Genomic DNA, 115,343 nt, shown 5'->3' on the forward strand with positions numbered 1-115,343 from the left:
AGAACAGATCACAGACCAATTTTGTCTGACCTTCGTGAATCTGGTGCCATTGAACAAGATGCAGACATAGTAATGTTTTTGTATAGAGATGAATACTACACAAAGGAAGAATCTGAAAAGCCAAATATTGGCGAAGTAATCATTGCAAAACACAGAAACGGCCCTACGGGAACTGTTGAGTTGATGTTTAAAAAGGAATTTACAAAATTTTTAAATTTACAAAGAAATTAATAATAAGGCTCTTGTCATTGACGAGGGCCTTATTTATCTTTTCTCAATCAAATGTTATAATAGCTTTGTCAAAAAATGGAGGTAAATATGATTTCAGACATAATAAAAGTAATAGTCCTTGGACTCATCGAAGGGCTGACAGAATTTTTACCTGTTTCATCAACAGGTCATCTTATAATCGCAGATAGCTTTATAAAACTTGAGCCAAAGTCCTTTTCCAATGCCTTTAGCGTAATTATACAACTGGGTGCAATATTAGCAGTAGTATATCTCTACTTCTACGATATAAATCCAATTGCAAGGGGAAAACTTGTGCCAGTAATTGGTGAAGAAAAATATGAAAGTTTATCCTTTAAGGAAAAATTTAAGTATAGAGATCTTGAAACAATGCGACTAATTGCAAAAATAATCATTGGATTTTTGCCCGCAGCTTTTTTTGGGTTTTTATTAGACGACTTTATCGACTCACATCTTTTTAATCCAATTACAGTTGCAATTGCACTTATTGTCTATGGATTTATAATTATTTTTATGGAAAAAAATAATAAAAACAAAGAATTTAAATACAAAAGTTTAAATGACATTGGGCTTAAAACCGCATTACTAATTGGCTTTTTCCAATGCCTTGCCATGGTTCCCGGAACATCTCGTTCTGCCGCAACAATTATTGGCGCAATGCTACTGGGCTGTTCAAGGACAAGCTCCGCAAAATTTTCCTTCTACCTTGCAGTGCCAACTATGCTTGGCGCAACTGCCCTTAAAATTTTAAAAATCGGATTTTCCTTCACCCCTTGGCAATGGTTTTTGATAATCCTTGGCGGACTTATTTCTTATATAGTTGCCCTTGTAGTAATTAAAAAATTCCTTGGCTATGTTCGTGAACACGACTTTATTCCCTTTGGCTATTATAGAATAGTCCTTGGAATAGTAGTTTTATGCCTTGGCTTTTTTAACATTATATAATTTGAGGTTATTATGAAAGATTTTAATGTTGGAATAATTCAGTTGCCTGCCACTGGCGACAAAGAAAAAAACTTAAAGACAATGGAAGAATATACATCTTGCGCAAAAAATAAAGGTGCCGATGTAATATGCCTTCCAGAAATGTGGAACTGCCCCTACCAAAATTCTTACTTCACAAAATTTGCCGAAGAAGATTTTGGAAAGACTTACAAAAAAATGAGTGAAGTGGCAAGGAAAAATAAAGTCTATTTAATTGGAGGCTCAATCCCAATTAAATCTGGCGAAAAAATTTACAATAGATCCTATGTCTTCGACAAAGAGGGCAAGGAAATTTACAGATATTCAAAGATAAATCTCTTTGACATCGAAGGCTATAGGGAGTCTGACACAATTTCTGGCGGCAAATCTCTAGGCGTCTTTGAAACAGAATATGGCATCTTTGGCCTTGCAATTTGTTTTGATTTAAGATTTCCCGAGCTCTTCCAAAGTTTTCGCAACTACGGTGCTGAAGTAATTTTTGTGCCATCGACTTTTATGAAAAAGACGGGCGAAGTTCACTTTCACCTTTTAAATAGAGCTCGTGCAGTAGACACTCAATGCTATATAGTTTCTCCTGCCATAGCAAGAGATGCCAAACTTTCCAAAAATGCCTACGCACATTCCCTATGCGTATCACCAAGTGGCGAAATAATCGCAGACCTTGGCGAAGAAAAAAATCTTGCCATAGTAAAATTAGAAAATGAAAAAGTAAAAAGAGAAAGAGAAAAACTTCCCCTAGAAGTCTCAAGAAAAAATAGAAAACTATAAGGACTACCACATTGTGATAGTCCCCTTTTTATTTTTTTATTTTAACTTTTTAAATTCCCCTAGTGTAGAGATAAAAGGAATAAATTGTAGGTATGGCTATGGCAAAAATCACAACGCCAAAAATTAAAGCCTCACTTTTAATAAAGGGATAGGCAAAAAAAGTTAATCCCATCATAATAAATGAAATTCCGCCAATTCTATGAGTTCTCCTCCAATTTTCGTCGCTATTTAAAGTCCAAGGAAGCTTAATTCCCATGGTGTAATTTCTCTTTACCTTTGGCATGTAATTTCCAATGACTACAAACAAAATTCCAATTGCTAGAGAAATTATAATGCCAGTGTTTACTTCCCTACCTAGTCCATATAAAACTGTTATTACATAGATTACAATCATCATAAGGGGAAAGGTCATCTTAGTAATAGTCATAAGTAAATTATTTTGCAACCTATTTTTTGGATCATTGTCCAGCATAAAGCAAAGGAAAATATTCATGGCAATTAAAAACAAAGGAACTCCTATCATAGCCTCAAATTTTGAGCCATAGGCATCTACTTCATTGTTAAAATTCCAGTGAGTAGGAAGTTCTCTTGGCATTTTGTTATAAAAAACTGCACTAAAAAATATTAAAATAATAATTGATGCAATTATTGAATAAATGCTGCTTTCTCTAAATCTAAACTTATTTTTCATCTTGACCTCCTTTAAATTTCACAATCCATGTCAAAATTTCTTCAAAAACCGAAGTGTTTAGCTCATAATAAATAAAATTTTTTTCTTTAGTTTCGTAAATCAAATCCTGCTCTCTTAAGATCTTTAGGTGATGAGAAATTGTTGCCTTTGTTAAATCAAAATTATCGGCGATTTCCCCTGCATTCATCCTGCCATTTTTCCTGAGCATATTTAAAATCTCAAGTCTAACAGGGTCGGATAGGGCTTTAAAAGTATTAGAAAACATAATTCACCTTCTTAAATATTTTGATATCTATCTAAATACTTAATTTTATTATATAGAAATTTTCATAAAAGTCAATTTTGTTTTTTTCAAAATGCTTTTATAGAAAGACCTTGAAAGGGATTAAAAAATTGAATTAGATTAATTTTTCCTTATTATTTTAGTTCTTATTACATCTTGCAACTTTAATTTACAAATCTAATAAAATTTGGCTTAGATACAAAAATTTTTTTGCATAATCTTAATTAAACTAGTAAACTTTTTGAATCTTAGATGATATAATAAATGTATTTAGATCATTATATAATATAATAAAAGATATTTTAAAAAGGATGTCTCTATATTATAATAATGCTCAGACATTAAAATTTAAAGGGAGGTATTTATGAAATTAAATAGGAGATGTTTGGCATTTTTTATGGCGCTACTTATCTTGCTGACAAGTTTTCCTGCGAATATCTTTGCATATTCAGGCGAACCTAATTTTAAAATAGATGATTACGACAATATAAAAAATGACAAAGTACATTATATTAACAACGAAGATGTAGAGGTCAAGGAATTTGACAAAGACCCTACAAATAAAGATGAGGCAAATAATCAAATAGCAGATCCGCCTGTGGATGAAAAATACACATTACAAGTGGACTATTACATTGATGCAAATGGTTTTAAAATTCCTAAATTTCAACCTTATATAGCATCTGTATTTAAAAATGGAAAAATGGACATAGATAAAACTGTGGACCTTCCAATCATAGATGGATATACTGCGCCAACTCCGAGATATACTTTTTCAAGGGCAGAGGTGGCTAATTTTAAAGATTATACAAATGGATATGTATATACACCAAAGGAAACAGAAGTAAAGGTAGTTCATCTTTTTCAATCTTTAACAGATCCAGAAGCCTTTGAAAAGAAAAAGGAAACAATAAATAATGCTAAAGTTGGGACTAAATTCCCTTTTTATGCATTGAAAAAAAGTGAAACTCCCGGATTTTCTCCAGAGTTTTCAAGCTTACAAGTTCAAGTACCTGAAAGCACTAAAGACTTTCAAGTTGTATTTAGATATTTAAGAGATGCCAATACTGTTACCTACAACACATCTGAAGGCGCTACTAAAATAAGAGCAAAGAAATTATATTATGAGCAAAATATTCCAAATGTAATTGAACCAAAAAAAGAGGGTGCTACTTTTTTACATTGGATTGCAAATCGCGATCTTTTAAAAAATGACGGAAGTACAGTTAAAAAGGGAGAGCGCATAAGGAATGAAGATATAGAAAATCTTAAAATGCCTTCAGAAGATTTAGAATTTAAAGCTATTTGGAAGGAAAATACAGAAGCAGATTATACAATTCTTTTCTACACTGAAAAATCGGACTATGACCCTTCTGCACCTTTTAAGGAAAGATACGACTATGTTGGCAGCAAGAAGATTTCAAAGGGAGAAGTCGGCACATCTCCTGACCTTTCAAAAGTAACTCCAGATGGAATAAAGTTCCCAGATATTGATAAAGAGGTTACTAGTAATCCAAATGAACTGGCAAAATACTATCATAGAAATGAAAATTTAATAAAAGAAAAAAATGCAGGTGAAGATGGAAATCAAAAGCTAATTTCATCTACAGGAAAGACTGCATTTAGTATCTACTATGATAGAGAAGTCTATGAGCTTGTATTTGAAAAAGCAAAAGTAATACAAGCAAAAGACACTTTTGACCCCATCATCACTAAAGACGGAGTAAGATATGATGCGAAAACCAATCCATATACAATAAAGGCTCGCTTCAATCAATCTTTGGCAGCTGCATGGCCAAGGGACAGTGAAATAGAGGGCTGGACGAGAAACTATTCCGGTCAAGGCTGGCTTATAAATTATGGTCGTTTTATATATAGAGATACGCCGCCTTATAGGCTTTCAGCTTCTGATTTTATAAATGCTGTAAATCAAGAGGGAAAGAGCTTTTTAAGTAGAACCGACGTTAATATTGGACCAAGGCAGATAAGTTTAGGGATTGCCCAAGGACGAGTTTCAAATAATCATCCTGTACATGTGGATTTTTTCAAAGAGGATTTTGATGGAGTTTCTAAACTCGATTCTTCAATGTATTATTGGAAGTCCGACACCAAAAATTCCAGCTATAAGTTTCCACTTCCTGAACTTAAAGGTTTTGAAGGAGCTTATGATGAAAAAGCACAAAGAGTTTACAGAAAAACTGATTCTTTTTGGGAAACTATAAATAATGGAAGACCTGATGGGCAAGTTCAATATGTAGACAGGCTTGGCGGCCAAAGAGCATCTAATAATGGATATTTAAAATTAGAATATACAAGAAATAAATATGATTTGACACTACATCCAACAAAGGGCAATGCGACTACAATGCAAGTTCCTTATGACAAACCGCTAAAGGATTTAGACCTAGACACAAAATATGTGCCGGAAAGACCTCAAGGCATTCCAGATACCTATGAATTTAAGGGCTGGGCATTAGACCCCGTAGGTCAAAATTTGGTAAAGGACTCCGCACAGACTATGCCAAACTACAAGTACGATCTATACGACCACTGGGCTGAAAAAGATATTAAGTGGAAGGTTACTTTGGATCCAAATGGCGGAAAATTAAAGGGTTCTAGCGAAAAGGTAATTGAAACGGTAAACAATGGAGCAAAGATAAGTCTTCAAAGTAAACCAACTAAAGAAGGTTCTACTTTTGCCGGCTGGGAATTAGTGCTTTTTAAAAGGGATGAAAAGGGTCAGTTAATACTTGACGGCAGCGGAAGTCCTACAATAGATACAAGCTATTTTGACAAATATCATGTGCCTATAAGGTATGCAGAAGATAATCCGGTGGCTGAAGATATTTATCTAAAGGCAATGTGGGTCGCTACAAATAGAACCTATGCTACTGCTTATCATCATTTCTACGACCTTCAGGACAATGAAATTTTAGATAAAAAGAAAGAAATTAAACTTGAAAACTTGATAATAGGCGAATATGCAGCAGCTATGGCTCAATTTACAGGAGAAGATTGGCTTTTAAGAGATGATATACCAAATAATGAATATTATCAAACTAAAATAATAGATGAAAATCCTGAAAATAATAAATTTGATTTTCATTATAGACCTTTTAGAACAAGACAGTACAATATCAACTACATCGACCAAAATGATAAAAATATAGTCCCACCGGAAAAAATTGAAAATGGCAAAAAGGATTATGATGCAGTGTCTTATAGAAATATACCGGGCTATAAATTGACATCAGCTCCTAATGTCGAACTTTCATTTGAATTGAATGAAAAGGGCGAGCTAACTAATATTAAGGGCTATGGAGATGGCGATGTTATTACAAATAAAGATAGCGTAAGCTTTAAATACGAAGACATTCGTGTGTTAAAGAGAAAATCAAAGGAAGCCGTAACTCCTGATGGATATCACAGAATAATCTTTAGGGCGGATGAAGGCGGAAATATTTCATTAGGCGATAAAGACCAAGGTGTGAAGGAGATTATATACGATGTAATTGACGGACTTGAATTTAAAAAGCTTCCAAAGGTCAATGCCTTTGCCGATGATTCCGGAAATTATGAATTTGATGAATGGAATGACGAAAGATTTTTAAATGACAATACGCCTATAAGAGAAGACCATATATTTACTGCTAAATTTGTTTTAAAATCAAGTGGAAATGAAAAAATTGTGCCAAAGGGTTCTACTCCTACTGCAAAAGATTTATTGACTAATTATGAAGAATTGGAAAAGGCGGGAGCAAAATTCTCCTTTGAACCGATAGACACTTCAACAACTGGAGAAAAGACTGTTAACGTAACAATCCACTATCCAAGTGGCAAGACTGGCACTGTAACTGCAAAAATAAAGGTAGTTCCAATTGTGGAAGAAGTTACAGATCCTAATGAGGAAGTCCCTGATTACTACACAAGGGTGGTTTTTGATGCCACAGAAGATGGTAAGTTAAATGGAACAGATAAGACTACAAGAGTTTACAATGTTTATAAGGGCACAAATTGGAAAAGGACAAAATATGAAGGGCTTTCTATTCCTAGTGCAGCTTACAAAGACGGCACAAAATCCTTTGACAAATGGAATACCCTTCCTGAAGATAACTTTGAAGTAAAAGAGCCTTTCACAATTAAGGCAAGTTATGCTGATGTTAAAACTATAATCCCCTACGACCCTAGCGATCCAATGGGAAGACCTGATGAAAGATATGTGAGATTGACTTTTGAAGGAACAAAGGGGATAAATCTTTCCGATGTCAAGTCTTACTATATTAAAAAGGATGCCGGAATAACTCTTGGAGATGCAAGTATTATTAAGCCTATTGGAAATCCAGAAATCGGATACGCCTTTAATGGTTGGGATAAGGATGATACTACACCAATAAACACTGACATCGTGGTAAAAGCTAAGGCAGTGGAATTAGAAGATGTGATTGAAGTAAAAGACGGCGTAAGTAGCCCAGAGGGTTATGTAACTGTAAAATTTATTTCAGGTGAAAATGGCGTAGTTGTTGAAAAATCCTACTATGTAAATCCAAATAAATATGTAACACTTACTCCGCCAACAGATGGTGAAATAAATCCGGATACGGGCTATGAATTTTCTGCATGGGACAGAGATGTTACTCATAATCAACAATATAAAGTAGACACTGATATAAAAGCTGTGTTCTCTCCTACGGGTGCAATTTCAACTACTCCTGTTGATGGTTATAGCAAGATAACTTTTGAAATAGAAGGCGAAGGCGGAAGTATTGTAGGGCAAAATACAGTATATGTCGACCCTAATAGAAGGATAACTCTAAAAGGACCTAAGTTAGATGTGGAAGTCGGATATTACTTTGACTCTTGGGATCCTCCTATAAATCAAACTACTTTTAGTGAAGATACTACTATAAAGGGAAGATTCAAGGCTTATGATGATATAATTCCAGAAAAAACAGATGACGAAAGTACAAATTCAAAACCAGAGGGTTATGTTGAAGTTATATTAAATAATGGAGACGACGGATATATTAAAGATGATTTAAACACCATCTTCTATGTAAATCCTAAGAAGAATAAAACTTTGGGAGATATTTTAAGCAAATTTGCCGACACAGATGTAATTGCTTTCACCGGATATAAGTTTGATGGCTGGGACAAAGAAGCTAGTGAAAAAATCGACGGAAGCGAGATGACAATTTATGTAACTGCCGAGTACACTCCTCTTAAAAATGTAATCCCTGAAAAAGATGAAAGTGGCAATCTAAACAAAATTCCTAAGGGATATGTGAAAGTTGTCTTTGACACTACGGATAAGGGAAGCATTAAGGATTCCGCAGATACAATTAAAAATGTATATGTAAATCCGACTGTTCCCGTAAAACTTTACGATTTTAAACCAAATATAGATGCTAAAACTGGTTATGAATTTGTGGGTTGGACAGAAATCATAAATTACTCAGTCTTATACAGTGGTGGAGAGGTAATCACCGCAAGATACAATGAACTAGAAAATGTCTTAACAGAAGAAAAACCGGGCTATATAAAGGTAACTTTAGATTCCGGTGAAGGAGGAAACTTCAAAGAGGGAGCTACTACAACTTATTGGGTAAAACCAAAGGTTGACGTTACTATTCCTCAAACAGAAGTAATAGAAAAAACTGGAAAGAAATTCAAGTCTTGGGATAAACCTCTAACTATGAATATAAGTGACGGAAAAGAAGTTACAATCACTGCAACATATGACGACATCGACCCAATTCTTCCTGCTGAAGGAGAAAAACCTAAGGGCTATGTTACAGTTGAATTTATTACTGACGGCAATGGAAAACTTTCCGGAACTACTAAGTACTATGTAAATCCTAAGGCGGATGTCGATTTAACTAATAAGGCGGAAGGACTTGGATTTGAACCCGCTATTGGCTATGAAAAGGGAACATGGGAAGGCTCTATGACAGGTCCCTTTGTTGAAGGAATGAAGATAAAACATATCTTTAATAAACTAAAGGATGTTTATACAGCTGATGAATCGACGGATAAGCCTAAGGGCTATGTTACAGTTCTATTTATTACTGACGGCAACGGAACTCTTTCTGGAACAACTAAGTACTATGTAAATCCTAATGCAGGGGTAAAATTAGGGACGAGAGTAACAGTTCCTAAGTATACACCAAATCAAAATTATGTTTTCGACACTTGGCGTGAAACTTTAGATATGGATAGTGAAATAACCGGCGACAAAACCTATGTGGCAACCTTTAAGACCGACAAAGTGACACTAACTTATGTTGCAGATAAAGACAATCCTCAAGGTGTAAGCGGAGATGTTCCTGTTAAAACCGATGCCGATATTAATCAAACTATAAGAATTGCCAATGAAGGAAATTTAAATAAGCCAAAGGCAAGATTTGTCGGTTGGAAAATTGGAGATGTGGTTTATCAACCGGGCGATGAATTTACAATCACAAAGAATGAAATTGCCTATGCACAATGGGATGAAACAATGAGCGAAGTAAGCTTTGAATTTATCTCTCAAGATGATAGACCTTTACCTCAAGAAGTAATAGAACAAAAACCTATAAATATTGAAAAGAATATTGGAGAAGAATTTACGCCTCAATACAAGTTTAACGAAGTAAAAATTACCGATGCAAACGACCAAGGAGTTTGGAAATTTGTAAGCTGGAGTCCGGAAAGCTTATCTATTGATAAAGATAAGGCTAAGAATGTCTTTACAGGAACTTGGGAATTTGTCCCAAGAGGAAAAGTAAATTATGTTTTCGACTATGTATTTAAAAATGGCGAGGAAGAAGTTTTAAAACCTGAAGCAATAAGTGCCGACTTAGTAGATAGCATAGAAAAATATGAAGATGAAACTCTTGATATGCCAAATTATATCGGCGAGTATCCTGATACAGTAGATGACGTACCGGGAGTATGGAAGTTTGCGGGCTTTACAAAATCTTCCGAACAAGCGGGCGAAGTGCATTTTATCGGTACTTGGAAATTTATTTCAAATGAAAAGGTGCTTGTAAGATATGAATACAAATTCGTAGATGAAGATGGCGAAGAAATTGAAAGACCTGCTGATTTCACACAGACTCCACCAGAGGGCAAGGAAATTTACAAGTCACAAAATGCAGAAGTTCCTACAACTCCAGTAGCAAATACTGAAGAAAAAACTGACTTTGCGACATATACTTTCTTAGGTTGGGAACCTGCTTATGAACAAGAAGACGTACAATCTGATGTTACTTTTGCAGGAACATGGAAAGTTGTAAAATTCGACAATATAAAATACGATGCAAAAGCTAGCATGATTACAAAAAATTATGGAGAAAATACTACTCCAGAAGAAATAGCAAATAGCATTGAATTAGTAGGATATAAGGGCGACAGAAGTGCGGTAAAATTTGAAATTTCTGATGAAACGACAATTCCTAATGGAAATCAAGCTGGAAGCTTTGTTGTAGGAGTGGATGTAACTTATCCAGATGGAACTAGTGATAAAGTTTATGTTAGAATTTTAGTTAAAGACCCAATCAAGCCTCATGAGCCTGAGCCTAGTTATCCAGATGAACCTTACTATCCATCTGAACCTTATATTCCATGGCGTCCAACTTGGCACGAACCTACTCAAAGGACTGTTGCTCCTTTGACACCAATTGCTCCAAAGGTTGAAGTTTCTAAAGCTGAACCAAGGGTAGAAAGACATGAGGCATATATCTCTGGCTATCCAGATGGCACAGTTAGACCTGATGGAGAAATCACGAGGGCAGAAGTGGCTGCTATATTTGCAAGGTTGGCAGAAAAGAATACTCAAGGAGCCTTTGTGGACAAGTTTAGCGATGTAAAACAAGGTGATTGGTTTACAGAAAGTATAATGAAATTGACTTCTAAGGACATCATAAAGGGATATCCAGATGGAACATTTAAACCTAATAATAGCATTACAAGAGCTGAGTTTGCTGCTATTGCATCAAAATATATAAATGACAAAAAACTTGCAACAGAAAGCTTTGTAGACGTACCTTCAAATCACTGGGCAAGAGATGTAATATCACAAGTTAAGGCACAAGGTTGGATCACTGGATATTCAGATGGAACATTTAAACCTGATGCACCTATCACGAGAGCAGAAGCAGTATCAATAGTAAATAGAATGTTTGATAGACAGGCTGATAGAGCCTTTGTAGATGAAAAGTCCTTTGAATTAAGAAAGTTCAAAGATTTAAGTACTTCTCATTGGGCATACTATGATATTTATGAAGCTACAAATACTCACTACTATGAAAAAGACGATCATGGCGTAGAAAGATGGAACAAAATAGCAAACTAATTCAATAGTTAAGACAAAAAGGAAATCGGAAAAGTCCGATTTCTTTTTTTATGTTAATTTTCACAAGGATAGACCCTACTATTGTCATAGGAAGTTTATCCACTTGTTTTAATGAAAAAATATAATTAGACTTTATAAAATATATTTTTGTATAAAAAAAGGAGGCTAAACCTCCAATTTTACAATCAAATACAATTACAAGACAGTTTTTAATTCAATACTAAACTTGAACTATTTTATCTCCTTCATCTAAAGAGTCCACAAAGGTAAATACATAATAGGCAAGGCATAGATTTATGCTTCCAAACAAAGGCGTTACCCAATCTCCTTCAAGTGGAGAATTCCAAGCGAAATGTAGTACAATAGGTGCTATTAGGAAAAATAATGCCTTAGATTTTGGAATAGAAGTTTCTTTTTTCAAAAGAGCTATAAGTCCAACTCCAAATACTATTGCAAAATCCATATGACTGCCCAGTGCATTGGATACTCTTTCAAAGGCTATTGAAAAACCAGTATTTGTTTCGCCAAAGGTGCTTTGAAAAATATATGCAAAGTCCTCTAAAAGTTGAAAGCCAAAGCCGGAAATCATCCCCGATATAAAGGCATCTTTTAAAGAAATCTTTTTGCAGAAAAAGTATGTCAAAAGGACAACTATTCCCTTTGCTATCTCTTCTGTAAAGGGTGCTGTCATAGCTGCTCCCCATTTGCTGAGTATTTCCTTTGGAACATTAAGTGAAAATAGCAATAACGAAATTAGTGAATTGCCTTGACTTGCTAAATACAAGGGTATTGTAAATCCAAATATAAGACTTAGTAGCACGACTTTGCCCGAAACATTAAATCTTTTTACTAAATAATATATAAATAGGGCAACAGGTATAGCATATAGGAACACTGTGCTTGCGGCAATGAGAAATATGGGAAATAATGCTTGTGACTTGTCCTTTTCTGCAAATTGAACAAAGTAATCATTAAATCCTATAAATACTAAAGCCAGGGTTATGATAATCAAAAGATTGCGTCCATAAATATTAATAAATTTTTTCATTTAATCCTCCCAATTTTTAAAATGTAAAAACTGCATAATAAAATGTAATCTGATTTAAAATATATTTAAAAATTAGGAAGAATAATAGCTAAAAATGTCAAACCCTAAAATCGCAAATCATAAGTATATTTACGAATTTAAAAGTTTGGCATTAAAAATTTGCATCTTCTCTAACTTTTTATGTTATAAAAATAACATTGTATATGTAAAAAGTCAATATTTTTGTTATGGAAATAATGTGTCAAATATGCAATGCTCCAAGGCAAGCACCGCAAATATATTGAAAGCTAATTTTATTTTTAGTATAATTTTTATGGAAATATGGCGTGCTTAAATTAAGAACAAGTTTACTTGTAAATTTTATTTTATGTATTAAGTGTATACTCACATAATATATTTTTCGCCATTATAAAATATAAAATAACTCGGAGGTCTAATGAAGAAAAATTATACTATTTTATCCCTATATTATATCCTAATGGCATTGGGCTTATTTGTTTGTAAGCATTTTTTAAATACGCCCTATGATTCATCTAATTTTAGTGAAAAATTCTTGCCCTTTATGATATTGTTGTCCCTATTGGTCTTATCTTATGGATTAAAAAATAAAGATCAATTAGTTTTATCAAAGAGCAAAAGCCCAAGTTATCTTCTCTCTGCCCTTATATTTGTCCCTGTAGCTGGTTTTGGAGTTTATTCAATAATAAAGGGTTTTAGTCTTAATTTAGCTTTCTTTATTCTCATTGTTGACACTGCCCTCATTGGCATAGCAGAAGAAGGGATGTTTAGAGGCATAGTATTAGGCGGCTTAGTGCGAAAAATTCATCCAGTATTGGCAATTTTAATATCCTCCTTTTTTTTCTCTTTGCTGCATATATTAAATATATTGGGAGGTTTGCCTTTTTCTGAAGTAACAAATCAAATGCTATCCACCTTTATTATGGGTGTATTTTTGGCATCAATGTATTTAGATACAAAAAATATTATTTTCCCAATAATATTCCATTCCCTTTGGGACTATATATTGTTGAGCGAAAGCCTTGCAGATATATCCTTTTTACCTTTACTCCTTATAGGTATAAATGTAGGTGAGATAATTGTTTCACTTTTAATAATTATAAAATTAATGAAGGCAAGTAAACAATTTTATATTTAGCTTCTAAAAAGTAGTGAGTTTTCACTACTTTTTTTGTAGTCGAATATTAGATCACACAAAACTAGGGTAGAATGCCTTCCCCTTTGCCCTAATTTTAAATTCCCTACTTATTATGTTTTGTTTAATAACTTACATATCAATATAAGCAATTAACTATGAGTTTATTTTTGTCGCACTTATCCTGATAATTTATACTTGTGTCGCCTTTAATTTTAAAACTTATAAAATTAAAAAAACCACATTTACTGTGGCTCATAAACAAATTCAAACTATTTTTTATTAATTTCTTTATACAATTTTATTTTTATCGCTGCCTTGTATCCAAACTCAATAATATCCTCAAGAAATTCTTCGTCATTTAAATATTCCTCATCTATTTCTTTTTTACAAAGTATTTTATCAATTTTATTTACCTTAAAAAATTTTTCTTCTTCTTTAAAGACCTTTTTATTTATATAATTTTCTCTTCCAAACATCTCGTCTATTGAAACATCAAATAACTCTGCAAGATCAATTATTGTTTCTTTGTCTGGAAATCTTTCATCCGATTCATATCTTCCAATTGTCGGCCTCGATAAATTTAACTTTTCAGCTAATTCCTTTTGTGTAAGATTATTCTTTATTCTTAAATTCTTAATATTTTCTCCAAATGTCATAAAATCACCTATTCAAAGATTAATTAAAATATATCACAAGGGCATTGTTATTTTATTTAATGTGCCAAATAGACGACTATTTTTGATTTCACTCTTGACAAGTTCCATTTCGACACCTTATAATGGTTTTATAGAATTCTATTCTTTATCTAATTAAAGAAAAAATAATTATCCGGATAATTCCATTTATGAGGTGAATTTATGGAATTTACATTATGGGATTTATTACAAGACACAGCATTACTTGGATTGTTAATGATATTGGGTCAATTTTTAAGAGCTAAGGTAAAATTATTTCAAAGTTTACTTATGCCCGCATCTTTAATTGGTGGGTTCATAGGACTTGCTCTAGGTCCAAGTGGATTTAATATTTTGCCTTTTTCTGATCAATTGTCAAAATATTCTGGTGTACTTATTGCAATTGTATTTGCTTGTACTCCTATAGGTGATGATTCTTTTACAAAGGAGGATTTAAAGGGAGTTGGGGGATTCTTTTATCAAAATACAGGCATTTTAATGCTTCAATATGCAGCTGGAATGGCTTTAGCTTTAGGTGTTCTAAACAAATTTTGGGATCTTCACGATTCCTTTGGTCTAGTACTTGCCACAGGATTTTATGGTGGTCATGGAACTGCGGCAGCTCTAGGAGCTATGTATAAGGATATGGGATATCCTGAATTTTTGGATTTAGGAAATACTTCTGCAACTGTCGGGCTTGTTGGTGGTATCGTTGTAGGAATGATTTTAATTAATTGGGGAACAAGAAAAAAATATACAAACTTTGTTGATTCTCCTAAAGAACTTCCTGACGAAATAAAGCGAGGCGTTATTCCAAGAGATAAGCAAAAATCTTCTGGAAATCTCACTATTTCCAATATGTCATTGGATTCGCTTGTATTTCACTTATCCATTGCCTTATTTGCTGCTTATTTAGGAAGAGTTGCTTCTAATTTCATACAAAGTAAAATTGACTGGCTGTCAATTCCAGTATTTGTACTAGCTCTTGCTGCTGGTTATCTAGTTCAAGGATTTATCAAAATTACAAATACTCAAGAATATGTAGATAGGGCTACTATGCAAAGAATTAGTGGGTCATCAACGGATTTATTAGTTGTATCCGCTGTTTCTTCATTAAATCTTGGGGTAATTAAATCAAATTTAGCTCCGCTTACTATTACTTTTATATTTGGCTTTGTATTAAATATCTTATGGTTCTTGTGGGTAAGTAAATATTCCTCATCTAAAAACTGGTTTGAGAGAGGAATACTAAATTTTGGAAGATCCAATGGTGTTGTTGCTACAGGGGTTTTATTAAATAGGGTTGTCGATCCAGACCAAAAGTCAAGAGGTCTAGAAGATACTGGTCTTACAGATCTATTAAATCGTCCAATAGCTATTGCTTTGCAAGTTCTGCCTCCTCTTTTTATAAGTTTTGGCGGCAAATATCCATTGTACACAACACTTGTAATGTGGGCTGGCTTTATTGTGCTCACAGTTATAGCTCTCGTGCTTAAATGGTGGACACCAGGAAAAATGCAAGGAAATCAACATAAGTGAGGTGTGCTATGAATTACGATATTATACATTTTGAAGCTTTAGGAAAAGAAGCTGACTATTTGGAAATAGAAACAAATAATTTAATTAAAGAAAACATTTTACCAAAGGATTTTAAATCATTAATAACTCCTTTAACGGTACAGGAATATTTATCAGAAAATAATATTGAACTGCCTAAAATAATAACTATAAAGACTCATTCAATTTTACCTGATAATTATATAAACAGTAAGAATAAAAACAATGTAATTACAAGAAGTGCTGGATATGATCATCTCGAAGAATACCAAGATAAATTAAATATCGCATCTCTTCGAGAATATTGCGTTAATGCTGTTGCACAAACTGCACTAAAATTTGGATTATGTACTTGCGGTTTATTAAATGAATATGTTAAAAACACTGCATCCTTTGAAAGAAATAAAACTAATTCCTTCATGGAAATTAGTAAGGACAGAACTGTAACAGTATATGGAGTTGGCAAAATTGGCTCTAAAGTATATGAGTATTTTGAAGCTGTAGGTTTTAACATGCAAGCCGTTGATATTAGAAGTGAGGATTTAAAACTTCAAGAAAAATATAAAGATTTTAACTTTATAAGTAAAGAAGATGCCATTGTCAACTCTGATATTATAGTTAATGTAATGAACTTAACTAAAATAAAAAATTCAAAATTTTACAATGTAAATTATTTCAATGAAGATTATTTGAGAAGGAATAAAAAGAATTTTATATTTATCAATGTTACTAGAGGAGAAATTGCTCCTGAAAGTGTTCTTTTAAAATTATACAATGAAAATAAAATATTAGGTTTAGGCTTAGATGTGTTCAGCCACGAATCTGAACTTACAGAAGATCTACAAAATCAAAATAAATCTAAGGATGTAGATGTTTCAGCTGCTAAAAAAATTATAAATGATGCCATTTCATTAAAAGAAAATTTTTATGTACAAGCTCATCAAGGGTTCAATTCTGATTTAGCTGCCAAGTCTAAAGCTCATGAAGCTATAGAACATTTGAAATACTGGTATCTAAATAATAAAAATGGATTTAAAGAACAATTACCTTATTATTAAGAATAAACTAATTAGTGTTTTTTTGCATAAAAATATCTGTTAGAGAGTAAAATCTCCAACAGATATTTTAGAATCTTTTTATATTATTAACTAAATGGGGGGTTCTATGAGATTTTCAGTGGATGTTATTTTTACAGGTTTTTCAGGTAAATTAGAAGATCTTGCATTAGGTTGGGGAACTGTTGCTCTAATAAAAAATGAAGATAAGTTAATTTTATTTGACACTGGAGGTGCTAATTTAAGAAATTATTTGCCAAAAAAATTTGAAGAAAGAGGTGTAAAGTTTTCTGATATTGATTATGTTTTTTTAAGTCATCTTCATTTTGACCATGCGTATAATATTGATTTATTTAGGAATTCAAAAATATTTTTATCTAAAGAAGAATGGGAATATGCCAATAATTTGGAAAGCAGAGATTTGTATATCGATCAAAATGCGATAACTTTTTTAAAATATGCTGATATAACTTTTGTAAAAAATAATGAGATAATTATGCCAAATATTAAGACTATACTAACTCCAGGACATACTCCTGGATGTGTATCTTATTTGTTAAAACAAGATAATGGCGAAGTTTGGGGGCTTGTAGGAGATTCTGTTAAAAATAGAGGAGAATTAATTAATGAACAAGTTCAAATGACACTAGATTTTAATAAAACTGTTTCTTCAATAAAGAAAATTAAGAGTACTTGTGACAGAATCCTTCCAGGACATGATACTTGGTTATTAATTGATAATGGAAAAGTTTCACCTTTGAAAAAAAATAGCAAAAAACTTTTATATGGGCAAGGCGTTACTGTAAATAATGGGTTTACAGAAATCGAAATTACTTTGGATTAAAAAAGGAGGCATATATGTTTGAATACATAGGATTAGGTGAGATTATTAATATTTTTGTTTTACCTTATATAGGATTATTCATATCTTTGGTATGGTATTTAAAATATAGGAAAGAAGATAAGGAGGACTAAATGATTCAAATTTATATAGGATTGCTCTTATATATTGCTATCACTTTCGGTATAAGTATTTATTCTGCTAAAAAAACAAAATCATCTGAAAGTTTAATTACTGGATCTAAGGGATTTGGATCTGTGCTAACAGCTTTAAGTATGGGAACAACTCTAGCTAGTGGATTTGCTTTTATTGGTCTAGTAGGAATGGGATATACATTAGGTCTTGTTGCAACTTGGCAATGTATTTTTGGGACAATATTAGAGTTCATTTGCTGGTATGCACTTGCACATAAACTTAGGAATCTAGCGGAACAAACTACTGTGTTAACTCCTATAGAAGCAATGGCAAAACTACACGGAGATCCTAATAATTTAATAAGAATTTTTGGCGGTTTATTAATTGGTGGATTCTTGGCGTTTTATCTTGCTGGTCAATTCACAGCTGGATCTAAAGCTGCAATTGAAATGAACCTTGATCCTACAATTATTGCTATTTTTATTGGTGTTTTAACAATAGTATATATATTCTTAGGTGGTATGGATGCTGCGGTTTGGACTAATGCAATTCAAGGTATTATTATGATAGGAAGTTTTTTTGTTCTTACTTTTATAGCACTTGGTGAAGTAGGAGGAGTTGCTGGATTATTTAAATCTTTATCCCAGGAAGCACCTAATTTAATTACTTGGAATAATGGTAGACCTACAGGAGAAGCTGTTTTTTATATATTCAATTATTGGTTGGGAAGCGCTTTAGGATTTTTGGCTCAACCACAAGGAATACAAAAATATCTTACTATTAAAAGTGAAAAAGAAATAAGAAAATCTGCTTTGCTTTCAATATTATTTAATGTAATAAGACAACTTGGACCTGTGATAATTGGAATGAGCTGTAGAATAATTTATCCTAATATTGCTGATCCAGAAAGTGGAATACCAAAACTAATAGTTGACTATATACCAAATGTATTTGGTGGTATAGTAATGGCTGGAATATTTGCTTCTATAATGAGTACTTCAGAAACTTTATTATTACATAGCACTAGTGAAATAAGTAGAAATTTCTTGGAATTAGGCATTTTAAGAAAGAACAAAAAAGATGATAGATTTTATAATAATGCGTTTAAGATCATAACTATAATAATCGGCATTGTCTCACTTTATATATCTTTAAATGGATCAGAAGGTGTTTTTAATCTTATAATATTTGCTTGGACAGGTTTATTTACTTCAGTTTTTCCTTCATTATATCTTGGGCTTTATTGGAAGAAATGTACTAGTTGGGGGATTTTAGCTGGAATAATTACTGGAATACCTTCAACTTGTTTGTGGTATTATTTTATCAAACCAACATATGGCTACCACGAGGGATTTAGCGTAATTATACCTTTAATATTTGTTGTTGTAATTAGTTTAATTACTAAAAATGACCCAACCGAAGAAAGTTGGTCTTCTAAAATAGTATAATGGAACTTATGAAAAAATAAATTAACTCAATTTTAGTTTATATTTCATATTTCTTATTAGGATACAAAAAAATGGATTTAAAGAACAATTACCTTATTATTAAAAGTCGAAATAAAGTTACTTTATTTATAGCTTTAATTGTGTTGCTAAACTTTGTGTTATTGCCAATAGATTCCTACCTTCAAAATAATTATATTTATAAAGTTTTAAATTTGAAAGATAAAGAATCCTTAACTTTGGAAAGCAAAAAAACTTTTTATCTTCCTAATGTATCGGATGAAATAACCATCTTTGAATATAATGTAAAGGATAAAAAAATTTATGATTCTCTTGATTTTGATAACAAAGATTTAGATGCATTTAAAAAAGACAAAAATTTTATGTTAATATTGTCCCATCTCAGTTTACAATCATTTTTAAAAAATGACCTTCCAAAGGATTCTATTACAACTTTATTATTTTTTAATAAAAGATTGAATAGCAATAACTATTACATTAAGGATCTTAAGGGATGGGACTTTATTATAATAGACAAATATAAAAACAAGATAACTCTTGTAAATTATGTTAAGTCAAGTTTTACCCTTTCTTGATATGATTTTAAGTCAGATTATATGTCTGACTTATTTTTATTTAACAAAAAGTTATACTTTACTCCACATTACTAGCTCTATTTTTCTTTTAATGAAATACTTTCCATAATATGGTATAATTTTATTTGGAAGGTGAAAAAATGATTCAAAGTTTAGTTAAGGCTGCCAATGTTTTAGATGTGTTAAAAAATGAAAATCGAGAGCTTACTATTGCAGAAATATCTGAAATTTTAAATATACCGCCTAGCACAGCTCATAGAATTTTATCTACTCTAATAGAAATCGGCTATGTTTCTAAGGACGAAAGGACACACCTTTATGGACTTGGACCATCCCTTATACCTCTTGGTATAAAGGCATCCTCAAAACTAGATCCACAGGATGTGGGAAAATCTGTATTAGAAAATTTATCCGAAATAACAATGGAAGATTCCTTTTTTGTTATAAAATCTGGAGACAAGGGACTTATGCTGTCAAAATCAGAAGGCAAACATACGTTGAAAATCGTTGAAAATTTTGGAATTGAAATTGATCTTCACAAGGGTGCAATTAGAAAGACAATTCTCGCTTTTCAACCTGATGATTACATCAACTATTATTTGAAAAAGGATCTTTCAAATTATTTAGATTCGCCAGTTGATAAGGAAGAGCTACGAAAAGATTTAATGGAAATAAGGAGCAAAAAAATTTCCGTATCCGATTCAGAATACATTGAAGGTGCAATAGGAATTGGTGCTCCTGTTTTTAATTATAAAGATGTTTTAGTGGGAGCAATTGGTGTAGTAATTCCAAAGGAAAGGGTTACGGAAGAGACAAAGAGAGAATATATAGAAGCTGTTAAAAACTGCGGCATTGAGTTTTCAAAAAACTTGGGACATTCAGAGGTTTAATAAAGTTGTGTCATTTAAATTTGGCACAACTTTTTTATTTGTTTTGAAAGTGGTCAATCTTTTAAAGAGATTAATTATTTGTTAAAATGTATCTAGGAGGTCATTATGCCAATACTTAGTTTAACAAATATTAAAAAATCCTACATTGACGAAGAAACTATTAAAGATGCTAATTTAATAGTGGAAGAGGAGGACAAAATTGGCCTTATTGGAATTAATGGAAGTGGAAAGTCCACCCTTTTTAATATAATTACTGAAAACTTATCCTATGATGATGGTGAAATTTTTAGAAAAAAAGATTTAAAAATCGGATATTTGGAGCAACAACTTAATTTAAATCAGGAAGGCAGTATTTACGATAATTGCCTTTTTATTTTTAGAGATTTAATTGAGCTTGAAAAAAATCTTAGAGAACAAGAGCACATTATAGCAGAAAATCCTAATAATTTGGAAGAGGAATTAAATAGATATCAAAGTATGCAAGATGAGTTTCACAAGCGAGATGGCTATTCCTTCCACTCTAGGATCAGGGGAACTTTAATTGGGCTTGGATTTAGCGAGGAGGATTTTGATAGGGACATATCAACTCTTTCTGGTGGGCAAAAATCTCGTGTGGCTCTTGCCATGCTTCTTCTTGAGGATGCAGATCTTCTCCTACTAGATGAACCTACAAATCATTTGGACATAGATGCGATTTCTTGGCTTGAAAAATACTTAAAGGATGTGAACAAGGCAATTATTATAATTAGCCACGATAGATATTTTTTAAATAATATTGTGTCAAAAATTGTCTTAATGGAAAAGGGAGAAACTAAAACTTATTCTGGCAATTACGACAATTACATGAGGCAGAGGAAGAAAGATTTTGAGGTTTTAAAAAGACAATACGATGATCAACAGAAGGAAATTAAAAGGCAAGAAGAAATTATAAAGCGCTACCTTAGTCTTGGTCGCGATAGATTTATAAAACAGGGCAAAAGCAGAAAGAAAATGTTGGACAAGATGCAAAAAATCGAAATGCCATCATCAAATAAAAAAACAAGTCTTTCCTTTACTACAAATAAGACTTCTGGCAAGGATGTTTTAGAGATTAAAAATCTTTCAAAATCCTTTGGCGATCACTTAGTTTTTCACGACTTAAATGCCTCTGTCTATAAAAATGATAAAATTGGACTTATTGGGCCCAATGGTGTGGGCAAGTCCACTCTATTTAAAATCATCGCAGGAAAAATTAGACCAGACTCTGGCGAAGTAAAAATTGGATCTAATGTCGAAATTGCTTTTTTCTACCAAGAACTAGACAATTTAAATTTAAATAACACAGTCTTAGATGAAATTTGGGACGAATTTCCAAAGCTTGAACATTTTCAAGTGAGAAAATATTTGGCTGAATTTCTCTTTGTTGGTGACGATATTTTCAAAACCATTGACGAACTTTCTGGTGGTGAGCGTGGAAGGCTTTCTCTATTAAAAATCATGTTAAAGGGTGCAAACTTTTTGGTCCTTGACGAACCTACAAACCACTTAGACATTGATTCAAAGGAAATACTTGAAGATGCTCTTCTTAAATACGAGGGTACTGTCCTTTCCATTTCTCACGACAGATATTTTTTAAATAAAACTGTTGACAAAATTTTTGAAATGAAAAAAGATGCCATAAATACTTTTTTGGGCAATTATGATTATTACTTGGAAAAAACTACTGAAGTTGAAACTTTTGAGGATAGTTACAAGTCAAAGACAGAAATTGCAAGGCAAAAGCGAGAGGAAAGAGAAGAAAGGAAAAAAAATAAAGAACTTAGAAGAGAAAAGGAAAAAATTGAAAATGAAATTGCAGACATTGAAGAAAAGTTATCCACAATAGATGAAAAACTTGCAAACTCTAATACTTACAAAGATTATCAACTAGCAAATGATTTATCAATAAAGCGTGAAACCCTTGCAAATACTCTCGATAAGCTTTATGAAATTTGGATGGAATTAGAAGAAAATTAAAAGATTTAAAAAAAAGTTTTCCACAAGTATATTTGTGCCAACTACTTTATCCCCAAAGTTATTCACATTATCCACAGTTTAAGTAATATTTTTTTAAAAAGTAGTGCACAATTAATACACATTTTGAGAAAATTATCATTAAACAAAAAAAATCTCTAATCTTTCAAATTTTTAACTTAATTTTTACAAAAAATATACAATATTATCCACAGATATGAAAAGTTATCAACTTCTGTGGATAATTAAAAGAGCTGAAAAATGTGGTGACCCTATAAAGTTGGATCAAATATCAGAGAGAACCCATGTTTTCTTCGGCGTTTTTTGTTATGCTTCATTTTTTTCTCTGCATTATATTAGACTTAAATATCCTAATTTTCTTTTATTCTACCCTTATTGTAATATTCTATTTATTCTTCTATTGTTTCTTTTAATTCTTCATATGAATGAAAGCAGAATTTACTTTTTGCATACATAAATATGAAAAAGCTAGAAATAATGATACATAAATTAGGTCCTAATAAGGATTTAGCTTTGAATAAAATAAATTAATAACTTTATTAAAAAATTTATTTAAAAACAACAACCCAGGAAATATTTCTGGGTTTATCTACAGCCTGAAGTGCTGTGAAGCATCTTTTTTTTGTGGAAAAAGGAATAAAATATTTTAAAGGTGGTAAAATAAATGGAGGTGAGGGATTTGAATAAATTTATTTTAATGCGTGATGGAGCGAAGATTTTTACAAGAATTATTGGAAGTGGCGAGCCCCTTCTACTTCTCCATGGAAATGGAAATGATTCTAGTTTTTTTGACAAGCAAATTATTGGGTTTAAAAGAGATTTTAAGGTCATAGCCATGGACACTAGAGGTCACGGAAAAAGCGATAAGGGCTATAATTTAAACTTTGAAGACTTGTCAAAGGATGTTTTAGATGTCTTAGATAATTTAAAAATTCAATGTGCGAATATTTTAGGCTTTTCTGATGGAGCAAATCTAGCCCTCACCTTTGCGAAAAATTATCCAAAAAGAGTTAAAAGGCTTGTTTTAAATTCTCCCAATAAAGATTTTTCGCAGGTGAAATTTATTCCAAGAATTTTAAGTTACATTTTTTATTACAATTTAAAGATTTTATCCAAAATTTTTACAGGTCTTAGAAATTATTTTTCCGTCTATAAGCTAATTTTTGATAAAATAAAAATTATAGATAGCGACTACAAAAAATTTGATTTTCCAGTTTTAATTATTGCTGGAGAAAGAGATCTAATATACCTTGAAAATTTTTACAAGGTTGCTAAAAAAATAAAAAAATCCAAACTATATATAGTAAAAAATCACGGACACAAAGTTGCTAGGACAAATCCTAATGAGTACAATAAGGTAGTCCTTGATTTTTTAAAAAAAGAGGTGAAATAATGGAAAAATTAAAAAAATTTGCTAAGGGAATTAAGCCGACATTTTTATTTGGCGTAATTCTTTTAGTAATTCTTGAATTTACAAAACTGAGAAAGGAAATTTCTATTGAAGATGTTACAAATATTTTTTATGAAATTTCTTTAATAAAGCTCATTACAATGGCAGTATTGGGATTTATTGCCTTTTTACCAATGATTTTTTATGATATTCTCTTGAATAATTTTTTAAAATTAGATAGAGATAAAGAATACATAATAAAAAGATCTATCACAGTAAATTCCTTTAACAACTTAATTGGCTTTGGCGGTGTAATAAATATTGGGCTGAGAATGAGATATTTTGGCGAAGGAAAGGATGACAAGAATTTTTTAAAGTTTTTGGTGAAGTCCCTTCTCTACGACATTGCAGGTCTTTCATTTTTGGCAGTAGCATCTTTAATGCTTTTAATTTTCTTCAATAGCAAAATTTTAATTAATTACAAAATTTGGCTTATTGGTGCAATTTTATACTATCCAGTTTTATTTTTTGTATCAAAAATTAGAAATAATGGAGATTTTTCCATTTCCAAAAAATATGCAATAGAAGTATCCTTAGTTTCAATTTGTGAATGGTTATTAGCGGCACTTTTTTTCTACACAATTGGATTTTTTCTCGGAGTAAAGTTAAATTTTTTTGTGATAATTTCTGCCTTTGTCATTGCAAATATTATAGGGATTGCTTCCTTTATTCCTGGTGGACTTGGCTCCTTTGAACTTGTAATTTTAACTATATTCAACAGCCTTGGCATTAACGGAGATATTGTTTTAACATGGCTTTTGCTTTACAGGATTTTTTACTACATTGTTCCCTTTATGTTTGGACTTGTATTTTTTATACACGACCTTGGTTGCATTTTTGACGAGAAAAATGACAACATTCCTTCGAGAGTTATAAAGTCAATAGGACTTGATATTTTGTCCTTTATGTTATATATCGCAGGAACTTTTATGATTTTGTCGGCGACAATTCCAGAGGAACTTTCTGAACATTATTGGTTAAGTCAATTTAGCCCAATAAATGCAAATTTAATTTACCAATTTCCAAGTTTAATTTTTGGAGCTTGTTTTATAATTTTGGGACGTGCCAATAGAGAAGAGGTGGAAAGGGCAACTAAAGTAACTTTGGTTTTTCTCATTCTTGCCTTAATATATTCTTTTTTAAGTGGTTTTGGGATAATCGAACTTATATTTTTAATTTTGGTAATTTTCCTCGCCTTTTTCACGAGAAAAACTCCCAACAGAAAACAACTTGTATATTCCTTTGAAGCTATCACAATAGACACATTATTTTTTGTTGTAATTTCTGTAATTACAATTTATTTTGTGGCTATAAATTATAAATTGAGACCAATAAATTATAGGGTTTTCCTTTTAATTCCCTTTGAAAAGAGCTTTGCAAGATTTTCAATAATTTTTATTATATTGGTTTTTTCTATTCGACTTCTTTTGTTTTACTTAAAGGGAAAGAAAATAAAGCTTGGAGAAAAAATGGATGTAGATAAAGTTTTAAATATTTTATCGACTTATGAATGCCATCCAGAGTCAGGGTTAGCACTAGTTGGGGACAAGGAAATTTACTATTATGAAGAAGATGGCGTGGCAACTTGTGGAATTTCTATTTCTACATACAGAGATAGAGTAATTGTAATGGGAGAACCCTTTGGAAATAAAAGGGACTTTGACAAATTATTGCAAAAATTTGTGGAAGAAGCAGACCTATACGATTATAAGCCGATTTTTTATGAAGTAAGTCAAGATGAAACTATTATGCTTCACGATTTTGGATTTTCTTTTATAAAATTTGGAGAGACGGCAGCACTTGATCTTCAAAATTTTAATTTAGAAGGAAGAGAGCATAAATCTCAAAGAAATGCCCTTTCAAAATTCAATAAATTAGGATACACCTTTGAGGTCGTCAAAGGTCCCTTTGATGATGAATTTTTAGATGTTTTAGAAAAAATTTCTGACAACTGGTTAGAAGGCAAGAGAGAGAAGGGATTTTCTCTTGGATACTTTAACAGGGATTATTTTAATTTATGCGACATTGCAATTGCAAGAGATGAGACTGGAAAAATACTTGCCTTTGCTAATATTATGCCAAACCCAAACAAAACTTGGGCGACAATTGACTTAATGAGATATGAGAGAGATAATTCGCCAAGCAGCATTATGGATTATTTATTTTTGCAACTCTTTTTACATTTTAAAGATGAAGGTAAAAAATATTTTGAATTGGGAATGGCACCTCTATCCAATGTTGGAATTAACTCAAATAGTTTTGTGGAAGAAAAATTTGCCTACTTAGTTTACAAGTTTGGCTACAAATTTTATTCCTTTGAAGGACTTCGAGCTTATAAAGAAAAATTTTCTCCAAAATGGGAGCCAGTTTATCTTAGCTATCCAAATAAAACTTGGTTACTTTATACAATGGTTTCAATTTTTATGGTGGATATAAATGCTGCAAAGAACAAAAGAAATTGAGATTTATCTAATATTTATTTTTGAATAGTACAATCTAAAAATTTTATGATATAATAATTTTATTACTTTATGGAGGATTAGTTGTATGCTTTTTTGCCCTGCGTTCACAAATAGTTTTATGGATATACCTCATGGACTTCTTGACGCAATTTTTGCGACTAATTTTTCTTTAAACATTTAACTATGCTCATCTTTTGATGAGCTTTTTTAATTGGAGGAAAAATGGAAGATTTTTATTTTATTGAAAATTTTAGATTTAACGAAGAGGTGTTAAATTAATGTGTGGAGTTATTGGAATTTACTCACAAAGTGATGTGAGCAAAAAATTATTTTACGGACTTAATTCTCTTCAACACAGAGGACAAGAAGCCAGCGGAATATGTGTTTTTGACGGAAAGAATATGGTTTTAGACAAGGGTATGGGACTTGTTTACGACAATTTTGACGACGAAAGTTTTATTAAATTAAATGGAAATATTGGAATAGGTCATGTGCGCTATGCAACTGCAGGTGGATCCTATGAATATAATTCACAACCACTACTTGCCTTCTCAAAAAACAGAGAATTTGCCCTTGCTCACAACGGAAATCTAGTAAATCACAAGTCAATAAGAAAAGAACTTGAAGATGAAGGAATGCTTTTTCAAACTGCAATTGACACAGAAGTAATTTTGTCACTTGTTGCAAAATATTACACTGGTGACATAATTGAAGCTGTGAAAAAAACTATGTCGAGGATCAAAGGCGCTTACAGCGTTGTAATGCTTTTTGAGGACAAACTCGTTGCTTTCAGAGATCCTTATGGATATAGACCACTTTTAATTGGAAGGGCAAAAAATGGAGAAGTAATTATTGCATCTGAAAATGCTCCTCTTGAAATAATTGGAACTGACGCCATAAGAGATGTTGAACCTTCAGAAATTATTGTTGTAGATAAAAAGGGCATTCACTCTGAATTTTTTGAAAAAGAAAAAAGACAACATTGCATTTTTGAATATGTATATTTTGCAAGAACTGATGCAACTCTTGACGGTGTAAATTCCTATAACTTTAGAAGAAGATGTGGAGAAATTTTATCTAAGGAAGCACCCGTTGATGCTGATCTCGTAATCGCCGTTCCAGATTCAGGTACACCTGGAGCAATGGGTTATGCGCAAGAGTCAGGAATTCCCTTTGCCGAAGGTCTTGTAAAGAATAGATATATGGGAAGAACTTTTATCAAGCCCACACCTGAAGAAAGAGAACTTTCTGTAAAATTAAAACTAAATCCCCTTGAAACAGTTTTAAGAGATAAGAGAATTATTTTAGTAGATGATTCAATAGTTAGAGGCACAACTTCCAAAAACCTAATCATGAGGATGAAAAAAGCTGGTGCAAAGGAAGTCCACATGAGAATAGTTTCTCCTCCAGTAAAGTACCCTTGTTTTTATGGAATTGATACGCCATCGAGAAAAAAACTTATCGCAGCAAATTATTCTGTTGAGGAAATGAGAAGGCGAATTGGCGCAGATTCTCTTGCTTTTATTTCAATGAAGGGAATGTTAGATGCGACTCTGATGAAAGAAGATGTTTTCTGCAAAGCATGCTTTAATGGCGATTATGCAGTTGAACCAAAGGAGTTAGTTGAATATGAAAAATAATATTAAGAGAATTTATATTACAAAAAAAGATGAATTCGATCACGAGTCAAAATCACTTAGAGAAGAAATCAAAACTTCTCTTGGAATTGACTCCACTTATTTAAAAACTTACAGAAGATACGATGTAGATATATCAGAGGAAACTCTTGATAAGACTATGGCCACTGTGTTTTACGAAGCGCCAGTGGAAGAAGTATATTATGAAGACTATAAAAAATTAGAGGATTCCTTTGAAAATCCCATTGGCATTCAATATCAAGCTGGGCAATTTGACAATAGAGAAGATGGTTTAGTTCAAACTATTGCACTTTTCACTGACGAAAAAGTTAGGGCAAAGGTTACAGAAGTTTATGATATTGGCGGTGTAAATAAAGATGAACTTGAGAAAATCAAAAACTTTCTCATAAATCCCGTTGACTCTAAAGAAGTTGATGTTTTTGAAGAGGTAATTTTAAGAGAAGATGCAAAGAAAAATCACGAAAATCTTGTCTACCAAGGATTTAATAAATTAGATGAAGAGGGGCTAAAGAAATTTGTAGAAGAAAAATCCCTCGCCATGAGTCCAGAGGACTTAAAGGTGCTTCAAAATTATTTTATAGAAGAAGACAGAGATCCAAATGAAACAGAAATTGCAATAATAGACACTTATTGGTCAGATCATTGTAGGCACACAACTTTTAACACAGAACTTGACATTGATTTTAACGTAGTTACTGAATTAGACAAAGAAATTAAAAGAGCCTTTGACTCTTATCTAGAAATTAGAAAAGAACTTGACATCAAAAAGCCAATTACCTTAATGAGCCTTGGCACAATTCTTGCAAAGGAACTTAGGAAAAAGGGCAAGCTTGACGATTTAGAAGTTTCATCAGAAATAAATGCTTGCTCTGTAAAAATTAAAATAAAGGTAGAAGTTGATGGCAAAGAAGAACTTCGAGATTACCTTCTTATGTTTAAAAATGAAACCCATAATCACCCAACTGAAATTGAGCCCGTTGGAGGAGCTAGCACTTGTCTAGGTGGAGCAATAAGAGATCCTCTTTCTGGAAGAAGTTATGTATATCAAGCCATGAGAGTTACTGGTGCAGGAGATCCCTTCACTCCAATTGAAAAAACTTTAAAGGGAAAACTTCCACAAAAGAAAATCGTAACAGAAGCTGCAATAGGTTATTCATCCTATGGAAACCAAGTTGGAGTAGCAACAGGTCTAGTCGATGAATTATACCATCCAGGCTATGTAGCAAAGAGAATGGAAACAGGTGCAGTAATTGCAGCTTGTCCTCTTGAAAATGTAAAGAGAATTGAACCAACTGAAGGCGATGTAATAATTTTACTTGGAGGCAGAACTGGTAGAGATGGAATTGGAGGAGCGACGGGGTCATCAAAATCACATAATGTAGAATCTATTCAAACAGAATCTGCACAAGTGCAAAAGGGAAATGCACCTGAAGAGAGAAAAATTCAAAGATTATTTAGAAATCCAAAGGCTGCGAAACTAATTAAAAAATGTAACGATTTTGGCGCAGGTGGAGTTTCCGTTGCCATAGGCGAACTTGCAAATTCAATCGAAGTTAAGTTGGACAAAGTTCCATTAAAATACATGGGATTAAAACCGAGAGAAATTGCAATTTCTGAATCTCAAGAGAGAATGGCAGTAGTTGTAGATAAAAAAGACGTAGACACATTTATGGAACTTGCCGACAAGGAAAATTTGGAAAGCACAGTTGTTGCAAGAGTAACTGGCGACGGCAGACTAAAAATGTATTACGAAGATGAAATTATCTGCGACATGAGCTATGATTTTGTAAACCAAACTGGAGCAAAGAGAAGAGAAAGAGTTGAAGTCCTATCTGAAGACTTCCCAGAATTTTTAGTAAATAAAGATGGCGTTGAAGATTTAGAAAAATATTTAGCTGATTTGAATATTACTTCAAAGAAAAATATGATTGAAAGATTTGACTCATCTGTGGGAGCGGCAACTGTACTTCAACCACTTGGAGGTAACAAACAAAATACACCAGCACAAGTTATGGCAGCACTTATACCAGTTGATGATGGAGATAGCAAAACTGCATCTGTAATGAGTTATGGTTTTAATCCAAAATTATCTGAAGAATCTCAATATCTTGGCGGATATTATGCGGTAATCGAATCCATTGCAAAACTTGTTGCATCAGGAGCGCCACTTTCTGGAATAAGACTTTCCTTCCAAGAATTCTACGAAAAAATGGACAACGCAAAATCTTGGTCAAAACCACTTAAATCACTTCTTGGAGCATTAACTGCATCAAGATATTTTGACGCACCTCCAATTGGTGGCAAGGACTCCATGAGTGGAACTTTTGAAGATATAAATGTGCCGCCAACACTTATTTCCTTTGCGGTAAACACAGTTGATGCAAAAAACATAATCAGTCCAGAGTTTAAGGGCAAGGGAAAAATTGGCATCATAAAGACTGAAAGAGAACACATTGGCACACTTAACCTTGAAGAAACTAAAGAAAACTTTATAAATTTACAAAATGAAATAAAGAAAGGCAATGTAATTTCTGCAGCAGCAATAAATCACAAGGGTACACTTCCACAAATTTTTGAAATGGCAATAGACAATGTTGGCTTTAACTTACAAGTTGAAGATCTTTATTCACCACTTTACGGCTCTTTTGTAGTTGAATATCTAGAGGATAGAGAATTTATAGAAAAAATTGGCGAATTTAGAGATGACCAAAAGATGAAAGTAAATGGCGTGGAATTAGATTTAGAAAAATTAAAAAGAGCTTATTTAAACACAATGGACAAAATTTTCAAGCCAGTTGACACAAATAAATTAGCTGAATTAAAACAAAAAGAAGTGCCAAAGAGAAGAATGAAGTCCAAAAAACCAGTGGACATTGTCAAGGTAGTAATACCAGCCTTTCCTGGCACAAACTCAGAATATGACACAGCTAGAGCCTTTGAAAGAGCAGGAGCAAAGGCAGAAGTAGTAGTGTTTAAAAATAAGAACAACGAAAAGGTAAAGGAATCCATAGAAGAATTAGCAGCAAAAATTTCTAATGCACAAATTCTTGCAATACCTGGAGGATTTTCACTTGGAGACGAACCAGGTGGATCTGGTAAATTTATCGCCAATGTAATTAGATCAGATAAAGTTAAATCAGCAATCGAAAAACTACTTACAGATAACGACGGACTAATACTTGGAATTTGTAATGGATTTCAAGCATTAATTAAGACGGGGCTACTCCCTTACGGCGAAATAAAGGACCTAGAAGAAGACGACCCAACATTAACTTATAACACTTGCAACAGACATATTGCAAGAATAGTTGACACAGTTGTAATGTCAAACAATTCACCATGGCTTCAAAAACTTGAAGTTGGAAAAACTTATAAAGTGCCAATTTCTCACGGCGAAGGAAGATTTATCGCAAGTGAAGACAAGGTAAAGGAAATATTAGCAAATGAACAAGTTGCAATTTGTTATGAAGATGCACCAAATGGATCACTATTAAATGTAGAGGCCTTGATGTCAAGGGATGGAAAGATTTTAGGAAAAATGGGCCACAGCGAAAGAGTTGTAGAAGGTACTTTCAAGAACATCGCCGGAATTGAAATAGAAGACATCTTTACAGCAGGTGTAGAATTTTTTAAAAAAGATTAAATTGGGGCTACAAAATGTAGCCCTTTTATAATCAAATTTATATAAAAGAAAAATAAGAGAATATTATGGAAAAAAATTTATTAAAAGAAATTTTTGAAGAAATTGACAAAAGACAAGATGAAATGGTAGAACATCGTCGCCACATTCACAAAAATGCAGAGCTTTCCTTTGAAGAAAAAGAAACTGCAGAATATCTTGCAGATTATTACAAGGGCAAGGATGTTGAAGTTACAACAAATATGGGCGGATACGGTCTTAGAATTGTAATTGACACAAAAAAACCGGGCAAGACTATTGCCCTAAGGGCAGATTTTGATGCACTTCCAATAAAAGAAGAAACAGGACTTCCCTTTGCATCAAAAAATGAAGGGGTAATGCACGCTTGTGGTCACGATGCACATACAGCTTACTTAATGCTCTTGGCAGACATATTGCTAGAGAAAAAAGATAAACTAAGGGGAAAGATGGTAATAATACACCAACACGCAGAAGAAGCACCTCCAGGGGGAGCAAAACAAATGATAGACGCTGGAGTCCTCAATGGCGTAGACAATGTTTTTGGAATTCACGTAATGTCAGCAATGCCCTTTGGGACAGTTCAGTACCACAAAGGCAATACGCAAACTGGAAGAGCAAAATTTAGCGTAAAGTTTCAAGGAGTAGGCGGACATGGCTCAATGCCACATCTATCCAATGACGCCATAGTTGCAGCATCATACTTTGTAACTGCAGTGCAAACTATTGTATCACGAAGACTTTCTCCCTTTGAAAATGGAGTTGTAACCATTGGATCCTTTGCAGGAGAAGGAACTTTTAATATTATCAAGGATTCAGTAACAGTAATAGGCGATGTAAGGGCAATGTCAGATCACACAAAGGAAGTAATTGAAACTGAAATAAAGAGAATTGCAAAGGGAATTGGCGATACCTTTAACACAGGCGTAGAAATAAATTACACAAATGACTATCCAGTTTTATACAATGACCCAGAGATGACAGATTTAGTAGTGGAAGCGATAAAAGAAGCAGAAATTCCTGAAGTTAAAGAAATATCCGATGGAGGAGAACAACCACCATCAGAAGATTTTTCTTATTACGCAAAGGAAAGACCTTCCTGCTTTTTCTATGTAGGAGCTCACAAAGAAGATGCACCTTACCCACATCACCATCCAAAATTTGACATAAGAGAAGATGCAATGATAATTTGTGCAAAAACTATGGCAGCTGTTGCTGTAAAATATTTAACAGAAGATTAAATTTTAAAACCTGCCTTTGATTTTCGTCATTATTTATTAAAATTAGATAAATAAAAACAAAGCTTGTGATACAATTGAGCAGAGGTTGATTAAATGCAGGAATTAAACTTTTCCTATGAAAAAGAAATTGGAAATGAAATTTATAAAATAAAATGTTACGCTTATTATGTCGGTGCCTTTAACTATAATTGGCATGAAGATGTAGAGTGTTTAGTTGTTTTAAATGGAAAACTGGAAGCTTGTCTTAATGGAGAAATTTACAATCTTTCAAAGGGAGATATAGTTTTCTTCGACTCAAAGGAAGGTCATGCAACTCTTGCTAAGGAGAAGGAAACTATTGCACTTGTACTACATTTTAGCCCAAAAATTTTAGATGGCTTTGACAAAAATAGAGAAAGATACCATTGGAAGGGTGCAACTAATAGCGATTCGAGAAACAATAACTTTGCCCGTGAAATTAGAAAGAGCCTTGTTGAAATTATTGAATCCTTCTATGACAATTCCTTGGAAAGTAAAATTAAGAGATCAATTGCAACAGACAAGATAATTTTGGAGTCAATTGAAAATTTTGCTACAAAAGAAGAAGTAAATAAAGAGGATATTAAAAACTCAGAAAAAAATGATGCAATAAAAAAGATTATTCATTATTTAGATGAAAATTACAGAGAAAAAATTAGTCTAAATGATATAGCAGATCTCGTAGGTTATCATCCTAACTACACTTCTGAAATTTTTTCTAATAGTGTTGGCATTCCCTTTACAGAATACTTACAAAGAAAAAGACTTTCTGCGGCTACTAAAGATTTAAAACAAAGTGATAAAAAAATATCGGAAATAGCTTTAGATTATGGTTTCTCCAATGTGAGAAGTTTCAACGCGTCCTTTAGGGAAAGCTTTGGCAGGTCTCCATCAAAGTATCGTGAAAGTCTAGATAAGGAAACTATTGAAATAGATGCACAGTTTAAAAAAGTTTTTTTAAGCCTTGACAATGAACACTGGTTACGGGCAAAAAAAGAATTTACTTTTGAAAATGAAAAGCTTGAAAAGGCTGAAGCCAATGTAAATTATTTGGAAATTGAGAAGAAAGTTTACAGAGATATAATTGATGACTTAGAGAAAAAATTAAATAAATTTTAAAGACTTCGGTTTTCCGAAGTTTTTTTAGTTTTAAGGAAATTAAACTATTGATGAAGAATAATTAAATATTTTCAAATCTTAAATTTTTGATATGCAAAATTTTAAGATGAAAATTCCACAAAAAAAATAATAATTTAATAGAAGGGTGAATTTCAAGCAGTTTTAAAAAATTATTATGTAAAATTTTAAGATTAAATTTAAAAAAATAAGCCAATATTTAATTATCTTTTGTTTTTTCTGTTTTCCTAAAGAAAATTTTACTTATTATTGAGATAGAATTTATAAAACGTTTTCCATATAATGGAATCACAAATGAAAATATAGGAGGTTAGTATGAATACACAAACTATCACCATTGGATTTTTACTTTTTGCAATAATTATGTTTGCATGGGAAAGGATTCCTCTATGGGTTACGGCTATGATTGTAGCAGTTGGTCTTGTGCTTACAAAAGTTTTAGAAGCTAAAGATGCTTTTGCAGGATTTACCGATTCAAATGTGCTTTTATTTATTGCAATGTTTGTAATTGGAGCGGCATTTTTTGAAACTGGCATGGCACAGCGAGTTGGAGGTCTTGTTACAAAATTTGCCAAGACAGAGAGACAGCTAATAGCGGCGATAATGATTATTACGGGACTTATGTCTGGTATTTTGTCTAATACGGGTACTGCAGCAGTGTTAATTCCAGTATTAATTGGCATATCACAGTCGACAAAATTTCCAAGGTCAAAAATTTTATTACCTCTTGTCTTTGCAGCAGCCATGGGTGGAAATTTGAGCTTAATTGGGGCACCGGGAAATATGATAGCACAGTCTGGGCTTGAAACTATTGGACTTGAATTTGGATTTTTTGAATATGCAAAAATAGGTCTTCCAGTTTTGATTGTTGGAATAATATTTTTTGTAACAATTGGATATAAACTTCTTCCAGACAATGCAGCAAAGGAAGATGAAGATTCAATTTATTCACAAGAGAAGTCCTATGAAGATGTAGCCAAGCGGAAACAATGGGCTTCACTAATAATTTTGATTTTGACAGTACTTGCAATGGTATTTGAAAAACAAATTGGAATAAAACTTTTTGTTTCAGCGTGGATTGGAGCACTTATTCTCGTAGTATTGGGAGTTATTTCAAGTTCAGATGCAATTAAGTCAATTGATATGAATACTGTTTTACTTTTTGTAGGTTCTCTTGCCTTGGCTACGGCTTTGAAAGAAACAGGCACAGGAGATTTAATAGCAAATACAATTGTATTAAAACTTGGAGACAATCCATCGCCAAGGGCACTTTTGATTATAATCTTTATAATATGTGCTACACTCACAAACTTTATGTCAAACACGGCTACAACTGCACTTATGGTTCCAATTTCACTTTCCATTTCACAGGCAATAGGAGCAGATCCAAGGGCAGTTTTAATGGCTACAGTAATTGGTGGATCAATGGCATATGCAACGCCTATTGGTATGCCAGCAAACACTATGGTATATAATATTGGGGGATATAAATTTAAGGATTATGTAAAAGCAGGACTTCCACTGATAATAATTTGTGGAATAGTAGCTCTAATACTTTTGCCAATTTTCTTCCCCTTCTTTCCAAATTAAAAGGAGTAAATAATGAATAGAAATAATTTAGAAAAAAAATTTATTGACGAGATGGCATCCTTTGTTGGCATTGTAAGTATGAAACTTCCAAAGGATGTAGAGGATAAGCTAAGGGAACTTTCTGAAAAGGAAACAAATCCATTGGCAAAAACTATTTATGAAACTATGAAGAAAAACCAAGAACTTGCTTGGGAAATGAAAAGACCATCATGTCAAGACACAGGAGTTTTACAATTTTTCTGTGAAGTTGGAGAAGAATTTCCCTTTAAAGCAAAATTAGAAGAACTTTTGAGAGAGGCAACTTATAAAGCTACAATGGAAACTCCTCTGAGACACAATAGTGTTGAAACCTTTCAAGAATATAATACTGGCAAAAATATAGGAAAGGGAACGCCAACTGTATTTACAAAAATTGTTCAAGGATCTTCTGCAAAAATTTACACATATATGGCAGGGGGAGGTTGTTCTCTTCCAGGAGCAGGAGTAACTCTTATGCCAGGCGAAGGCTATGAAGCTGTCGTAAAGTTTATTTTAGACAGAATGACATCTTACGGACTAAATGCTTGTCCACCACTATTGGTTGGAGTAGGTATTGGAACTTCAATTGAAACAGCTGCGATGAATTCAAAACTTGCTCTTATGAAAAAAGTTGGAGAGCATAGTGAAGATGAAAGAGCTAGGGATTTAGAAAAAAGACTTGAAGATGGAATAAATAAAATTGGAATTGGGCCTCAAGGTTTTGGAGGAGAAAATTCTGTAATGGGCGTCAATATTGTAAACACTGCAAGACATCCAAGTGTATTATCAGTTGCACTAAATGTAGGATGTTGGTCACATAGAAGAGGTGCAATATTGCTTGACGAAGAGATGAATTATGAAATATTAAGCCATGAAGGGATAAAATTATGAGTAAAAAAGTTTTAACAACACCAATATCAGCCGAAGATATTAAAGATTTAAAAGTTGGAGATATAGTATATTTATCAGGAAGGATGGTTACATGTCGTGATGTTGCTCATAGAAGAGTAATAGAAGAAGGACTTGATTTACCAGTGGACGTTCGTGATAAGGCAATACTTCACGCTGGCCCAATTATCTCAGAAAAAGATGGAAATTACGAAATGATCTCTGTTGGTCCAACAACTTCAATGAGAATGGAAAAATTTGAAGAAGAATTTATAGATAAGACAGGGGTAAGAGTAATTATCGGCAAAGGTGGTATGGGCGAGGGAACTGCTCGTGGTTGCAAAAAGAATAAAGCCATTCACGTAGTAATACCTGCTGGGAATGCTGTTTGGGCAGCCACAAGAGTAAATAAAATAGTAGATGCACAGTGGAAGGATTTAGGGATGCCAGAAACTTTATGGGTATGCGACGTCGAAGAATTTGGACCATTAATTGTATCAATTGACAGCCATGGCAATAATATTTTTGAACAAAACAAAGTGATTTACAATGAAAGAAAAGAAGAAGTGTACAAAGATATTATTGAGCATGTTCATTATATAAAATAAGTGAGTAATATAAAATTGATAAAGGCGAGAAAAGATAGACCTGTGGTTTATTCTTTTCTTTTGTCCTTTATTTTTTTATAATAAAATAGTTCGATAAAAATTAAGTCATATTATTAAATAAGGGGGATGTAATGGATCCTGTAAAAAGAATTAGTGAAATGGAAAAGATTTTAAGGGATCATAATGAACTCATTGAAAACCTTAGAGATTCCCTTGAAAGGTTTGGAGCTCATCAAGATGAATACAGAAAATTAAGGGACTACTACAATTCAGAAACATATTTTGATGATTTAGAAAGTTATGACAAGGGCGAACTTCCAGAAAATTTACTTTGTGGCGTTCTTTCTGAAGATGCTGTCTACAATCTTTTTTGCGAAAATTTTAATATATCCATTGATTTGCTTGAGGTCGCTACTGAAATTTTAAAAAATCACTAAATTATATATTAAAAATAGCAGTCCCTTTATAGGACTGCGTTTTTAGTTAAAGTTTTTGCTAATTATTTCTCTTATAAAGTTATTTATAAAACTTAAAACTATACTTGCCCAAAAGGCTGTGCCAAAGCTTCCGATATATGCAGTGGAAACTAGATTAAAGACAATTTCGAGAACTACTGCGTTTATAACTAGGGAAAATAATCCCAGTGTTACTATTGTAATTGGCAGCGACAATAATTTTAATATTGGTTTTATTGTAAGATTTACTAGTGAAAAAATTATTGCCATTGTTACAAAGGCACTTGGTTTTGTAAAATAAATATTTTCAAATAATATGTCTAATATGTAGAAGGACAAAAAGTTTGCCACAAGTATTCCAAATATTTTTTTCATGATTTCCTCCTTCTATTCTATTTTAACACATACAAAAGATCCTAGGGTTTTAAAAAAGCAAGTAAATTTCACAAATTTTACGACAAAAAAGTCGCAGACTAGCTACGACTTTAAATTTTTATTTTATTTTATTTTATTTTTTGTCCCAAGCAGTGATTTCACTCATGTATGGTTTAAGTTCTCCTACATCTTCTGGATTAAATACAGGATCTTTTCCTTCTTTAAGTTGTTTAATGTAGTCGTTATATACGCCAACAGAAATTTTTCCTAAGAAGATCAATACTATTAAGTTTATTACTGCCATAATACCCATAAATACGTCGCCTGTGTTCCATACAATTGAAAAGTCACCAATGCAACCAAGTATAACTGCTATAAGAACTAGAACTCTATAAATATTTAATGAGTTTTTGCCAAGGTTTAATTTTAAAATATTGTTTTCACCATAGTAATAGTTGCCGATAATTGAAGAGAATGCAAACATCAATACGCAGAATGTCAAAAAGTAATTTGACCATCCACCTACTTCCTTTGCAAGAGCAGCTTGTGTAATTTCAAGTCCTTGTAAATCAGAGGCATAAATTCCTTCGCCTGCTAATATTACAACGAAAGCTGTTGCTGAACACACTAGGATTGTATCAAGATATACTCCAAGAGCTTGAATAAGACCTTGTTTTGCAGGGTGAGATACATCAGCTACTGCTGAAGCATTAGGTACTGCACCCATACCAGCTTCGTTAGAGAAGAGTCCACGTCTTATACCATTTAGTATAGCTGTGCCAAATAATCCACCAAAGCCAGCTTTAAGTGAGAAAGCTCCGCCAAAAATTAGTCCAAACATATGTGGGACAAGTTTGATGTTTTTGATTACTATAAATAATACAACTACCATGTAAATAATCGCCATAAAGGGAACTAATAAACTTGTTACATCGGCAATTCTTCTTAGTCCTCCAAATATTATAAGACCTGAAATTATTATAAGTGCAAGTGCAATAATTTTTTTGTCAAGTCCAAAGGATGAATTGAATCCAGCAGCAATTGTGTTTGCTTGCATTGCATTGAAGTTAATACCATATACAACAGATATTACTATTGAGAATAATGCTGCAAGTTTTGGCTTTTTAAGGGCTTTTTCCATGTAGAAAGCAGGACCACCCTTGAAAGTTCCATCAGGATTTCTTTCCTTAAATACTTGACCTAAGGTATTTTCTACAAAGGATGATGCACCACCAATAAGTGCTGTAACCCACATCCAAAAAACTGCACCAGGACCGCCAATAGATACTGCTGCTGCAACACCTACTATATTACCTGTACCAATGTGAGATGCCGCAGAAATTGTAAAGGCCTTAAAAGGAGAAATAGCATTTTCACTTTCTGCCGGTTTTGAAATTAGTTTTATAGCATGTCCAATATTAGTTATTTGTCCGCCTCTAATCTTGAAAGTATAGTAAAGACCAATGCCAAGTAGTAGAGGAATTAAAAGATATGTATAGATAGTATCGCTTAAAAGACCTGTAGTCATGGAAAAAGCGTCACCATACATTTTTTGTCCGATTAAATTGCCTATTTCATGAATAGTTTGAATTATATTTTCCATAATTGCTCCTTATAAATTTATAAATATTGTCAAAGGTCACTGGAAATTTAATCTTTTTAATAAGTTAAAAAATAATATAAAGTGCAAATAATAAGATTATTATTCCAATATAGAGAAGATTTTGCTTGAAAATTTATAAATTGCAACTTCTCAAGACCTATAATAAGAGATATTTGAAATTGATTGCAGAATTATCTATTTTAAAAAATTAAAAATATAAATTATATTTATAAAAAATTTTTAAAATTTAAAAATAAAACATTAGCAATAGTTCAATTTACATAAATTTTATCTCTCGATTTTAATTGAATTTTAAATCTTCAGCTATAAAAATTCACCCCCTCAGTTAAAATTTATTATAGCACAAAATGAAATCGATACCAATAAAAATATAAATACTTTAACTATGTTTCTGACTATGATAATATATTTATGAAAAACAAAGGAGGATACAATGAGAAAATATAGTTATGGATCTATAATGTTGATATTATTATTGATGGCAATTATAGCGGGAATTTTTGACAATATTTTTGACGATAAACTTTCTATGCTTGGACCTATTATTCTTTGGATTGGAAATTATATTGTTTGCAGGGGACTTTTATACACGAGAGAAGGCACTTTTTCAGAGTATTTAAGGGGAATAAAGACAATTACAGGAAAAGTCTTTTTGACGAATATTTTAATTGGATTAATTAGTGTTGTAATACTTTTACTTTCAACCTTAACATCAGGGACTGGATTGGTATTAAGTAATATGGAAAATGGAAAAATTATACCCATTATTTCAATTTTATATATTTTGATTAATGCGATTATTTCACTTATATTTGCTTATTTAAACTTTGTCATGGCAGATGAGAGATATAGAGATTTATCTTTTTCCCAAAACATAAAACTTATTTTTAAATCTGGAATAAGATTATTTTCACAGACTCTCATCACATTATTAAAAGTCTACATGATTCCAATAATTTTAAGTATTATTATAATTTTATTAGCGATAGTTGTAAAAACTATGCCATTGATTATAATAATTGTATCTATACTTGGAATAGCTGCAATAATTGGATTTGTAGTAATTACACCCATCTATATGGCGAGGCTTTCTGAAATATACTTAGACAATATCGAAGAAATTTATGAAGATTAATAGAAGATAAAGAAGTTTTATAATATTGCACAACAAATACTCTATGCATTTTTAATAAAAATTTAAGAAAGTTTACGATAAATTAATAATTAAAATTCCACATAAATGTTATCATATATAAATGGAGGAATTATGTTAATTAATATTTTTCACGGCATGATGATGGCAATAGCCGACTCCGTTCCTGGAGTGAGTGGCGGAACTATTGCCTTTATACTGGGATTTTATGATAAATTTATTGAATCCCTTCATGAATTCTTTAAAGGAGAAAAAGGTGGGAGAAAAGTTTCTTTTTTTTATCTCTTAAACTTGGGACTAGGCTGGCTATTTGGACTACTTCTTAGTATTTTTTTCTTGTCAGAATTATTCCAAAGTAAAATTTACTTTATGAGCTCTGTTTTTTTGGGACTAACTATTATGTCCCTTCCCTTTGTCATAAAAAGCGAAATAGAAATTTTAAAAAAGCATAAAGACAAATTTTATTTTATTTTTATTGGAATTTTTGTAGTTGCCCTTTTAGTTTATTTTAGGAGCAAGAGCAAACTCATAGGGAACTTTGACTTATTTAATCCAAATACCTTTGACTATTTTTATTTATTTATATCGGGAGCAGTGGCAATTTCTGCCATGGTTTTGCCAGGAATCTCTGGCTCATCAATACTTCTCATTGCAGGAGTTTACATTCCCATAGTAGAAGCTGTGGGTGAAGTTTTAAGATTTAATTTTGAAAAGATCATGTCCTTATTTGTAATGTCCCTGGGAATTTTATTTGGAATTTTTATGTCCATAAGAATTATTAGAGATAAAATGAGAAAAAGCAGAGGAAAGATGCTCTACCTAATTATCGGCATGATTATAGGTTCTATTTATGCAATTGTAATGGGACCAACTACTATAGGAGGAAATGCAGCATTAAGCACAGAAAACTTTAGCTTACTTGGATTTTTTATTGGAATAATAATTTTATTTATCTTAGAAATCATAAAGATTTTCACAAGTACAAAAAAGAAAAGGACAGCGGAATAAAAATTAACATTTATATAATATTTATGGAAAATTTTTACAAAGAAAATAAATATAGAAAAAATTGATTTATTTTAAGGGAGTGATGAAATGAAAGTAGGAGTATTTGCAGGAACTTTTGTCGACACTAGGATGGGAGTTGAACTTTTAAAGTCGAGAGGATTTGATACCCTTAGTTTTCCCATTTCAAAAAATCCAAAGGAGCAATCGCATCTTCAATATTATTCAAAGGATGAGCTAACAAATATTGTTGAAAAGAAAATAGTTGAGGCAAAAAATGAAGGTGCAGAAAAAATTTTTATCTATTGCAATTCTCTTTCAGCATCCCTTGATGTAGACAAATTAACTCAAAGTCAAAACATTGAAATTATAACTCCCTTTGACTTTTACAAAAATCTCGACAATCGCTATAAAGACATAGTAATACTTGCAGCAAATTCAAAATCAGCCCATGGAATAGATAAAATAATCTCTGAGAAAATCTTTAGGAACACAATTTCCATTGGAATGCTTTCCATAGTTGAAGAAATTGAAAAGAAAACTTTGCCCGAAGATATTGTATCAAAGCTTGGTCTCAAGGAACTGTTTAAATTTTTTAATTCCATGGAAAAAAAGCCAGATGCAATAATTTTAGCTTGCACCCACTTTCCCTACATGAAAGAGGAGTTTAAAAAATTAACGAATATTGAAATTTTAGATCCCGCAGAGGACATGATTCACAAACTAAAATCAAAATAAAAGAGCTCTTTTTTGTGGTAACCCCATAAAGCTGGACCAAATACCAGAGAGAATTTATAATTTTCTCTGATGTTTTTTATGTGTGTATAAGCTTTTTTACTTTAAAGTTTCTATTTATTTTATTATCTGCGTTTGACATATTTGAAGACCTCCTCTATCTTTTTTAGTTTTAGTCTCTCAATTGCTTATTCTCTAAATTCTTTTACCCATCTAGCTATCATGGGTAGATTATTGATTTTAAGTTCATTTGCTAGACTTTTATAAGACATTTATCCTGTTAAGCACAAGTTTACAGTATCTAGCTTAAATTCTAAAGTATACTTATTATTTTTTCTTATTACTTCCAGTCCTTCATAGCCTTGTGATTTGTATGTATTTACCCATCTTTTTATTCCTGATTCTGATGGTATATTATATTTTTTGCGAGTGATGTGTATCCTATGTTACCTTCCATATATTCTTTTGCTATTTTGCTTTTAAATTCTAAATTGTATTTTGACATTAAAAAACTGACCTTCTTTAGTTGGTTTTTTAAGTCCAACTTTTGGGGTCAGTTCAGTTCCTCTCCTTTTTATCAGTTTTATATTATATTTAGACTAAAGTCCCAATATATTTGGTATGATTGTAATTATATTCGGAACAAAAGCGAATAACAATACTGATATCAGTTCAATTATTAAAAATGGCATTACACCTTTAACTATATCGTTGAATTTTAGTCCTGTTATTGATTGTGCTGTAAACAAATTATAACCAAACGGTGGAGTAACATATCCTATTACTAAATTAATTACAAAAATCATTCCTAAGTGAAGTGGATCTATTCCAAGTTCTATACCAAAAGGAACTAATACAGGAGCTAAAATAATTATTGCTGCCACAGTATCCATCAATGCACCAACAAAGAATAATAATATCATCAAAACAATTAAATATGAATATTTCGTAGTTATATATGAACCTAAAATATTTGTCACCATGTTACCAAAATTATTAACTGACATTATCCAAGATAGCAAATTTGCAGCACCCATTATAATTCCAACCATTGCAGCAGTCTCCATAGCTTTAAGTAATGCTTCTGGTAAATCTTTTATTTTTATTTCGCGATAAATAAAAATACCAAGCAATAATGCATAAACAACTCCTACTGCAGCAGCTTCTGTTGGGGTGAATATTCCTGAATATATACCTCCTAATATTATTAATGGCAATAATAATGCACCTAACGCTGACCATGTGTTTTTTAGTAATCTTATAAAACTAAATTTCTCCCTGTTCTTTAGTATGTCTGGCTTATTCTTTATAAGAATAAAATTAACCATTATTAGGAGTAACATCATGACTATTCCCGGAAGAATACCAGCAATAAACATTTTAGGTATGGATAACCCCATTGTAACCCCATATATAATCATAGGGATACTAGGCGGTATTATTGGACCTAGTGCTCCACCCGCTGCAACCATTCCAGATGCTGTCTTTTTATCATATCCAGCTTTATTTAATGAAGGTATCATTATAGAACCAATAGCAGCAACAGTTGCTGGTCCAGAGCCAGTTAGGGCAGCAAAAATTGCACAAGATACAATTGTTACTACTCCTAAACCTCCTGGAATCCAGCCCATTAAAGCATCTGCCCAATTTATCATTCTCTTGGAAATTCCTCCCCTATCCATTAATTCTCCCACTAATACAAATAGCGGAATAGCAAGTAAAGGAAAAGAATCTAGACCAGTTGTCATCCTTTGGCTAACTAATAAAAGAGGCTTAATCCCAGTTGCTGTTAAAAACATAGCTCCCGACCCTAAAATTGATAAATATACTGGCAACCCTATAAAAATTAAAGCGAACATTACAATAAACATAATACCTATCATTTAATCACCTCCATATTATGTGAAGAATAAATGTCATAAATAGAATAAAAAATTAATAATGTTCCAAAGACAGGTGCTGCTCCGTAAACAAAACTCATGCTAATCCTAAGTGCTGGACTTAATTGAGTTCTAACTGCCCAAGCAACTCTAGAACCGTAAAATAAAAGTATTAAACCAATAATTATTGACAATAAATTGACAATTTTCCTTAATAATAATTGTTTTTCAACACTTAAATTGTCAGTTATAACACTTACAGTAGCATTGCTTTTATTTTTTGTACATAAAATTGCCCCAAGCATATTTGCCCATATAAAAGTATACCTAGCTAATTCTTCTGTCCAAGATAAAGATGAATTTAGTACAAATCTAGTAAAAACTTGAAGAACACATGATGCCACCAAAATGCTAAAAACAATCACTATTGCAAACTTTAAAAATTTAGTTACAACGTTATATGCTTTTTCCATAATTTTCTCCTTTCTTAGAAATTAAGTTCTTTTTTCAATTCATCTAAGTATTTTTTACCTATTCCTTCAGCTCTTTTATCGTAAAAATCTTCAAAAGCTTTTTGAAAAGCCTCTTTATCGACATCTCTAACAATTGTCATTCCTTTTGCTTGCATCTCATCTAACATCTCAGGTTCTAACTTTGCATTACTTATTCTTGTAGCTTCCCCAGCTTCAATAGCTGCTTTTTTCACAATTTCCTGTTCTTTTAAATCCAATTTATCATAGACATTTTTTGAAACACAAAGAATTAAAGGAGAATAAAAATGTCCCGTCATATTTATATATTTTGCAATATCTGCAAACCCATTTGTATAAATTACACTGACTGGTATATCTAAACCATCAATAGTACCTTGTTGCAAACCAGTTATTGTTTCCGACCACGCCATAGGGACTGCATTAGTACCCAGTTCTTGATATGTCGCAATATATGTATCTGTCTCCATACACCTTATTTTTAATCCTTGGAAATCTTCAGGTTTTTTTACTTCATCTTTTAGAGTAACTAAATGTCGAAATCCTCCTTCACCATAGGCAAGTCCTTCTATACCATATTCTTCATATCCTTTTAATATCTCATTTCCAATTTTTCCGTTTAAAACTTTAGCTGCTTCTTTTCCATCTTTAAAAATAAAGGGTAAGTCAAAAAGTCCTGCTTGGGGTATGTAACCGCTTATATACGCATTCGTCATTATAGCCATATCTGTTGTTCCTATTTGCATTCCTGTAAACATTTCCCCTTCTTGTCCCAATTGTCCTGATCCTTTTACGTCTATTATTATATTTCCATTTGTTTTTTCTTTTACTAGATCGGAAAATGTTTTTGCAAATATATAATAAGGATCATTTTCTACTGGAGCAGTAGTAAACCCAATTTGAAATACTTTTTCCCCACTATCTTGTTTTGAACATCCCACTAACATAAAAAGACATATTATTGCTAAAAATATTCTAATTATCCTTTTCATTTTATACTCCCTTCACAATAAACTCTGGCGTTGATTTTAACATCTTTTTTATACTCTTGTTATCAACTCCTTTTTCAATAAGAAATTCAATACAATCAACTAATGATTCAAAAGGCGGTTTTTTTCTATAATATCCCCTATCTGTCGTTATAAATATATTATTAAAATCTAATCTATTCATAACACTTAAAAATTCATCTGTGGTACAATCTCCGTCATCTAAATTTGCCCAAACTTTTTCTATAAAAACGCCCTTTTCCCCCAACTCAATCTGAATATCAGTTGGGATTTTTGTTCTATTCCAATCTGGATGAGTTAAAACTACTTTTACTTTTTCCCTAATTGCATAATCGCATACTTTTAAACTTTCTTCTAAACTAATATGGCCTGTTGCTAGAGTTGCATCATATTTTTTTACAACTTCAACTACTTCCTTAAAGCTACTTGTAAGATTTCCATCATTGTCAATTACCGAAAGTCCTTCCCTTTCAAAAAAGTCGCCCTTCATATTTCCATACATTAATGAATTTTTGGCATCTCTAGTTGGTAACCATACAATTTTAGCTCCCATTTTAAATGCACTCTCACAAGCATAAGGATTAATACCTCCTACTGTAGTATTTAGAACAACACCTCCATATGCTCTTGTATGAAAATCAAAATGTTCGTTTATCAATTCTGCTCTTCCGCTTGTTGGTTCGTAATGATTTTTTATTAAAATTCCTGCCATTTTATATGTACTTGCTTTTTTAATTAAGTCAATATCATCAATTGATCTTTTAACATGAGAAGGTGCTGAATGAACATGTAAATCAAATGAATCTTCAATAATTTCTTTTATTGAATCTCTCATATTAATTCCTCCCTATTTAATATAAACTTTAACAGTGTTTTAAGTAAAAATAAAACAAGTATATTTTTAAAATTAACAATATTTTACTTGTTTTATTTTGCTTTATCATGATATACTATTGTCATACAAATAATTTGTTTTAATTATTTAATGTTAAATCAATTAAATTCTTGTTTTTATTATTATTTGTAAATATTTATATTGTGTAGTGTATTATGACTCAGAATCAAAAAATTTTTTTATTAGTTGCTGAAACTTTAAGTATAAGTAAAGCAGCTAAGAGAGCTTTTGTAACTCAACAATGTGTTAGTGATCATATAAAAAGAATTGAAGATGAGCTTGGTACTAAACTATTTCACAGAAAACCATATATGCATCTAACTCCTGCGGGAGAGATGGTCTTTAATTCTTTAAATAATATTGCTTTAATAGAAAAAAACCTTATTAAAAATATTTCTGATTTTTCAAACGAAAGAAAAGGTTCTTTTTCTGTTGGGATGAGTACTACAAGATCTAAATTATTGATACCTTCATTGCTAAAAAGGTATCATGAACTATTTCCCAACGTAGAAATTACTTTTTTTAGTGGAGACACAAAGATACTTGAAAAAAAGTTACTACAAAATAAATTGGATATTTTTTTAGGAATAAATACAAACTTAAATTTAGGTCTTAATATTGAACATGTTTGTGAAGATTTTTTATATTTAGTAATCAATAAAAAAATGTTTTTAAAATATTTCTCACAATATGATATTAAAAATTTTAAAAAAGGCGTTGATTTAAAATATTTTGATAAAATACCTATGACTTTCTATAATGATACTGGTGCATTAAATATGCTTTTACAGCAACACTTAATAACTCATGGCATAAAGCTAAACAATGTCGTGTGTCACACTAGTGAGTGTGATGTTCAAATTGATTTGTGCTTAAATAATGTTACGTCTGCTATTGTTCCAAAAATGTTAGCAAATAGTTTTTTACATAATAATGATATTTATTTTTTCCCTATTAAGGACTTTAATTATCCTCTTCGTGTAGATATTGTTTCAAACCCATATTTAGAAAAACCATTGTATTTAGATGCCTTTATTTCACTATTAAAAGAAGAGCTGCTAGAATTTTCTAGAAATACTATATAAAAAAAGTGATGAGCAAAATAGACAATTCTATTTTGCTCATCACTTTTTTTGTTAAATATTTGAATTTAGCCATTATATTTTCCGATTTAAAAAAATATTTTAGATAGATTTTTCCAATTTTCCTTAAAAATGGGGACACTTAATAAAGCTATGCTTTTGAAATTTTTTTTCTTATACAGCTTTGTATTTTATGATTTCTAAGTTCTTTTTTGTTATTTTTGATGCTAATTTATTTAGGTTTAAGGCTATTGATATGAGATTTATTTCACTTATTACATTCGCTTTTCCTTTATGATGGAATCTATTATAGGATAAACCATCTTTTATTTTGGAGAATGCTCCTTCTGCTTGGATCGATCTGTTTATTCTTTCTTCTATTCCTTCTTTTGATGTTATATTTTTAAGGATTTTTCTCTATATTTTTGAAAGGTTTCTGATATATATTCCTTTTGTTTTTGTCCATTTGTATTCCAATCAAAGCATCGATATGTCTTTGTTGTCGATATGTATCCACTTTTCTTTTTTGTATGTTTGTCTTTACATCTTATGTATTCTTTTCCCTCTGGTGATATGTATTTGTCTTGTTTTTCAACATATATTAGGCTATTTCTAAACTCCATGTCTTTTTTGTATTTTCTTGTTTTTGATTTTTTATAGTTTGATGGTTTTATGTATGAGTCTAATCCTTTTTCTGCTAAGAATACATAGTTTTCTTCGTTTTCATATCCTGCATCTGCTACTATTTTATTTAGTTTGTTTGGATATTTGTCTAATAGATTTGTTAGGAATGGTTTTTGTAATGTGATAAGACATATGTTACAGAAATAAAAAAATAGAGAGGTACTTTTGATACAATATAAATAAGCATAAAAAAGTATCGAAAGGAGCCTCTCTATGTCAATAATAACAGAAGAAATGAGATTTCGTCAAATAATATGTGAATATGCACTTAAACATGGCGTTACTAAAGCCACAAGAAGATATCATACTAATCGTCAATTTGTATATAGACAGTTAAAAAATAAAGTAGAAATGTAAGAAGCCTAGCATTAAAATCTAGACGCCCAAAAACAAGCCCACAAAAAAGAAGAATTAGAATTAATTGAAAGAAAGTATAAAGAAATTGGGATCTAAGGATTAGCAGAAGAATATGTTAGAAGCAAATCAAAAGGCTATGAAAGATCTTTTGGAAGAATGTGTAGACAAATACGTAATATGGATTTAAAAAGCCTAAAATCAAGAGTCAAAGCTATACAAGAGATGGAAAATATCCCGGAGAAAAAGTACAAATAGACATAAAATATGTACCTGGAGCCTATATAAAATTCCCCACATATGGAAACAAATATTATCAAATAACAGCAATAGACGAATATTCCAGAAAAAGAATATTAAAAATAGTAAAAGAAAAAAGCACTTATGAAACTTCAAAATTTTTGGAAACATTAGAAAGAGAAATGGGCTTTAAAATAAATACAATACAAGTAGATAACGGGTATGAATTTGTCAATGATCCCGAAAAAACAAATAAAACATCTATATTTCAAAAGTCGCAGACAAAATGGAAAAGTAGAAAGAAGTCATAGAGAAGATGAAAAAATATAATAGCACAGCAAATATGTACTGAATTTCAAGAGTCTAAATGAAATAATAAGAGAATATAATCTTCAAAAAGCTTTTGAAGTAATTGTATCAAAGTACAAAAAGTGTAACATATGTCTTGACAGTTAAGAATATATTTCTGTATTAAAATTTATTTTTAATTGAATTGTATTAGCGATTAATGTATTATTAATTAGCGATACAGTGTTTGTATATTTGTTCATGATTACATTGTATCAAAAAAGACGGGGATTTTAAATTTTCCTCGTCTTTTTATTTATTGGGACTTTTGCAACAGCCCCTTTTTGATATAATATAATAATAAATATTTAAGAAGTAAATGAGGTAGAAAATGACTAAGATTTTATATGCCAAGGACTATGTTGATAAAAAAATGGGTAGGTTAATTGAAAAAGTGAAGAAACTAAAATCCAAGCCTATTCTTTCTACTATAAGAGTGGGCGACGATTATGGTAGTATTGCCTATGAAAAGGGAATAAAGAAGACTGCGGACAAACTCGGTGTTGATGTTGATTCTAATGAGTTTAAAGAAGATGTAATGGAAGATGAAGTAATTGAAAGAATAAAAAAGTTAAATGACGATGAAAAAGTTGGTGGAATAATTATTTTTAGACCTCTTCCTGAAAATTTTGACGAGGAAAAAATTTCTCTTGCCATTGACCCAAAAAAAGATGTGGACTGTATGCACCCAATAAACAGAGCTAGAGTTTTTAGTGGTGATGTGAGTGGATTTACTCCCCTTGCACCAAAGGCAGCCTATGAACTTTTAAAGTTTTATGGCTATGAGTTAAGGGGCAAGGATACAGTTATTATAAATCACTCAAATGTTGTTGGGAAACCTCTTATGATGTATCTTTTAAGGGATCTTGCTACAGTTACAATATGTCATGTGGGTACAGTGGATCTTAAAAAACACACAAGATCAGCAGAGATAATTTTTACTGCAATGGGTCGTGCTGAAACTTTAGATGCAAGTTATTTTAATGAGGATGCAATTGTAATTGACATTGGAACGTCAAAAAATAGTGAGGGAAAATATAGGGGAGATCTTGACGAAAAATCTGTCAAGGGAAAAATCAAGGCTTATTCTCCTGTGCCCGGTGGTATTGGGAGTATAACTAATCTTCTTTTAATTGAAAATGTAATAAATTTTTATGAATAAATTTTAGACTCTCTATTATGGAGAGTTTTTTATTTTTAAATTTGTTATAATGGAGAAAAGGAGAGAATAATGGTAACAAATAGAGTAATTTTAGTTAGACCCCATGCCTTTACTTTTAATAAAGAGACGGCAAAGGATAATATTTACCAAATTAGTCCAAAGGAAACTTCTGAAAATGAAATAAAAAATTTTGCGTTAAGGGAATTTGATGATGCTGTTAGCATTCTTCGCAAAAATAAAATTCATGTGGACGTAATTGAGGATTTTGATGAGAGTACTCCTGATTCAATTTTTCCTAATAATGTTTTTGTAACTTTTCCGGGAAAGGTTTTTGTTTCAGAGATGTATGCAGAAAATAGAAATAAGGAATATAATAAGATTTTGCCTCAGCTTAAAAAAATTATTGATTACAATAGGTCTGAAGTAATTGATTTTAGAAACGAAGAGGGAAGAGTTTTAGAGGGGACTGGTGCCGTTGTAATAGATAGATGGAATAATATTTGCTATGGAAGTCTTTCAAAGCGTTGTGACAAGGGCGAATTTTTGAAATTTGCAAAGAGATTTAATTTAAAGCCGGTTTATTTTAGATCTATGGATAAGGGTGTAGATATTTACCACACAAATGTACTAATGATGGTGGGAGAAAAGTTTGCAATAATTGCAGATAATTTGATTAGTGAAAATAGAGATGAGGTTTTAAAATCTCTAAGGGATTCTGGCAAGGAAATAATTTCTCTTACTGAAGACGAATTTAATAATTACGCAGGAAATTCAATTGAATTAAAGGGCGAGGGCAAAAATATCCTCGTGATTTCAAAATCTGGATATAATGCTTTGACTGATAAACACAAAAATACAATTGAAAAATATGACTTTATTCTTCCAATTGATGTAGAAACCATTTCAAAATATGGAGGCGGTTCTATTAGATGTATGATTGCAGAAAATTTTTTTGAATTGGAGAATTAATGAAGTGGATATATTAAAAATGCTTGGATTTGTATTTGTGGCACTTGGGTTGGCTTTAGAATTACCAAAAATTTTAAGAGATTATAGAGAAGATAGAAATTTGGAGAACTTCTTAGAATTATTTGGGAGAATTTTTATGATTCTAGCTGCAATAATCTTGGCAATAGGAGTTTTTGTTTGAATATGTTAGAATTTTTTCAGCTAAATCACAATAATGACTTGTAATTAATATATTTGCTTTAATTTACAAAAAGTAGAAAGATTGTTATAATATAAACGATTAGGGGGTGTTGATTTGCCGAAGAATGCAAGGGGTATTTCTGAAACGGTTATAAGGAGAATGCCAGTTTATCACAGGTATTTAAAAGAGTTAATAGACAGTGGAATCGAGAGAGTTTCTTCTAAAGAACTGAGTAATATCACTGGATTTAGCGCTTCTCAAATTAGACAGGACTTAAATAATTTTGGTGGATTTGGTCAACAAGGCTATGGCTACAACACAAAGGCGCTAAAGGAACAAGTGGATAAAATTCTTGGAATAGATAAAACTTACAATAGCATTGTCATTGGGGCAGGTAGGCTTGGACAAGCAATTGCAAGGTACAAAGGCTTTAGAGATTCTGGTTTTAATGTTATTTCTCTCTTTGATATTAAGGAAGATATCGAAGATATAAGTGGCATCAAAGTAAGAAATATGAAGTATCTGGAAAAATACATAAGAGATGAGAAAGTTGAGGTTGCAATAATAACTGTGCCAAAGGAATCTTGTGAGGATGTGGCAAAAAGAGTTATTGATGCGGGAGTAAAGGGAATCTGGAACTTTGCACCCTATGACTTAAAAGCGCCTTCTGGCGTAGTAGTTGAAAACATTAGGCTTAACGATTCACTTTTAACGCTTTCTTATTTTATGAAAGAAATTAGCTGACCTATTATTTATTAATAGGTTCTTTATTTATAGGAGTTTAAATTTTAATGAAGATTAATTTTGATGGAAATTTTTGCATTATTAGTGAATTAGAGGAATTTGACCCAAGGGATATTTTTACTTGTGGTCAAGCCTTTAGATGGTATGAAGAGGATGACGGTTCTTTTACTTTTATAACTCATGGCAGAGTTGCCAATGCAAAAAAAGTTGGCGATGAGATTTTATTAAGGGGTGTTGATAGAACTTCTTTTGATGAAATTTTTTACGATTATTTTGACCTTGACCGAGACTACAAGAGAGTAATAGAAGAACTTTCTAAGGACGATGTCATGAAAAGCGCAACAGAATACGGTAAAGGTATAAGAATTTTAAATCAGGAGAAGTTTGAGACGATTATTTCCTTTATAATTTCTGCCAACAATCAAATACCAAGGATAAAAAAATCCATCGAAAAAATTTCTGAAATGTATGGAGAGTTTTTAGGAGAAGATGAAAATAGAAAATATTTTTCCTTTCCAAGTGCGGAAAAACTTTCTAAGGCAAAGCCAGAGGATCTTCGTGAATTTGCAAGAGTTGGATTTCGTGACAAGAGAATTGTGGATACAGCAAATTTAATAAATAATGGAATTATAAATATTGATGAAATTGAAAAAATGAATTTAGAAGATGCAAGGTCTGCTCTTCAAGTTTTGCCAGGAGTTGGACCAAAGGTTGCCGACTGTATTCTTCTTTTTGCCTTTGATAGAAAGGAGTCTTTTCCCGTAGATGTTTGGATAAAAAGAGTAATGGAAGAATTATATCTAAAAGAAGTGACGCCAAAATCAAAAATTGCAGTGCGTGGACGTGAAGTATTTGGCAAAAATGCAGGCTTTGCCAATCAATATTTATTTTATTACGGCAGGGAAAATAAATTAGGGAGGTAGCAATATGTTGGGTGTTTTTGTAAATGCAATAAGTGTTTTAGTCCTTGGACTTTTTGGATCCTTTGTCGGAGATAAATTTCCAAAAAATATTCAGGAATCCATAATGAAATTTTTGCCAGTTTGTGTACTCATTATTGGAGTGAGATCCTCTTTGGAAGGAGAAATTATTGTAGTGATAATTTCCATAGTTCTCGGAGTTGCAATTGGCGAACTATTAAAAATAGATGACAAACTAAACAATTTCACCGACTTTATAAAAAGTAAGTTTATAAATTCTGAGGATACAAGATTTTCTGAAGGTTTTATAACTACAAGTTTAATATTTTGTGTTGGTTCAATGGGAATACTTGGATGTATTGATGCAGGAGTAAAGGGCGACAATGACATTCTATTTGCCAAGGCAGTTATGGATGGATTGACGGCGTTTTTCTTTGCCACAACCTTTGGAAAGGGAGTATCTTTTTCTGCGATACCAGTTTTCATATATCAAGCTATATTAGTATTTCTGTCGGGATTTTTGCTTCCTGTATTTACGCAAGAAGTAGCAGCAAACTTATCGGGGACAGGTGGCGTGATGATTATTGCCATTTGCTTATATATGTTAAAACTTGTGGACTTTAAGCTTGCAAACTCTACTCCAGCAATTTTTATTCCAGTTATTTATGGCTTAATCTTAAAGTTTATATAAAAAAAGACTGAGTTTTTGATATGCAATATATCATTTTGCTCAGTCTTTTATTTTATTTTTTAAAAATATCTAGTTTTTCTATTCTATCAAAGGCTTCGTTTATTTTATCTTTATTGACAGTTACTGCAATTCTTATAAATCCTTCGCCAGCTGGTCCAAAGGCCGATCCATTGATTAAATTCACATGTGCCTTTTCTAAAATTTCCCTTACAACTTCATCTGTAGTCATGTCTGGCACAGTAATTTTTGGAAAGATATAAAAAGTTCCCTTTGGTCTTAGGACTTCTACGTGATTTAATTTTTTTAATCTTTCGTAAGCTAGATACATTCTCTCTTTATATTCCTCATAAAGAGGCGGACAAATTATCTTTCGATTGGCTATACCCATTGCACCTGCATACTGGCAAAGGGTTGGAACTGCATAAACTGTGTTTTCGTGGACATAAGTCATTGCATTTATGAGATCCTTATGTGCTACTATGGCGCCAAGTCTCCATCCAGTCATTACATAATCCTTTGACATGGAAGAAATGGAAATTACATTTTTAAATTCAGGGTCGTAAGAAATCATTGGCTTGAATTTGCTTTCGTAGGAATAGATTGTGTATATATCATCGCAAATTACAATTAAATTATATTTTTTTGCCATTTCATAAACTTCTTTTAATGTTTCGTCACTATATACTGAACCCGTTGGATTGTTTGGCGTATTAATTATTATTGCCTTAGTTTTTTCATTTATTAACTTTTCAATTTCTCTTGGCTCGATGTTAAATTCCTTTTCAAATTTTGTTTCGTAGATAACTGGCACACCCTCTGCCATTTTTATTTGGTCTGGGTAGACGCTAAAATAGGGCGAAGGTACAATTACTTCTTCTCCAGGATTAAGGATTACCTCTAAAATTATGTACATGGCTTCAGTGCCAGACATGGTTATTAAAATTTCTGATGGGTCGCATTTTACATCAAAGTCTTCTTTGTAGGCTTTTGAAATTTCTTCTCTTAGACCAAGGTAGCCCTGAGGATTTTCATAGTGAGTGTGCCCTGCGATTTGTGAATCGTAGGCTTCTTTTATAATCATCTCATGGGTCATTAAATCTGGGTCGCCCACACCAAAATTTATAAGGTCAGGGTATTTGCTCGAATAGTCAACTGAATAAATTGACTCCTTAATGTCCTTGTATTTTTCTTGTATAAATTCCTTCATAAAAGCCTCCTTCATTAACTAATTAATAACTTATTTTAACAAATAATATTTTTTATTAAAAGTGATAATTTTAATTTCTTAAATATTTTATGGCTCTATGATATAATTAAATTGATATAAATAAAAGAATATAGGAGGAATCCTTTTGGATAAAATTTTAGTAAGACCAAAGGGCCCACTAAAGGGCAATGTAAGAATATCGGGTGCGAAAAATGCTGCTCTACCAATACTTGCAGCTACAATACTTGGAACGGAAGAAATAGTATTGGAAGATGTACCTGAACTTAAGGATGTTGAGATAATAACAGAAGTTTTGAGAAAATTAGGTCTCAAAATAAATAAAGATGGAAATAGATTAATTATTGATCCAAGTGGACTTAATTCTTATAAAACAGATTATGAACTTATGAGTAAGATGAGGGCATCATTTTTGGTAATGGGACCACTTCTTGCAAAATTAAACAAAGCTTATAATTCTCTTCCTGGAGGATGTAATATTGGTTCAAGACCAATAGATTTGCACCTAAAGGGCTTTAGAGCCTTAGGCGCAAATATTGAAATGACTCATGGAGAAATAAAAGCTGAGTGCGATAAATTAGTTGGCACGAAAATTTATTTGGACTTCCCATCAGTTGGTGCAACTGAAAATATTATGACTGCTGCAGTTTTAGCTGAGGGCGAAACTGTGATGGAAAACTGTGCTATGGAACCTGAAATTGTAGACCTTGCAAATTTTTTAAACAAAATGGGGGCAAGGGTAATGGGAGCAGGCACTTCAACTATTAGAATTAGGGGAGTGGAAAAACTAGGAGGCTGCACTCATCAAGTAATACCAGATAGAATTGAAGCAGGAACATTTATGGTTGCGGCTGCAATCACTGGTGGAGATATAACAATTGAAAACATTATTGTTTCTCATTTGAAGCCAGTTATTGCAAAATTAGCGGAAACTGGTGCAAAAATTATTGAAAATGACGATAAGATCAGGGTAATTGGAACTGAAGAAATAAAACCAATTGAGATAAAAACTCTTCCTCATCCAGGATTTCCAACTGATTTACAAGCACAATTCATGGCATTACTAACTCAAGCGGAAGGACAATCAGCCATTATTGAAACAGTTTTTGAAAATAGATTTATGCACGCCGAAGAACTTAAAAAAATGGGCGCAAAAATCAAAGTAGTAGATAGAGAAGCCATACTATTGGGTAAGAGTAAATTATATGGATCCAAGGTTGCTGCAACAGATTTAAGAGCAGGAGCTGCACTTATTCTTGCGGGATTAGTTTCTGAAGGTGAAACGGAAATTTCTGAAATTCACCACATTGACAGAGGTTACGAAAAAATCGAAGAAAAATTTAGACATCTTGGAGCTAATATAAGAAGAGTATAATAAAATATAGAGAGGAAGATGAATATGAAGAAAAAATTAATTATAGCAATGCTTTTAGCACTTTCGCTTTTTATGGTGGCTTGTTCCAACAAAGGAGATACCAAGGCTGAAGGAAAAGTTCTAAAAGTTGCAGTTTCAGAAGATGCACAGACTCTTGAACCTAATGATTTAAACGACGACTATGCAGAAAATATTTTAATTCAAGTTTACGACACTTTGGTAAAAAGAAATTCTAAGGGCGAACTTGTAAATTCCATTGCAGAGTCAATTGAAACACCAGATCCACAGAGTTTTAAAATAAAAATTAGGGAAGGAGTTAAGTTTTCCAATGGAGATCCACTTACAGTTGAAGATGTAATATTTACTTTACAAAGAGCGGCAGCAAGTGAAAAGTTTAAATCTTTTTATGGAAAAATTGATCCCAATTCTTACAAAAAAGAAGATGATTTAACTTTCTCCTTTAAATTAACAGAACCAGATGCAGCTTTTTTAAACTCGCTATCACATCCAGCTGTTTCTATTTTGTCTAAAAAATATGTGGAAAGTGGAGCAGATCTCGCTAATGCACCAATGGGTACTGGACCTTTTGTATTAGACGAATGGGTTCAAAATGATCACGCAAACTTTTCTGTAAATGAAAATTATTGGGACGATGCTCCAAAAATTTCTGGAATCGAAATGAAGGTAATACCAGAAGCTTCCCAAAGAATTATTGAACTTGAAAGTGGCGGAGTTGACCTTGCATATAAAGTAGATCCGTCAGAAATTCCAAATATTGAAGAAAATAAGGATTTAAAACTTTATAGAAAATTAGATAATTCAGTTCATTTTATTGGATTTAACATGGACAAAGCTCCCTTTGACAAAAAAGAGGCTAGAGAAGCTATGGTAAATGCAATTGACATGAATTCAATTTTTAAAACTGTATATATGAATAGTGGAAAACTTGCTACAAGTCCAATTAATCCAAATTTCAAATATTCTATTGCAGATTCACTTAAACCAAATGTCGTGAATAAAGAAAGGGCAAAGGAACTTTTTGCAGCCGCAGGAATGGGAGAAGGAACAAATCTTTCCATTTATACATCTGACAACACTCAAAGAGTAAATGTCGCAACAATGATGCAAGCACAACTAAAGGAATATGGCATTGGCCTTGATGTAGAAAGACTTGAATGGGGAGCATTTATAGATGCACTAAAGAATAAGGAACACAATATGTTTATCATGAGTTGGAATCCATCAGTTGTCGATGCACATTATGAACTTTTTCAACCTTTCCATTCCTCAAATAAGGGCCAAGGACCAAACTATATGTACTTTGGAAATGAAGAACTTGATAATTTAATAAAAGAAGGTATTTCAACTATTGATGAAGCGAAGAGGGCTGACATCTATAAGAGAGCTCAAGAGCTTATCAATAAAGAGTATCCATGGTTATACATCTGTTATGGCGAAACAGTTGTTGCTGGCAATAATAGAGTTGAAGGACTAGATCTTCTTCCAAAATACCCACAAGAACTTAAAGATGTAAATCTTTTAGAAAAATAATTTTTTAAATTCACCAAGGTATTCTTTGGTGAATTTGTCTTTTCTACAGAAGAAAGGATTAGATATGACTAAATATATATTAAAGAGACTTTTAATATTAATACCAACACTTTTAGGCGTGAGCTTTATAGTGTTTTCACTTTTATATTTATCGCCGGGAGATGCTGCTCTTGCAGTAGCAGGACCTGATGCAACTAAGGAAGCTGTAGATGCTATAAGGGAAAATTTGGGGCTAAATCAGCCCTTTATAATTCAGTATGGAAATTATTTAAAGAATTTAATTTTTCACTTTGACTTGGGCACAAGTTATCAATCTGGTAGATCTGTAACAGAGGCTCTTATTAGAGTCTTTCCAACTACAATTAAACTTGCAAGTGGCGCTCTTGCCATTGCAGTAATTATGGGAATTATCTCAGGTATAATTGCAGCTCTAAAGAAAAATACTTTTATCGACTCAATTATAACAGCCCTTGGCATGGTTGGCCTTGCAATGCCAATTTTTTGGTCAGGACTTTTACTTATAATTGTATTTTCTACGAAATTAAAGGTGCTTCCTGCATCGGGCTTTTCATCTTTAAAGCAGATGATATTGCCCTGGTTTGCACTGGGTTTTCAGTCTTCCGCAGTAATCATGAGAATGACAAGATCTGCAATGTTAGATGTTCTCGACAAGGATTATATTAGGACTGCCTATGCAAAGGGACTTAGCAAGAGGAAGATAATATTTGTCCACGCGCTTAAAAATGCAATGATCCCTGTTATAACTACTATTGGGCTTCAAGCTGGTGGACTTCTCGGTGGAAGTATTTTGACAGAAACTATTTTTTCCATTCCTGGAATTGGAAGGCTAATGGTTGATTCTATAAAAACTAGGGACTATCCAATAATTCTCGGTGCAATTATGCTTATTGCAATAGTTTATTCTGTGATTTCAATTATTGTCGACATTCTCTATGGATTTATAAATCCGAGGATCAAGTCAGAGTACAAGTAGGTGAACTATGTTAAAGAGATTAAAAAACTTTTTTAAATATTATAGCAGAAATAAAATAGCAGTAGTTGCCCTTGGATTTTTAATTCTATTAATTTTTGTAGCAATTTTTGCGGATGTGCTTTCACCCTATGATTACACAGAGCAGTTCCCCAAGGATAATTTTTTAAAACCAAGTAGCGCTCACTTAATGGGCACAGATAATTTTGGCAGAGATATTTTTTCAAGAGTCCTTCACGGAGCACAAGTTTCTCTAAAAATTGGATTTACATCTGTAATAATTTCAACGATAATCGGAGTAATTATAGGTGCTTTTGCAGGCTACTACGAGGGGATTTTTGATTCTATAATCATGAGAGTAATGGATACAATTTTATCTATTCCACAACTTGTACTTGCGATTGCCCTTGCAGCTGCTCTAGGCAGCGGAATGAAGAATTTAATTTTAGCAGTTTCTCTATCTTCTATACCAAGCTATGCTAGGATTGTAAGAAGTCAGGTAATGTCTATTAAAAACTTGGAATACATTGAATCGGCTAGACTGTCTGGCGTAAAAACTTTTAAATTAATTTTTGCTGAGATACTTCCCAATTGTTTTGCACCAATAATTGTGCAAGCTACAATTGGAGTTGGAACTGCAATTTTATCTGCGGCATCTCTTTCCTTTATTGGGATGGGAATTATGCCGCCAGAAGCAGAATGGGGACAAATGCTTTCTGAAGGGAGAGCCTATATTAGAAATTATCCACATATAACTCTATTTCCAGGCCTTGCCATTGCCCTTACAATTTTAGTTTTAAATATTGTGGGCGATGCCCTTAGAGATGCCTTTGATCCAAAATTCAGGAGGTAGTATGTTATTAGAAATAAAAAATCTTGAAGTCTTTTTTAAAAGTTCTCAAGGAACAGTAAAAGCTGTCAACAAAGTGAATATAAATACACGTGACGGGATGACAACTGCCATAGTTGGCGAGAGCGGTTCGGGCAAATCTGTAACATCCCTTGCAATAATGGGCCTAATTGACAAGTCATCTCTTGAAAAAATTTCTGGTGAAATAAATTTTGAGGGGAAAAATCTTTTGGAATTTTCACAAGAAGAACTTAGAAAAATTAGGGGAAAGGAAATATCCATGATTTTTCAAGAACCAATGACTTCGCTTAACCCAGCTCTAAAAATTGGCTATCAAATGTCTGAGGTTTATAGGACTCATTTTAATATGGATAAAAAAACTGCCAAGGAAAAATCAATTGAGATGATTAAAAAGGTTGAGATAGACAGAGCAGAAGATATTTATAATTTATATCCCCACGAACTTTCAGGGGGAATGAGACAAAGAGTTATGATTGCCATGGCACTTTCTGCATCTCCAAAACTTTTAATAGCAGATGAAGCTACAACTGCCCTTGATGTTACAATTCAAAGGGAGGTTTTGGAGCTAATGAAAAAATTAAAGCAAGATATGAACACTTCTATAATTTTCATAACTCATGACCTTGGTGTAGTATCCGATATTGCCGATTATGTAAATGTGATGTATGCAGGCAAAATTGTTGAAAGGGCAAGGGCAGTAGATATTTTTAATGAACCACTACATCCCTATACTAAGGGACTTATTAAGGCGATACCTACTGTATATAAAAAAAAGGACGAGCTATACACAATTAGAGGTTCAGTGCCAAATCCAATTAACTTGCCTGACTGTTGCTACTTCTGCGACAGATGTGACGAGAAGATGAAAATTTGTGAAGAAAAAGTTCCAGAGGAAATTGACATCGACGGTCACAAAGTCAGTTGTTTCTTGTATAGGTGATATTATGGACAAAACAATTTTAGAAGTAAAAAACTTAAATAAAGAATTTAAAATAAACGGCGGCGAAGTTTTAAGGGCAGTAAAGGATATTTCCTTTGATTTAAAAACATCTCATACCCTTGGCATAGTTGGCGAAAGTGGTTCAGGAAAATCTACTCTTGCGAGATGTATTATGGGTCTTTATCCTGACGCAAAGGGCGAGATAATTTACAATGGAAAAAATATTTTAAAAGAAAACCAAAGGGAGCTAAAGGAATATCGAAAAAACGTGCAGATGATTTTTCAAGACCCCTATTCCTCTCTTAATCCAAGAAAAAAATGCAAAGATATAATTGCATCGGGTATACGAAATTTAGTGGGCGAAAGGGACAAGAATAAAATTCACAAAAAAGTTATGGAAACTATGGAAATTTGTGGGCTTTCAGAATATCACGCTGAGAGATATCCTCACGAATTTTCTGGAGGACAAAGGCAGAGGATTTCTATTGCAAGGGCCCTTGCAGTAGATCCAAAAATAATTGTGGCAGATGAACCCACTTCTGCATTAGATGTTTCCATTCAAGCACAAATAATAAATTTGATGGAAGATTTGCAAAGAGATCTTGGTCTTAGCATGATTTTCATTTCTCACGACCTTTCAGTTGTAAGACATGTGGCGGAAGAAGTGCTTGTAATGTATCATGGCGAGTGTGTAGAGTACAATAAGTCAGAAGAAATTTTTAAAAATCCAAGAGAGGATTACACTAAAAAATTATTGGCATCAGTGCCAGGCAAGAATTTAGCAGAATTTGAAGATGTGTAGAAATTTTCTTTTGAGGGTATTATAATTAAATAGAGTAGATAAAACTGTAGGGTTCTACAGTTTTTTATTTTGGAGTTGAAAAGATGCTTAGTGATTACATAGAAGGCGATGAAAATTTGCTTGAAGATAATTCTTTCACTTATGAAGATAAAAATAAAATTAAAGTTTCATTAAAAATAAATGATGAATTTTTTGAAAAAGAAAATGAAATCGATGAAGATAATGAAAGTGAAAGAGAAATTTTATATAATAAAGAAGAGGAGTCTTCACCTTTAAATAGCGAAGGATTTTTAGAACAAAGTCCTAAAGAAAATAATGATTTTTACGACGAATATTATTTGGATAGGATAGATGAAGTCCAAGAAATTTTGGAAAAAATTTGCGAGAGCATACCATCTTATGCCTATGAACATCTAAACGGTGGTATAATTCTAACAGAAGAGGTAAAGTATCACGAAGAATCTCGCAATGACGATTTACTCATAATGGGCGAATACCAAAGATCAATGCTTGGCAATATGATAAAAATTTATTATGGCTCCTTTATGGAGATGTATAGATTTTCATCGAGGGAGATCTTAAAGAAAAAGCTAGAGGAAGTTTTGCTCCACGAGTTCACTCATCACTTGGAGTTTTTAGCAAATGAGTGGGGACTTGTAATCGAAGACAAGAAATTTTTAGAAGAATATAGAAAAGGTAAAGTTAATGAATAAAATTTTAGGATATTTTTATAAGGGCTTGGGCAAATTTTTTGACCTAATCTTAACTTTTTTAATAGTGATAGTAAATATTGCCGTGGATTTATTTTCTGCGATAAGGAAATTTTTCTTATACGTCATATCCATGGGAGGTTGTTTAATAATATTGATATTTTTAAATCCCTTTGCGTGGGTGGGGATTGCTCGCAATAGATGGTTATCCACAATAATAACTCTTGCGATAATCGTGCCACTACTTGGAAATGTTTCAGAATCCTTTCTTAAATATATTCACTACATGGTAACTGAATTTTTCTACGATAGGGCAGATCACTATCTTCTTGGAAAAGAAAATGAATTTGAAAATATTTCTGGCTATGGAAGGGCTTATTGGGAGAAAAAAGAGAGAGAAAGAATTAAACAAGAGGAAGAAAAGAGAAAGAGAAGAGAAGAAGAATTTAACCAAAGGTTTAAAGAATTTGGCGGATTTACATGGACAACTTTTGACGACTTTTCTCAGTTTGAAGAATTTTTTAGACAAGCAGGCTATGGATACTATGACGGTCAAAGCTCCAATTATGACAATTATGGAAATTATGGAAATTATGGTAATAATTCATCACAAGGACAGAGATACGGATTTAAAGAGCAATATGAAAGTGCCTGCGACACTCTCGGTGTAAATTATTCGGCAGACAAATATGAAATTAAACTTGCCTATAGGAAAATGGCAAAAAAATATCACCCAGATCTAAATAAAGAAGAGGGAGCAAAGGAAAAATTTCAAAAAATAAATGCAGCTTATGAATTTTTAAATGATTCAAATATTGAGATGTATAAAAAGATGTCTGGCGCAAATTAAATATTTTAGACAAAAAGAAAGGACCGCGAGGGTCCTTTTTTAGTGTTTAGATTTTTAAATTTACAACCATCTAATTTATAAGAAAAATGTTTTAACTAACTTCGAAAAAATTATTTTATAATTTCTTCTGCCATCTTATAAAATTCGTTCACGTCCATATCATCTCCAGCCATTAAAGCATATTGGACTCCCTTGTAGTCAAAGATTAGGTGCTTTGAAGCATTTTCTTCTCTTTTATCTGAACCAATAGCTAGGTTAAAGAAAGGATCATTTTTTGATCTTTCAAGTTCTTCTTCTGTTGCATCTTTTTCATCTGCTAGGAATAAATTTTCAACTCTTGAATAATAAACTGGCACTCCATTAATTTCTCTAATTTCATTATAAGGTTGTTCTGAAATTGGCTTTGAAGTTTCTGGATATTTATCAACAAAGAGAATTACTTTTTCCCCAACTTCATTTTTATAATTTACCTTAAAGGACTTCCTCTTATTTAATTTTGCACCAGCATCATCAGTATCTGCAATATCAATTAAAGTTATGCCATCAAAACCATAGGAACCTAAGCTTTCGGGTATTTCTGCATCAATACCTGTTTTCTTTTCGGCCTTTGCCACATCAGTATACTTTGTATAATTATAATATGAAGTTGAAGAAGTGATAGTTCCAGTAATTTTTCCTGCTGCAAAAACGCCAATTGAAAGCACGAGCATAGCCGATGCTATTAATATAAATCTTTTTTTCATTTTAAATTCTCCTTTATCTTCTGTAGACTTTAATTTCAAGTCGATTTTATTTTTAAGATAATCAGAAGGAGAAGAATTTTCTACGCTTTCTCTTAATTTATTTTTTAAATATTCATCAAAATTATTCATAAATGTTCTCCTTCTCGCCAAAATTTTCGCAAAAGTCTTGATCAATTTTAATTAACTCTTTTTTCAAATTATTTCTAGCTCTAAATAGTCGTGACTTAACTGTGCCCTTAAAGGTCTTGCAAATTTTTGCGATTTCCTCAATGGAAAAATCATCGTAGTAAAAGAGGACTATAACTTCCCTTTCCCTTTGTTTTAATTTTAATAGTGCTTCTTCAATTTCTTCATTTAAAAGGAACTCATCTTCTCCATTTGAAACACTACCTATATCCGCCCTATCTAAAACAAATTCGTCTGGAAATTCTCTCTTTCTCTTTTTATACTTCGTATAGCAAAAATTTTTTAGAATTGAAAAAATCCAAGGTTTTAGTTTATTAAAATCTTTTAGACTATTTATATTTTTGTAAATTGATAAGAAGGTGTCCTGCAGCACATCTTCTGCATCGTCTTTGTTTCCCAAAAGGAGAAGTGCAGTGCGATATAATATTAAATTGTACTCTTTATACAGGAGGTCAAAGGAATATTTATCACCATTTTTTAAATTTTCAAAATTTTCTAAGGTAAAATTATTATCTTGATTCATTTTATCCTCCTTTGATGCATCTAATTATAAGACTATTTAGGATGCAAAAAGGTTCATTAAAAAAACAAAAAATCCCCACAAAAGTGGAGATTTAATTTAAAGTTTTGTCAGAGATCCAACCAGTTGTATTTTCGCCTGAAACTGTACTTTTAACTTCTACATGGCACCAAATTCTTTCGCCTTGTTCGATTTTTGTCTCCAAGATGTAGAGTTCAGTTCCCTTTTCCAAAATTTTTATTATTTCAGAATCAACACTGGGTTCTTTCCTTAAGTTTGCCTTTTCTGTTGCTACATTTCTATAAGTGTGAAGTAGTTCAGAAGATTTTTTTGCCGTCTGTGCTGCATCTGTGTAGTCATTTTCTTTTTCAAAATTTTCCCTTTGAACGCCCTTTTTATTCAAATCAATGGCGTTTTTGCTCTCAATTTCTTTTTTTAAAGTTGTCGCTTTTGCAGATTCAGGCACCACTTCAAGATAGGAATTTAAAAGTGAAAGTGCATTACTAATTTTGTTTTCCGTGTATAAACTTTTTACATTAGTCAAAATTATATTGTCAATGGAGAGGAGTTTATCTTGTGCTGAACTATAGTTTTTATCGTCTTCTTGAATTACTTTTTTAAAATTAGAGGCAGAGTCAATATAATTTTTTTCTCTGTAAAATTCAATACCTTTTTGATAAAATTCGTTAGATTGAACTAATTTCTTTAATTTTTCAATTTCCTTTGAAATTTCTGGAGTTGTTTTTTCCTTTGTAGCTTCTTTGTAAACCTCAAGAGCTTCATTATATTCGCCGCTTAATGCCAAAGCTCTTGCATCTTCAATTTTATTTTCATTTCGAGAAACTACTGTAAAATTAATTATAAGTATAGAAATTATTGACAAGATAAATATTAAAACTAAGGAAAAGAAGATGATTTTTCCTGAAAATTTTCTTGGCTTTTTTAAGCTAACATCGTTAGTTCTGTCGCTTTTTAGGCTCTCAATATTGGGGGCAATCTTTGATAAATTTGTTTGAGTTAAGTGAGTTTCCAAAGTTTTTAAATTAATATCCGATGTAGACCTCGTGTTTTCAATTACATTTAAAATTTTTGAATTTATAAGTGGTTCAGTCAAATTGTTTAGCACAAAACTTTTATTTCTGCCACAAAAATCACACTCGGTGTTTTCCTTTTCATTTATAAAACCACAGGCACAGCGCCAAAAATCAATTTGATTTTCTCCGTAAGTTTTAATTCCTTCGCCAAGGGTGTCCTTTATTTGGGCACGTTTTTTTTCTGGTATTACAGGAAGATTGATTTCATATTTTTTTTCTGAACAAGGTATAGTTTTGCCATCACAAGTGTATTTTGAGATGTAAATATCTATTGCCCTTGCATCATAAAATCTCTCGTCCAATAAAAAAGGATCTAAAAAATATCTCGTGTAAGGTTTTATGTTTACTGATTGTGCAAAATAAAATTCTTTGCCATTAAACAAATAAAATTTATCAATAGATTTAAACTTTACAGCAAATTCTATATTAGTTACATAAGAGTCTGTTGCATTTAACATATCAATTGCTATTGCAAAATCACCGCTAGTGAGTTCGGCATTAGCAATTTGAATTTTTTCATTTGTATTAAAGCTAAGTTTTGTGGGTAAGGTTCTAAAAAAACTCATAAAGACTCCTTTCTATTTATTAATTAATTATAATCTACTTGAAAAATTTTTACAATATGGCTCTATTTACTAAATTATGTCTTTATCATATAATCTAATCATAGAAGAGAGGTGGAAGATGAATTTAAAAAGAAATTATATGGATATAAGGGGCGAAAAAATTTTTTACCTAGAAAACGAAGGTAAATTAGACAAAAATATTTTATTTATACATGGAAATATGTACTCATCTTCTTGTTTTATAGAAGTTATTAAAAGTTTAGGGGATTACAAAATTTTTGCGCCAGACATGAGAGGATATGGTAATAGTTCTTATAACAACAAAGTTACATCAATAGATGATTTTGCTTTGGACATAAAAGAATTTATTTTAAAACTTAATATAAATAATTTTACCCTGGTCTCATGGTCTCTTGGCACTGGAGTTGCCCTTGAACTTTCAAAGGATAGGGAAATAAATAATAGAATAAAAAATCAAGTTTTCTTAGCTCCAATTGGCTATGAACCTTATAGTGTTAATGGTGCAGACGTTCTTACAAGTAATTTTCAAGAATATTTGAGCAATTTTGACTTTATTAATCCTCAAAAAAACTTGGAAATCTTTAAAGGACTAATGACCTTTAATATGGGCTTAATTGAAGATAGTTTTGCAAGCATAGGCATGAAGGGCGATGAATTAAAAAAAGATAATATTAGAATTTTATTTAAAACCTTTATATACAATGTGAATATGCCAGAAAAGGAGGAGTTTGAGAGAAATATAGACTCTGCAATTAAACAGAGAAATTTAGAGGAAGTTGCGAAAATTTTAAGGAATTATAAATATTTTGGTGGAAAGTTAAACAAAAAGAGTACAGTTTTGCACGGCTATGATGATAGGGTAATTTCATACATGGACGGAAAATTTTTGGCAGATGAATTAGGTGCAAAATTTGAAAAATTAAATAATTGTGGACATTCTGTAATGACGGATAAAAAGAATTTTGTAGTAAAAATAATAAAAAAATTTGTGGAGGAATAAATGAAAGTTTTATTAAGCAAAGGTATGGCAAGAAAATACGGCGACACAATAAGAAAATTGGGCTATGAAGTAATTGGTTACGATGAAAAAAATCCCAATGAAGTTGAAGATTATGGCGAAGATATTTTAATTGGTGACATTAATTTAAAAAATATAAATTATAAAAATCACAAAAATCTAAAATATATATTTTTAGCATCAGTTGGAATTGATTTTTTGGATTTAGATTACATTAAAGAAAAAGAAATAATTTTGTCCAATAACAACGGAGCATACGATGATCCTATTGCAGAGTGGATAGTCTATGGACTCCTTCAAATTGACAAAGAAGATAGAAAAAACATTGAAAATCAAAATAAAAAAATTTGGGATAAGAGAAGTTTTGCCTACAATTTATATGGCAAAAAGGCTCTTTTCATGGGTACTGGAACAATTGCGATAGCTGGAGCAAAGAGATTAAAGGGATTTGATATTGAGTTAAATGGATTTAATACAAGTGGTAGAAAAGTTGAACCCTTTGATAATGTCTATTCAATAGAAGAACTTGATGAAATTCTTCCGAACATGGACTATATTATAATGTGCCTACCAGTAACAGAAAAGACTCACCACATACTTGATAAAGAACGCTTTGAAAAATTAAAGGAAGGCGTAGTAATAGTAAATATATCAAGGGGTGCAACAATAGATGAAAATGCACTTGTAGATGCAATTAAATCTGGAAAAATAAGAGGAGCGGCACTTGATGTATTTGAAGAAGAACCATTAAGCGAGTCATCACCACTTTGGGAAATGGAAAATGTCTACATCTATCCACATATTTCCTTCTCCTGCGAAGACTTGGGCAAAAGGCAATTTGACACAGCCTATCAAAACCTAAAGGCATTAAAAAATGATGGAGATTTTAAAAATATAGTGGACTTTGAAAAGGGTTATTAATTTAAATAAAGAGTTTCTTTATTTAAAGCGGAGAAAAATCCTTTGTGCGTAAAAAATATTTGAGATGTTAAATAATTCTATTGTAATTTTAAAGGATTGTGGAAAAAACAAGAGTAATAAATATTTGTTTAAAGAATATGAAGTAGAAAATAGGGTTAAAATCCAAATTTGTTTTTTATAAAAATTATCAATTTTTCTTGTATTAGCAAGGGTTAAATTGATTTTATGGCTAAATTCAGTTATAATTATTTTAACAAAGATAACAGTTTATCGAAATTTTGACAGATTTTGCCAAGACCTTATCCTACGGGATTAGGTTTTTTTATGGAGGTTTTATGAGTAATAAGAAATTTTATGTTACAACGCCAATTTATTATCCAAGTGATAATCTTCACATTGGGCATACTTACTGCACCGTGGCAGTTGATTGCGTTAAGAGATTTAAAAAAATTAAGGGCTATGATGTATTTTTTACTACTGGTACAGATGAACATGGTCAAAAGATAGAGGAAAAGGCTAAGGAATTTGGCATGAAGCCAAAGGATTATGTCGATGGAATTGTTAAAAATATAAAAAAACTTTGGAAAATCATGGATATTGACTATGACTATTTTGTTAGATCAACTGATGAGGATCACGAGAAAGATGTTAAAAATATTTTCCAAAAACTTTATGACAAGGGCGATATTTATAAAGGCGAATATGAAGGTTATTATTGTACTCCTTGTGAATCTTTTTGGACTGAGGCACAACTTGGCGAAAACAAAACTTGTCCTGACTGTGGAAGGGAAACTCAGTTAACTCACGAAGAATCTTATTTCTTTAGACTTTCTAAATATAAAGATAGACTTTTAAAATATTATGAAGATCATCCAGAATTTATTGAGCCCGCTTTTAGAAAAAACGAAATGATAAAAAACTTCTTTGAAGGCAAAGATGGTCTTGAGGATCTTTCTGTTTCTAGATCTACTTTTGATTGGGGAGTTAAGGTTCCCTTTGACGACAAGCATGTTGTCTATGTGTGGATTGACGCTCTTGCTTGCTATTTGACAGCTATTGGCTATGGCACTGATAAGGAAAAATTCAATTCTTATTGGCCAGCTAGTGTCCACTTTGTTGGAAAAGAAATCATGAGATTTCATGTTATTATTTGGCCTGCTCTTTTAATGGCACTTGATTTACCGCTTCCCGAAAAAGTTTTTGGTCATGGATGGATTTTATTTGACAACGACAAAATGAGCAAGTCTAAGGGAAATGTCATTTATCCTGAACCAATTATCAAACTTTACGGTGTTGATGCTCTTAAATATTTTTTACTTCGTGAATTTTCTTTTGGTTCTGACGGTTCCTTTAATATTGAAAAATTTATGCAAAGACTTAATTCTGATTTGGCAAATGACCTTGGAAACCTTCTTTCAAGAACTGTTTCCATGATTGACAAATACAATGAGGGTTTAATAAATGACATGGGCGTAAGAGAAGATGTTGACGAGGATTTAGAGAACCTTGCCGTTTCTGTTGTGGATGAAGTTGAAGCAGCAATGGAACACTATCAATTTTCTGTTGCTCTTGAGTCAATTTGGAAACTAATTAGAAGATCTAATAAGTATGTTGATGAAACTGAACCTTGGAAATTAGCTAAGGATGAAGATAAAAAGGATAGACTTAACACAGTTTTATATAATTTGGCAGAAAGCTTAAGAATAGTTTCTATTTTAATTTATCCTTTTATTAAGGATACTTCTCTAAAGATTAGAGAGCAACTTGGTTTAAGTGATGAAATCAATTGGGAAGATTCAAGAGTTTTTGGCTTGTTGAAAGACGGCACAAAGGTCAACAAGGGTGAAGTTATTTTTCCAAGGCTTGATATTGAGGCTGAAATTGAAAGATTTAACGAAGAGAACACCGCTCTTTTAAATTCAAGAACTATTACTGAAGCTAAAGAAGAGGATAAAGAAAGTATAAAAAAGGAAGTTAGTATAGAAGATTTTGCAAAACTTGATATAAGAGTTGCAGAAATTGTTGATGTTGAAGATCATCCTAATGCAGATAAACTCTATGTTCTAAAATTAAAAATAGGTGATATTGATAGACAAATTGTCTCTGGAATTAAGGAGTACTACAAAAAAGAAGATTTAGTTGGAAGAAAAATTTTAATGATTTTAAATCTAAAGCCAATTAAATTAAGGGGCGTTGAATCTAATGGTATGTTACTTGCAGCGGAAGATGACGAGGGAAATTTAACACTTGCATCAACTTTATCTGAAATTAAATCAGGAGCAAAAATTAGTTAGGAGAAAATATGATAGATTCACATGTACATTTAGATGACGAGGCCTTTAATGAAGATCGTGATGATTTAATCAAGGGTTTAAGTGAAAATGGAATAGAACTTGTAATAAATAATTCTTCAGACTTGCCATCTTCAGAAAGGTCAGTAGAACTTGCTAACAAGTATGAGAATATTTACGCAGCTATTGGAGTGCATCCTCACGACGCAAAAACCTATGACGATAATGTAGAAAAAAGACTTATTGAGCTTTCAAAGGATAAAAAGGTTGTTGCAATTGGAGAAATTGGCCTAGATTATTATTACGATAATTCTCCAAGAAATGTGCAGAGAGAAGTTTTTAAAAGACAAATTGAGCTTGCAGTAAAGTTAAAGAAAAACATTGTAATTCACTCTCGTGATGCAGCTAAAGATACCTTTGATATTTTAAAAGAAGCTCACGAAAAATACGATTTTAAAGCATTGATTCACTGTTTTTCTCAATCTGTGGACATGATGAGAGAGTATATAAAAATGGGCGACTACATCGCTCTTGGCGGTGTAGTTACTTTTAAAAATGCAAAAACGCCTAAGAAAGTTGCAAAGGAAGTACCACTTGATAGACTACTTCTCGAGACGGATTGCCCATACATGACGCCAGTTCCCCATAGAGGAAAGAGAAATGAACCCAAGTTTGTGAAATTCGTTTGTCAATATATTGCCGATCTCAGACAAAGGGAAGCGGCTGAAATTGAAAAAATCACAGCAGAAAATACAAAGAGGTTTTTTGGAATATGAAAAGGACAATTAAAGAAGTAATTGTCGCAGAAGGTCGTGATGATGAGATTGCCATCAAAAAGGCTGTGGACGCTGAGATCATTACTACTTGCGGTTTTGCCTTTGGCAAAAAATTAATTAATCTTTTAAAGGATATAGAAAAAAAGAGAGGGATAATCATCTTCACAGACTCAGATTATATGGGTTCTCAAATTAGAAAGAGAATTGCAGATGAAATTCCAAGTGCAAAGCACGCCTACCTTTCTCAAAATGTTTCCACAAAACATGGAGATATTGGAGTTGAAAATGCCTCTCCTGAAGAAATTTTAAAGGCATTAAAGGCGGCACGAGCTACAAAAATTGAGGTAGTCAGCGAATACACTATGAGCGATTTAATCGAAAATCGACTTATAAATTCAGAGGATGCAAGTGCTAGACGTGAAAAGCTTTCTGAAATCCTAAAAATAGGATATGGAAATGGAAAAAAGACTCTACACAAATTAAATTCCTTTGGAATTACAAGGGATGAATTTGAAGAGGCTATGAAGGAAGTGAATTCTCATAGATAGATTATATAAACCAAGCAAACTTTCAGAAATTCTTTCAAAGTATGGATTTAGGTTTACAAAGTCTTTAGGGCAAAACTTTTTAATCGATGGAAATATTGTCAGAAAGATTGTTGACGTAGCAGAAATAAGTGAAGAGGACAATGTAGTTGAAATTGGTCCTGGAGTTGGAACTTTAACAGAAGAGCTTGCCCTTCGTGCAAAAAAAGTTGTGGCAGTAGAAATTGACGAAAAGTTAAGAGAGCTTCATAAGGAAACTCTCAATATTGAAAACGTAAAAGTAATCTACGGAGATTTCCTCGACTTAGATCTAAAAAAACTAACAAAAGAGGAGTTTGGAGATGAAGATTTTAAAGTAGTCGCAAACCTACCTTATTACGTTACAACACCTATAATAGAAAAATTAATTTTAGCAAAGGTAAATTTAATTTCCATAACAGTAATGGTACAAAGGGAAGTTGCAAAGAGACTTTCGGCAGAGCCTGGCAGCAAAGACTATGGTTCGCTATCTGTTTTTATAAATTATTACACAGATTGCAAATATAAATTTCAAGTGCCAAGTTCAGTTTTCATGCCAAAGCCAAATGTTGACTCAGCTGTAGTTAACTTGAAGATGATAAATAGAGAAGAAATTGATACAGAATTCTTATTTAAAGTTGTTCGTGCATCCTTTAATACAAGGCGAAAGACTATTTTGAATTCTCTTTCCAATTCAAAATTAAATTACACTAAAGAGGAAATAAAAAGAGCTCTTGAATTAAGTGGCATTGATGAAAGAAGAAGAGCAGAGACTCTTAAACTTGAAGAGTTTATTATTTTAAGTGTAAATTTTAAAAGTGTGGGGTAAATAAAAATGAATGATAAATATATAGATGAAATTCCAAAAGAAGTGGAGCGGGAGATTTCCATTTTTAACGAAGAAGAGGATTTAATAGAAGTAATTTCTCAAATATTCAAAGCTTTATCTGATCCTACGAGGATTAAGATTATTTATGCGCTTATGAATGGGCCATTATGTGTATCTGATATTGCAGTTTTACTTGATATGAGTCAATCTTCAATATCACATCAACTTGCACTTTTAAGAAATCAAAACTTAATAAAAGTGAAGAGAAAGGGTAGAAGAGCATACTATTCCTTAGACGATGAACATGTTCTATGTATTTTTAAAGATGGATTAGATCATGCAAAGCATAAATTATAAAATTAAATCTTTGTAAATAATTTTAAATTATTTGATTCACCTATATTATTGGAGTATAATAAAAGAACTAATGAGGAGGAATAAAATGAGTAAAGTAACAGTTTATACAAGTAATACTTGTCCTTATTGCACAATGGCAAAGGACTATTTAAAAGAAAGAGAAGTTGAATTTGAAGAAAAGAATGTCCAAACAGACAAAGAAGCTAGAAATGAATTAATGGCAATGGGCTATACTGGAGTGCCAGTAATCTGCGTTGACGATGAACAAATTGTTGGCTTCGATAAAAATAGATTAGACGAATTATTAAAATAATTTTTTAAAATTAGAAGTAGATGCTGAAAAGCATCTATTTTTTTGGGAGTGAAGATGAATTTAGTATCAGTATTTTTAATTGGAGTTGGACTCTCTATGGATGCCTTTGCAGCGGCAATTTGTAAGGGACTCTCCATAAAAAGAAATTTTTTAAAAAAATCCTTTGTGATTTCACTATTTTTTGGTTTTTTTCAAGCACTAATGCCCTATATAGGTTATTTATTGGGCTCAATTTTTGCAGAAAAGCTTCAAGCAGTAGATCACTGGATAGCTTTTGTACTTTTGTCAATTATTGGGGTTAATATGATAAGAGAATCAAGAGATAAAACTTGTGAATTTGAAGAAGATAGACTAGATCTTAAAAACTTATTAATGCTTTCTATTGCAACATCAATTGATGCACTTGCAGTGGGAGTGTCCTTTGCTTTTTTAAAAATAAAGATATTTATTGCTGTACTTGCAATAGGCCTTACAACTTTTTTAATTTCATTTTTGGGAGTGAGAATAGGAAGGGTATTTGGAATTGCCTTAAAGGACAAGGCACAGGTAGCAGGAGGATTAATACTAATTCTGCTTGGCTTAAAGATTTTAGTAGAACATCTTGGACTTATTACATTTTAATCAATAGTAGACTCTCTTTAGTTTTTAAACTAAGAGAGTTTTTATTTGCAAAATTTTATCAAGCTAAAAATTTTACAGCACTAATTAAAATTAGAAAATTTATAAATCACAAAATAAATAAAAAAAGCATAGTAAAAAATCAAGGTTTCATATAGTCAAAGATTTTCCTTTAAAAATTAATTTTTATAAAAAAAAGGATTATAATTATAACTTTTTTTAACAAATGTAATTATAATTAAAAAATAGTTAGAATTTATTTATTATAAAGAATAAATAAGCAGGCTTTCCTTTATTTTACTCACTTTTTCATGTATAATTAACCTTAGAAAAGATTTAGATTAATTAATCATACATAGATATTTTAATTGAATTAATCTTAGGTCTTTGTTATAATAATCTTAAAAGCTGGAATGGATTCCGCAATATGAAACCACATTGGGAGGTGTTTTAATGTTAGGAGATGTTACTCTTACCCTTGGAGAAGCTTTTGGTGTAGCATTGACAGGACTTACAGTAGTATTCTTGGCCCTCATATCTTTATTAATAGCAATAAAAATAATTAGTAAAGTAGTTAACAGTATAGAAGGTAAAAAAGAGTCAAGTCCAAGTGTAGCGCCTGCAAAGGCAGCACCACAAAAGAAAGTAGTTGATAATTCAATGGATCCTGCACTATTAGCAGCAATCATTGGAGCTATTAATATGGAAGAAAGATCAAGAGTTGAAAGTTTTAGAATTGTTTCTATAAACGAAAAAAAATAAACGAAAAAATAAATTAAAAATTATTCTATTATTTATGAAAAGGAGAAATTAATGAAGTATCAAGTTAAAGTAGATGGAAAAGTTTTTGAAGTAGAAGTTGAAAAAGTTGGTGGAGGTTACCAAACACTTACACCGGGCTCACTTACAGCAGCACCAGCACCTCAAGCAGCACCTGTAGCAGCCCAAGCTCCAGTAGCTCCAGCTGCACCAACACCTCAAGCAGCACCAGCACCAGCGCCTCAAGCAGCACCTGTAGCATCAGGCGGAAGTGGAGATGTAATTTCACCTATGCCAGGAACTATTCTTAAAATAAATGTTAAGGATGGAGACACTGTAGGAGAAGGAGATGTAATTCTTATTCTTGAAGCTATGAAGATGGAAAATGAAATCGTAGCTCCATGTGCTGGAAAGGTAACACTTAATGTAAAAGCGGGAGAAACAGTAGATACTGACGCATTACTAGCAAGTGTTCAATAATAGGAGGTCGAAACATGTTATTAGAAACATTACAAGGGATTCTTAGTGAATCGGGGTTTGCAGGATTACAGTGGCAAAATGTAGTAATGTTTATCGTATCTTTTATTCTTCTTTATCTGGCAATAAAAAAAGAATTTGAACCACTACTATTACTTCCAATTGCCTTTGGTATGCTTTTAAGGAATTTACCATTAGCAGGTTTAATGGACGTTGGGGATCCATGGCAAAGCTCTGGAGTTTTAGCTATCATGTATAATGGAGTTAAGTCAAATTTATTCCCATGTCTAATTTTTATGGGCGTAGGAGCAATGACTGACTTTGGTCCACTTATCGCTAATCCAATTTCATTACTTTTGGGTTCAGCAGCACAGTTTGGCATTTATGTTGCATTTATTGTTGCTGTAAAACTTGGATTTACTGGACCAGAAGCAGCGTCAATTGGAATTATCGGTGGAGCAGATGGACCTACAGCTATATTTACAACATCACAACTTGCACCACATCTATTGGCACCAATTGCAGTAGCAGCCTATTCATATATGGCACTCATTCCAATGATTCAACCACCAATTATGAAGGCACTTACTACTGAAAAAGAAAGAAAAACTGTTATGACATCATTAAGAAAGGTATCTAAACTAGAAAAAATAATTTTCCCAGTTGTAGTAGTACTTTTCACATCACTACTTCTTCCAGATGTAGCACCACTTCTTGGTATGCTTATGCTTGGAAATTTATTTAAAGAATCAGGAGTAGTTAATAGATTATCCGACACTGTACAAAATGCGTTAATGAACATTGTTACTATAATGCTTGGTACAACAGTAGGAGCGACTGCAGATGGAACAACTTTCCTACAACCTGCAACTATTAAAATTATCGCTCTAGGACTTATGGCATTCTGCTTTGCAACAGCAGGCGGTGTTATTTTTGGAAAAATTTTATACATTGTAACAGGTGGTAAAATAAATCCGCTCATTGGGTCAGCTGGGGTATCAGCAGTTCCAATGGCAGCACGTGTATCACAAGTTGAAGGTAGAAAATATAATCCTACTAACTTCTTATTAATGCACGCAATGGGACCTAATGTTGCGGGAGTTATTGGCTCAGCCGTAGCGGCAGGTGTATTCTTAATATTATTTAGTCACTAATTAATTTATTCAGCTCCACCGTGGGCTGAATATTTATGCAATCAAGTTATATTTAACAAAAGGAGGTTTTAACTTGAGTAAAGTAATGAAACTTAAAGACGCCATAGCAAAATATGTAGAAGATGGCGATGTAATTTCACTAGGGGGATTTACAACTAATAGGAAACCTTACGCAGCAGTAAACGAAATTTTGCGTCAAGGTCAAAAGGATTTTATCGTTGAAGCAGGACCTGCAGGAGGAGACTGGGACACATTAATTGGAGCGGGCAGAGTAAAGGCATACATAAATTGCTATACTGCTAACTCAGGATATACAAATGTTTCAAGAAGATTTAGAGCAGCAGTTGAAAAGGGAGAACTTCTTATGGAAGACTACTCTCAAGACGTTGAAATGCAAAGAATTCACGCAGCTGCACTTGGCCTTCCATACTTACCATGTAGATTAATGATGGGTTCAAGTTTAGTTGATGAATGGGGAATATCCAAAGAAGAAAGACAAAAAATCGACAAACTTCCAAACGACAAGTATATATATGTAGAAAATCCATTCAAAAAAGGCGAAAAACTTGTTGCAGCACCAGTTCCCGAAATTGACACAGCAATAATTCACGTACAAATGGCTTCTCCAGATGGAACTACAAGAATTCTTGGAAACACATTCCACGATGTTGACATTGCAATTGCAGCTAAAAAAGTTATTGTAACTTGTGAAGAACTTGTTTCTGACGAATACATCAAAAACTTTGATGCAGCTGACAATAAAATTCCAGGATTTTGTGTTGATGCAGTAGTTCACGTACCTTTTGGAGCTCACCCTTCACAATGTTATGAATATTATGATTACGATGCTGATTTCTACAAGATGTACAATGTTAAATCAAAGACAGAAGAAGATTTCAACGCATTCTTGGACGAATGGGTTTACGGTGTTGAAGATCATGATGAATACCTTGACAAACTTGGAGCTACAAGAATAATTGGTCTTAGAAATGTTCCAGGATTTGGCTACGCAACAGACGTACTAAAGAAGGGAGAAGATAAATAATGGCTAGATATGATAATTATACAAATAAGGAAATGCAAGCAGTAACAATTGCTAGACAAATCAAAAATGGTCAAATAGCAATTGTTGGAACAGGATTACCTCTAATTGGAGCTTCTCTTGCAAAAGCAGTTTACGCTCCTGACTGTTACCTAATCGTAGAATCAGGACTTATGGATTGTGATCCAATTGAAGTTCCAAGATCTGTTGGTGATAATAGGTTTATGGCACATTGTGCAGTTCACTGGACAAATGCAACTTATGTTGGCTTCCAAGCTAATGAGTGGAGACATGACAAGAAGAGAATGATTGCATTTATTGGTGGAGCTCAAATTGATCCCTTTGGAAATGTTAACTCAACAGTAATTGGCGATTACCACCATCCTAAGACTAGATTTACTGGTTCAGGCGGCGCTAATGGTATTGCAACTTATGTAAATACTATTATCATGATGCAACATGAAAAGAGAAGATTTATTGAAAAAGTTGATTATGTTACTTCTCCTGGTTGGATAGATGGTCCTGGTGGAAGAACTAGAGTTGGAATTCCTGAAAATGTTGGTCCACAAATGGTTGTAACTGATAAGGGTATATTAAAATTTGACGAAGATACTAAGAGAATGTATCTTGCTGGATATTATCCTTCTTCTTCACCAGAAGATGTTCTTGAAAACACAGGATTCGATATCGATGTATCTCGTGCAGTTGAACTTGAAGCACCAGATGAAAATGTAATTAAATTAATAAGAGAAGAAATAGATCCAGGCGAAGCTTTCATTAAGAGACCTGTAGAATAATAAGGAGGATTTATGACTCAATATTCACTTGCTTCATATTTTCAAAATATGAAGACAATTGGAAAGCCATTAAGAGCAGTTGATGAAGACAATTTTAATCAATTAAGAGAAATTGAAGAAGAAATTAGAGAGTTTGCAGAAAAAGCTCTTGCTGCTGGAAAACCAGATGAAAAAGTAAATGAACGTGGAGAAATGACAGCACTACAAAGAATTGCTGGACTTATCGATGAAGGCACATGGTGTCCACTTAACACGATTTACAACCCTGGTGATAACGACCACGGTACAACTGGCGTTGTTAAAGGGCTTGCAAAAGTTGACGACAGATGGGTATATATTGTTGCCAGCGACAATAAAAAACTTGCGGGTGCATGGATTGCTGGACAAGCTGATGATCTTTTAAGAGCATCAGATACAGCTGAAAGGCTTAGAATTCCACTAGTTTATATACTAAACTGTTCAGGCGTAAAACTTGATGAACAAGAAAAAGTTTATCCAAATAGACGTGGAGGCGGTACTCCATTTTATAGAAATTCAAGACTAAACCAATGTGGAGTTCCTGTAATAGTTGGAATTTATGGAACTAACCCTGCTGGTGGTGGATATCACTCAATTTCACCTACAATTATAATTGCACATAAAGATGCAAACATGGCTGTTGGTGGAGCTGGAATCCTTAGCGGTATGAATCCTAAGGGATATATAGACGAAGAGGGAGCAAATCAAATTGCAGATCAAACTGCAAATGCTAAAAAAACTACTCCTCCAGGATCAGTTGGCGTTCATTTTGCACAAACTGGTTTTATGAGAGAAGTATATGTTGAAGAAGAAGGAGTACTTGAAGGAATTAGAAAATATCTTTCAATGCTTCCAAAATATCAAAGAGAATTCTTTAGAGTAGACGATCCAAAGAATCCACTATACGATCCTAATGATATGTATTCACTAATTCCTATTAATGGCAAAAAAGCTTATGATATATATGATGTAATCGCTAGACTTTTTGACGGTTCTGAATTTATGGAATACAAAAAGGGCTATGGCAGAGAAATGGTAACTGGACTTGCAAAAGTTAATGGGCTTTTAGTTGGTGTTGTTGCCAATGTTCAAGGTTTATTAATGGGCTATCCAGAATACTATAATGATCCAAAACATATTTCTATTGGTGGTAAACTTTATAGACAAGGTCTAATAAAGATGAATGAATTTGTAACACTTTGTGCTAGAGACAGACTTCCTATAATCTGGCTACAAGATACTACTGGCATAGATGTAGGTGATGATGCAGAAAGGGCTGAACTACTAGGACTTGGTCAATCACTTATTTATTCAATACAAAAATCTGATCTTCCACAAATGGAAATTACAATGAGAAAGGGAACTGCAGCTGCTCACTATGTACTTGGTGGACCACAAGGAAATGATACTAATGCATTTTCACTAGGAACTGCCGCAACTGAAATCAATGTAATGAATGGAGAAACTGCCGCTACTGCAATGTACTCTAGAAGACTTGCAAAGGATAAGAAAGCAGGAAAAGATCTTCAACCAACTATTGACAAGATGAATGAATTGATTCAAGATTATGCAGAAAAATCAAGACCTTTCTCTTGTGCTAAATATGGTTTAGTTGATGAAATTGTAAATATGAATCTTTTGAGAAACTATATTATTGCATTTACTGAAAGTGCATACCAAGATCCAGATTCAATTTGTCCAGTTCATCAAATGCTTACTCCAAGAATTATTAGAGATTACGACAGATTAAATAACATTAAATAATACAAAACACGACATTTTATTGGATAATCTGTAAAGGATTATCCAATATTTTTGTATGCGATATATTTGTTTACTATAAGTAAATTTTACTTTTTAAAAGTAATAAATAGTAAAACATAAAAACTCTTAAAACATTGGAAATTCAAGTATCTCGGCTTGTAAATTTTGACAAAGATACATAATTATAGTAGAATTAAATAGAGAAAGATATTTTTGTTAAATTAAAGAGGAGATTGTATGGCAGAAGCTATTTATACAATGGGAGTTGACATTGGCTCAACTGCCTCAAAGAGTATTATTTTAAAAGATGGTAAAGAAATTATTTCAACTTCTGTTATTGATGTAGGAGCTGGAACAAGCGGTCCATCAAGAACAATTAGTGAGACTCTTAAAAAGGCTAACATGAAAAAAGAGGACATTGCCTATGTCATGGCAACTGGTTATGGTAGAGCTTCTCTTGAGGAAGCGGACTTCCAAATGTCTGAACTTTCTTGTCACGCAAAGGGGGCTTACTTCTTATTTCCTAATGTTCGCACAATTATTGATATTGGTGGACAAGATGCCAAGGCTTTAAAAATTGGAGACAATGGCATGCTTGAAAACTTTGTTATGAACGATAAATGTGCCGCAGGTACTGGAAGATTTTTGGATGTAATTGCAAAGGTTCTTGAAGTTGATGTTTCTAAGCTTGAAGAGTTAGATAAATTGTCTACAAAAGATGTAACTATTTCTTCTACTTGCACAGTTTTTGCTGAATCTGAAGTTATTTCGCAACTTGCAAGTGGAACTAAGATTGAAGATATAGTTAAGGGGATTCACGACTCCATTGCTGCAAGAGTTGGTTCTCTTGCAAAAAGAGTTGGATTAAATGACGATGTAGTATTCACAGGAGGTGTTGCTCTTAACGAGGGTATGGTTAGAGCTCTTGAAGAAAACACTGGACATAAGATATTGACTTCACCACTATGTCAGCTAAATGGTGCACTAGGAGCGGCACTATTTGGATATCAAAAATGTAAATTGCAAAAAATAAAAGAAGAAAAGGCTAATGCATAATTTATTTTAGGAGGTAAACTATGGCTGAACAAATTAAAAAGATACCTGGTAAAAAACCAAGACCAATCGAAGGACATATCCCAGCAGCTCAAGCTCTAAGAAATGTTGTTGATAGAGTTTATGGAGCAGCATGGGATGCAAAAAAAAGAGGAGAACTAGTTGGATGGTCATCATCTAAATTCCCTATTGAACTTGCAAAGGCTTTTGGATTACACGCAGTATATCCAGAAAACCATGCAGCTACTACTGCAGCTAAAAAGGACGGTCTAAGACTTTGCCAAGCTGCTGAAGATATGGGATACGATAACGATATTTGTGGTTATGCAAGGATTTCGCTTGCTTATGCAGCTGGAGAACCAACTGATTCAAGAAAGATGCCACAACCAGATTTTGTACTTTGCTGTAACAATATTTGTAACATGATGACTAAATGGTATGAAAATATTGCAAGAATGCATAATATTCCAATGATAATGATCGATATTCCTTTCCAAAATACTGTTGATGTACCTGAAGAAAAAGTTGACTATTTAATGGGACAATTTGAATATGCTATTCACCAACTTGAAAAATTAACTGGAAAGAAATTTGATGAAAAGAAATTTGAAGAAGCATGTCAAATTGCTAATAGAACAGCTGCTGCATGGCTTAAAGCTTGCTCTTATATGGCATATGAACCATCTCCACTTTCTGGATTTGACCTATTCAACCACATGGCAGATATAGTTGCTGCAAGATGTGAAATTGATGCAGCTGAAGGATTTGAACTTCTAGCAGCTGAATACGAGCAATCTGTTAGAGAAGGAACTTCAACTTGGGAATATCCTGAAGAACATAGAATTCTATTTGAAGGGATACCTTGTTGGCCAGGACTTAGACAATTGTTTGAACCACTAAAACAAAATGGAGTTAACGTAACTGCAGTTGTATATGCACCTGCATTTGGATTCCAATACACTACTGTTAGAGAAATGGCTGCAGCTTATTGTAAAGCACCTTGTTCAGTATGTATCGAAGATGGTGTTGAATGGAGAGAAACAATGGCAAAAGAAAACGGAGTTTCTGGAGCACTTGTTAATTACAACAGATCATGTAAACCATGGTCAGGAGCAATGCCTGAAATCGAAAGAAGATGGAGAGAAGATCTTGACATTCCAGTAGTTCACTTTGACGGAGACCAAGCTGATGAAAGGAACTTCTCACAAGAACAATACAAGACTAGAGTTCAAGGCTTAGTAGAAATTATGAACGAAAGAAAAGCTGATAGAATTGCTAAAGGCGAAGAAGTCTACACTAATTTCGAAAACACTAAAGAAACTGACTGGTCTAAAACTACAATTTAATTGAGGTGCAAGATGACTGATATAAAAGAATTATTAAAAGAATTTAAATATATTGCAGAAAATGGAAGAGAACAAATTGACAAATACCTTGCTGAAGGCAAAAAAGTTGTCGGCGTATTCCCTTACTACGCACCTGAGGAAATTATTTATGCAGGTGGACTTGTACCTTATGGAGTATGGGGAGGACAAGGTCCAATTGACAAAGCTAAAGAATATTTTCCAACATTCTATTATTCACTAGCTCTTAGATGTTTAGAAATGGGACTTGATGGATCTCTTGATGGACTTAGTGCATCAATGGTTACAACTCTTGACGACACTTTACGACCATTCTCTCAAAACTATAAGGTTTCTGTTGGTAGAAAAATTCCAATGGTATTTTTAAACCACGCACAACATAGAAAAGAAGACTTTGGTAAAACTTACAATGCAAAAATCTTTAAACAAGCTGCAAAAAGATTAGAAGAAATTTGTGATGTTAAAATTACAGATGAAAATCTAAAGAAAGCTTTTGAAGTTTATAATGAAAATAGAGCTTTAAAGAGGGAATTCATCAAATTAGTTGGAGATTATTCAAAGACTATAAAAGCCTCTGACAGATGTAATGTTCTAAAATCTTCTTACCACATGTTAAAAGATGAACACAATAAAATGCTTAAAGAGCTTATAGAAGCCTTAAAGGCAATGCCAAAAGAAGAATGCACAGGACCAAGAGTAGTAACTTCTGGTATTATCGCTGACAACCCAGCACTTCTTGAAGTACTTGACAACTTTAACATTTGTGTAGTAGCAGATGACATTGCAAGTGAATCAAGAGGACTTAAAGTTGATGTAGATACATCAATAGAAGATCCATATATGGCTCTAGCAGATCAATTTGCAAGAATGGACGAAGATCCAATTCTTTACGACCCAGATATATGGAAGAGACCAAAATATGTTGTTGACTTAGCAATTGATAACAATGCTGATGGATGTCTAGTATTTATGATGACATTTAATGATACAGAAGAAATGGAATATCCATCACTTAAAAATGCTTACGAAAAAGCAGGCATTCCTCTAATTAAAATGGGTTATGACCAACAAATGACTGACTTTGGTCAAGCTAAAACTCAACTTGAAACATTTAGCGAAATGGTTGAGCTTAACAGAATGTAATAAAAATTAAAATAAATTTTTGACGTCGAGTAATCGACGTCTTTTTTATTATTTTTAAACTTTACGTTTCATTTGTTATAATAAAAGATATAGAAAAAACTTTGGAATACTAAAATAAAAAATATTTGGAGAGAAGGTTGAAATGGAAATTTTAATTTTAAAAGAAAGAGATATTTTGGATGCTGTAAATATAAAAGACATTATTGAGGCAGATAAAGAGGCACTAAAAAATTATAGTGATGGAAAGTGCGATATCCCTCTTAGGACTGTAATAGACGTTGATAAGAAAAATTCTAGCACGGCAATTTTTATGCCAGGGCTTGTAGAAGATAAGAATGCCCTTGGCATAAAAATAATCGACATATATCCACAAAATATTGAAAAAGGCTTAATTACATCACCATCAACAATGATCTTAATAGATAAAGAAAATGGATTTGTAAAGGCAATTTTAGACGGAACGATTTTGACTAGACTCCGCACTGGAGCAGTCTCAGGTGCTGCTACGGAAATTTTATCAAATAAGGATGCAAATAAATTTTTGCTCATAGGAACTGGAGGACAAGCAGAAAGGCAACTTGAAGCAGTGCTATCAGTTAGAAAAATTAAAAAAGCTTATGTGTACGATTTAAATTTTGAAAGAGCAAAAGAATTTGCAAAAATCATGGAGGAAAAATTAAAAAATTATGGTGCGGAAATTATTGCAATAGAAAATTCTGAAGAAGTAATAGGAGATGTAGATATCATCACAACTGTTACTACTTCAAAAAAACCAGTTTTTGACGGCAGAAAAGTTAAAAAAGGCGTTCATATAAATGGAGTTGGATCTTACACACCTGATATGCAAGAAACCCCAGAAGAATTTTTAATTCGTGCCGATAAAATTTTTACGGACACAAATGAAGGGGTATTAAAGGAGTCTGGCGATGTAATAATTCCAATTAAATCGGGAAAATTAAAAAGAGAGAAAGTTTCACATGAACTTGGAAGCTTAATTTTAAGTAGAGAAGTTGGTAGAGAAAGTGAAAAGGAAATCACTTGGTTTAAAACTGTAGGATTTGCAGGACTTGATTTAGTAGCTGCTGAAAGAATTTATGAATTAGCACTAGAAAAAGGAATTGGGACAAAAATAAAAATGTAGTTTTAAAATTTAATTTAAAATAAAAGAACTGCCACAGTTTGAACGGACCCCAAAAGTTGGACTAAAAAACCAACTTAAGGAGGTCACCACAGTTCAGTGTGACAGCTCTTTTATTTTAAAACTGATATTTTTAAAGCAAGAGTTAAAGATAAATTTTATTATACTCTTTTAACAACAGTATTTTCTTCGAATGCTCTTTCGTCAAATTTTTCCATATCAGCTGGTACTTCTACTTCCATTATATTATTTTTTCTGAAAGCATACATGTCAATTTCCTTGATATTTTTAGGTAATTTAATTTCTTCAAGTTTGTTTTTGTAGAAAGCACTTACGCCAATAAATTCAACTGAATCAGGAATTTCAATTTCTCCAATTTCATTTAGAGAAAAAGCATTATCGCCAATGTATTCTAAATTTTTAGGTAATTTAACATCAGTCAATTTGTTTCTATAAAATACAAAAGCATCAAGTTTTTTAACTGAATCAGGAATTTCTACTTCAGTTAAATTATTAACTCCAAAAGCTTCATATTGAATTTCTTCAACAGTATCTGGAATTACAATAGAATTAAGCTTTCTTCTGAAAAAGCATTGCTCTCCTATAACTCTAATTTTAGTTCCATCTGGTCCTTCTGTAGGCACTACCATATCAAATAATTCTTCATTTTTGATCTTGTCTTTGCCCTTTCTCGTCATGCCCTTAAGCACATCGCCATCAAATATAAAATCGTCAAACTCCCAAGGTTTTTCCATAATATGTATCCCCCTCTACATAAATTTTTCTTAATTATATTATAACATAGTGGCGAGAATTTATAAAGGAAGGTTGTAAAATAGAGAAAGGATGAACATTTTTCATAAATAAAAAGAAGTTTTTTACTAAAAGATTGAATTAAATAAAATTTGTTACTAAATATAAATAATAGATTGTTTATTGGGTAATATATCTTATATAAGAAGAAATTAAATTTAATTTGTGTCAAGAAAATGTAAAATTTAAAATATTTTTAAGGAAAAGGTAGTCATAATTTGACTATATAAAAAAATGTCGTTATAATTTATCTAAGTAAAATATTAAGATAATAGTGGAATAGTGTTTAAAAGGAGGAAAAAATGGAAAACAAAAATTTTTTTGAAGAAATAGTGGATATGCAAAAAAATATTTTTGAAAATCAAAAGGAAGCTTATAACAAATTTATGGAATCTTTTAAGTTCGGAGACTTCAAGCCCTTTGGTACGAATATGTTTGTAAATAATTTTAAAAATCCAATGGAATTTTTCAATAATTATAAGGAAATGAATGAGAAGTTTGAAAAAAATTTTAAAGAATTCTTTTCAAAAGTGCCGGGATATGAAGATTCACTGGAAAATTACAAGAAAAACATGGAATTTTTGAATAAACTTTACTTTGCTTACGACGATTTTTACAGAGATTTTGATCTTGTGGCTGCACAAAATAAACTAATTGAATTGTTTAAATTATATAGCGATGAATTAGTTGAAATGTCCAAAAAATATTTTTATAAATTAATTCCAGATAGTTATTACAGAATTCTTGAAAACTTTAATTTCGAAAAATTCATTAAACCAGTTATTGAAAATTCAAAGAGATCTATTGATTTTTATGAAAATGCCATAAAAAACAGACCAGAACTTTTAATTGCAGATGTAAGAGATTTTTATCAAGGAATTTTAGACAAAATCTTTGAAATGCCAACTATTGGTGTAAGCTCTGAAGAAAAGGAAAAGTCAAAGAGGGAATTACAAAATTATATTGACCTTGAACTTAAACTTTTAGAATTTAACTTATTCCTTGAAAAGAAAAATCAAGAAACAGCATTGAAGGCACAAAGAACTTATATAGATGGACTTGAAACTGAAGCTTCATTAGAGGATTTTGCAGATTTTTACAATTTCTATATTAACAATTTTGAAAAAGCTTATAAAGAACTTGTTAATTCAGAAGAATACAAGGAAAAAGCACAAGAAATTTTAGATATAGTTGAAAAGAACAAAGAAGCTTATAAGGAAAGACTTGTTGAAAAATTAGCAGATCTTCCAATTGTTACTGAAAAGGACGCAGAAAATTTAACTAGTGAAGTTGAAGGACTTACTAAGAAATTTGACGATGAAAAAAGAGCAAAAACAAACCTAGAAAGAAAAGTTACTAAGATTAAAACAGATTCTGAAAAAGAAATTAAAGCTCTTAAAGAAGAAGTAGAAAAATTAAAAGAAGAAAACGCAAAGAAAAAAGTGGAAGCTGATGAAGCAGTTAAAAAAGAAATCGAAGAATTGAAGAAAGAAATAGCTGCTCTTAAAAAAACTAAGTAAAATAATCAGTAAAATAATCAAATAGAAAAAATCTTCTCCTAAAAAGTCTGTGGAATAATTCTGCAGACTTTTTTTATTTCTATTTTTACAATATTTTTATCGAAAAACAACAAATATTTATTGTAAAACATAAAACACCATGATATACTTATGACAAAGGGAGGTAATTATGAAATCGCTTAGAGTTAAATTTATAGAATTACTTTTAATTATTGCAATTGTAATTTTGACTATGGCATCCTATGGAATTTTTAAATTTGCAAAGCTAATGGGACAAATATATCCCATGTTTATGAACATGAAATATCCCATGTTATTTTTGTGCGAAGGGATAATTTTGGCATTAATTATTGCAATTTTATTTGGACTTTTTGCTCTAAAAAAGTATGAGAGGAATAGTGTTTTTGAAAAGGGAACACTATTTGACCTCCAAGTTATCGCTTTATGTTTTATTGGAATTTTTTTCCTTTCAATTCTTTCGATAGTTTACACGAATTTTAACCTAGATGGCTCGATCACAAATTTAATTTTCATTGGTTGTGGGACTTTATCCATGTTAATTGCACAAATTTTTCTCCTTTTATGTGATCTGATAAAAGAAGGTATTGTCTTAAAAGAAGAAAATGATCTTACGATTTGAGGTGAATCATGGGTAAAATAGTTGTTGATTTAGATGTTGAACTTGCAAAAAATAAAATGACTCTAACAGAATTATCTGATCGTATAGGTATAACTATTGCAAATTTATCTATTTTAAAGACGAATAAGGCAAAGGCAATAAGATTTTCCACTCTTTCAGAAATTTGTAGAGTTTTAAATTGTGAAGTTGGCGATATTTTAAGGTATCAAGGTGATAAAGATGAGTGATAAAAGGTTTAAAAGAGTTTTGATTTTAATCTTTGTGATTTTTCTCGGATTAATTCCTGTTTTATTTTTATTTTCCGACAATAGAGAACAGTCTGTGAAAGAAGTGGAAAATGAGTTTAAAATAAAATTTCCACCTAGCGTAAAAAGAATTAGAGAACTTAAAAAGGAACCGAGTTTTCACGGAGATGGCGAAGCTGCAATTTTATTTTCTGTAGATAAAAATGATATTGATAAAATAAAAAGTGAACTGAAAGATTGTAAAGTTGAAGGGGAGGTCGAAAAAATTGATGCGATAGAAACTTGTTATAATAGTGTTAAGAGGAGAGGATTTGATACTTCCATAGATTTAAGTAATGAAAAATATTTTAAGTCAACTAATAATACTAATCCATATGGAAATTACATCGTCCTTGTAATCGACAATGAGAAGTGCGAGATTTTATTTTTAAAAGGGGATACTTGATAAAAAAGACCGACATGGTCTTTTTATTTTTATAAGTTTACATTTTAACAAAAATTTTTCCACAGTGTAAAACATCGTTAAAAAATAATCTATTATTAAAATATAAGCATTATGCGTTTTAAATTAATTATGAGGGGTATTTTTTATATGTAAGCTTTTTATGATGTATTAAATTAAAAGTAAGGAGTGTATTATGAGTAAACCAAAAATTAATTTAGATAAAAAATATGGACTATTTATTGGTGGAGAATTTGTCCAAGGAGAAAGTGGAGAAATGCTTGATGTATATTGTCCAGCTGATGGTGAACTTTTATCAAGCATTACACAAGCATCTGAAAAGGATGTTGACAATGCAGTTGAAGCTGCTTGGGAAGGGTTCAAAGAGTATAAGAAGACTAATAGATATGAAAGAGCAAAAATTTTAAACAAAATTGCAGATATAATTGATGAAAATGCTGAACATCTTGCAATGGTTGAGACATTAGACAATGGCAAGCCAATTAGAGAAACTCGAAATATAGATATTCCACTAGCATCTGAACACTTTAGATATTTTGCAGGTGCAATTTTAGCGGAAGAGGGAACTGCAAATGCAATTGATGAAAACACGCTTTCAATAGTTCTTCGTGAGCCACTTGGAGTTGTAGGTCAGATTATTCCATGGAATTTTCCATTCTTGATGGCAGCGTGGAAATTATCCCCAGCTCTTGCAGCGGGAGATGCAGTTGTAATTAAACCATCTTCAACAACTTCACTTTCACTTCTTGAGTTAATGAAGTTAATTAAAGATGTTGTGCCAAAGGGAGTTATAAATGTTATAACTGGCTCTGGTTCAAAATCTGGCGAATATTTGCAACATCACAAGGGACTTTCTAAACTTGCTTTTACTGGTTCAACTGAAGTTGGATACAAAATTGCAAGTGCCGCAGCAGATGGATTAATTCCTGCAACATTAGAGCTTGGTGGAAAATCAGCAAATATCTTTTTTGATGATTGCGACATGGATCTTGCAATAGATGGACTTGCTATGGGAATTTTGTTTAATCAAGGTCAAGTATGTTGTGCAGGTTCAAGAGTTTTTGTTCACGAAAATATTTACGATGAATTTATTGAAAGGGCAATTAAAAAGTTTGAAAATATTAAAGTTGGACTTCCTTGGGAAGAAGATACTCAAGTTGGTGCACAAGTAAATAAAGCTCAAATTGAAAAAGTTTTAGGCTATGTTGAAATTGCTAAGAAAGAAGGCGCAACAATTGCTGTTGGTGGCGAAAGGGCTACAAAGAATGGTACAGAAAAGGGATACTTTACAATGCCAACTCTTATAACAAATGCAAGTAATGATATGAAAGTTGCAAGAGAAGAAATTTTTGGACCAGTTGCTGTTGTAATTAAATTTAAAGATGAAGATGAAGTTATAAAAATGGCAAATGATTCAGAGTATGGTCTTGCAGGTGCTGTTTGGACTAAGGACATCAATAGGGCAATTAGGGTTGCTAGAGGAATTGAAACTGGAAGAATGTGGGTTAACACTTATAACCAACTTCCTGCAGGAGCACCTTTTGGTGGATATAAAAAATCTGGCATAGGTAGAGAAACCCATAAGATGATGCTTGATGCTTATTCACAAGTTAAAAATATTTTCATAAATATTTCTGAAAAGCCATCAGGACTTTATTAATACAAAATAAAAAGTAAAATATAAAAGGGGCTAGTAGTCTAAACTATAGCCCTTTTAAAATGTTTTAATTTAATTTTATAAATATAATTCTTTAATTACATACCTGCACCCATTTTTGTAGCTATGTCTAAGAAAGTAGTAATAATAATGGCATTAGATAAGTTACTTATAAATCCACCTATTACTGGTACTACAAAGAATGCTAGCCTTGAATATCTATATTTGTCGCAAACAGTTTTCATCGTAGTCATAGATACGGGAACTGCACCAAGGCCAAAGCCTAAGTGACCTACTGCCATAACTGCAGCATCGTAGTTTTTACCAAGTAATCTAAATGTTAAGAAGTAAATAAATATTAGTATTAGGATAACTTGTGCAATTAGTAGAACCATTAATTGTGGACCTAAATCTGCAAGTTGCCATAACTTCATAGTTACAATTGACATTGATACGAAAAGAGCTAGAGAAAAATCTCCAACTGTATCAATTGCTTCTAGCAAGCTATCATTAACTCTATGGCTTTTATCTAGAAACAATCTCACTAGTATTCCCCCGAGCATACAACAAACATGTATAGGAATATTCACACTTGTTTGTTTAAGTGCTAAGAAGAATAATTGTCCAATACCGCATGCAAGTACTAATAGATTTACAGCTGATATAATATGATTTTTTTTCATAAAAAGTTCCTTTGCAGTATCAACTATTGATCCAGTTTTAGTTTCAGTTTCTTGCCAATTAAGGTTAAATTTTTTAACGAAGAAATTACCAACGGGTCCTCCAAAAGAAATTTATATTTAGATTTTGTAATTAAGGATTATACATATATTAATGAAACACACTTTTCTTTAATAATTAACAAAAGTACAAAAAGCAAAGATTATGTGATAAAATAAAAATTATAAGAAATACTAATAATAAAAAGAGGAGTGATATCATGAGTATAGTTAAACCTTCAACCCTTCCGGGATTTATGGAACTACTCCCAAAGGATCAAATGCTTTTTAACGAGATGAGAGATATAATAAGAGAAAATTTTGAAAAACATGGTTTTTTGCCAATAGACACGCCAGTTATAGAAAAATCTGAAGTTCTACTAGCAAAGGGTGGCGGAGAAACTGAAAAACAAATTTATAGATTTAGCAAGGGCGACACTGACATGAGCCTTAGATTTGATCTAACAGTCCCATTAGCGAGATACACCGCAGAACACATGAACGACCTATCCTTTCCCTTTAAAAGATATCAAATAGGAAAGGTGTATAGAGGTGAAAAAGCTCAAAAGGGACGTTTTAGAGAGTTTTACCAATGCGATATTGATACAATTGGAATGGGAGAGCTTTCTCTTGTAAATGATGCAGAATTTCCAGTTGTAATATATCATACATTTAAGGATTTAGGATTTACTGATTTTACAATTCACATCAATAATAGAAAGATTTTAAAGGGCTTTTTTGCTTCTCTTGGCATTGAAGACTCAATGAATGTTTTAAGAGTTGTAGATAAAATCGACAAAATTGGCGAAGAAAATGTCTTATCTGAACTTACAGAACTTGGCGTGGAGAAAAAATCCGGCGAAAAAATTTTAGATTTTATAAAAATTAGGGGAAGCGTAGACGACATTATTAAATCATTAGAAGACTTAAAGATTGAAAATGAAATTTTTCTTGAAGGGCTTGACGAAATAACACAAGTAATTGGTTATATGAGGGATTTTGGAATTGATGAAGATTGTTTTGACATTGATTTAAAAATTGCAAGGGGATTAGATTATTACACTGGCACAGTTTATGAAACTACCCTTGATAATTATCCAAATATTGGATCAGTTTGTTCTGGTGGAAGATATGAAGACCTTGCAAGTTACTACACAGATAAAGTTCTTCCTGGAGTTGGACTTTCCATTGGGCTTTCAAGACTTTTCTATCAATTAAATGAAGCAAAAATTATTTCTAGTGAAGAAAAATCTCTAGTGGATCTTTTAATAATTCCAATGGACGACTGTATACATGAGGGAATAAAATTACTCAGTGAATTAAGGGAAAAGGGACTAAAAGTTTCTGTATACACAGAATTTGCAAAGTTAAAGAAAAAATTCAAGTACGCCGATCAAACTAAGGTCGATTATGTAATTGTCCTTGGCGAAGAGGAAGTAAAGAGTAGAAGATACAGTTTAAAAAATATGAAGAGCGGAGATCAAGTTGAAGTTTCCTTTGATGAACTAGTTGAAAAATTTAAAAATTAATAGGGACTAATTTTAATAGAATCCCAAATTATACAAGAAAAGCTGCAACTTTTGTTGCACTTTTTTTTATTTAAGATTAAAATAGGATAGAAGTTTGAAGAAATGAGATGAGATTTTGAAAAGAGAAGATATTAGAAATATAGCAATTATTGCCCATGTCGATCATGGCAAGACTACACTTGTAGATGCACTGCTAAGACAATCAGGAATTTTTAGAGAAAATCAACAAGTAAACGACAGAGTTATGGACTCCAATGACATTGAAAGGGAAAGAGGTATTACTATCCTTTCCAAAAATACTGCCGTAAATCACAATGGTGTTAAGATCAACATAATTGATACTCCAGGACACGCTGACTTTGGGGGAGAAGTTGAACGTGTGTTAAAGATGGTTAATGGCGTAGTTTTATTAGTTGATGCCTTTGAAGGTCCAATGCCACAAACTAAATTTGTTCTGAAGAAAAGTTTTGAGCTAAACCTTCCGGTAATTGTCTGCATAAACAAAGTGGATAGACCAGAAGCGAGACCTCTTGAAGTGGTAGATGAGGTTCTAGATTTATTTATTGAACTTGGAGCAGATGGAGACATATTGGACTGTCCCTTTGTATTCACATCAGCAAAACAAGGTGTGGCTGCACTTGATTTAGATGATAAGATGGAATCCATGGATCCACTTTTTGAAACTATTATTAAGTACATTCCAGCACCAGAAAATAGAGATGATGAACCTTTTAAACTATTGATTTCAACAATTGACTACAATGAATACGTTGGAAGAATTGGTATTGGAAAAATTGAGCAAGGTGTTATAAAAGAAAATGACAAGCTTGTTAGAGTAAATAAATTAAAACCTGACTTCAAAGAAAATATTAAGATTGCACAAATTTATGAATTTGAGGGTCTAAATAGAGTAGAGGTTAATTCATCGAGATCTGGATCCATTGTTGCAGTTACGGGAATAGAAGGAATCAACATTGGAGATACTATTACATCAACTGAAGACACTGAAGGACTTGAATTTGTAAAAATTTCTGAGCCAACTATTTCTATGAATTTTTCTGTAAATAATTCACCTTTTGCAGGAAGAGTTGGCAAATTCTTGACATCTAGACAAATCAAAGCTAGACTTAATCGAGAACTACAAACGGATGTAGGACTAAGAGTTGAAGAAACTGATACTACGGATTGTTTCAAAGTAAGTGGTAGAGGAGAACTTCACCTTTCTGTACTAATTGAAAATATGAGACGTGAAGGTTACGAATTTCAAGTTTCTAAACCACAAGTTCTCTATAAATATGACGAAAAGGGTAAAAAACTTGAACCAACTGAAAGAGTTACTATTGATGTAGATAGTGTTTATGCTGGAACTGTAATAGAGAAGCTTGGAAGAAGAAAGGGAGAACTTGTAAATATAGTTGAACCTAATGGTGGCTATCAAAGACTTGAGTTCATAATTCCGTCAAGAGGACTTATTGGTTATAGAACAGAATTTATGACTGATACAAAGGGAAGTGGAATTTTAAATTCTATATTCGAAGATTATGTACCCTTTAAGGGCGAGATTCCAAGAAGAGTTAATGCATCAATTGTATCCTTTGACACAGGTGTTGCGTCAACTTATGGACTTAATAATGCACAGGAACGTGGAACTTTATTTGTAGAGCCAGGCGAGAATGTATATGAAGGTCAAGTTGTCGGCGAATCTCCAAAGGGAATTGAAATAGAAGTTTCTGTTACAAAGGCAAAAAAACAAACTAATGTCAGAGCTTCGGGTTCTGATGATGCCTTAAGACTTTCTCCAGTTAAGAAGATGAGTCTTGAAGAAGCCCTTGAATTTATTGAGGATGACGAATTAATAGAAATAACGCCAAGGGAATTTAGACTTAGAAAGAAAATTTTAGATTCACAACAAAGATATAAATCAAAGAAAAATAAATAATAGAGGTGTTTTATGCTTAATACCTATTTTGGAATGTTAAAAAACTTTGCTCAGGTTTATTCATTCCTATTTATAGCAAATGTATTAATTTCAGCATTCATAGTTTTATACGACAATAAAAAGCCAGTTTCCACACTACTTTGGGTAATGGCTATAAACTTTTTGCCAGTAATAGGATTTATATTATATCTATTTATAGGGCAGGATATTTCAAAATCTAAGATATTTGCTGGAAAAAGCACAGCCGATAAAATTTTGGAAAAGGAATCAGTGGCACAACTTAAAGTTATAAAAGATGGTACCTTTGTTTACTCAAAGGAGAGGACAAAGAATCACGTTGACATGATTGAAATGTTTAATCGTGCAGAAGGGGAAATTCTTTACACAAATAATAGAGTAAAAAAATACAATGAAGGTAAAAGCAAATTCAAAGATTTATTTGAGGATTTGAAGAATGCAAAACACACAATTTATGTACAGTATTATATTTATAAGTCTGATGAACTTTCCACTGAATTTACAAATATACTAAAAGAAAAGGCAATAGAAGGTTTAGACGTCTATCTTTTAATTGATGGAATGGGCATTAGAAAGATGAAACTAAGGGATAGAAAAGATTTAAAAAAAGCAGGAGTAAAGCTTGCTATATTCTTTCCAGGGGTTTTTTATAAAATTAACACCCATATAAATTATAGAAATCACAGAAAAATTGTAGTAATAGACAAGAGAATTGGCTATGTAGGCGGTTTTAATGTCGGGGATGAATATGTATCAAAGGGACCAATGGGATTTTGGAGAGACACACATCTTAGAATTGAGGGGCCAGCAGTAAATGGACTTGCATGGAGATTTTTTTTGGATTTTAAATTTGCATCAGATGATTATACAAAGGGATTTACCACAGAACTTTTTCCCGAAATAGAAGATGGAATTGACATAAATATTGTAACAAGTGGGCCAGACACCAAGGCAGATTCCATAAGAAATGGATACGAAAAGTTAATAACATCAGCTAGAAAGGAAATATATATTCAAACACCATACTTCGTACCCGATGAAGGACTTTTAAAAGCCTTAAAGGTTGCGGCATTAAGTGGAGTTCAGGTACATCTAATGTTTCCAAAAAAGAGAGATCATATCTTTGTACATTGGGCATCTCTTTCCTTTATGGGAGAACTTTTAAAATGGGGAGCACATGTATATCAATATGAAGGTGGATTTCTTCACACAAAAATAGTTATATCAGACGATTATCTATCAAGTGTTGGTACTGCAAATTTCGACATAAGATCCTTTGAATTAAATTTTGAAGTAAATGCCTTTTTATATGACGAAGAATTAAATAAAAAATTAAAGGAAGACTTTAAAGAAGATTTAAAATCTTGTATAGAAATAACTCCAGAGATGTATAATAATAGATCGAGATTCACTAAGTTTAGAGAGTCAATATCAAGACTATTGTCTCCACTTTTATAAAATGGAAATAGAAATAAATAGAAAAGACATAAAAAATCTTCGAATAAAAGTAGAAGATGGTATAATAAAAGTATCAGCACCAAAAAGGACAAGTGAAAGAGAAATAAAGAGTATTATAAAAAATAATTTAGATACAATTGAAAGACTAAAGGAAGAGGACTCATATAAAAAGAGGTACAAAAATCACTTGTTTGGCGAAAAAATAGAAGTAAAATCTGAAAAAGAAATAGAAAAAATTTATCGATTAGAACTAGAAAAAGCACTAGATAATATTTTTGAAAAATATGAAAAAATTACGGGACTTTCGCCAAAAACAGTTCAAATAAGAAAGATGAAAGTAAGATGGGGTACATGTTATCCAAAAAGTGGGGACATAAAGATAAATTTATATCTTGCAGAAAGACCAATTGAACAAATTGAAGCTGTGGTGCTACACGAACTTGTGCATTTAAAATATTTTTATCACGATGAAAAATTTATTAATGAGTGTAAAAAGTATATGCCAAATTATGAAGAAATTGAAAGAGAGCTAAAGAGATAGGTGATAAAATGAAAAAGGCATTGAAAATATTAGCAATAATTGCAATAGTGATAATACTCATGAAACTATTTAATATTTCAATATTTATTGGCAATCAAAAAATAGATAAACACCTAATTATTCAAAGCGTAAGGAATTTTAACCTTGGTGACCTCTTTGACAAAATATCAAATTTTTTAAATGAACTTGTATCTGGTATAAAGAAGGCAGTAAATAGTTTATAAAAGAAAGCCTTTGAACTGACCGCCAAAAGTTGGACTAAAGCCAACTAGGGAGGTCAGTTTTTTTATGGAAAATATATTAATAATATAAATTTATAAAAAAATTTTAAAAATCAAAGGTTTTCATGAAAATTTAGCCTTGTCTTTTGCAAAACTATTCATTATAATTAATACAATTTACTTTTTTACTTAAGTAAATAATTTTGAAAGAGGAGGACGAAATGAAAAAAATTTATAATTTTTCTGCAGGGCCATCTACTCTACCAGTAGAAGTTCTAGAAAAAGCACAAAAGGAAATGTTAGACTATAAAAACTCAGGAATGTCAGTTATGGAGATGAGTCACCGCTCCTCCCTTTATGACGAAATTCATAATGAAGCTAAAGAGGACTTAATGAAATTAATGGGTCTTGATGAGGACTATGAACTTTTATTCTTGCAAGGTGGAGGGTCAACTCAATTTGCAATGATTCCTATGAATTTGTTAAATAAAGATGATATTGCATCTTATTTAATCACTGGTTCTTGGGCTGACAAGGCTTATAAAGAGGCTAAAAAATTTGCAAAACCTGAAATTCTAGCATCTTCTAAGGAAGATATTTATACCTATATTCCAGAAATTGATGAAAGTAAAATGAATGAAAAGTCAAAATTTTTATATCTTTGTGTTAACAACACAATTTATGGAACGAGAATTTCTCCAGAAAAAATTGGGAAGCTAAACAAGCCACTTGTTGCAGATATTTCTTCAAATATCTTGTCTGAAAAATACGACTATAATAAATTTGATTTAGTATTTGCAGGTGCTCAAAAAAATCTCGGCCCTGCAGGCGTTACAATTGTAGCTCTAAAAAAAGACTTAATTAAAGAAACTAGGGAAGAGATTCCTACAATGCTTTCTTACAAAACTCATGCCGACAAAAACTCACTTTACAATACGCCTCCATGTTTTGCAATTTATGTTACAGGACTTGTGGCTAAGTGGATTAAAAAAATGGGTGGAGTGGAAGCAATGGAAGAGATAAACAAGGAAAAGTCAAAACTTCTCTATGATTTTATAGATAATTCTTCTCTTTACAAAAATAATGTTAAACTAGAAGACCGCTCACTTATGAACATTGTATTCGTAACAGGAGATGCTGAGCTAGATGCGAAATTTGTCAAGGGAGCAAAGGAAAAAGGTCTCGAGAATCTAAAGGGACATCGCACAGTTGGTGGGATGAGGGCAAGTATTTATAATGCCATGCCAATAGAGGGCGTAAAGGCTCTTATAGATTATATGAAGGATTTTGAGAGGGAGAATAGGTGATAAAATTGGGACAAATTTATAAAATTAAAACAATAAATAATATTTCTAATAAGGGACTTAAACTTTTGCCAGAAAATTTTAAATATAGTGCAGAGGAAGAAAATCCCGATGCAATATTAGTGAGAAGTGCCGACCTTCACGATGTAGAATTTCCTAAAAGCGTGAGATACATTGGTCGTGCTGGAGCTGGAACAAATAATATTCCAGTAGATAGATGTGCTGAAGAGGGAATTGTAGTTTGCAATGCTCCAGGTGCTAATGCCAATGCTGTAAAAGAACTTGCTCTGACGGGAATGCTCCTTGCATCAAGAGATATTATTGGTGCTGTTAATTGGGCAAATAATCTAGAGGGTCATGAAAATATAAAAAAAGATGTGGAAGCTGGCAAAAAGGCTTTTGCTGGGCCTGAACTAAAGGGCAAAACACTTGGAGTAATAGGACTTGGTGCAACGGGACAACTTGTTGCATCAGCTGGTGTTGAAATGGGAATGAAAGTAATTGGATACGATCCCTTTCTTTCAATTAAAAACGCACTTCATTTAGACACTAAAGTTAATTATACAGAGGACATAAAGGAAATTTTTAAAAATTCAAATTATATTTCTCTTCACATTCCTTATAGCGAAGCAACTAAAAATATAGTAAATGGAGAGCTTCTTGAAATTGCAAAGGATGGTCTAGTGTTACTTAATATTGCGAGAGGTGGACTTGTAGATATTACTGCTCTTAAAGAATATTTGGAAAATGGCAAAGTTAAAAAGTATGTATGCGACTTCCCTGACGAGGAAACAATTACACTTCCAAATACAATTAATCTGCCTCATATAGGTGCATCAACACCAGAGTCAGAAGAAAATTCTGCAAAGATGGTTGTTGAAGAATTAATAGACTATTTAGAAAATGGAAATATAAAAAATTCTGTAAACTTTCCTAATATGGATATGGGAACTTGTAACAGTGTCCACAGGATTCTCGTGCTTCATAGAAATATACCAAGCATGATTGCACAAATTACTACAATTCTTGCAGATGAAAAGGTAAATATTTCTGATTTATTAAATCGCCACAAGGGGAAATTTGCAGCGACAATGATTGATATAGATTCAGAGGTTGATGAAAATCTTAGAAAAAAACTATATGCAATTAAAGGCGTCCTTAGAGTTAGGCTAATCAAGTAGGTGCATAATGGAGATAAAAGCATTTAAAGCCATTAGACCTAAGAAGGAATTGGCAAGTGAAATTGCAGCACTTCCCTACGATGTCTATTCTGTAAAAGAGGCTAGAGAAATAATAAAGAAAAACCCAAAATCCTTTTTGCAAGTGGATCTTCCGGCGGCAACTGTAGATGATGAAGTTAAAAATTTAAATGAAATAGCCCTTTTAAATTTTAATAATTTAAAAAAGAAGGGATATTTTTATAAAGAAGATAGGGATAAACTATATATCTATTCTCTTACAATGAAGGGAAAGACTCAAGTTGGACTTGTCGCCTGTGCATCAATAGACGAATATTTAGAGGGCAAGATTAAAAAACACGAATTTACTAGAAAAGACAAGGAAGCAGATAGAGTAGATCATGTTGACAAGCTTGATGCAAATACGGGACCAATATTTTTGACATATAAGTCTTTAGATGAAATAAATAAGATAATATATTCAGAAATTAAGGAAATACCTGAAATAGACTTTAGGACGGAAGATGGCGTAAATCACAAAATTTGGACAATAGAAGATGAAGATACAATAGAAAAATTAATCACTTTATTTAAAAATGTAGAAAATTTTTATATCGCAGATGGTCATCACAGATGTGCTTCTGCCGTAAAAGTTGGACTAAAAAGGCGTGAAGAAAATAAGGATTACACAGGTAATGAAGAGTTTAATTATTTTTTATCTTTAATATTTCCTTCAAAGGAAGTTGAGATTATGGACTACAATAGAGTTGTAAAGGATTTGAATAATTTCACTGAAAAGGAATTTTTAGAAAAATTAAGGGAAAACTTTGAAGTAGAAGTAGCGAAGACTTCGCCATATAAGCCAGAGGGAAAGGGTTGCTTTGGAATGTATCTCAGTGATAACTGGTATAAGTTAAAAGTAAAAGATGAACTTGTAAAAGATGACATAATAGAAAGGCTTGATGTTTCAATATTACAAAATCTAGTTCTAGATAAAATTTTAGGGATAAAAAATCCAAGGACAGACGAGAGAATAGACTTTGTTGGAGGAATAAGAGGACTTTATGAACTTGAAAAGAGGACAAGAGAAGATATGCAAATAGCATTCTCGCTATACCCTACATCACTTGAAGAACTATTTGAAGTTGCAGATGCAGGTGAAGTAATGCCGCCGAAATCAACATGGTTTGAGCCAAAGCCTCTCTCAGGTCTTTTCATACACGAATTAAAATAATAGAATTAGAAAGGTAACTGACCTCAAAAGTTGGACTAAAAAACTAACTAAGGAGGTCAGTTTTTAAATGCAAATATAGCACAGAATTTAAAATCAATAATCCACAAAGGATAATATATAGCTAAAATATATTAATATCACAAGGAGTAAAGAATAAAAATAGGATATTTAACAAAATAGAATGTGGTAAGAAAAGTGTGGCAAAAAATATTAGAGATCGCATAAGATTTGCTAATGTACTAGGTTAAATTTTAAGGCATATTATTGTCGCCTTTTTTGCATAGAATTTATTAAAATTATTTTTTCATGGACTATGTTATAATAAAAAAAGGTGAGAAAATGAATTTAACTTTTATTATCCTAGGCTGTATAGTGCCAGGACTTATGACGGGGATTGGTGCAATCCCAATATTTTTTGCAAAAGATGTTAGCCAAAAAGTATTAGATGTGCTTCTTGCAGCAGCAGCGGGAGTAATGCTTGCGGCGACCTGCTTTTCTCTTGTAATACCAAGCCTTGAAATAGGAGAAGGGGAAAGGGCAGTTCTAATAACTGGACTTGGAATATTTACTGGTGCACTAATGCTAGATCTTATAGATAAATATGCCCCACATGAACATTTAATTGACAAGAGATATGAAGGAAAAGATGTAAAAAATCTTTCGAAAATTTGGCTCTTTGTAATTGCAATTGCGATTCACAACTTTCCAGAAGGACTTGCCACGGGAGTTGGCTTTGGAGGAGAAAACATGTCCAATGGGCTTTCTGTTGCCTTTGGAATTGCCCTTCAAAATATGCCAGAAGGGTTGGCAGTAGCCCTTGCCCTTGTGCGTGAAGGCTATTCTCGCAAAAAAGGTTTTGCAGTAGCAGCATTAACTGGACTAGTTGAACCAATAGGAGCCTTTATGGGAATTGGACTTGTGTCGATTTTTTCTGCAACACTTGGGTTTATCCTTGCCCTTGCAGCGGGAGCGATGCTCTTTGTAATTAGTGATGAGATAATTCCAGAAACTCATTCAAATGGTTACGAAAGATTGGCTACTTATGGCGTAATTTTTGGATTTATACTTATGATGTTTTTGGATTCTTTAATTTAAATAAAAATTATTTTATTTTAACATTTATATTTATTTCAAAGGAATTTTCATCTAAAAATTCTTCCCGAAGTTCCACTGATTCTGTGAAATAAATTTCTGCACCATCTATAAAATATATTGGATGGATGCCGTCGACAAATTTTAATTCTTTATTTATTCTCACATCGGCATAGGAAATTATATCTCCAACTGCGTGGTATTTTAAGAGAAGAGTTTCGCCAAAATTTTTTATGTAGCTTGGTTTTTTATAGTCAATGGACATTTCCTTTAGCATCGCAATTATTTTTTCGTCTAATTTTATATCCACAGTCTCTAAATTTTTCATAAACTCTTCTGTTCTATAATTATTTACATTAATCATATAAGAGTCAAAATTAAAAATCATTTTAGCACCTCAATCATTAATTAAAGTTATTATAATTTTTCTAAGGAGTCATAAATAAGTTCCAATTCATTATTGTAAAAAATTTCAAGAGATGCATTTTGCCATTCTTCTTTATCATCAAAGCCTGTTACTATCCCGTAAAATCTCATGTAGCCATAACCAAAGGACTCGTTAATTATTTCAAAATTAAGTTTTAAAAATTCTTCAATTGAAATTTTTTTGTAGACTCCATCTTTAAAGAGAATTATCTCCACAGAATCCATTATTCCCCCTTCAATATCATCTATTTCAATATTTTCATAAAAATCAGAATCAAAGGAATGGATAATATTTTCTATAACTTCTTCAAGTTCTACCTTTGTAAAGCTTGTATCAGTTTTCTCTAGGATGAGTTTGGGATTTGTCATTACATAATCTATTTCTTTGTCGTCCTTTTTTTCAAAATAAATTCCTCCATCAAAGGACAAAATAAATTTGTCGTCAAAAACTTCAAGATTTGTTAAATGAAAATCGTGAAGGGAAAAAACTTGATTTAATAAATTTAGTTTCATATTTACCTCATTTGTGATAAGGGTGATTGTTTATTATTCTAAAGGCCCTATAAATTTGCTCCATTAAAATTACACGCATAAGTTTGTGTGGGAAGGTCATCCTTGAAAAGCTAAGTTTGTAATCGGCTCTATTTAAAACTTCTTTAGATAAACCGAGACTTCCTCCAATTATAAAAGTTATATTTGAGTAGCCGTCAATCATAAGTTCATTTATTTTATCGGCAAAGGCGACAGAGTCAAGGCTTTTTCCGTCAATAGCAAGGGCGATTACATAGGCGTCATCTTTTATCTTTGATAAAATTTTTTCGCCTTCAGTATTTTTCACTCTCTCCATGTCTTTTTCAGATAAATTTTCGGGGCAAGGTTCGTCTATAATTTCAAAAATGCTTAAATCGGCATAGGATCTAAGCATTTTTTTATACTCATTTATGGCATCTTTAAAATAATTTTCCTTGATTTTGCCAAGTACGATTAGATTGATGTTTATCATTTTTAGCTTAATTTTTTAACTTCTTCAAGAGCCTTTTCAAAGTTTACTTCGTGAGTTACTTCAGGAACATATTCAACGTATGCAACTTTTCCATCTCTATCGACAATTACAACGCCACGAGCAAGAAGTTTAAGCTCTTTAATCATGAAGCCATATTTTTCGCCAAATTCTCTGTATCTGTAGTCGGAAACGATGTCTGCGCTTTCGATTCCCTTTACTGAACAGAATCTTTCTTGTGCAAAAGGAAGGTCAACTGTTACAGTTACAATTTTTACATCGTCAGATAATTTTGCAGCTTCTTCGTTAAAAGTAGTTGCTTGAATTGCACACACAGATGTGTCAATAGATGGAGCAACTGAATAAACTACGATTTTGCCCTTTAAATCTTCTGAATTAAAATCAGATAAATCTCTTTTAACTGCCTTAAATTCTGGAGCCATATCTCCAACCTTAATTTCTTTACCTTCAAGAGTTACTTTATTTCCGCCAAATGTTATATCCATTTTAATTCCTCCTAAAATTATTTTTGTTTTAATTTACATTATATTTATATCCAATTATTTATAATCTTAACAAGTGATTGCAATAAAATGAAACTTAATTAAAATATAAGTAAGAAAAGTTTTGCGAGTTAAAGGAATAAAAGGAGGGGGAATATGAAAAAGTATTTGAAAAAATATATAAATTTTTTAATATCATTATTCTTATTTCCAATATTAAATCTAATCTGCATAAAAGTTTTTGGATACATCAATGGGAGAATTCAAGCGACCTTTGACATAAAATATATGATTATCTTAGATATTGTAAAAATTTTAATGATTTTATTTTTGGGTTTTATGCTCGCCTATTATATTAATTTCTCATGCAAACTATCGAAAAAGACTCTTGGAATATTTTTATTAATTGAAATTTTTATATTTGCAATTTATATAGTCATAAAAAAATATTATTTGCAAGAAAATTTTGTCTACCTTTATGATTTTAATGCCTTGTATTTTTTCTTGCTTATAGGAGAAAATATTTTTTTGTTTTTACATCAAAATCATGAATTATAGTAAAAATCTATTTTAATACTAAGGTTTTGTTTTTTTGTTACTAGGAAGAACTTTTGCGGATTCTGGTTATGAAACACAACAAAACTCTTATTTTAAAAAAGCTGATGTGTGGAATAGATTTATCTATCTTGCACATCAGCTTTTTTTAAAATTAAATTTATTTTTCCTTAAAAACTTTTAGCATTATTTTTGTAAAGATGTAGAAAAGTATTAGGACTGCAAAAACTCCAACCAGTCCCCAAAGTGCGACTTCCACTCCCTGTATAAATACTGTCATATCCATTTTATCACTCCTACATAAACATTGGCACGAGAGCCAAGATCATTGAGCCTGCAACTACTGAGCCAAGTTGACCGGCAACATTTGCTGACATTGCTTGCATAAGGATAAAGTTAGTTGGGTCTTCCTTTGCTGCCATCATTTGCACAACTCTACCAGACATAGGAAAAGCTGAGATGCCAGCAGCTCCAATCATTGGGTTTACCTTGTTCTTTAAAAATAAATTTAAAAATTTTGCAAAAAGAACACCACCTGCTGTATCGAAGATAAAGGCAACAAGTCCCATGGCAAGTATCATAAGTGTGTGGATGTTTAAAAAGGCATCGGCAGACATTGTACCACCAATTGTTATGCCTAGCAAAATTGTAACTAAATTTGAAAGTTCATTTTGTGCAGAAGTTGAAAGTCTTTCAAGAACTCCGCAGACTCTGATTAAATTTCCAAACATCAAAGCACCAATAAGGGCAACAGACATTGGTGCAATAATTCCAGCTATAACTGTAATTACAATTGGAAATAAAATTTCAACTTTTTTTGGCACGTGAACTGTAGTGTACTTCATTCTAATCTTTCTCTCTTTTTCAGTAGTTAAAAGTTTTATAACTGGTGGCTGAATTATTGGAACGAGAGACATATAAGAATAGGCAGCAACAGAAATTGGACCAAGGTAATTTGGAGCAAAGACCTTTGCGACATATATTGATGTAGGGCCATCAGCTGCTCCTATTATTCCAATTGACGCTGCTTCGGGAAGAGTGAATTTGCCTGTTGAAATTGCAAAGAGCATAGTTGCAAAAATTCCAAACTGTGCCGCTGCACCGAAAAATAACATAAAGGGCGATGAAATAAGTGGTTTAAAATCAATCATAGCACCTACTGCGATAAAAATTAATACTGGGAAGAGTTCTGTTGCAATCCCAGCATTGTATAAAATTGTCAAGAAACCCTCCTCTCCAACTGCAGATGATAGTGGAATATTAGAAATAATTGCTCCAAAACCAATGGGAAGAAGAAGTGAAGGTTCATATTGTTTTTCAATGGCAAGATAAATTAAAATTCCACCAATGACAAACATAATTAAGTGTTTAACTTCGAGATTTAAAATTCCAGATAAAAGTGTTTCCATTGTGCCTCCTAAACTTTTTAGATGACAAGTAATATAACATAAATACTAAAAATATTCAATAAATCTAGAAATTATAGAGAAAAACAAATTCAAATTGTAAAATAATGTGAGTTAAAACTATAATATTTTCTTGATAAAAAAAGTTTTATGTGGTAAACTCAAATCACATAAGATCTTATTTGATTTGAAAACGTTATCTTTTGTGATAGGAGATATCTTATGAAAAAATTAGTAAGCTTGATACTTTTGTTTTTTGTATTAATCAGTTTATCTTGCGTTTACGCAAAAAGTACAGATGTGGATTTTCAAAAATTCATGGACTCTCCAGCTCTAGATTTTTCGGAATTATCCAAAATGCAAGGTTCAAAAACAATTAACGAATTTGATGCAATTTTATCGACTAAAGGATTAAGTGCGGAAGATGTTTCAAATGACGTTGCAAGAAGAGCAAGTGCAAACTTCAGATTCAACATGTACGAGAATAGATTTGAATATGGAGATTACGCAGTTGTCGATGCTTATTGGTCATGGGAGTCTTCTCCTATTTGGGCAGGAAGAGATACTGTTGTATTTGGATGGAGCGAGGGATTTACAGTTAATTTAAATAGAACAGTAATGAAGGTAACATATAGAGATTTAGATGGCAATTACAAAGGTGAACAATATTATTATCCAAGTGGTTTAGTTCAAGGTTGTAGATTTGATTTTGAACAAAGCTATGCGCCAGGTGCCTTAAGATCTTTAAGTAGTGGAAAAGTTTATTTAGTTATAGATAATAGAGAAAACAAGGATTATGTTGAAGTTCATGGTAAATATCTTCACAATTATATGGGGGTATTTCCAAGTATAAATATTTCAAGCTCAGGAACAATTTCTGTTTCTTTAAGTTCAAGTACTAGAGAAATGGGCGATGATATATAATTATGCCATAATATTAAGGAGACAATGATGATAGAAAATATTTTTAAATTTTTAATAATTGCATCTGTAGGTTTTATATTAATTTTCTTTTTACCGTATCCCGAATTATGGATATTGGGGACACGATTTGGTATTTCAATGTATGTAATGCTAATAATTCAACACATTATCTTTAACAAAAAGTTTGACGATATGTTGAAAAAGCTTGATAATTTAGAAAAAGAATTAAATGCCAAGGATGATGAAAATATTGAAAATTAAAAGTGATGGTAGATATATTTATAATTTTTCATTTATCATCAAAATTGTAATACTTTAGCATTACAAAGTATAAATTTATTTTAAACAATTAAAAACTCGCAAATAAGGCTCTTCTCACGATGAAAAGAGCCCTTTACTTTGCAAAATATTTGTAATTGAATTTTATAAAATCCTTTGCTTACATAAGTTTTGATACATTTCTAGCATAGGAGATTGGGTCTTTTATGTCGAGACCTGCCATTAGTCTTGCGCCATCGTAAAGCAATTCTGTGTAATTTTTAAATTCTTCTGAATCTTTGTCCATGTCCTTTAATTTTTTTACTGCCGGGTGATTTGGATTTAGTTCTAAAACTTTGTCTGCTTTAAAGCCTTGGTTATTAGGCATATGGCTTAGAGTTTTTTCCATTTCTATTGAAATTTCACCTTTGCTTGATAGATAAGCTGCGTCATCTTTTAAATTTGGATTTTCCCTTATTGATGAAACTTCACCAGATAAAAGGTCCTTCATTTTCCTTAAATAATCATCAAGATTTTTTTCATCTTCTTCTTTTGTAGCATCAGTTTCTGAAATTGATTTGAATTTTTTGTCGTCATATTCTTCTAGCATTTTTATGACAAATTCATCAATTGGATCTGTTAAGGCAAGGACTTCTATGTTTTCTTCCATAAAGTGCTTTATTTGTGGAAGTTTTTTCACGCTTTCTATGGAATTTCCATTTGCGTAATAGATGCATTCTTGGTCAGGCGCCATGTCCTTTCTGTATTCATTAAAGGTTATATTTTCTCTTTTTGTAGTTGTATATATAAATAGATCCTTTAGCTTGTCTTTATCTGCTCCATAATTTTCATAGGCACCAGATTTTAAGCTTATGCCAAAGTTTTCGAAAAATTGGGCGTATTTTTCTCTGTCATTTTTAAGGATTTTTGCAAGTTCTTCTAGGATTTTCTTTTCTATATTTTTCTTTATAAGTTGTAATTCACGAGTTTTTTGTAGCATTTCACGAGAAATATTAAGAGAAATATCTTCGGAGTCAACTACACCTTTGACGAAGCTTAGATAATCGGGAAGAAGGTCTTCACATTTTTCCATTATTAGAACTCCATTGGAATAAAGTTCAAGTCCGCCTTTCCTATCTGGATTTAAGAAATCAAAGGGTCTTCTTGAAGGAATGTATAAAATAGCCTTAAAGGAAATAACGCCTTCTACACTAATGTGTATGTGAGCTAGGGGATCTTCAAATCCAAAATGTCTTTGTCTAAAGAAATTGTTATAGTCATCCTCCTTTAGTTCGTTTTTATTTTTTCTCCACATTGGCACAGATGAATTTAATATGTCATCTTCTCTATAAGATTCAAATTTTGGGTCATCTTCTGTTGAGTCAGCTGCAGGTCTTTTCTTTTCAACTTCCATTTTTATTGGATAGCTGATGTAATTTGAGTAATGGCTTACAAGTTCTCTTATTTTGTATTCATCAAGGTATTTGTCATAATCTTCATCCTTAGAATTTTCTTTTAAGTGAAGAGTAATAATAGTTCCGTGAGAATCCTTTTTTCCACTTTCTATTGTGTAGCCCTTTGCACCCTTTGACTTCCAAATATGAGCTTCATCTTCTTTATAGGATCTTGTCAAGACGCTAATTTCATCTGCAACCATAAAGGCAGAGTAAAAGCCTACGCCAAATTGTCCAATAATTTCGTGTTCTTCATTTTTTTCATTTAATTTTTTAAAATCAAGGGAGCCTGACTTGGCAATTGTGCCCAAGTTTTCTACTAATTCATCTTCAGTCATGCCCACTCCATTATCTTCTATTGTAATTGTTCTTTTTTCCTTATCTGGAGTGATTCTAATATAATAGTCCTCGTGGTTAAATTTTACATTGTCGTCATTAAGGGCGATGTAGTACATTTTATCCATTGCATCAGATGCATTTGAAATTAATTCTCTTAAAAATATTTCTTTATTTGTGTAAATGGAATTAATCATTAAGTCCATTAATCTTTCAGTTTCGGCATTGTATTTTTTATTTTTCATGTAATCACCTTTCCTTATTAGCACTCATTCTATGCCTCTGCTAATAATATATATCTTTTCTAATAATTAGTCAAATTTAAATAGTAAAGTTTTATTAAAATCTTTATGTTTTTAAAAATATTTTAATTAAAAATTTAAAACAAAACATAGCTTTTAACTCATTAAATATAGATTTCCAAAACTTATGAAGTAAAAAGTATTTTGCAATTGTTTTCAATTTTTTGCAATTGATGTATAATATAATTGGTCTTTTAGAAGGGAGGAGAAATGTATACAGAAGTAGAAACAGGCAATAGAATAAAAATTATTACAGGACACTTTGGCAGTGGAAAAACTGAATTTTCAATTAATTATGCTTTATATTTAAAAAAGTATTTTGACAATGTTGCAGCGGTTGACCTGGATATTATTAATACATACTTTAGACTGAGAGAGAAAATGGATCTTTTAAGCGAAAAGGGCGTGGAATCATTTTCATCTAGTATGCGTGAAAAAAATGCCTTGGACATACCAGCAGTAGATCCAGCAATTTTAAAGCCACTTGAAAATAAAAATTACATGGCTGTATTAGATGTTGGAGGAAATCCAAAGGGCTCTCTTTCTCTTGGAAGGTATAGAGACATTTTGAAAAGAGAGGGTTATGACCACTATTTTGTAATAAATAGAAATAGACCAGAGACTAGGGACTTTAAGTCCGTGCGAGAATTTATCGGACAAGTGGAAGGCCATTCACAAACTAGGGTTACGGGGATTATAAACACTACTCATTTTTTAAAAGAGACCACAGCCGATGATATTTTGTATGGTGATGAGCTTGCAAGGGAAGTTTCAGAGAAATTAAATCTTCCCTATGTATATGCAGTTTGCCTAAGGAGTATTGAGAGTGAAGTTAGAGCTTTAAATTTAGCGGCGGAAGTTTTTCCCATTGACTTATTTTTTAGAGAAGATTGGATGTTATAGGAGGTAAATAATGGCTAAAGGTAGAGTTGAGTTTGAAAGTGACAGATGTAAGGGTTGTGGACTATGTGTAACTGTATGTCCTAAAAATGTAATTGAAATTGACATTGACACTATTAATAAAAAGGGTTATGCACCTGCAATGGCAAAAAGACCAGAAGATTGTATTGCTTGCCAAAACTGTGCAATAACTTGTCCTGATTCAATTATTACAGTTTATAAAATTTCTTAAGGGGTGTTTACATGACAAAAGTACTTATGAAGGGAAACGAAGCAGTTGGTGCAGCAGCTATTGAAGCTGGTTGCAAATATTTTTTCGGTTATCCTATTACTCCTCAATCTGAAATTCCTGAATACTTATCAAGGGAACTTCCAAAGATTGGCGGATGTTTTTTGCAAGCGGAGTCTGAAGTTGCAGCTATAAATATGCTATATGGTGCTGCGGGATCTGGAGCGAGAGTTATGACTTCATCTTCTTCTCCGGGAGTTTCACTAATGCAAGAAGGTATTTCTTATATGGCAGGGGCAGAACTTCCTTGTGTAATAGTAAATATGATGAGAGGTGGTCCAGGACTTGGATCAATTCAACCTTCTCAAACAGATTACTTTCAATCAACTAGAGGCGGCGGAAATGGTGATTATAGAACTATTACTTTAGCACCATCTTCTGTGCAAGAACTTGTAAATTTAATTGAACTTGGTTTTGATTTAGCGGACAAGTATAGAAATCCTGTTGTAATTATGAGTGACGGTGTACTTGGACAAATGATGGAACCAGTTGAGTTTGGCATGCAAGAAAAAATGGTTCTTCCTGAAAAGACTTGGGCAACAAGAGGCAAGGGCAAAAATCACGGAGAGAGAAATATTATAAACTCACTTTATCTTTCTGCTGATGAACTTGAAGAACTTAATAAACATTTAATTGAAAAGTATAGACAAGTTACTGAAAATGAAATTAGAGTAGAAATTGATGGCATCGAGGATGCAGATCTTGTAATCAGTGCCTATGGAACTACAGCTAGAATTGCAAAAAGTGCAATTGAACATTTAAGAAAAGAAGGCTATAAAATAGGGCTTATTCGTCCAATTACTTGCTGGCCATATCCATATGAAGCTTTCAAGGGAATAAATCCAAATTGCAAAGACATTTTAGTTTGTGAAATGAATCAAGGTCAAATGACTGATGATGTTAAGATTGCAGTTGAAGGTAGACAAAGGGTTCACTTCTTTGGAAGACAAGGTGGCGTAATTCCAAATGTGGAAGAAATTAAAGAAGCTGCTCTTAAAGTTTTAGGAGGTCTCAAATAATGGAAAAAACTAATGAACAAGTTTTATATAAATATTCAGAAGGTTTGACTAGAACTGAAACTCACTATTGTCCAGGTTGCACTCACGGTGTAATCCATAAATTAGTGGCTGAATCCTTAGTTGAACTAGGAGTTTTAGACGAAGCAATTGGAGTTGCACCAGTTGGTTGTGCAGTTCTAGCATATAAATATTTTAACTGTGACATGCACGAGGCAGCTCACGGAAGAGCACCTGCTGTTGCAACTGGAATAAAAAGAGTACATCCAGATAATTTAGTATTCACATACCAAGGCGATGGCGACTTGGCATCAATTGGTACTGCAGAAATAGTTCAAGCAGCACATAGAGGAGAAAATATTTCAACAATTTTCATAAACAACGCAATTTACGGAATGACTGGTGGACAAATGGCACCTACAACTTTAGTTGGTCAAGTTACAACTACATCTCCTTATGGAAGAGATGAAGCATGGTGTGGTAAACCAATTAAAGTTTCTGAAATGCTTGCTACAATTGATGGAGCAAAATTTGTAGAAAGAGTTTCAGTTGATACTCCAGCAAATATTAGAAAAGCTAAGAAGGCAATTAAAGAATGTTTTAAATATCAACTAGAAGGCAAGGGCTTTGGAATAGTTGAAGTATTATCATCTTGTCCAACAAACTGGGGACTTCCTCCTGCAGATGCACTTGCATGGTTAAGAGAAAATATGATTCCATATTATCCACTTGGAAACTTTAGGAGGGATGAATAATGGCTACAAGAAATATTATTGCCGCAGGATTTGGCGGACAAGGTATCATGGCAATGGGTCAACTTATAACTTATTCAGGAATGCTTGAAAATAAATTTGTATCATGGCTTCCAAGTTATGGTCCAGAAATGCGTGGAGGTTCAGCAAACTGCTCAGTAGTAGTTTCAGACGAACCTGTTGGCTCTCCAGTAATTTCACAAGCGACAGATGTAGTAGTAATGAACGAACCATCTCTAGAAAAATTTGAACAATATGTTGCACCAGGTGGAAATTTATTTATAAATTCATCCCTTGTTAAAAAAGCATCAACAAGAGATGACGTAAATGTTTTTTCTATTCCAGTAAATGACTTGGCAAATGAACTTGGGAATGCAAAAGTAGCAAATATGGTAATGCTAGGTGCATTTTTACAAGTTACAAATACAGTTAAGACAGAATCAGTTATAAAAGCTTTTACAAAAGTTTATGGAGATTCAAAGAAAAAGCTTCTTCCAATAAATGAAAAAGCAATTGCCCTTGGACAAAATTCAATTAAAGAAGCAGGTTGCGTAGGTGGAGTATGTCAAATTCTTCCAGAAAAGACTAATTCTCAAGTTAAGAGTTCTTATTCAAGACAAACTGCAGCTAATGTTGAACTTAGTGGAACAGATCTTGAAAATATTGAATACCTAAAGACGATCAAAAAATATTCAGCAGAAGATGATGAAAAGATTTTTGAAAATGAAATGACAATTGTTGATGAAGCACTTTTTATAGAAGAAGAATCTATTAAATTTTGCAACAAGGCAGCTGAAATGTTAAAGGGAGACGATGCAGGAAAAATTTTCGCATCACTTTCAAAGCAATCAGAAGAACATATATCTTATTTAAAGGGGCTAAAAGAATCTTTGAAGTCAAAGGACGAAACGTCTTTTGTAGATAAAATCAAGGCAAAACTTACAAAGAGAGAAGAGTACGATTGGGGAAAAGTCGACCAAGAAAAGGCAAGACTTGCACTTAATGTATTTGCCATTGCAAAGGACATCAAAAACTCTTCTATTGCTTTTTATAAAAAGGCAAAGGAAAATACAAAGGATAAAAATGCAAATAAACTATATGATGAACTAGAATATTGGGAAAATTTCCAATTAGAACAAGTAACAGGTCAGTACGAAATCTATAAGGAAGAATGGTGGGCTGACCAAATGTTCTCAAAAATGTAATAGTTTTAAAAGTTATAGAAATAGTGTTGGTGATAAATCATCAGCACTATTTTTATTTGGAATATGAAATTGAAAGGGGTGTATAAAAGTTATTTTATTGGGTGTGTCATAAATGTTTGACTTCTATACACTTACAAATTATAAAAAAAACCCTTGACAAAGTTTTTAGATGAGTCTATATTATTATATAATAAACCGATAAGGAAGAGTAGTAACTTCTTATGAACATCAAAGAGAGCGACTTAATTGGTGAAAGAGTTGTATGTGATTATTAAGTGAATGGACTTCTGAGGGCGGGAAGAAATAAATTTTTTAATTTAGAGTAATGCCCGACGGGACTTAGCCGTTAAAATAAGACCAATATGTTAGTATTGATGAGAGGGTGCTTTATGCAAAATTGGGTGGTACCGCAGAAGTTTAGACTTTTGTCCCATTAGGGATGGAAGTCTTTTTTTATTTCCATCCTTCTCTCATAGTTTGATGAAAAGGAGAAAAAAATGAAAAAAATTTTGTTAGTATTGTCATTATTGTTGTTAGTGGGTTGTGCAAAAGGCGAAAAAGGTGAAAGTGCTTCTAGTGGCGATGATGTTTTAAAAATTGGGATACTTCAGTTTGCGCAACATCCATCGCTAGATAATTGTAGAGAAGGTTTAATTGAAGGACTAAAGGAAGAAGGATTTGTTGAAGGTAAAAATTTAAAAATTGATTACCAAAATGCGCAAGCAGACATGGGGATTTCTGCCCAAATTGCAAACTCTTTCGTGTCAAATAAAGTTGACATGATAATTGCAATAGCGACACCAGCTGCCATGAGTGCTTATAATGCGACATTAAACACAGATATACCCGTTGTATACACAGCACTTTCTGATCCAGTAGCGGCACAAGTTGCAGATGAAAATAAAAATCCAGTGGGAAATATTACTGGCACAAGTGATATTCTTCCCGTAGAAGAGCAGCTAAAAATGATTAGAGAAATTCTTCCCGATGCAAAAAATATTGGAATTCTCCACACATCAAGTGAGGCAAATTCTGATTCAATGTTAAAAATTTACAAGGATCTTGCAGGAAAATATAATTTTAAAATTGTCGATGAAGCGATAAACACAACAGCAGACATACCACTTGCCACAGATAATATTTTGTCAAAGGTTGATGCAATTACAAATCTTTTAGACAACACAGTAGTAAATTCACTTCCAACTATTCTTGACAAGGCAAATGAAAAGAAAATTCCTGTATTTGGTTCAGAAATTGAGCAAGTTAAAATGGGCTGTCTTGGTTCAGAGGGTATTGAGTACATCTCTCTTGGAAATCAAACTGGTAAGATGGCGTCAAAAATTTTAAAGGGCGAAAAAGAGGCAAAGGAAATGCCCTACGAAACAATTTTAGAACCAAATTTATATCTTAATTCAAAGGTTGCGGAAAATCTTGGAATAAAAATTCCAAAGGATCTTCTTGATAGAGCTGTGGAAAATTTTTCTGAAATAAATTTAGCAGAAGGTAAATAAATAAAATGGATATTTTAATGGGAGTAATTGAACAAGGGCTAACTTATAGTTTTTTAGCTTTTGGTCTTTATATAGCTTATAGTATTTTAGATTTCCCCGATTTAACTGTGGACGGCTCCTTTCCACTAGGTGCTGCCATAAGTGTTTTTGCAATTTTAAAGGGAATAAATCCAGCACTTGCACTTTTAATAAGTTTTTTTGGAGGTGCAATTGCAGGTTCCCTTACTGGACTAATCCACATAAAATTAAAAGTAGAAGACCTTTTGGCAGGGCTTATAATGCAAACTGCACTTTGGACTATTAATTTAAAAATTGCAGGCAAAGCCAATGTTCCAATTTTTAGCAGCGACACTATTTTTACTACGGGAATGGCAAATTTTATTCCCAATGAATTATCGAAGTTCACAGTATTATTTGTTATGATTCCCACGGTTATAATCATAAAAATTTTATTGGACGAATTTTTAAAGACAAAGGCAGGATTTATCTTAAAAGCATGCGGTGACAACGAGATTCTAGTTAGGACTATGGCAGTGGATCCAGGGACGGTAAAAATTTTAGGACTTTCCTTTTCAAATGGACTTGTGGCATTAAGTGGCGGATTAGTAGCTCAGGAACAGAGATTTTTTGAAGTTTCCATGGGAACGGGCTC

General features: G+C 32.2%; 110 protein-coding genes and 1 other annotated feature (2 of these 111 cut by a window edge). Of the genes, 85 read left to right on the plus strand and 25 right to left on the minus strand.

Annotated elements, in window-relative coordinates; genetic code table 11:
- The 3 genes from dnaB to HKO22_RS01505 form a co-directional block, all read left to right on the plus strand.
- Positions 1-231, plus strand: partial view of a replicative DNA helicase gene (gene dnaB / locus HKO22_RS01495; RefSeq protein ID WP_169968045.1) — the final stretch only. Its footprint begins 1,125 nt before the window's first position; the window shows 231 of its 1,356 coding nt (coding positions 1,126-1,356); its start codon lies off the left edge, out of view; the stop codon is at positions 229-231.
- Between the two features lie 87 nt (positions 232-318).
- The gene (locus HKO22_RS01500) at positions 319-1,194 is read left to right on the plus strand and encodes an undecaprenyl-diphosphate phosphatase (RefSeq protein WP_169968047.1); all 876 of its coding nucleotides are present in this window, start codon (positions 319-321) and stop codon (positions 1,192-1,194) included.
- A 12-nt stretch (positions 1,195-1,206) separates the two neighbouring features.
- Complete coding sequence (locus HKO22_RS01505) at positions 1,207-2,001, plus strand: carbon-nitrogen hydrolase family protein (protein ID WP_169968049.1); 795 nt, start codon at positions 1,207-1,209, stop codon at positions 1,999-2,001.
- A 49-nt stretch (positions 2,002-2,050) separates the two neighbouring features.
- Here the strand turns inward: HKO22_RS01505 and HKO22_RS01510 are convergent, their stop codons facing one another.
- Together HKO22_RS01510 and HKO22_RS01515 are read right to left on the minus strand one after the other, a co-directional pair.
- A complete protein-coding gene (locus tag HKO22_RS01510; protein ID WP_169968051.1) occupies positions 2,051-2,692 on the minus strand; it encodes an SdpI family protein in 642 nt (213 codons plus the stop codon).
- A complete protein-coding gene (locus HKO22_RS01515; protein ID WP_075659640.1) occupies positions 2,682-2,957 on the minus strand; it encodes an autorepressor SdpR family transcription factor in 276 nt (91 codons plus the stop codon). The genes HKO22_RS01510 and HKO22_RS01515 overlap by 11 nt, the downstream gene beginning before the upstream one ends.
- A gap of 382 nt (positions 2,958-3,339) precedes the next feature.
- On the opposite strand from HKO22_RS01515, the gene HKO22_RS01520 reads away from it, so the two are divergent.
- Positions 3,340-11,307, plus strand: a complete 7,968-nt coding sequence (locus HKO22_RS01520) for an S-layer homology domain-containing protein (protein ID WP_169968053.1) — start codon at positions 3,340-3,342, stop codon at positions 11,305-11,307.
- 220 nt (positions 11,308-11,527) lie between these two features.
- Here the strand turns inward: HKO22_RS01520 and HKO22_RS01525 are convergent, their stop codons facing one another.
- Entirely contained in the window at positions 11,528-12,355 is an 828-nt protein-coding gene (locus HKO22_RS01525) for a PrsW family intramembrane metalloprotease (protein WP_169968055.1), read from the minus strand.
- Between the two features lie 436 nt (positions 12,356-12,791).
- On the opposite strand from HKO22_RS01525, the gene HKO22_RS01530 reads away from it, so the two are divergent.
- Entirely contained in the window at positions 12,792-13,511 is a 720-nt protein-coding gene (locus HKO22_RS01530) for a CPBP family intramembrane glutamic endopeptidase (protein WP_169968057.1), read from the plus strand.
- A 269-nt stretch (positions 13,512-13,780) separates the two neighbouring features.
- Here the strand turns inward: HKO22_RS01530 and HKO22_RS01535 are convergent, their stop codons facing one another.
- Positions 13,781-14,167, minus strand: a complete 387-nt coding sequence (locus tag HKO22_RS01535) for a helix-turn-helix domain-containing protein (protein WP_169968059.1) — start codon at positions 14,165-14,167, stop codon at positions 13,781-13,783.
- Positions 14,168-14,368: 201 nt separating this feature from the next.
- Between HKO22_RS01535 and HKO22_RS01540 the strand changes: the two genes are divergently transcribed.
- The 17 genes from HKO22_RS01540 to HKO22_RS01620 all read left to right on the plus strand — a co-directional run bounded on the left by HKO22_RS01540 (position 14,369) and on the right by HKO22_RS01620 (position 37,882).
- Positions 14,369-15,724 carry a sodium/glutamate symporter gene (locus tag HKO22_RS01540; protein ID WP_169968061.1) on the plus strand — a complete coding sequence of 452 codons (1,356 nt, stop codon included), beginning with the start codon at positions 14,369-14,371 and terminating at the stop codon, positions 15,722-15,724.
- Positions 15,725-15,732: 8 nt separating this feature from the next.
- Positions 15,733-16,800 (plus strand): NAD(P)-dependent oxidoreductase, encoded by a 1,068-nt coding sequence (locus HKO22_RS01545; protein WP_169968063.1) that lies wholly within the window; start codon positions 15,733-15,735, stop codon positions 16,798-16,800.
- A 106-nt stretch (positions 16,801-16,906) separates the two neighbouring features.
- Positions 16,907-17,641, plus strand: coding sequence for an MBL fold metallo-hydrolase (locus HKO22_RS01550; protein WP_169968065.1), 735 nt, complete (start codon positions 16,907-16,909; stop codon positions 17,639-17,641).
- A 131-nt stretch (positions 17,642-17,772) separates the two neighbouring features.
- Positions 17,773-19,221 carry a sodium/proline symporter gene (locus tag HKO22_RS01555; RefSeq protein ID WP_169968067.1) on the plus strand — a complete coding sequence of 483 codons (1,449 nt, stop codon included), beginning with the start codon at positions 17,773-17,775 and terminating at the stop codon, positions 19,219-19,221.
- Positions 19,222-19,292: 71 nt separating this feature from the next.
- On the plus strand, positions 19,293-19,814 hold the full coding sequence (locus tag HKO22_RS01560; protein ID WP_169968069.1) for a hypothetical protein: 522 nt from the start codon (positions 19,293-19,295) through the stop codon (positions 19,812-19,814).
- 140 nt (positions 19,815-19,954) lie between these two features.
- Positions 19,955-20,704, plus strand: coding sequence for an IclR family transcriptional regulator (locus HKO22_RS01565; RefSeq protein WP_075659647.1), 750 nt, complete (start codon positions 19,955-19,957; stop codon positions 20,702-20,704).
- A 105-nt stretch (positions 20,705-20,809) separates the two neighbouring features.
- The gene (locus HKO22_RS01570) at positions 20,810-22,699 is read left to right on the plus strand and encodes an ABC-F family ATP-binding cassette domain-containing protein (RefSeq protein ID WP_169968071.1); all 1,890 of its coding nucleotides are present in this window, start codon (positions 20,810-20,812) and stop codon (positions 22,697-22,699) included.
- A gap of 697 nt (positions 22,700-23,396) precedes the next feature.
- Positions 23,397-24,110 (plus strand): alpha/beta fold hydrolase, encoded by a 714-nt coding sequence (locus HKO22_RS01575; RefSeq protein ID WP_169968073.1) that lies wholly within the window; start codon positions 23,397-23,399, stop codon positions 24,108-24,110.
- The gene (mprF, locus tag HKO22_RS01580; RefSeq protein WP_169968075.1) at positions 24,110-26,629 is read left to right on the plus strand and encodes a bifunctional lysylphosphatidylglycerol flippase/synthetase MprF; all 2,520 of its coding nucleotides are present in this window, start codon (positions 24,110-24,112) and stop codon (positions 26,627-26,629) included. The genes HKO22_RS01575 and mprF overlap by 1 nt, the downstream gene beginning before the upstream one ends.
- 278 nt (positions 26,630-26,907) lie before the next feature.
- On the plus strand, positions 26,908-28,269 hold the full coding sequence (gene purF / locus HKO22_RS01585) for an amidophosphoribosyltransferase (RefSeq protein WP_169968077.1): 1,362 nt from the start codon (positions 26,908-26,910) through the stop codon (positions 28,267-28,269).
- Positions 28,259-31,930: a phosphoribosylformylglycinamidine synthase gene (locus HKO22_RS01590; RefSeq protein ID WP_169968079.1), complete on the plus strand. Its 3,672-nt coding sequence runs from the start codon at positions 28,259-28,261 to the stop codon at positions 31,928-31,930. Before purF ends, HKO22_RS01590 begins: the two co-directional genes overlap by 11 nt.
- Positions 31,931-31,995: 65 nt before the next feature.
- Positions 31,996-33,186 carry an amidohydrolase gene (locus HKO22_RS01595; RefSeq protein WP_169968081.1) on the plus strand — a complete coding sequence of 397 codons (1,191 nt, stop codon included), beginning with the start codon at positions 31,996-31,998 and terminating at the stop codon, positions 33,184-33,186.
- Between the two features lie 93 nt (positions 33,187-33,279).
- Complete coding sequence (locus HKO22_RS01600; RefSeq protein WP_169968083.1) at positions 33,280-34,323, plus strand: AraC family transcriptional regulator; 1,044 nt, start codon at positions 33,280-33,282, stop codon at positions 34,321-34,323.
- 333 nt (positions 34,324-34,656) lie between these two features.
- A complete protein-coding gene (locus HKO22_RS01605; protein WP_169968085.1) occupies positions 34,657-35,931 on the plus strand; it encodes an SLC13 family permease in 1,275 nt (424 codons plus the stop codon).
- A 12-nt stretch (positions 35,932-35,943) separates the two neighbouring features.
- Positions 35,944-36,840 (plus strand): L(+)-tartrate dehydratase subunit alpha, encoded by an 897-nt coding sequence (gene ttdA / locus HKO22_RS01610; RefSeq protein WP_169968087.1) that lies wholly within the window; start codon positions 35,944-35,946, stop codon positions 36,838-36,840.
- On the plus strand, positions 36,837-37,445 hold the full coding sequence (ttdB, locus tag HKO22_RS01615) for a L(+)-tartrate dehydratase subunit beta (protein ID WP_075659654.1): 609 nt from the start codon (positions 36,837-36,839) through the stop codon (positions 37,443-37,445). Before ttdA ends, ttdB begins: the two co-directional genes overlap by 4 nt.
- Before the next feature lie 131 nt (positions 37,446-37,576).
- Positions 37,577-37,882 (plus strand): DUF4298 domain-containing protein, encoded by a 306-nt coding sequence (locus HKO22_RS01620; protein WP_075659653.1) that lies wholly within the window; start codon positions 37,577-37,579, stop codon positions 37,880-37,882.
- Positions 37,883-37,924: 42 nt separating this feature from the next.
- Here the strand turns inward: HKO22_RS01620 and HKO22_RS01625 are convergent, their stop codons facing one another.
- Together HKO22_RS01625 and HKO22_RS01630 are read right to left on the minus strand one after the other, a co-directional pair.
- Positions 37,925-38,275: a phage holin family protein gene (locus tag HKO22_RS01625; protein WP_169968089.1), complete on the minus strand. Its 351-nt coding sequence runs from the start codon at positions 38,273-38,275 to the stop codon at positions 37,925-37,927.
- Positions 38,276-38,408: 133 nt separating this feature from the next.
- Positions 38,409-39,878 carry an alanine/glycine:cation symporter family protein gene (locus tag HKO22_RS01630; RefSeq protein WP_169968090.1) on the minus strand — a complete coding sequence of 490 codons (1,470 nt, stop codon included), beginning with the start codon at positions 39,876-39,878 and terminating at the stop codon, positions 38,409-38,411.
- 454 nt (positions 39,879-40,332) lie between these two features.
- Here HKO22_RS01630 and HKO22_RS01635 point away from each other — a divergent pair, with 454 nt between their 5' ends.
- From HKO22_RS01635 to HKO22_RS01645, 3 genes are all read left to right on the plus strand, one after another.
- Positions 40,333-41,034: a hypothetical protein gene (locus HKO22_RS01635; RefSeq protein WP_169968092.1), complete on the plus strand. Its 702-nt coding sequence runs from the start codon at positions 40,333-40,335 to the stop codon at positions 41,032-41,034.
- Positions 41,035-41,166: 132 nt separating this feature from the next.
- Entirely contained in the window at positions 41,167-42,060 is an 894-nt protein-coding gene (locus HKO22_RS01640) for a DUF368 domain-containing protein (protein ID WP_169968094.1), read from the plus strand.
- Positions 42,061-42,147: 87 nt separating this feature from the next.
- Positions 42,148-42,795, plus strand: a complete 648-nt coding sequence (locus HKO22_RS01645; RefSeq protein ID WP_169968096.1) for an aspartate/glutamate racemase family protein — start codon at positions 42,148-42,150, stop codon at positions 42,793-42,795.
- A 596-nt stretch (positions 42,796-43,391) separates the two neighbouring features.
- Here the strand turns inward: HKO22_RS01645 and HKO22_RS01650 are convergent.
- The 4 genes from HKO22_RS01650 to HKO22_RS01665 are packed head-to-tail and all read right to left on the minus strand — an operon-like array spanning position 43,392 to position 47,008.
- Positions 43,392-44,675, minus strand: coding sequence for a TRAP transporter large permease (locus HKO22_RS01650; protein ID WP_169968098.1), 1,284 nt, complete (start codon positions 44,673-44,675; stop codon positions 43,392-43,394).
- Positions 44,672-45,145 (minus strand): TRAP transporter small permease, encoded by a 474-nt coding sequence (locus tag HKO22_RS01655; RefSeq protein ID WP_169968100.1) that lies wholly within the window; start codon positions 45,143-45,145, stop codon positions 44,672-44,674. The genes HKO22_RS01650 and HKO22_RS01655 overlap by 4 nt, the downstream gene beginning before the upstream one ends.
- 14 nt (positions 45,146-45,159) lie before the next feature.
- Positions 45,160-46,155, minus strand: coding sequence for a TRAP transporter substrate-binding protein (locus HKO22_RS01660; RefSeq protein ID WP_169968102.1), 996 nt, complete (start codon positions 46,153-46,155; stop codon positions 45,160-45,162).
- Between the two features lies 1 nt (position 46,156).
- Entirely contained in the window at positions 46,157-47,008 is an 852-nt protein-coding gene (locus tag HKO22_RS01665) for a DUF6282 family protein (RefSeq protein ID WP_169968104.1), read from the minus strand.
- 215 nt (positions 47,009-47,223) lie between these two features.
- Between HKO22_RS01665 and HKO22_RS01670 the strand changes: the two genes are divergently transcribed.
- Positions 47,224-48,153, plus strand: a complete 930-nt coding sequence (locus HKO22_RS01670; protein WP_169968106.1) for a LysR family transcriptional regulator — start codon at positions 47,224-47,226, stop codon at positions 48,151-48,153.
- Positions 48,154-48,324: 171 nt separating this feature from the next.
- Here HKO22_RS01670 and HKO22_RS10680 read toward each other — a convergent pair whose 3' ends face one another.
- Positions 48,325-48,561, minus strand: a complete 237-nt coding sequence (locus HKO22_RS10680) for a transposase (RefSeq protein WP_328818559.1) — start codon at positions 48,559-48,561, stop codon at positions 48,325-48,327.
- Entirely contained in the window at positions 48,546-49,070 is a 525-nt protein-coding gene (locus HKO22_RS11045; protein ID WP_328818561.1) for a transposase, read from the minus strand. Before HKO22_RS11045 ends, HKO22_RS10680 begins: the two co-directional genes overlap by 16 nt.
- On the opposite strand from HKO22_RS11045, the gene HKO22_RS10690 reads away from it, so the two are divergent.
- From HKO22_RS10690 to HKO22_RS01710, 8 genes are all read left to right on the plus strand, one after another.
- Positions 49,048-49,191, plus strand: a complete 144-nt coding sequence (locus HKO22_RS10690) for a helix-turn-helix domain-containing protein (RefSeq protein WP_211660186.1) — start codon at positions 49,048-49,050, stop codon at positions 49,189-49,191. The two genes, HKO22_RS11045 and HKO22_RS10690, sit on opposite strands and share 23 nt — an antisense overlap.
- 197 nt (positions 49,192-49,388) lie before the next feature.
- A complete protein-coding gene (locus tag HKO22_RS11050; protein WP_456238485.1) occupies positions 49,389-49,739 on the plus strand; it encodes a DDE-type integrase/transposase/recombinase in 351 nt (116 codons plus the stop codon).
- 368 nt (positions 49,740-50,107) lie between these two features.
- Positions 50,108-50,938, plus strand: coding sequence for a bifunctional 5,10-methylenetetrahydrofolate dehydrogenase/5,10-methenyltetrahydrofolate cyclohydrolase (locus tag HKO22_RS01685; RefSeq protein WP_169968108.1), 831 nt, complete (start codon positions 50,108-50,110; stop codon positions 50,936-50,938).
- A 69-nt stretch (positions 50,939-51,007) separates the two neighbouring features.
- Positions 51,008-51,907, plus strand: a complete 900-nt coding sequence (locus HKO22_RS01690; RefSeq protein WP_169968110.1) for an arginine deiminase-related protein — start codon at positions 51,008-51,010, stop codon at positions 51,905-51,907.
- A 4-nt stretch (positions 51,908-51,911) separates the two neighbouring features.
- Positions 51,912-52,088: a hypothetical protein gene (locus HKO22_RS01695; RefSeq protein ID WP_169968112.1), complete on the plus strand. Its 177-nt coding sequence runs from the start codon at positions 51,912-51,914 to the stop codon at positions 52,086-52,088.
- 114 nt (positions 52,089-52,202) lie between these two features.
- Complete coding sequence (locus HKO22_RS01700) at positions 52,203-52,832, plus strand: redox-sensing transcriptional repressor Rex (protein ID WP_169968114.1); 630 nt, start codon at positions 52,203-52,205, stop codon at positions 52,830-52,832.
- A 47-nt stretch (positions 52,833-52,879) separates the two neighbouring features.
- Complete coding sequence (locus HKO22_RS01705) at positions 52,880-53,755, plus strand: DNA-3-methyladenine glycosylase family protein (protein WP_075659622.1); 876 nt, start codon at positions 52,880-52,882, stop codon at positions 53,753-53,755.
- Between the two features lie 4 nt (positions 53,756-53,759).
- The gene (locus tag HKO22_RS01710; protein WP_075659621.1) at positions 53,760-54,443 is read left to right on the plus strand and encodes a DUF554 domain-containing protein; all 684 of its coding nucleotides are present in this window, start codon (positions 53,760-53,762) and stop codon (positions 54,441-54,443) included.
- Positions 54,444-54,495: 52 nt separating this feature from the next.
- Here the strand turns inward: HKO22_RS01710 and HKO22_RS01715 are convergent, their stop codons facing one another.
- Entirely contained in the window at positions 54,496-55,650 is a 1,155-nt protein-coding gene (locus HKO22_RS01715; RefSeq protein ID WP_075659620.1) for an aminotransferase class I/II-fold pyridoxal phosphate-dependent enzyme, read from the minus strand.
- Between the two features lie 145 nt (positions 55,651-55,795).
- On the opposite strand from HKO22_RS01715, the gene murA reads away from it, so the two are divergent.
- The 8 genes from murA to HKO22_RS01755 all read left to right on the plus strand — a co-directional run bounded on the left by murA (position 55,796) and on the right by HKO22_RS01755 (position 63,758).
- The gene (gene murA, locus HKO22_RS01720; protein WP_075659619.1) at positions 55,796-57,043 is read left to right on the plus strand and encodes a UDP-N-acetylglucosamine 1-carboxyvinyltransferase; all 1,248 of its coding nucleotides are present in this window, start codon (positions 55,796-55,798) and stop codon (positions 57,041-57,043) included.
- A gap of 24 nt (positions 57,044-57,067) precedes the next feature.
- Positions 57,068-58,594 carry an ABC transporter substrate-binding protein gene (locus tag HKO22_RS01725; protein ID WP_169968116.1) on the plus strand — a complete coding sequence of 509 codons (1,527 nt, stop codon included), beginning with the start codon at positions 57,068-57,070 and terminating at the stop codon, positions 58,592-58,594.
- 64 nt (positions 58,595-58,658) lie between these two features.
- Positions 58,659-59,588, plus strand: a complete 930-nt coding sequence (locus HKO22_RS01730; RefSeq protein ID WP_169968117.1) for an ABC transporter permease — start codon at positions 58,659-58,661, stop codon at positions 59,586-59,588.
- A gap of 7 nt (positions 59,589-59,595) precedes the next feature.
- Positions 59,596-60,438, plus strand: coding sequence for an ABC transporter permease (locus HKO22_RS01735; protein ID WP_169968119.1), 843 nt, complete (start codon positions 59,596-59,598; stop codon positions 60,436-60,438).
- 1 nt (position 60,439) lies between these two features.
- Positions 60,440-61,396, plus strand: a complete 957-nt coding sequence (locus tag HKO22_RS01740; RefSeq protein ID WP_169968121.1) for an ABC transporter ATP-binding protein — start codon at positions 60,440-60,442, stop codon at positions 61,394-61,396.
- 1 nt (position 61,397) lies between these two features.
- Positions 61,398-62,198: an ATP-binding cassette domain-containing protein gene (locus HKO22_RS01745; RefSeq protein ID WP_169968252.1), complete on the plus strand. Its 801-nt coding sequence runs from the start codon at positions 61,398-61,400 to the stop codon at positions 62,196-62,198.
- 83 nt (positions 62,199-62,281) lie between these two features.
- Entirely contained in the window at positions 62,282-62,911 is a 630-nt protein-coding gene (locus tag HKO22_RS10785; RefSeq protein WP_235932800.1) for a metallopeptidase family protein, read from the plus strand.
- On the plus strand, positions 62,904-63,758 hold the full coding sequence (locus tag HKO22_RS01755; RefSeq protein WP_169968123.1) for a DnaJ domain-containing protein: 855 nt from the start codon (positions 62,904-62,906) through the stop codon (positions 63,756-63,758). The genes HKO22_RS10785 and HKO22_RS01755 overlap by 8 nt, the downstream gene beginning before the upstream one ends.
- Before the next feature lie 110 nt (positions 63,759-63,868).
- On the opposite strand, the gene HKO22_RS01760 is transcribed toward HKO22_RS01755, so the two are convergent.
- The 3 genes from HKO22_RS01760 to HKO22_RS01770 all read right to left on the minus strand — a co-directional run bounded on the left by HKO22_RS01760 (position 63,869) and on the right by HKO22_RS01770 (position 66,867).
- A complete protein-coding gene (locus HKO22_RS01760) occupies positions 63,869-64,630 on the minus strand; it encodes a hypothetical protein (RefSeq protein WP_169968125.1) in 762 nt (253 codons plus the stop codon).
- Complete coding sequence (locus HKO22_RS01765; protein ID WP_169968127.1) at positions 64,623-65,210, minus strand: RNA polymerase sigma factor; 588 nt, start codon at positions 65,208-65,210, stop codon at positions 64,623-64,625. The genes HKO22_RS01760 and HKO22_RS01765 overlap by 8 nt, the downstream gene beginning before the upstream one ends.
- A 91-nt stretch (positions 65,211-65,301) precedes the next feature.
- Positions 65,302-66,867: an SH3 domain-containing protein gene (locus HKO22_RS01770; RefSeq protein WP_169968129.1), complete on the minus strand. Its 1,566-nt coding sequence runs from the start codon at positions 66,865-66,867 to the stop codon at positions 65,302-65,304.
- Between the two features lie 118 nt (positions 66,868-66,985).
- Here HKO22_RS01770 and HKO22_RS01775 point away from each other — a divergent pair, with 118 nt between their 5' ends.
- The 19 genes from HKO22_RS01775 to HKO22_RS01865 all read left to right on the plus strand — a co-directional run bounded on the left by HKO22_RS01775 (position 66,986) and on the right by HKO22_RS01865 (position 85,286).
- On the plus strand, positions 66,986-67,888 hold the full coding sequence (locus HKO22_RS01775; protein WP_169968131.1) for an alpha/beta fold hydrolase: 903 nt from the start codon (positions 66,986-66,988) through the stop codon (positions 67,886-67,888).
- Complete coding sequence (locus HKO22_RS01780; RefSeq protein ID WP_169968133.1) at positions 67,889-68,827, plus strand: phosphoglycerate dehydrogenase; 939 nt, start codon at positions 67,889-67,891, stop codon at positions 68,825-68,827.
- 335 nt (positions 68,828-69,162) lie between these two features.
- Positions 69,163-71,121, plus strand: coding sequence for a methionine--tRNA ligase (gene metG / locus HKO22_RS01785; RefSeq protein WP_169968134.1), 1,959 nt, complete (start codon positions 69,163-69,165; stop codon positions 71,119-71,121).
- Positions 71,122-71,129: 8 nt separating this feature from the next.
- The gene (locus tag HKO22_RS01790) at positions 71,130-71,894 is read left to right on the plus strand and encodes a TatD family hydrolase (RefSeq protein ID WP_169968136.1); all 765 of its coding nucleotides are present in this window, start codon (positions 71,130-71,132) and stop codon (positions 71,892-71,894) included.
- Positions 71,891-72,442: a ribonuclease M5 gene (gene rnmV / locus HKO22_RS01795; RefSeq protein WP_075659607.1), complete on the plus strand. Its 552-nt coding sequence runs from the start codon at positions 71,891-71,893 to the stop codon at positions 72,440-72,442. The genes HKO22_RS01790 and rnmV overlap by 4 nt, the downstream gene beginning before the upstream one ends.
- Before the next feature lie 28 nt (positions 72,443-72,470).
- Positions 72,471-73,286, plus strand: a complete 816-nt coding sequence (gene rsmA, locus HKO22_RS01800; RefSeq protein WP_407947279.1) for a 16S rRNA (adenine(1518)-N(6)/adenine(1519)-N(6))-dimethyltransferase RsmA — start codon at positions 72,471-72,473, stop codon at positions 73,284-73,286.
- Between the two features lie 6 nt (positions 73,287-73,292).
- Positions 73,293-73,643, plus strand: a complete 351-nt coding sequence (locus HKO22_RS01805; protein WP_169968138.1) for an ArsR/SmtB family transcription factor — start codon at positions 73,293-73,295, stop codon at positions 73,641-73,643.
- An 85-nt stretch (positions 73,644-73,728) separates the two neighbouring features.
- Positions 73,729-73,956, plus strand: a complete 228-nt coding sequence (locus tag HKO22_RS01810) for a glutaredoxin family protein (RefSeq protein WP_075659604.1) — start codon at positions 73,729-73,731, stop codon at positions 73,954-73,956.
- A 54-nt stretch (positions 73,957-74,010) separates the two neighbouring features.
- Entirely contained in the window at positions 74,011-74,577 is a 567-nt protein-coding gene (locus HKO22_RS01815; protein WP_211660188.1) for a manganese efflux pump MntP, read from the plus strand.
- Between the two features lie 450 nt (positions 74,578-75,027).
- The gene (locus tag HKO22_RS01820) at positions 75,028-75,336 is read left to right on the plus strand and encodes an OadG family protein (protein ID WP_075659597.1); all 309 of its coding nucleotides are present in this window, start codon (positions 75,028-75,030) and stop codon (positions 75,334-75,336) included.
- A 51-nt stretch (positions 75,337-75,387) separates the two neighbouring features.
- Positions 75,388-75,813, plus strand: coding sequence for a biotin/lipoyl-containing protein (locus tag HKO22_RS01825; RefSeq protein ID WP_169968142.1), 426 nt, complete (start codon positions 75,388-75,390; stop codon positions 75,811-75,813).
- A 14-nt stretch (positions 75,814-75,827) separates the two neighbouring features.
- The gene (locus tag HKO22_RS01830) at positions 75,828-76,964 is read left to right on the plus strand and encodes a sodium ion-translocating decarboxylase subunit beta (RefSeq protein ID WP_075659595.1); all 1,137 of its coding nucleotides are present in this window, start codon (positions 75,828-75,830) and stop codon (positions 76,962-76,964) included.
- Positions 76,965-77,037: 73 nt separating this feature from the next.
- Positions 77,038-78,009 carry a glutaconate CoA-transferase subunit A gene (gene gctA, locus HKO22_RS01835; protein WP_075659594.1) on the plus strand — a complete coding sequence of 324 codons (972 nt, stop codon included), beginning with the start codon at positions 77,038-77,040 and terminating at the stop codon, positions 78,007-78,009.
- Positions 78,009-78,803: a glutaconate CoA-transferase subunit B gene (gene gctB / locus HKO22_RS01840; protein WP_075659593.1), complete on the plus strand. Its 795-nt coding sequence runs from the start codon at positions 78,009-78,011 to the stop codon at positions 78,801-78,803. The genes gctA and gctB overlap by 1 nt, the downstream gene beginning before the upstream one ends.
- Before the next feature lie 12 nt (positions 78,804-78,815).
- Positions 78,816-80,585, plus strand: coding sequence for an acyl-CoA carboxylase subunit beta (locus HKO22_RS01845; protein WP_169968143.1), 1,770 nt, complete (start codon positions 78,816-78,818; stop codon positions 80,583-80,585).
- 237 nt (positions 80,586-80,822) lie between these two features.
- Positions 80,823-81,641, plus strand: coding sequence for an acyl-CoA dehydratase activase (locus HKO22_RS01850; RefSeq protein WP_075659591.1), 819 nt, complete (start codon positions 80,823-80,825; stop codon positions 81,639-81,641).
- A 20-nt stretch (positions 81,642-81,661) separates the two neighbouring features.
- Entirely contained in the window at positions 81,662-82,984 is a 1,323-nt protein-coding gene (locus tag HKO22_RS01855) for a 2-hydroxyacyl-CoA dehydratase subunit D (protein WP_169968145.1), read from the plus strand.
- A gap of 12 nt (positions 82,985-82,996) precedes the next feature.
- Positions 82,997-84,145 carry a 2-hydroxyacyl-CoA dehydratase subunit D gene (locus HKO22_RS01860; RefSeq protein WP_075659589.1) on the plus strand — a complete coding sequence of 383 codons (1,149 nt, stop codon included), beginning with the start codon at positions 82,997-82,999 and terminating at the stop codon, positions 84,143-84,145.
- A 142-nt stretch (positions 84,146-84,287) separates the two neighbouring features.
- Complete coding sequence (locus tag HKO22_RS01865) at positions 84,288-85,286, plus strand: ornithine cyclodeaminase family protein (RefSeq protein WP_169968147.1); 999 nt, start codon at positions 84,288-84,290, stop codon at positions 85,284-85,286.
- Positions 85,287-85,444: 158 nt separating this feature from the next.
- Here the strand turns inward: HKO22_RS01865 and HKO22_RS01870 are convergent, their stop codons facing one another.
- Positions 85,445-86,038, minus strand: a complete 594-nt coding sequence (locus tag HKO22_RS01870) for a leucine-rich repeat domain-containing protein (RefSeq protein WP_169968149.1) — start codon at positions 86,036-86,038, stop codon at positions 85,445-85,447.
- Between the two features lie 360 nt (positions 86,039-86,398).
- On the opposite strand from HKO22_RS01870, the gene HKO22_RS01875 reads away from it, so the two are divergent.
- The 5 genes from HKO22_RS01875 (at position 86,399) to HKO22_RS01895 (ending at position 90,624) form a co-directional block, all read left to right on the plus strand.
- On the plus strand, positions 86,399-87,616 hold the full coding sequence (locus HKO22_RS01875; RefSeq protein ID WP_169968151.1) for a poly(R)-hydroxyalkanoic acid synthase subunit PhaE: 1,218 nt from the start codon (positions 86,399-86,401) through the stop codon (positions 87,614-87,616).
- A 169-nt stretch (positions 87,617-87,785) separates the two neighbouring features.
- The gene (locus HKO22_RS01880) at positions 87,786-88,256 is read left to right on the plus strand and encodes a DUF2975 domain-containing protein (RefSeq protein WP_169968152.1); all 471 of its coding nucleotides are present in this window, start codon (positions 87,786-87,788) and stop codon (positions 88,254-88,256) included.
- A gap of 8 nt (positions 88,257-88,264) precedes the next feature.
- The gene (locus HKO22_RS01885; RefSeq protein ID WP_075659585.1) at positions 88,265-88,483 is read left to right on the plus strand and encodes a helix-turn-helix domain-containing protein; all 219 of its coding nucleotides are present in this window, start codon (positions 88,265-88,267) and stop codon (positions 88,481-88,483) included.
- Positions 88,476-88,946, plus strand: coding sequence for a hypothetical protein (locus tag HKO22_RS01890; RefSeq protein ID WP_169968153.1), 471 nt, complete (start codon positions 88,476-88,478; stop codon positions 88,944-88,946). Before HKO22_RS01885 ends, HKO22_RS01890 begins: the two co-directional genes overlap by 8 nt.
- 193 nt (positions 88,947-89,139) lie before the next feature.
- Positions 89,140-90,624, plus strand: coding sequence for an aldehyde dehydrogenase family protein (locus tag HKO22_RS01895; RefSeq protein ID WP_075659583.1), 1,485 nt, complete (start codon positions 89,140-89,142; stop codon positions 90,622-90,624).
- Between the two features lie 95 nt (positions 90,625-90,719).
- Here HKO22_RS01895 and HKO22_RS01900 read toward each other — a convergent pair whose 3' ends face one another.
- Positions 90,720-91,415 carry a sodium/glutamate symporter gene (locus tag HKO22_RS01900; RefSeq protein WP_169968254.1) on the minus strand — a complete coding sequence of 232 codons (696 nt, stop codon included), beginning with the start codon at positions 91,413-91,415 and terminating at the stop codon, positions 90,720-90,722.
- A gap of 146 nt (positions 91,416-91,561) precedes the next feature.
- Between HKO22_RS01900 and hisS the strand changes: the two genes are divergently transcribed.
- From hisS to HKO22_RS01945, 9 genes are all read left to right on the plus strand, one after another.
- Positions 91,562-92,869 (plus strand): histidine--tRNA ligase, encoded by a 1,308-nt coding sequence (gene hisS / locus HKO22_RS01905; protein WP_075659582.1) that lies wholly within the window; start codon positions 91,562-91,564, stop codon positions 92,867-92,869.
- A gap of 115 nt (positions 92,870-92,984) precedes the next feature.
- A complete protein-coding gene (gene typA / locus HKO22_RS01910) occupies positions 92,985-94,808 on the plus strand; it encodes a translational GTPase TypA (protein ID WP_075659581.1) in 1,824 nt (607 codons plus the stop codon).
- Between the two features lie 12 nt (positions 94,809-94,820).
- Entirely contained in the window at positions 94,821-96,284 is a 1,464-nt protein-coding gene (gene cls / locus HKO22_RS01915; protein WP_169968156.1) for a cardiolipin synthase, read from the plus strand.
- Between the two features lies 1 nt (position 96,285).
- Positions 96,286-96,825, plus strand: coding sequence for a M48 family metallopeptidase (locus HKO22_RS01920; RefSeq protein ID WP_075659579.1), 540 nt, complete (start codon positions 96,286-96,288; stop codon positions 96,823-96,825).
- Positions 96,826-96,833: 8 nt separating this feature from the next.
- Positions 96,834-97,049 carry a hypothetical protein gene (locus HKO22_RS01925; protein ID WP_075659578.1) on the plus strand — a complete coding sequence of 72 codons (216 nt, stop codon included), beginning with the start codon at positions 96,834-96,836 and terminating at the stop codon, positions 97,047-97,049.
- A gap of 218 nt (positions 97,050-97,267) precedes the next feature.
- A complete protein-coding gene (gene serC / locus HKO22_RS01930) occupies positions 97,268-98,353 on the plus strand; it encodes a 3-phosphoserine/phosphohydroxythreonine transaminase (RefSeq protein WP_169968158.1) in 1,086 nt (361 codons plus the stop codon).
- Positions 98,350-99,531, plus strand: coding sequence for a phosphoglycerate dehydrogenase (locus HKO22_RS01935; RefSeq protein ID WP_235860788.1), 1,182 nt, complete (start codon positions 98,350-98,352; stop codon positions 99,529-99,531). The genes serC and HKO22_RS01935 overlap by 4 nt, the downstream gene beginning before the upstream one ends.
- Before the next feature lie 7 nt (positions 99,532-99,538).
- Complete coding sequence (locus tag HKO22_RS01940) at positions 99,539-100,762, plus strand: DUF1015 domain-containing protein (RefSeq protein ID WP_211660189.1); 1,224 nt, start codon at positions 99,539-99,541, stop codon at positions 100,760-100,762.
- Positions 100,763-101,101: 339 nt separating this feature from the next.
- Complete coding sequence (locus HKO22_RS01945) at positions 101,102-101,857, plus strand: ZIP family metal transporter (protein ID WP_144015203.1); 756 nt, start codon at positions 101,102-101,104, stop codon at positions 101,855-101,857.
- Positions 101,858-101,864: 7 nt separating this feature from the next.
- Here the strand turns inward: HKO22_RS01945 and HKO22_RS01950 are convergent, their stop codons facing one another.
- Genes HKO22_RS01950 through tpx form a run of 4 tightly spaced genes read right to left on the minus strand, consistent with a single transcriptional unit; the run spans position 101,865 to position 103,786 of the window.
- Positions 101,865-102,242: a hypothetical protein gene (locus HKO22_RS01950; protein WP_169968160.1), complete on the minus strand. Its 378-nt coding sequence runs from the start codon at positions 102,240-102,242 to the stop codon at positions 101,865-101,867.
- Between the two features lie 29 nt (positions 102,243-102,271).
- Positions 102,272-102,793, minus strand: coding sequence for a hypothetical protein (locus HKO22_RS01955; protein ID WP_169968161.1), 522 nt, complete (start codon positions 102,791-102,793; stop codon positions 102,272-102,274).
- A gap of 7 nt (positions 102,794-102,800) precedes the next feature.
- Positions 102,801-103,283, minus strand: coding sequence for a 23S rRNA (pseudouridine(1915)-N(3))-methyltransferase RlmH (gene rlmH / locus HKO22_RS01960; protein WP_075659573.1), 483 nt, complete (start codon positions 103,281-103,283; stop codon positions 102,801-102,803).
- 2 nt (positions 103,284-103,285) lie between these two features.
- Positions 103,286-103,786, minus strand: a complete 501-nt coding sequence (gene tpx / locus HKO22_RS01965) for a thiol peroxidase (protein ID WP_169968163.1) — start codon at positions 103,784-103,786, stop codon at positions 103,286-103,288.
- Between the two features lie 153 nt (positions 103,787-103,939).
- On the opposite strand from tpx, the gene HKO22_RS01970 reads away from it, so the two are divergent.
- Positions 103,940-104,341: a hypothetical protein gene (locus HKO22_RS01970; RefSeq protein ID WP_235860787.1), complete on the plus strand. Its 402-nt coding sequence runs from the start codon at positions 103,940-103,942 to the stop codon at positions 104,339-104,341.
- 157 nt (positions 104,342-104,498) lie between these two features.
- On the opposite strand, the gene HKO22_RS10955 is transcribed toward HKO22_RS01970, so the two are convergent.
- On the minus strand, positions 104,499-104,624 hold the full coding sequence (locus HKO22_RS10955) for a hypothetical protein (RefSeq protein ID WP_268935701.1): 126 nt from the start codon (positions 104,622-104,624) through the stop codon (positions 104,499-104,501).
- Between the two features lie 10 nt (positions 104,625-104,634).
- A complete protein-coding gene (locus tag HKO22_RS01975; protein ID WP_075659571.1) occupies positions 104,635-105,747 on the minus strand; it encodes a sodium ion-translocating decarboxylase subunit beta in 1,113 nt (370 codons plus the stop codon).
- A 219-nt stretch (positions 105,748-105,966) separates the two neighbouring features.
- Between HKO22_RS01975 and HKO22_RS01980 the strand changes: the two genes are divergently transcribed.
- Together HKO22_RS01980 and HKO22_RS01985 are read left to right on the plus strand one after the other, a co-directional pair.
- The gene (locus HKO22_RS01980) at positions 105,967-106,668 is read left to right on the plus strand and encodes a hypothetical protein (RefSeq protein WP_169968166.1); all 702 of its coding nucleotides are present in this window, start codon (positions 105,967-105,969) and stop codon (positions 106,666-106,668) included.
- A 27-nt stretch (positions 106,669-106,695) separates the two neighbouring features.
- Positions 106,696-106,929: a hypothetical protein gene (locus tag HKO22_RS01985; RefSeq protein ID WP_169968168.1), complete on the plus strand. Its 234-nt coding sequence runs from the start codon at positions 106,696-106,698 to the stop codon at positions 106,927-106,929.
- Between the two features lie 178 nt (positions 106,930-107,107).
- On the opposite strand, the gene htpG is transcribed toward HKO22_RS01985, so the two are convergent.
- Positions 107,108-108,961, minus strand: coding sequence for a molecular chaperone HtpG (gene htpG, locus HKO22_RS01990; RefSeq protein ID WP_169968170.1), 1,854 nt, complete (start codon positions 108,959-108,961; stop codon positions 107,108-107,110).
- A 267-nt stretch (positions 108,962-109,228) separates the two neighbouring features.
- Between htpG and HKO22_RS01995 the strand changes: the two genes are divergently transcribed.
- The 7 genes from HKO22_RS01995 to HKO22_RS02025 all read left to right on the plus strand — a co-directional run.
- Complete coding sequence (locus HKO22_RS01995; RefSeq protein ID WP_075659567.1) at positions 109,229-109,921, plus strand: ATP-binding protein; 693 nt, start codon at positions 109,229-109,231, stop codon at positions 109,919-109,921.
- Positions 109,922-109,931: 10 nt separating this feature from the next.
- Positions 109,932-110,150 carry a 4Fe-4S dicluster domain-containing protein gene (locus tag HKO22_RS02000; RefSeq protein WP_083635532.1) on the plus strand — a complete coding sequence of 73 codons (219 nt, stop codon included), beginning with the start codon at positions 109,932-109,934 and terminating at the stop codon, positions 110,148-110,150.
- Positions 110,151-110,161: 11 nt separating this feature from the next.
- Entirely contained in the window at positions 110,162-111,226 is a 1,065-nt protein-coding gene (locus HKO22_RS02005) for a 3-methyl-2-oxobutanoate dehydrogenase subunit VorB (RefSeq protein WP_075659565.1), read from the plus strand.
- Positions 111,226-111,978, plus strand: a complete 753-nt coding sequence (locus tag HKO22_RS02010; protein ID WP_075659564.1) for a thiamine pyrophosphate-dependent enzyme — start codon at positions 111,226-111,228, stop codon at positions 111,976-111,978. The genes HKO22_RS02005 and HKO22_RS02010 overlap by 1 nt, the downstream gene beginning before the upstream one ends.
- Positions 111,978-113,180: a 2-oxoacid:acceptor oxidoreductase family protein gene (locus HKO22_RS02015; protein WP_169968172.1), complete on the plus strand. Its 1,203-nt coding sequence runs from the start codon at positions 111,978-111,980 to the stop codon at positions 113,178-113,180. The genes HKO22_RS02010 and HKO22_RS02015 overlap by 1 nt, the downstream gene beginning before the upstream one ends.
- A gap of 189 nt (positions 113,181-113,369) precedes the next feature.
- Positions 113,370-113,616, plus strand: a binding site (T-box leader).
- 61 nt (positions 113,617-113,677) lie between these two features.
- Positions 113,678-114,691 (plus strand): ABC transporter substrate-binding protein, encoded by a 1,014-nt coding sequence (locus tag HKO22_RS02020; RefSeq protein WP_169968173.1) that lies wholly within the window; start codon positions 113,678-113,680, stop codon positions 114,689-114,691.
- 5 nt (positions 114,692-114,696) lie between these two features.
- Positions 114,697-115,343 carry the 5' portion of an ABC transporter permease gene (locus tag HKO22_RS02025; RefSeq protein WP_169968175.1) on the plus strand. 229 nt of this gene lie beyond the right edge of the window, so the window shows 647 of its 876 coding nt (coding positions 1-647); its start codon is at positions 114,697-114,699; its stop codon lies beyond the right edge, outside the window.

This window comes from Peptoniphilus faecalis (assembly GCF_012976305.1).
GTDB lineage: Bacteria > Bacillota > Clostridia > Tissierellales > Peptoniphilaceae > Peptoniphilus_A > Peptoniphilus_A faecalis.

Excerpts from the sequence above, each read along its gene's own strand:
- HKO22_RS01500 (WP_169968047.1), top strand. The coding sequence starts at position 319 with ATGATTTCAGACATAATAAAAGTAATAGTCCTTGGACTCATCGAAGGG.
- HKO22_RS01505 (WP_169968049.1), top strand. The coding sequence starts at position 1,207 with ATGAAAGATTTTAATGTTGGAATAATTCAGTTGCCTGCCACTGGCGAC.
- HKO22_RS01510 (WP_169968051.1), bottom strand. The coding sequence starts at position 2,692 with ATGAAAAATAAGTTTAGATTTAGAGAAAGCAGCATTTATTCAATAATT.
- HKO22_RS01515 (WP_075659640.1), bottom strand. The coding sequence starts at position 2,957 with ATGTTTTCTAATACTTTTAAAGCCCTATCCGACCCTGTTAGACTTGAG.
- HKO22_RS01520 (WP_169968053.1), top strand. The coding sequence starts at position 3,340 with ATGAAATTAAATAGGAGATGTTTGGCATTTTTTATGGCGCTACTTATC.
- HKO22_RS01525 (WP_169968055.1), bottom strand. The coding sequence starts at position 12,355 with ATGAAAAAATTTATTAATATTTATGGACGCAATCTTTTGATTATCATA.
- HKO22_RS01530 (WP_169968057.1), top strand. The coding sequence starts at position 12,792 with ATGAAGAAAAATTATACTATTTTATCCCTATATTATATCCTAATGGCA.
- HKO22_RS01535 (WP_169968059.1), bottom strand. The coding sequence starts at position 14,167 with ATGACATTTGGAGAAAATATTAAGAATTTAAGAATAAAGAATAATCTT.
- HKO22_RS01540 (WP_169968061.1), top strand. The coding sequence starts at position 14,369 with ATGGAATTTACATTATGGGATTTATTACAAGACACAGCATTACTTGGA.
- HKO22_RS01545 (WP_169968063.1), top strand. The coding sequence starts at position 15,733 with ATGAATTACGATATTATACATTTTGAAGCTTTAGGAAAAGAAGCTGAC.
- HKO22_RS01550 (WP_169968065.1), top strand. The coding sequence starts at position 16,907 with ATGAGATTTTCAGTGGATGTTATTTTTACAGGTTTTTCAGGTAAATTA.
- HKO22_RS01555 (WP_169968067.1), top strand. The coding sequence starts at position 17,773 with ATGATTCAAATTTATATAGGATTGCTCTTATATATTGCTATCACTTTC.
- HKO22_RS01560 (WP_169968069.1), top strand. The coding sequence starts at position 19,293 with ATGGATTTAAAGAACAATTACCTTATTATTAAAAGTCGAAATAAAGTT.
- HKO22_RS01565 (WP_075659647.1), top strand. The coding sequence starts at position 19,955 with ATGATTCAAAGTTTAGTTAAGGCTGCCAATGTTTTAGATGTGTTAAAA.
- HKO22_RS01570 (WP_169968071.1), top strand. The coding sequence starts at position 20,810 with ATGCCAATACTTAGTTTAACAAATATTAAAAAATCCTACATTGACGAA.
- mprF (WP_169968075.1), top strand. The coding sequence starts at position 24,110 with ATGGAAAAATTAAAAAAATTTGCTAAGGGAATTAAGCCGACATTTTTA.
- purF (WP_169968077.1), top strand. The coding sequence starts at position 26,908 with ATGTGTGGAGTTATTGGAATTTACTCACAAAGTGATGTGAGCAAAAAA.
- HKO22_RS01590 (WP_169968079.1), top strand. The coding sequence starts at position 28,259 with ATGAAAAATAATATTAAGAGAATTTATATTACAAAAAAAGATGAATTC.
- HKO22_RS01595 (WP_169968081.1), top strand. The coding sequence starts at position 31,996 with ATGGAAAAAAATTTATTAAAAGAAATTTTTGAAGAAATTGACAAAAGA.
- HKO22_RS01600 (WP_169968083.1), top strand. The coding sequence starts at position 33,280 with ATGCAGGAATTAAACTTTTCCTATGAAAAAGAAATTGGAAATGAAATT.
- HKO22_RS01605 (WP_169968085.1), top strand. The coding sequence starts at position 34,657 with ATGAATACACAAACTATCACCATTGGATTTTTACTTTTTGCAATAATT.
- ttdA (WP_169968087.1), top strand. The coding sequence starts at position 35,944 with ATGAATAGAAATAATTTAGAAAAAAAATTTATTGACGAGATGGCATCC.
- ttdB (WP_075659654.1), top strand. The coding sequence starts at position 36,837 with ATGAGTAAAAAAGTTTTAACAACACCAATATCAGCCGAAGATATTAAA.
- HKO22_RS01620 (WP_075659653.1), top strand. The coding sequence starts at position 37,577 with ATGGATCCTGTAAAAAGAATTAGTGAAATGGAAAAGATTTTAAGGGAT.
- HKO22_RS01625 (WP_169968089.1), bottom strand. The coding sequence starts at position 38,275 with ATGAAAAAAATATTTGGAATACTTGTGGCAAACTTTTTGTCCTTCTAC.
- HKO22_RS01630 (WP_169968090.1), bottom strand. The coding sequence starts at position 39,878 with ATGGAAAATATAATTCAAACTATTCATGAAATAGGCAATTTAATCGGA.
- HKO22_RS01635 (WP_169968092.1), top strand. The coding sequence starts at position 40,333 with ATGAGAAAATATAGTTATGGATCTATAATGTTGATATTATTATTGATG.
- HKO22_RS01640 (WP_169968094.1), top strand. The coding sequence starts at position 41,167 with ATGTTAATTAATATTTTTCACGGCATGATGATGGCAATAGCCGACTCC.
- HKO22_RS01645 (WP_169968096.1), top strand. The coding sequence starts at position 42,148 with ATGAAAGTAGGAGTATTTGCAGGAACTTTTGTCGACACTAGGATGGGA.
- HKO22_RS01650 (WP_169968098.1), bottom strand. The coding sequence starts at position 44,675 with ATGATAGGTATTATGTTTATTGTAATGTTCGCTTTAATTTTTATAGGG.
- HKO22_RS01655 (WP_169968100.1), bottom strand. The coding sequence starts at position 45,145 with ATGGAAAAAGCATATAACGTTGTAACTAAATTTTTAAAGTTTGCAATA.
- HKO22_RS01660 (WP_169968102.1), bottom strand. The coding sequence starts at position 46,155 with ATGAAAAGGATAATTAGAATATTTTTAGCAATAATATGTCTTTTTATG.
- HKO22_RS01665 (WP_169968104.1), bottom strand. The coding sequence starts at position 47,008 with ATGAGAGATTCAATAAAAGAAATTATTGAAGATTCATTTGATTTACAT.
- HKO22_RS01670 (WP_169968106.1), top strand. The coding sequence starts at position 47,224 with ATGACTCAGAATCAAAAAATTTTTTTATTAGTTGCTGAAACTTTAAGT.
- HKO22_RS10690 (WP_211660186.1), top strand. The coding sequence starts at position 49,048 with ATGTCAATAATAACAGAAGAAATGAGATTTCGTCAAATAATATGTGAA.
- HKO22_RS01685 (WP_169968108.1), top strand. The coding sequence starts at position 50,108 with ATGACTAAGATTTTATATGCCAAGGACTATGTTGATAAAAAAATGGGT.
- HKO22_RS01690 (WP_169968110.1), top strand. The coding sequence starts at position 51,008 with ATGGTAACAAATAGAGTAATTTTAGTTAGACCCCATGCCTTTACTTTT.
- HKO22_RS01705 (WP_075659622.1), top strand. The coding sequence starts at position 52,880 with ATGAAGATTAATTTTGATGGAAATTTTTGCATTATTAGTGAATTAGAG.
- HKO22_RS01710 (WP_075659621.1), top strand. The coding sequence starts at position 53,760 with ATGTTGGGTGTTTTTGTAAATGCAATAAGTGTTTTAGTCCTTGGACTT.
- HKO22_RS01715 (WP_075659620.1), bottom strand. The coding sequence starts at position 55,650 with ATGAAGGAATTTATACAAGAAAAATACAAGGACATTAAGGAGTCAATT.
- HKO22_RS01725 (WP_169968116.1), top strand. The coding sequence starts at position 57,068 with ATGAAGAAAAAATTAATTATAGCAATGCTTTTAGCACTTTCGCTTTTT.
- HKO22_RS01730 (WP_169968117.1), top strand. The coding sequence starts at position 58,659 with ATGACTAAATATATATTAAAGAGACTTTTAATATTAATACCAACACTT.
- HKO22_RS01735 (WP_169968119.1), top strand. The coding sequence starts at position 59,596 with ATGTTAAAGAGATTAAAAAACTTTTTTAAATATTATAGCAGAAATAAA.
- HKO22_RS01740 (WP_169968121.1), top strand. The coding sequence starts at position 60,440 with ATGTTATTAGAAATAAAAAATCTTGAAGTCTTTTTTAAAAGTTCTCAA.
- HKO22_RS10785 (WP_235932800.1), top strand. The coding sequence starts at position 62,282 with ATGCTTAGTGATTACATAGAAGGCGATGAAAATTTGCTTGAAGATAAT.
- HKO22_RS01755 (WP_169968123.1), top strand. The coding sequence starts at position 62,904 with ATGAATAAAATTTTAGGATATTTTTATAAGGGCTTGGGCAAATTTTTT.
- HKO22_RS01760 (WP_169968125.1), bottom strand. The coding sequence starts at position 64,630 with ATGAATAATTTTGATGAATATTTAAAAAATAAATTAAGAGAAAGCGTA.
- HKO22_RS01765 (WP_169968127.1), bottom strand. The coding sequence starts at position 65,210 with ATGAATCAAGATAATAATTTTACCTTAGAAAATTTTGAAAATTTAAAA.
- HKO22_RS01770 (WP_169968129.1), bottom strand. The coding sequence starts at position 66,867 with ATGAGTTTTTTTAGAACCTTACCCACAAAACTTAGCTTTAATACAAAT.
- HKO22_RS01775 (WP_169968131.1), top strand. The coding sequence starts at position 66,986 with ATGAATTTAAAAAGAAATTATATGGATATAAGGGGCGAAAAAATTTTT.
- HKO22_RS01780 (WP_169968133.1), top strand. The coding sequence starts at position 67,889 with ATGAAAGTTTTATTAAGCAAAGGTATGGCAAGAAAATACGGCGACACA.
- metG (WP_169968134.1), top strand. The coding sequence starts at position 69,163 with ATGAGTAATAAGAAATTTTATGTTACAACGCCAATTTATTATCCAAGT.
- HKO22_RS01790 (WP_169968136.1), top strand. The coding sequence starts at position 71,130 with ATGATAGATTCACATGTACATTTAGATGACGAGGCCTTTAATGAAGAT.
- rnmV (WP_075659607.1), top strand. The coding sequence starts at position 71,891 with ATGAAAAGGACAATTAAAGAAGTAATTGTCGCAGAAGGTCGTGATGAT.
- HKO22_RS01805 (WP_169968138.1), top strand. The coding sequence starts at position 73,293 with ATGAATGATAAATATATAGATGAAATTCCAAAAGAAGTGGAGCGGGAG.
- HKO22_RS01810 (WP_075659604.1), top strand. The coding sequence starts at position 73,729 with ATGAGTAAAGTAACAGTTTATACAAGTAATACTTGTCCTTATTGCACA.
- HKO22_RS01815 (WP_211660188.1), top strand. The coding sequence starts at position 74,011 with ATGAATTTAGTATCAGTATTTTTAATTGGAGTTGGACTCTCTATGGAT.
- HKO22_RS01820 (WP_075659597.1), top strand. The coding sequence starts at position 75,028 with ATGTTAGGAGATGTTACTCTTACCCTTGGAGAAGCTTTTGGTGTAGCA.
- HKO22_RS01825 (WP_169968142.1), top strand. The coding sequence starts at position 75,388 with ATGAAGTATCAAGTTAAAGTAGATGGAAAAGTTTTTGAAGTAGAAGTT.
- HKO22_RS01830 (WP_075659595.1), top strand. The coding sequence starts at position 75,828 with ATGTTATTAGAAACATTACAAGGGATTCTTAGTGAATCGGGGTTTGCA.
- gctB (WP_075659593.1), top strand. The coding sequence starts at position 78,009 with ATGGCTAGATATGATAATTATACAAATAAGGAAATGCAAGCAGTAACA.
- HKO22_RS01845 (WP_169968143.1), top strand. The coding sequence starts at position 78,816 with ATGACTCAATATTCACTTGCTTCATATTTTCAAAATATGAAGACAATT.
- HKO22_RS01850 (WP_075659591.1), top strand. The coding sequence starts at position 80,823 with ATGGCAGAAGCTATTTATACAATGGGAGTTGACATTGGCTCAACTGCC.
- HKO22_RS01855 (WP_169968145.1), top strand. The coding sequence starts at position 81,662 with ATGGCTGAACAAATTAAAAAGATACCTGGTAAAAAACCAAGACCAATC.
- HKO22_RS01860 (WP_075659589.1), top strand. The coding sequence starts at position 82,997 with ATGACTGATATAAAAGAATTATTAAAAGAATTTAAATATATTGCAGAA.
- HKO22_RS01865 (WP_169968147.1), top strand. The coding sequence starts at position 84,288 with ATGGAAATTTTAATTTTAAAAGAAAGAGATATTTTGGATGCTGTAAAT.
- HKO22_RS01870 (WP_169968149.1), bottom strand. The coding sequence starts at position 86,038 with ATGGAAAAACCTTGGGAGTTTGACGATTTTATATTTGATGGCGATGTG.
- HKO22_RS01875 (WP_169968151.1), top strand. The coding sequence starts at position 86,399 with ATGGAAAACAAAAATTTTTTTGAAGAAATAGTGGATATGCAAAAAAAT.
- HKO22_RS01880 (WP_169968152.1), top strand. The coding sequence starts at position 87,786 with ATGAAATCGCTTAGAGTTAAATTTATAGAATTACTTTTAATTATTGCA.
- HKO22_RS01885 (WP_075659585.1), top strand. The coding sequence starts at position 88,265 with ATGGGTAAAATAGTTGTTGATTTAGATGTTGAACTTGCAAAAAATAAA.
- HKO22_RS01890 (WP_169968153.1), top strand. The coding sequence starts at position 88,476 with ATGAGTGATAAAAGGTTTAAAAGAGTTTTGATTTTAATCTTTGTGATT.
- HKO22_RS01895 (WP_075659583.1), top strand. The coding sequence starts at position 89,140 with ATGAGTAAACCAAAAATTAATTTAGATAAAAAATATGGACTATTTATT.
- hisS (WP_075659582.1), top strand. The coding sequence starts at position 91,562 with ATGAGTATAGTTAAACCTTCAACCCTTCCGGGATTTATGGAACTACTC.
- cls (WP_169968156.1), top strand. The coding sequence starts at position 94,821 with ATGCTTAATACCTATTTTGGAATGTTAAAAAACTTTGCTCAGGTTTAT.
- HKO22_RS01920 (WP_075659579.1), top strand. The coding sequence starts at position 96,286 with ATGGAAATAGAAATAAATAGAAAAGACATAAAAAATCTTCGAATAAAA.
- HKO22_RS01925 (WP_075659578.1), top strand. The coding sequence starts at position 96,834 with ATGAAAAAGGCATTGAAAATATTAGCAATAATTGCAATAGTGATAATA.
- serC (WP_169968158.1), top strand. The coding sequence starts at position 97,268 with ATGAAAAAAATTTATAATTTTTCTGCAGGGCCATCTACTCTACCAGTA.
- HKO22_RS01940 (WP_211660189.1), top strand. The coding sequence starts at position 99,539 with ATGGAGATAAAAGCATTTAAAGCCATTAGACCTAAGAAGGAATTGGCA.
- HKO22_RS01945 (WP_144015203.1), top strand. The coding sequence starts at position 101,102 with ATGAATTTAACTTTTATTATCCTAGGCTGTATAGTGCCAGGACTTATG.
- HKO22_RS01950 (WP_169968160.1), bottom strand. The coding sequence starts at position 102,242 with ATGATTTTTAATTTTGACTCTTATATGATTAATGTAAATAATTATAGA.
- HKO22_RS01955 (WP_169968161.1), bottom strand. The coding sequence starts at position 102,793 with ATGAAACTAAATTTATTAAATCAAGTTTTTTCCCTTCACGATTTTCAT.
- rlmH (WP_075659573.1), bottom strand. The coding sequence starts at position 103,283 with ATGATAAACATCAATCTAATCGTACTTGGCAAAATCAAGGAAAATTAT.
- tpx (WP_169968163.1), bottom strand. The coding sequence starts at position 103,786 with ATGGATATAACATTTGGCGGAAATAAAGTAACTCTTGAAGGTAAAGAA.
- HKO22_RS01970 (WP_235860787.1), top strand. The coding sequence starts at position 103,940 with ATGAAAAAGTATTTGAAAAAATATATAAATTTTTTAATATCATTATTC.
- HKO22_RS10955 (WP_268935701.1), bottom strand. The coding sequence starts at position 104,624 with ATGGATATGACAGTATTTATACAGGGAGTGGAAGTCGCACTTTGGGGA.
- HKO22_RS01975 (WP_075659571.1), bottom strand. The coding sequence starts at position 105,747 with ATGGAAACACTTTTATCTGGAATTTTAAATCTCGAAGTTAAACACTTA.
- HKO22_RS01980 (WP_169968166.1), top strand. The coding sequence starts at position 105,967 with ATGAAAAAATTAGTAAGCTTGATACTTTTGTTTTTTGTATTAATCAGT.
- HKO22_RS01985 (WP_169968168.1), top strand. The coding sequence starts at position 106,696 with ATGATAGAAAATATTTTTAAATTTTTAATAATTGCATCTGTAGGTTTT.
- htpG (WP_169968170.1), bottom strand. The coding sequence starts at position 108,961 with ATGAAAAATAAAAAATACAATGCCGAAACTGAAAGATTAATGGACTTA.
- HKO22_RS01995 (WP_075659567.1), top strand. The coding sequence starts at position 109,229 with ATGTATACAGAAGTAGAAACAGGCAATAGAATAAAAATTATTACAGGA.
- HKO22_RS02000 (WP_083635532.1), top strand. The coding sequence starts at position 109,932 with ATGGCTAAAGGTAGAGTTGAGTTTGAAAGTGACAGATGTAAGGGTTGT.
- HKO22_RS02005 (WP_075659565.1), top strand. The coding sequence starts at position 110,162 with ATGACAAAAGTACTTATGAAGGGAAACGAAGCAGTTGGTGCAGCAGCT.
- HKO22_RS02010 (WP_075659564.1), top strand. The coding sequence starts at position 111,226 with ATGGAAAAAACTAATGAACAAGTTTTATATAAATATTCAGAAGGTTTG.
- HKO22_RS02015 (WP_169968172.1), top strand. The coding sequence starts at position 111,978 with ATGGCTACAAGAAATATTATTGCCGCAGGATTTGGCGGACAAGGTATC.
- HKO22_RS02020 (WP_169968173.1), top strand. The coding sequence starts at position 113,678 with ATGAAAAAAATTTTGTTAGTATTGTCATTATTGTTGTTAGTGGGTTGT.